Origin of the sequence: Bacillus cereus group sp. MYBK15-3 (assembly GCF_051916765.1) — a bacterium.
Classification (GTDB): Bacteria; Bacillota; Bacilli; order Bacillales; family Bacillaceae_G; genus Bacillus_A; species Bacillus_A cereus.
This window is the reverse complement of the sequence record NZ_JBQAHG010000002.1, coordinates 114,805-230,147: the sequence shown is the minus strand read 5'-3', so window position 1 is coordinate 230,147 and position 115,343 is coordinate 114,805. Positions and strand designations below refer to the sequence as shown.

The window sequence follows — 115,343 nt, the reverse complement described above, 5'->3', positions numbered from 1 at the left end:
ATCCCAATTATTTTACTGTGCGCTTCATTTTTAGGTAGAAAAATGGTTGGCTATTCATTCCTAGGTTCAATTTCATTCGGAGTATTTTATTCCTTTATGGAAAATTATTCTCCATTTACGGTAGATTTATCAAATAACTTATTTATAGCTGCAGTAGTTGGCGGTGCGTTAGCTGGTATTGGACTCGGTTTTATATTGCGATTTGGCGGTGCAACCGGTGGAGACGATATTTTAACAATTGTATTAAGTAAACGAACTCGTTTTACAATTGGGCAAATTTTCTTCGTCTTTGACGCGATTGTTCTTGCGCTTTCATTATATTATTTAAATTGGACAGAAATTGCTTTTACTATTCTTTCGATTGCCGTACAGGCAAAAACATTGGATTTAATTTATTATCCAAAAACAGAAAAAACAGCAGAAAAACAGCCAGTATCTGTTCCAATGTCCAAAAAACATGCAACAAATTAAAAAAGCGAAAGGCTTCGGCCTCTCGCTTTTTTTATGCTCTTTTTTCTTTCTCGACTATATGGCGCACTTGATAAAATCTATTTGCAAATTCAGTAACGTTTCTTGTTAAACGATAATTCACTGTAGATCCAATTGCCATTCCAATTACCGGTATACCTTGGAATAATTTACGACGAAGAGCATAAATCGAAAATGTCTTCAAAATTTGTTTTAACACAACCTCAGTAGAAGCTGTTTGTAGCACTGCTTCGTCTCCTTCGTAGAAGAACGAATCTTCTTGCTCCAGCTCTTGCAATAAATTGTACCATGCGTATTGCTGAAGTCTTCCTGGTAGTAATGACGCATGAAACACCTTTAACGCAAGCATCATTTCATACGGCTTGTTCACATCATGTCCAAATGATGTTGCAATAAGTTGGACTGCCTTCACATTTAATGCGATCATAACCGGAAAATCCGCCGTTAATAATAATAAACCTCCAGCACCTGTTGCCCCGCCTTGTACAAATGAATATAGACGATGACGTGCTGTTTGCTGCTCTGCTATGTATGTTAATTGATCAATAGATAATGCTTTCAAATCTTCAAGCTGTTCAATCGATTCATCAAATAATCTTGATGTTCCTAAAATCCGATTACGTGCATCTAACTGTGCTTGTGAACTTTGAATAAATGCATGCAAATGAAAGAGCCATCCATCTGCTTTCGTGAAGAATTCTTTTCGCTTTTTCTCAGGTAATTTCGCAACTGTAGTATGTAACCATTTATCAAACACTTTTTGAAAATCGGTCGCTTCTTGCTCAACTAATTGCGCTTCCCATTCTTTTATATTGTCTAAAATGGCTTGTTCTCGCTTCGATCGCATCGTAACAACCACCTCGTTCGATTTTTTTCTATTGTAACATATTTCTGCTTATTCTTTGCAAATATGCTTGTCTATCTTTATTCACATACCATTTTTGAATGGCATAAAATATTAACAAAAAGGATGAGATAAATCACATGAATCTATCCGATATAAAAAAAGAATATAATGCGGTATTCAGCTTAGGACAAAACTGCTGGCCTGCTTGGGCATTATATCAATTAGAATTATCACCATTTTTTGGCGTTATTGATTTTATGCTAAGCCCCTCATTAGAAAAAGTGAATGTATTATTACAAAATCGATTTGACCGCTTTTTAAATTTCGAAAATTTATCCTTCATCTCATTTTGGGATGATGATGCAAAATTAAGATTAAGGGACAACCTTTATGAAATTGACTCCTGTCATGACTTTAAAACAGATGTAAACACACCAACTTCTTGGCCTTCTTATACAGAAATTAAGTTAAATTATGAACATCGTATTAATCGTTTTCTAGCTACAATTGAAACGGCCGAATCCATATTATTTATTCGAACTGGAGGAACATATGAAGAAGCATGTTCCCTAGAACAAATTTTATCTCAAATCGTTACACATACATTCTCTGTCCTGTTACTAATTCCTGCCGATATACCAACTATCACCCAAGAAGATTGGGGATTACAACGTGTTTGCGTTATGAAATGTCCTATTATGGATGTATACCAATACAATGAAGCATTTTGGAAAGACTTATTTGATGGAATTACGATTAGACCACATTCTTAAATACATGACACCTTTACTACAAAACATATTATAATCTTCCTTATACAAAAAATAAGGAGTGATTGTATATGTATCCACGTGCAAAGGCTTTTGGCATTGCTATACATCACGGGCGTCTTCTCGTACAAGAATATCATTCAGCCGATGAAACATTTTACCGACCTCTTGGTGGTTCAATTGAACTTGGTGAACAATCAGCACATACCGTTATTCGTGAATTTAGGGAAGAGCTTCATACAGAAGTGGAAATCACCAATTATTTAGGTTGTTTAGAAAATGTCTTTCATCTAGATGGAGACATTGGTCATGAAATTATTCAACTATATTCTTTGCGTTTATTAGACACGTCACTATATGAAATGAAAATATTAAATATACAAGATGAGGAAACAGTAACATATGCGAAATGGATTCCTATTACGGCATTCATTCAGAAAGAAAAAATATTATATCCGGATGGAGTTTTAAAATACATCCAAAAGAAAAAAGACGAAATCCTATAGGATTTCGTCTTTTTTTTCATATATTAACCAATATCTCCAAGACGTAGTACGTCACGAGCAATCATAACTTCTTCGTCAGTTGGAATTACGATAATTTTTACTGGAGAGTGTGGGAAGCTGATGAATGCTTCTTCACCGAATACGTTATTACGTTTTGCATCGAAGTATACGCCCATGTACTCAAGGCCTTCTAATACGCGCTCACGAATAATCGCACTGTTTTCACCTACACCAGCTGTGAAGATGATTGCGTCTACACCTTTCATACGAGCAGTGTAAGAACCGATGTATTTGTGGATACGGCTTACGAATACATCAAGTGCTACTTTCGCACGGTGGTCGCCTTCTTCTTCTTTCGCAATGATGTCACGTAGGTCACTAGAGTAACCAGTAAGACCTAACATACCACTCTTCTTGTTTAATACGTTAACTACTTCTTCTACTGTTTGGCCTGTTTTTTCCATGATGTATGGAATTAACGCAGGGTCAAGGTTACCAGAACGTGTACCCATTGTTACACCAGCAAGTGGAGTGAAGCCCATAGAAGTATCAATAGATTTACCGCCTTCTACTGCTGCGATACTTGCACCGTTACCTAAGTGACAAGAAAGTAAGCTTAAGCTTTCAATTGGACGACCTAATAATTCAGCCGCACGCTCAGTTACATATTTATGAGAAGTTCCGTGGAAACCGTATTTACGGATGCCGAATTTTTCATAGTACTCATATGGTAAGCTGTATAGGAATGCAGATTCCGGCATTGTTTGGTGGAATGCTGTATCGAATACTGCTACTGCTGGTACGTTTGGTAATACTTCTTGGAATGCTTTAATACCAACAACGTTTGCTGGGTTATGAAGTGGTGCTAAATCGCTTAATTCTTCGATATCAGCTAATACTTCATCAGTAATTAAAACAGAGTCAGCAAATTTTTCGCCGCCGTGAACAACACGGTGACCGATACCGCCAATCTCATCTAGAGATTTAACGATTCCGTTTTCAGTTAATTTTTTTAGAAGCATATTAACTGCTACTGCGTGATCTGGAATGTTTGTAATTTCTTTTTGTTTTTCGCCATCTACAGTAATAGTGAAGATACTATCTTCTAAACCGATACGTTCTACTAAACCTTTTGTTAATACTGTTTCACTTGGCATTTCAAATAATTGGAATTTTAAGGAAGAGCTTCCTGCGTTAATCGCGATGATTTTTGACATCTAGTCTTTCGCCCCTTTTTCTCTTGGTAGTTGTGTGGATGTTTCCACAAACCGCTCGATTTTATCTGATCAAATTCACTAAATATGAAAACGTTTCATCATTAGCAAATTTTATACTCACGATTTTAATTTAAACATCGTCCGACATATATTTCAAGTGAAAAAATTGTAACACCAAGAAAAAATATATATTACAGATTTCAAAAAAATTCAGTTAAATCTTGTATATATTTAAAAATATGACATATTATATAAAACTGTACTACATGAATCACTAATGCTGTTACATATACCTAGCTTTATTTATGTGTTGCAAACCAAGTATTTAATTGATCCATAATGTCTTCCATCGCCTTCATGTTAGAGAATTTAGGCAACTCCACTAATAACGCCTGTTTTGGCATTGTTACATTAGCGCCTTTCTTTTGGAGAACAAATATACTTTTTGCATTTTTCTCGTTTTTAAACATGGAAACAGGAAGCTGTAATAACCCTTGAATAAAGCATGTTTCTTTAATAAATGCATGTAATTTTGGTGCCTGGTCACTTTCAAAAATGAAGTTTGGTACTAAGAAGAATAAGTACCCGCCCTCTTTCGTATGTTTCACACTTTGTTCAATAAATAAGTGATGGGCATATGACATTCCTTCATCTGCTTTTAATTTATATTCACTTGCACCGATTTCGTTTGGATAATAACCAACTGGCAAGTCTGAAACGACTGCATCAACTGGATCGATATAAAGTGGTGCTAGTCCATCTTGATGGAAGAATTCGATTGCATGCTTTTGTAAATTTGCATTTACTAAAGCAAGTTTAATTAGCACTTCATCCACTTCTACACCAAATCCACTCATTGTTAGTCCTTCTTTAGCGCTATTAAACACTGTAGTCATTAAGTTACCTGTTCCAATTGCAGGATCTAAAACTGTAATTTCATTTTGACCTTGCATAAATTTATGGAATAAGTAACTCATGAACATCCCAACTGCATCAGGTGTCATTTCGTGATTCGCTTGTACGCCTTCTTTCATTCCTTTTAAGATGGCTAACTGAAATGCTTTACGAATTTCTTCACCTTTATATGTTTCTTCATTAAACGTACTATATTCACGATTCAGCCTTTCAATTGCTGATTCGGATAATTCCTCTTGTAAAATCGCTCCCTCAAACAAGTTATCACCTGTTTCTACAAGCGCCTCTAAATATGTTACATCTAATTCTTTACGTAAAACTACCGCAGAAGAATCAAAAATAGAAAATAATGTTTCTACTGTCTGACTCACGTACATTCCTCCTTCTCTCTTTTACACATAACTTATATCATACCACAAAGTGTTTTTTTCCAAAAAGAAAAAGCGACCTCCTGTAAAGAGCTCCCTTTTAAGTTATATATGATATAACGTTTTTTCTCATATATCGATGCCGTTATAGAGCAATATATGAGAAAAAACGACCTCTTTATAAGAGGTCATTTCCTTCACATTACTTCGCAGATTTAGCTGCTTCTAATGCTGCTTCATAGTTTGGATGGCTTGTACCTTCGCTTACGTACTCTGCGTAAACTACTTTGTCGTTGCTATCTACTACGAATACTGCACGAGCAAGTAAACGAAGCTCTTTCATTACTAAGCCGTAAGCTTCACCGAATGAAAGGTCACGGTGGTCAGAAAGTGTTACAACATTTTCTAAACCGTTTGCTGCACACCAGCGTTTTTGAGCGAATGGTAAATCAGCGCTAATTGTTAATACTTTCGCGTTTTCAATACCTGCTGCATCTTGGTTAAAACGACGTGTTTGTGCATCACAAACACCTGTGTCGATTGAAGGTACAACACTAATTAATTTCACTTCGCCTTTGTATGTTTCTAAACTTACTGGAGATAAGTCGTTTGCTAATACTTGGAAGTTTGGCGCTTGATCGCCAACTTTAACTTCTGTTCCAACTAAAGTCATTGGATTACCTTTAAAAGTTACGTTTGCCACTTGAAAATCCTCCCTTATTTAAACAAAATATGTACAATGTAAATGATAGTTTGTCCCTATCGATAATGCAAATAAAATCGCTTTATTTACAAAAAAATTAAAGAAGCTAACCTATTGATTAGCTTCTTTATTCGTTAAATTTGAAATTCAGGATCATCTTCTTTTCGTTTATCCATCATTTCTTTCACTTTATCAACAGCTTGTGGAGCTAATTCAATTATTTTATCGATGACATGTGTTTGTTTATCTAAGTGCAATACTTTCACACCATCTCCATTTATAACAAGAAAGGCAACAGGATTAATAGAAACTCCTCCACCACTTCCCCCGCCAAATGGATGGCGGCCTGAATGTTCTACTTTACCAAATTCACTTCCACCAGCAGCAAATCCAAAACTTACTTTTGAAACAGTAAGAATTACACTTCCATCTGCCGCTTTAATTGGGTCACCAACAATGGTATTTACATCAGTCATTTGTTTTAAATGCTGCATTGCGGTTGTCATTAAACCTTGAATTGGATGGTCCATTCTATATCCCCCCTATGCTTGAACAGATTTTTCTGTCATACCAGATCTTTGCTTCCTCATAAATATGAGCAATTTCACCGCTGTTTTTATAGTGCGGAATATCCGAAAAGATGCTGTTAACTCACATCTTGACGCAAATCCTTTCCCTTGAAAAACAGGAGTAATTTCAAATTCTGGTACATCGACAATATGCATATATTGTCCGACAACTCCAGCAGCCATACCTTTTGTCCCCCATGCATATCCAGTGACAATTCCAGTACTAGCTGCGTCGCCTGCTCCAATTTGTGTATGCCATTTCCAACCATTGATTTTCACTCGTTTGAGAAAATCTTTAACAATAGTATGAACTTCTTGAAGCTTTTTTATCAGTTCACCAATGCTGTCAAGTTGCGCCATAATTTTATTATCGAGTCCGCCGTCCTCTTCAGCTTTTTCGATTTTCTGTCCTGTCTTTTTCTGCTGTTTTTCAATTCTTTCCAACACATCAAATGTATATCGAATCATCCATATTTTCACTTGAAGCAAACATTGCTTTTCCATTTCTGAATATAAAAATGTCACCTTAAGCTTTATTTTCGACAATAGTATAAACAAAATAAAAAGAAGAAGAATTATTATTCCAATTACGAACCACTTCATACGTATCATCCTTTCACTCCGTACCCATTATCGACAACTTTATTCATCATTAAACAGGGTTCTATAAGATTGAATATAAAAATTTTTCTAAAAATAAAAAGGTATTTTGACAATTTATATCGAAATATATTATTTGAACATATCATCAGGGAACGGACTCTAATGATATGTAGCACGAAAAACAGAAAATTTAACTGCAGTGGAGGGATACATAATGGCAGATCGTCGCAATTTATTTTTCTTTTATGGTGATGACAAAGCAACGCTCGTTGAAAAAATGAAACCAATCTATCGTATTTTAGAAGAGAATGGATTTACCATATTAGATCATCCAAAAAATGCAAACGCTATCGTCAGTGTTGGAGATGATGCAACCTTCTTACAAGCCGTTCGTAAAACTGGTTTTAGAGAAGATTGTTTATACGCAGGGATTTCTACGAAAGATGAAACTTCTTTCTACTGCGATTTCCATATTGATCACGTTGATACAGCCCTTCAAGAAATTACAAAAAATGAAATTGAAGTGCGTAAATATCCAACAATTCAGGTAGATGTAGATCACAGTACATCTTTCCATTGTTTAAATGAGTTCTCATTACGTTCTAGTATTATAAAAACATTCGTTGTAGATGTTCACGTTGATGATTTATATTTCGAAACATTTAGAGGTGACGGTTTAGTAGTTTCTACCCCAACAGGAAGTACTGCTTACAATAAATCATTGCATGGCGCAGTTGTTGACCCACTTATTCCATGTTTCCAAGTAAGCGAACTAGCATCTTTAAACAACAACACTTACCGTACGCTCGGTTCACCTTTCATTTTAAATCACGAACGTACATTAACTTTAAAACTAAGACCAGACGGTAACGATTATCCTGTTATCGGCATGGATAACGAAGCGCTTAGTATTAAACAAGTGGAAAAAGCTGTTGTACGCTTAAGCGATAAACAAATTAAAACAGTTAAATTAAAAAACAACTCTTTCTGGGAAAAAGTACAGAGAACGTTTTTATAGGATTAAAATAACCGCAGAATTATGGAATTCCATAATTCTGCGGTTATTTATTTACCCCGATTGGCGCGGACAATAATCTCTTACTATCCGGCCGTTATTCTTGTCAGTTTTTGTCGGTAAGTCGATATATTCCGATAATCGCTCATATATTTTTACGCATCTTTTCTATAGACAACTTGGCCATCTATTACGGTCATTTCTGCTTGTACTTCTTTTATTTCTTCTGCCTCAATTTCAAACATATTGCGGTCTAATATTGTAAAGTCTGCTTCATATCCTTTTGTAATTTGCCCTCGCTTCGCTTCTTTTCCAATTGCATAGGCACTTCCTGTTGTAAATAAAGAAACAGCCTCATATACCGTTAATCTTTCCTCAGGCATATAGCATACACCGTCAATAAAACTTCTACGTGTAACAGCGCTATATATACCTAGAAACGGATTTACTTGTTCAATGGGGGCATCTGAGCCACCATTACAATGTAGCCCTGCTTCCAGTAATGTCTTCCAAGCATACGCATAACGAAGACGGCGCTCTCCTAGTTTTTCAATGACTGACGGAAAATCTGATGAAAGAAAGACTGGCTGTATATCTATAATGACTTGCAAGTTTTTCATTCTTTCAATTAACTCCTCACGAGCAAGCTGACAATGAATAATGCGGTCACGTAACCCTTTTGCTGGTGGATATAATTCGAGTGCATCAATGACATATTCAAGCGATAAATCACCGATAGTATGAATCGCAACTGGCATATGTAAATCTCGTGCTTTCTTCACTAATTCTGCAAGTTCTTCACATGAGAAAATCGCAACCCCATTCGTTTCCTTCGCATCTTCATACGGTTCACTTAATAATGCTGTTCTTCCGCCAAAAGAACCGTCAGAAAAAATTTTCATTGCCCCAAATTCAATATAATGTTCATTTTCATATTCTTTTCGTTCATGTGCTACTTCATGGTGAACGAGCAAATGGGCTTTAAATGGCATTTCTTTTATCACATGAGAAAACGCATTATGCGTTTTTCTAAAACCACCATAATAATTTAAATCTTCCGTATGCCCGCCAACAAGTCCGTATTTCCAGCAATCTTTAATCGCTGTTTGCAGAGCTCTTTGTAAATAAGCTTCATCAATTTCTGGCTGAACATGTTTAATTAATTCTTGCCCTTGTTCATATAAAAGTCCTGTTAACTTATTTGATGAATCCCTGCCAATTTTCCCGCCTTTTGGATCTTCTGTCGCTTCTGTTATATTCACTTCTTGCAGTATGTATGAATTCACCCATGTAACGTGACGACAAACTCTCTTTAATAAAATAGGATGGTCTTTCGAAATTTCATCTAAATCACGCGCTGAACATCTTTCGTATCTGTAAAGTTATTTTCATTCCATCCTTCTCCAATAATCCAAGAGCCCTTTGGAGCTTCTTCCACTCGCTTCTGAACAAGAGCCAGTACTTCGCTATAAGATGTACAATTTGATAAATCTAGACGGAGTAATCTCTCTCCATGCCCAATAAGATGCATATGGCTATCAACGAGACCTGGGATCATTGTTTTTCCTTTTAGGTCATGTAACTTTACGTTTGAATATCTGCTTTCTAATTCTCCCTTATTACCAGCATCAACAATTATGCCGTTTTCAACGTAAACAGCGTCCACTTTTTCATTTTCTTCTCTCATTGTGTAAATGGTGCCGCCATACCAAATTTCTCCCATATATCCCATCTCCTTTATTTTTTATTGTATAAAAAAAAGCACCATTTCAAAACATGGTGCTTTTCTAAAAATTACTTTTGTTCAGTAGTAGACGTTGTAACTTGCCATTCAATATTAAATTTATCTTTTACTTGTCCGTATGCTGGGCTCCAGAATGTTTCTTGAAGTGGCATGATAACTTCTCCACCTTCTTGTAACTTATCGAATACTTCTTTTGCTTTTTCTGCATTACTAATTTGAATTGCGATTGTTACTTGAGATCCGATTGCATGTCCTTGACCTGGGAATGTATCAGAAATCATAAGATCCGTATTACCAACTTTTAAAGTAGCGTGTAAAACACGCTCTTTCGCTTCAGCTGGAATCGGGTATTCTGGATTTTCAGGCATGTCACCAAAAGTTTGCATGACTTCTACTTTTGCATCTAAAGCCTCTTTATAAAACTGTACAGCTTCTTGCCCACTACCATCTAAAACTAAGTACGGATTAATCCCTAAAATCATACGGACACCTCTTTTTTAAGTTTATAAAATCGAACTTGTGTTCGTTTTTATATTATCATTGTTTTGCATTTCATTCAACTATTTACTTCACTGTTTTCAAAATTATTTTGACGGAATCTCCATCTCTTGTTTTCTAAGTTCAATACGGCGAATTTTTCCAGAAATCGTTTTTGGTAGTTCATCTACAAATTCAATTTTGCGAGGGTATTTATATGGTGCAGTGAGTTCTTTGACGTGTTGTTGGAGTGTTGGAATTAATGTTTCTTCGTTCTTTTCTATATTCTCTCTTAATACGATAAATGCCTTCACGACACTTCCACGAATTTCATCAGGACTTGCGACAACTGCACATTCTCTTACGTAAGGATGTTTTACAAGTGCATCCTCTACTTCAAACGGCCCGATTGTATAACCAGAGCTAATAATGATATCATCACCGCGCCCTTCAAACCAGAAGTAGCCGTCTTCATCTTTCTTCGCTTTATCACCTGTAATATAATAATCACCGCGGAATTGCATCGCTGTACGTTCATCGTCTTTGTAATATTGTTTAAAGAGGGCCGGCGTTTCAATGTGAACTGCAATATCACCAACTTCGCCTACTTTAACTGGAGTACCTTCCTCATTTACGATATCGACGTGGTTACCTGGCGTTGGTTTCCCCATTGAACCTGGTCTAATATCCATCCCTTTCATTACACCAACAAGTAATGTATTTTCCGTTTGCCCATAGCCGTCTCTCACTGTAATATGAAAGTGCTTTTGGAACGTTCCAATGACTTCTCTATTTAACGGCTCACCTGCTGATACAGCGCTATGTAATGCCTCTAAATTGTACTGGCTTAAATCTTCTACCTTTGCCATTAATCTATACTCAGTCGGTGTACAACAAAGTACATTCACCTTATTATCATCTAATAAGTTTAGGTACGTTTTCGGTTCAAACTTACCGTGATATACAAACCCTGTTGCTCCTGATCCTAGCGTTGCTAAAAACGGGCTCCAAATCCACTTTTGCCAGCCTGGACTAGCTGTTGCCCATACAATATCATTCTCTTCAATTCCGAGCCAATTTGGAGCGCTCGTACGTAAATGAGCGTATGCCCACCCATGTGTATGAACGACACCTTTTGGATTTCCTGTCGTTCCTGACGTGTAAGATAAAAAGACCATATCTTCTTTATCTGTCTTCGCCATTTCTAACATGTCACTCTCTGTTTCTAACGCTGTTTTTAAATTAATCCATCCATCTACTGACTGCTCGCTCAGGACAAATTTCCGAAGAGATTCCATCGCTTCTATATCATCAAACTGCCTAATATACGGCTCATAGCTTACTATCGCTTTTACTTCTCCATGTCCAATTCGATATTCTATATCTTTTTTACGTAACATTTCCGAGCTTGGAATTACGACAAATCCTGCTTTAATAGCAGCAATATACGTCATGTACGCTTCAATTAAACGCGGCATCATAATGAGAAGCTTGTCCCCTTTTTGCAAACCACTTTTTATAAAAGCGTTTCCAATTTTATTCGCACCTTGCATTAATTCAGCGTATGTAACTTCCCTTCGATTCCCTTTATCATCTTGCCAAATTAAAGCTAATTTCCCTTTATCACCCGTATATTTCTCTATTTCAGAAACTAAATTATAAGACGGTGGCGCCAACAATTCTTCTCGCTTCATAAAATATCCTCCCTTTTCTTTATGCCTCCTTTATATAATAAAGAATTTTCTGTTAATTTTGAACCCTCTTCTTTTGACAAATTTTTCAGTTCTGTCGAATTACTAAATGAAATTACATCAACTTACCGACAAATGGCAACACAAAAAAGAAAGAGCGGGAGAACCCGCTCTTTCTAAGCCATCATATGGGATTATTTTTGGTAACCGCCTAATTGTTGCTCAGCTAGTGAAACTAGACGTTTAGTGATTTCACCACCAACAGAACCGTTAGCGCGAGCTGTTGCATCAGCTCCAAGTTGAACACCAAACTCTTGAGCGATTTCGTATTTCATTTGGTCTAATGCTGATTCAGCACCAGGAACCGCTAATTTATTTGTGCTACGTGACATGTTATATCACCTCCTTGTGAGTATAGAGTGTGATAAATAACATGACTTCATACACGTTTTAGATATGGTAATTTATGGTTTAGAAAAGTTCTTCAAATTTTTCTTCTTCCGCCACTACTTCTATCGTTTGTAATACCATTGTTTCTTTGTTCGCTACAGCTTCATCGATTAATGGTGTGAAATCGTATTTCGCTTCAAAACGATTTGCTTTTTCACGTTTCGGCTTCGTCGCTGGGCTTGCTGGTGTAAATACAGTACAGCAATCTTCATATGGACGAATTGAAATATCATACGTGCCGATTTCTTCAGCGATTTTAATAATCTCTAATTTATCCATTGTAATAAGCGGACGAATAACTGGGTAGTTTGTTACTTCGTTAATCGTATGCATACTATCTAACGTTTGGCTTGCTACTTGCCCAAGACTTTCACCAGTCGTAATTGCAAGTGCGTTACGCTCCTCAGCAATACGTTCTGTAATACGCATCATCATACGGCGCATAACCGTCATTGAATAGCTAGATGGGATTTCTTTATTAATCGTTTTTTGCACTTCTGTAAACGGAACAAGGTGAAGCGTTACTCGTTTACAATACTTCGTTAACTCTTGCGCTAAATCGATTACTTTTTGTTTTGCACGCTCACTTGTGAAAGGTGGACTATGGAAGTGAACTGCTTCCACAGATACGCCGCGTTTCATCGTTAAGTAAGCTGCTACTGGGCTATCAATACCACCAGAAAGAAGTACCATTACTTTTCCGCCAACGCCAACTGGTAAACCGCCAGCTCCCATACGCTCATCACACATAATGTAGCTATAACCACTGCGAATTTCTACACGTACATTTACATCTGGATTATGAACATCTACAGTAATATCTTCTGTATTTTCTAGAATGTGTCCACCAATCTCAGGTAATAATTCCATCGTTCTCATTGGGAAATGCTTATAAGAACGGTGTACAGTAATTTTAAATGTTTTCACATCGCCTTTTACTTGTAAGAAAGCTGCTAATGCACCTTCTTTAATGTCTTCTAATTCTGATGGTACTTTCATCGCTAAGTTAAATTTATGAATGCCAAATACATCTTTCAATCTTTCAGATACCGCTTCATGATCTTCGCCATTTAACTGGATGTACATACGGTCATGTGTTGCATCGATTTTAATATTTGGGAATTTTTTCAGTTTGAACTTCACGTTATCTTTTAATGTGCTTACAAATTTAGAACGGTTCTTACCTTTTGTCGTCATTTCTCCATAACGCACTAAAATATATTCATATTTCAACATAATTTCTTTACCTCATCACTTCATATAATTTTGGCATCGTCTCTTTTACAATACCTTCAAATTGTTTTACTTCTTCCATTGTGTTTTCTGGTGCCAAACTAATACGAATAGCGCTTGCAGCTGCTGCATGCGGCACTCCCATTGACACTAACACTCTGCTCACTTCATTTGCTTTTGAAGAACAAGCAGATTTCGTTGACACATATACACCGTGTTCTTCTAAAGCATGAACGACTACTTCTGGTTTTAAACCAACAAATGATACATTTAAAATGTGCGGTGCTGCATATGCAAGCGACGTGTTAATCGTTACATCTTCCATCTCTTTAAAGAAACGAACAAGCTCTGCTTGTAAACTTTGCAAATGAGCTACCTTTTCTTTCACTTGTTCCATTGTCATGCGAAGTGCTTTCACCATCGCTACAATGCCAGGTAAATTCTCTGTACCAGAGCGATACTTAAGCTCTTGTTGACCACCTGATAAAATCGGATCTAATCTTACGCCATCGCGTACATAAAGAAGACCTGTTCCTTTTACACTGTGGAATTTATGTCCAGATATTGAGCAAAGATCAATATGAGAAGCATATAAATCAAGCGGTACTTTTCCTATCCCTTGTACATGATCTACATGGAATCTTATTTTCGGATGATTCGATAATAACGTTCCAATTTCAGCAACGGGTTGAATTGCTCCGGTTTCGTTGTTCACATGAATAATTGACACAAGAATCGTATCTTCACGAAGCGCTCGTTTCACATCTTCTACCGATACAACACCATGCTCGTTAACCGGTAAATATGTTACATCAAACCCGAGTTCTTCTAATTGCTTATATGCTTCAAACACAGACGCGTGTTCAATATTTGTTGTAATGATATGTTTGCCACGCGAACGATTCCTCATCGCTATCCCTTTAATCGCAAGGTTATTTCCTTCCGTTCCACCTGATGTAAAAATAATTTCAGAAGGTTTAACACGAAGAAGCTGCGCTGCAATCGTTCTTGATTGTGTTAATAGACGCTCTGCCTCTCCTCCAAGCGAATGAATAGAAGAAGGATTACCAAAATATTTCCCAGCAACCGTCACGTACGATTGAAGAGCTTCTGGATATGGCTTCGTCGTCGCACTATTATCAAAATAGATCATCGTTCTTCCCCTTTCAGCGCTATCACATCGTATAATCATATCATAAATACGTGTCATTACGCTAAGACTACGCAAAGGTTCCGTTTTATCTCGATTGGTGAAGGCTAATAATTGGCGAGGATGCCCTCCCATTACAGTTTCACTTTATCCCGCGTTAACGGGCAATAAGACTCTCACCTCAAAATCCAGTTAGAGCAAAGAAGTTAGATGGGAGATTAACTGCCCGTAAATGTCCGATTGGTGAAGGCTAGTAATCAGTGGGGATGAATCCTCCCACCGATTACAGTTTCACTTTATTTTGAAACGAATAACCTTGCTGTATTCCGCTATTCATTATAGCAACATCGCCTGCAAAATTACATAAAAAAACAAACCCTTTTATGAAAGGGTTTGTTCATTGTCTACATATTCAGCTATTTTTTGAACAACGCCAGGTTCAAGTTGCTCTAATACTGAAGCCGCTTGTTCTAAAGCTGCATCGTATTGGTATTCACGGAATAATTTCTCAGCATAATTTAAACTTTCTGCTAGGTTTTCATCATGACTACGGTAACGGTTACCGTACTGAATTAATTTTTCCACTAAATACGCTTGTCCAATTAACTCTTCTGTCATTTCAGCCACACCGTTCACAGTTGTATATGCTTCTTCTAAACTGCTATTTACAGCGTTCATATTTAACGGCTTCACTTCTAATTGTTCATATACAGCTTGCATTGCCATTTGCCCTCTTTTTAAATCTTCCATAATACTCTCTGGAAGACCTGGCAAATTCGACTTTTGCATAAAGCGTTTCGTTTCGAAAATAGTATTTCGCATTTCTTGTAACTTCTCACGTGCTTCAAATTCTTCTTTGCGCATCGTTTGCAGCATTTCTTTATATTCTGCATGAAGTACTTTTAACGTTTCACATTGCTCATAAACCTCTTCTAGTTCCTCGCGAATAATAGAGAAGGCAATATCTTGTTCTGCAACGCGTAATTGTAGCATTTCAAAACGTTTCGTTAAAATGTGCATTTGCTTTTCAATTACTTTTTGAGACTCAATGTCTTTATCTTGTAACTGATAGCTTTGTTTCACAAGTTGTGTTTCTGTTTTCGTTTCAATCGTTTCGATGCGCATTTCTTCTAAATCATCATAAACAGAAAGTGTTTTTTGCTCCACATAATGTCTCGCATGTACTTCTTGTTCCAGTTGATCGTAGAAGCCATCTAAACGTATTTTTAAGTTTTCTACTTTTTCAGCCGCTTCTGTTATATGAAGCTCCTGTATATCCATTAAACATGTTTGTAGTTGTTTCGTCATATCACGAACTTCTTTAGGGACTTCCAAATAATCTAATACATAACCTTGTCTTACCATATCATTGTGTCCGTGTAATAAATCTTCCAGCTGAACTGGTAACGTCGCTTGACACTCTACCAATAAATCTGGAATTTGGTGAATAATGATTTCTAAATCTGCTAAACCTTCTTCCAAACTAATAACAATTTCTCTCGCTTTTAAATAGTCGCCATTGTTTGTCGCTTCTTCAAAGGTTTTAAATTTCTCAGATTCAGCGTCTAGCATCTCTTCGATTTTCTGCTCTGCTGCTCCATACATATGTCTATGAGCAAGAACACTCTTTTTCATACTACGATATGTATCACGTAACCCTTCAATTTCCGAGCTATTTTTCTCATGGCTTTCTAACAATTGCTGTAATTCATTTAAAATGTCCGTAATACGATTATCAGCGTCATCTAAACCACTTATGGATTCGTTCATCGCATGCTTTGCTTTTCGGAAGGAGAATTGCGAGGCGAATTTTCGCGCTTGCGCTAAATCTTTGTCAGCTTTCGGAAGGGTTGTTGATACAATTTCATCCCATTCTTCACGCCATTTACCAAACAGTTCTTCTGTTTGACCCGTCATGTTTAAATCTTTTACCCGTTTTAGTTCATCTGCCACAGGTTTATCTTTTATCTCTTGTTTCCACTGCTCCAGTGTTTCAATATCTTTATATGAACGATTTCTTATCACAAGCTCTATCATGAGCAGCACTAGAATAGAGCTTACTACAATGATAACGATCGTCAGGATAGAATCCATGCAAAAAAGCCTCCTAGTTATATCTCTTTTTTTGTCCGTTCCGTTTATGAAATGGAAGGCATTATGTATAAAAAGGGAATTCCCCTATATTTAACAACTAACAATGTACTAATCATACCATGTAATGGTTTGTTTTTGACCTAGTTTTTTTAAAAATTTCATGTTCCTTTCAATGTGATTGTAATCTTTCTCAATATTCCGCCTACCTCACTACCTATCCTCAAATGATTGTAATAACAAACAATCTTTCGTATGGGATACGAAATAAATTTTCCGCATGAGTGGTGGTTCAACAGAAATTACATGTACATTTCCTTGCCTTACAGACTGCTCTACTGCCCTTTCTGGAAGTAACGTGATACCAAGGCCAGCTTTTACCATTGCAAGCATCGGTTCTGCGTAAGATGTTTCCACAGCTATAGTTGGTTTTACACCTATTTCATGAAACATGTTCATAATCATTTTCCTTACATCACATATTTCTGGATATACAATTAATTTTTCATTGTGCAGCTCTTCTATTTGAATGACTATCTTCTCTTTGTACGGATGATTATTTGAAACGGCACAAACAATTTTCTCTTGTTGCACTTCTTTTATATACGTAGCACCTTCTACTACTGAATCGATGAACATCGCGTCAATCTCCCGCGCTTTAAATAACTCTCTTAATACTTCCGTATGTCCGATTTGCCATTCCACTTCGAACTCATCACCTAATATATCTTTACATTCTGATATGTAATACTCCGCTAAACTCGGTAGTATACCAATTGAAAACTTCCGGTTCTCTTGATACCCCCTCATTTCTGTTTTCACTTCATTTATTTGCTCCAAAATTGGTAACATTCTTTTTATAAATAACTCTCCTGCCTCCGTTAACTCTACTCCTTGCGCAGAACGTTTAAGTAAAGTAACCTCTAAATCCGCTTCTAACTTTTGAATTTGTTTACTAAGCGCTGGTTGAGATATATGTAAAATCTTACTTGCCTTTGATAAACTTCGCGTATGCTTCACTTCAATAAACGATCGTACTGCCTCCAAATCCATTGTACACACCTCTAACAAAAAGTTATAACCGTTATAAGAAATCGATATTTCCTCCTATAAACAATTACTCTTTATACTTATTTCATCAACTTACTATAACGAAATGTAAAGGGGAAAGATACTCTTGAACAAAAAACAAATGCTACTCGGATCCTTTCTATGCTTACTCGCCGTCACTGCCTGGGGATTTATGTTTCCTGTAATGGCAAATGCTCTGCAATTTATCGATCCATTCTTCTTCACAACGCTTCGCTATGGATCAGCAGCTATTATTTTTCTTATTTTGCTATTAATTACTGAAGGAAAGACTTCACTCCGCTTAGAAAAAAGAACACTTTCTCTATTCTTTTACGGGACAGTCGGTTTCGCGGGGTATGGTTTTCTCGTTTTCTACGGACAACAACTTGCCGGACCTTCCGGAGCAATCCATGCAGCTATGATTCAATCCCTTATGCCACTGATTGCCTTATCACTGCAATGGATAACGAAAAATCGCCGCCCACAAAACTATACATTCCTTTGTATGTTCGTTGCATTACTTGGTGTTATGCTTGTCATTTCAAAAGGAAATATTGAATTACTATTTGGAGCTGCAAGCCACTTATCAACAAATATATTGATGCTATGCGGCGTTACTTGCTGGGTCATTTATACAAACGGGGGTGCTCGTTTTCAATCTTGGTCACCACTTAGGTACACGACATTAACTTGTTTATTTGGCTCCATTTCACTCATCGTTATTGTTACTTTCTTAACTTACACAAATATAGTTACTATGCCGTCACTGCGTACAGTTGTGAGCGTTCGTTTTGAACTCTTTTATATGTCGATTATCGCAGGCGTTATCGCTGTATTTTGCTGGAATATGGGAAATCGCTATATTTCATCTATTAACGGCATATTATTTATGAATTTAGTTCCTATCCTTGCACTGATTGGTTCTATCTTTCGAGGTTATACAGTCGATAAAATTGAAATCGCTGGAGCTGCATTAACAATTATCGCGCTATTATGTAACAATTTATGGCAAAGAAAAGTAAACATAAAAATCCCCACCTTAGTTCGTTAGGTGGGGATTCTTCACATATGAACAGCTCTTGGCCATTCATGGTACATATTCGCTTTACATAATGCTTGTTCCATCCATTGCTCAATCTCTTTCGTGTACATCTCTATAAAAAATGTCTCAGACGGGAAAGAATGCAGTACTTCTGATATATATTGTGGATATAAAAACGGCATATTTATCATACCTTTTAATTGCGTCATAAACATTGTAAATGATACTTTCTGAAATTCTTGTTTCATTTGTCCTTGTCTAATCATTTGTTCTATATAATATCTTTCTTTAGAAAAATAAACGGTCATCACTTCACGAATTAATGTCGTATCAAGCGAAAGCTCTCGGTAGAAGAAACGTGTTAGTTCTCTATTTTCAAATTGATATCGTAAAATCCCGCGCACCATTTGCACCATTACATCTTTAGTCGACAAATACTCTCTCTGTTCAAACGACATTTCAATCACATGAATATATCCTTCTAAAAAATCAGTAATAAGCTGTTCTAATAAACCTTGCTTCCCAGCAAAATAATATGAAATATTCGCTACATTCACATCCGCTCGCTTTGCAATGTCTCGCACCGACGTTCCATCATAACCTTTCGTATTAAACAACGATATTGCCGCATCAATTACTTTTTGTTTCGTCTGCTTCATGCGCTCACTTCCCTTCAATGAACAGCTATAGTTTAAATTTCTTGACTTTTAAGACAAATTCCTTTAATTTTCTATCGACAAAGTCATGTGAAATACATCGTATTTTGCTAATATTTTACACATCTCGATAAAAAAGGAGCTGTTTCCATGTTTACTAAAGAAAGTTATGCAGGATCTCGCGTGCAGCAATATGAGACAGTAATTAAACAACTGGATGCGTTATTAACTGGCGAATCAAACGTAGTCGCAAACTTATCAAATGCGTCCGCATTATTAAACCAATTTTTAGATCGCGTTAATTGGGTTGGCTTTTACGTAACAGAAGGAACTCAGCTTGTTCTTGGACCGTTCCAAGGAATGCCTGCTTGCGTGCGCATTCCATTTGGACGAGGCGTTTGCGGCGTAGCAGCTGAAACGAAAACAACACAGCTTGTAGCAGACGTTCACCAATTCCCAGGTCACATCGCTTGCGATAGTGCTTCTAATTCAGAAATCGTTGTACCGATTGTGAAAGAAGGAGCTGTCATTGGTGTACTTGACATTGATAGTCCTGAAAAGAATCGTTTCGATGAAGTAGATCAGCGCTATTTAGAAAAGTTTGTGGAAACACTCCTAAAACATATGTAAAAAGAAAAGAGCGAGTTATCGATTTAGTACGCCCTGTACAAAACCGATAGCTCACTCTTTTTTCATTGATTTACAGTAGATATTTTCTTTAATGCCTGCTCTAAATCAGAAACGATATCCTCCCACGATTCTAAACCGACTGATAAGCGTATTAAATTATCGAAAATGCCCATTTCTTTTCTTAGTTCAGCTGGAATCGCAGCGTGCGTCATCGTTGCTGGATGCTGAATTAACGTTTCTGTATCTCCTAAACTCACCGCAATTGTAATAAAGTGAAGATCATTAATAAACGCTTGCGTCTCTTCTTTTCCGCCTTTTACTGAAAAAGAAATAACACCGCCCCCGCGTTTCATTTGACGAGATGCTAACTCCCCTTCTGGATACCAAACACCTTCTACCGCATCATGTTTTCTTAGGAACGATACAATTTTTTCTGCATTATCACAATGACGATCCATTCTTACTGCTAACGTCTTTAACCCGCGTAATAATAACCACGCATCAAACGGTGCCATAATACCGCCGATATCCTTTCGCATCGGGCGAATCTTTTCAGCTAATGCTTTCGTTTTACAAATTGTTACGCCCGCTACAACGTCACCGTGACCACCAATATATTTTGTCGCACTATGCACAACAGCGTCACAGCCAAGCTCAAGCGGTCTTTGTAAATAAGGTGAACAAAATGTATTATCAACAATAACAAGTAAGCCATTTCGCTTTGCAACCCGAATCACTTGTTTTAAATCAATTAATTTCATTGTCGGATTAATCGGTGTTTCAACGAAAATAAGCTTTGTATTTGGGCGAATTTTATTTTCAATATCAACCTCTGTCTCCATATCACAAAACGAATGCGTAATCATAAATTTTTCTTCTAACACTTCTAAAAAACCGTACGTGCATCCATATAATCCATTTGAACAAATAATATGATCTCCAGCTTTTAGAAAACCGATTAACGTTGCTGAAATAGCTGCCATACCAGATCCGAAGGCAAGTGCTTCTTCTCCTCCTTCTAACAACGCCATACGTTCTTCAAATAATTTCACAGTTGGATTTCCAAGCCGTGAGTAAATATAAGATGGATCCACTCCCGCAAAACTCGCCTCTCCTTGCTGCGCAGTCTCAAATGTAAATGTAGAAGTTTGAAATAAAGGTGGTGTTAAACTTCCTTTATGTTCCTCAGGTGTATAACCGTGGTGAATTAACGCTGTCTCCATATGCTTCTTTTTCATAAAAACATCCCCCTTATGTTTTTATTGCCGCATATTCATCCATAAAAATTTGATGAACGTTTTCCTTTATTTTATGTAAGCGTTTTATTTGTGTTTCTATCTCTTCTTCTATATTGTTTTAAATTCCTTCTTATATTAATTTCCAAAATTTTTATGCATAAAACAAAAACGTACTCGCTTGACGAAACTCTGGGTAAAAGATATAATAGCGTTTGTGTAAAATAAAAAGGCAGCCTTGTAATGTGAGTTTATCGTTTGTATTTTGTTCCTCTACGGAGGTGTATCTCGTAACTCCCTGCTGCTGGAGCGAAGGTACATGAAAACAAAATGCCCGTAAATATCGATTACGTCTGTTTTTATTTTACGTAAATAAAAACATTTTTAAAGGAGGAGTCAACTATGGCTCGTTATACAGGTCCAGCTTGGAAACTGTCTCGTCGTCTTGGAATCTCTCTAAGCGGCACAGGAAAAGAATTAGAAAAACGCCCTTACGCACCAGGTCCTCACGGTCCTAACCAACGTAAGAAACTTTCAGAATACGGTTTACAATTACAAGAGAAACAAAAACTTCGTCACATGTACGGCATGACTGAGCGTCAATTCCGTCGCACATTTGACCAAGCAGGTAAAATGCCTGGTAAGCACGGCGAAAACTTCATGATCCTTCTTGAAGCTCGTCTTGACAACTTAGTTTACCGTATGGGCTTAGCTCGCACTCGTCGTGCAGCTCGCCAATTAGTAAACCACGGTCACATCATGGTTGATGGCGCTCGCGTAGATATCCCATCTTACCGTGTAAAACCTGGTCAAACTATCAGCGTTCGCGAAAAATCTAACAGCCTTGTTGTTGTTAAAGAAGCGATCGAAGTTAACAACTTCGTACCAGAATACTTAACTTTCGATGCTGACAAATTAGAAGCTACTTACACTCGTCACGCTGAGCGTTCTGAGTTACCAGCTGAAATCAACGAAGCATTAATCGTAGAGTTCTACTCTCGTTAATTAAATCGCTTTGTAGATACTAGTATTAAAAACCCTAGAAACGTTATTATAACGCCTTTTCTAGGGTTTTTTGCTGTTCTTATGGTTTGTAAAATACCTTAAATAAAATTAATCATTTTGGGGAGGTTTTTGGGGGACTTTTTGGATAAAATAAGCGTGGGCAAATGCTATTTCCCCTATATTTTTCAATAGGAATATATATCCAAGATATAATAAAAAGCCACACTCCTTTGAATGTGACTACATTAATTCATCATCTATTAACCTATTCTCTTCTTTATAATACTTTTCAATTACTCACATTATAGAACGCTGATTTTTATAAGAGTCAGTCCGGAAGTTGAATTTTTCTTTTTCATTAGGTGAATCTAAGAAAGAAGCACACCAAAAAATATATTCCGTACTATGGCTCCTTAATTCTTTTGCAAAACTATTCTCTTCATTTAAGTTAATCCATATGTACACTTTATGATTTAACAATTCAAATTTAATCTTTTTCTTCTCATTTTCATCTGTTTCTTCAAAACACTTTCTACCTAAATCAAGAACTTTTGTAATATGATCCATTAAATCCTTTTGCATCCTTCTTTTCTCAGGCAATGATACAGTCACCTTACGGTCTTTCTCTTTGTTTTGATTTAAGGTTCTAACACTATAAATTGACAATAATAAAGTAAAAAAAGATATAACCAGCGTACCAAATTTAATCCAATCCATTTTTCCCCTCCTTATGTAGTAAATACATATTACCACATAAGGTTATCACTATATAGTAAACCCCTTTTATCACATTACTTCACATTTTTTTTAGCTTCCTCTTCACCCTTACGAGCAGCTAATATACGTGGAACCGATGTTTTCATAAAAAACTCTGCCATTTTTAACGCTGTTTCTTCACTAGGTGGATTATCTAAAATAGTTCGTTCTTTTCTTTCTATAAGATTCTTCCTTTCATTCATAACTTTTTACCTCTTTTCTTTTTATCCCCTTTGTAAGTGAATATCGTACACAACTTACCATCTTCCAGAACAACTTTTCTGTCATAATCCGCTAGAATTTCCTCACGATTTATTTTTTCTACTTTCTCACCAACTCGCCAGTATCCAGCACGAAGCAGAAATTCAGAATACCCTTCTGGAATCGGTAATTCATAACCATCTAAGGTAATTTTAGTTACTTCAATACCTTCTCTAATTATCATCGAATCACCCTTTTAATTTTGAATATGGATAAGTTTGATTTAATATAAAAAAGGGTATGAATAATGTTCACAACCTTTTTCGTGATGTCATAGTAAAGGCGTGCCTCATTTTTTCTTTTTAGTTTTTATACTTCCAATTTTTTCTATTGTTGTTCTAAGTTTCCCATCTTCCCCCACAAACCAATGGTATTCATATCCATCTTTTATGTATCTACTCGGGCACGGTTCACTACTTTCACATGGTGTTCCATATTTATCAAGCAAATCGTAAATTCTTTGTGATACTTCTCTTTTTCCAACAGGTGTATTAATGTAAGGCATCATAATCCCTCCAATTATTATCGTTATTGTTTATTCATAATAAAAAATCATTCTTTCAGTTGGAATATGGATAAGTTCGCTTAGAGGTATATTAATACCTCTAATAAACTCATTACAATGTAATATTTACAGTTATCTCCTTAAATCGGTATAATTTACTTATTAAAGGAGGGAGATTTTTGAGTTTAAATATGTATTTAGGGGAAGTACAGGCTCAAACACAAAGTATGAATGCTTTCTGTACCGCTACTATTCAAGGTATGGAACAAGCTATTCAGTCGATTGATGCTTTTACCAGTGATACTGTTCTACAAGGGCAAACTTACGATAGCGCAAAAGCATTCTTTGCAGAAACTTTTGGTCCTTTGGCACAAGGAATCATTTACTTATGTGAGGAATTAATTCGTCAGAACGATGCCTTTCCAAGTCAATTTCAATCACAGGTAGCTTCAACAGATGTTATTGAACAAGAAATATTAGAACAAATTCGAGAAATTGACCGAATGATAGCAAGTACAGAAGCCCTCCATCAAACTATGCCAATTTCGGGCATGGACGCTATGGTAAATCTTTTCATTGCCATGAGGCGCAAACTTCAAGAAAAGTTAGATCATTTGTATCAGTTCAACCAAACATCTAGTAATAACTATAATACAGCAATTCAATTAGCCGCTAGCATTGCGACGGGGCTTGCTGAAGTTCAAAGTGGGAAAGGTTTTAGTCCAGCAAGTGGTACATTTAGTACACAAGGATTAAATATGGAGTGGGCGACTTCAATTCAAGCGATTGCAGAAGATAGGAATCGTCAGGCTGATAATTCAATCGAAGAAGGTGCAATGTGTGGTAAACCAAAATCTGATTTAGAGAAAGCTTGGGATGGTCTTTATGATGGTGCAGGAAAAGGTGTTGGAGATGCTTGGGAAGGATTTAAAGCGTTAGGTGACGGCGAAACATGGTCAGACATGTGGGATGCTGTTGTCAATTATGATGAGACTCTTCCTGCTATGTGGAACGCTTTCTCAGATTCTTTTATGAATGACGTTTGGCATGGCGATGTTGAAAGTGGATTCCGCTGGGGTTCTTATTTAGTAACATCAGTCGGTCTAGGGTTACTTGGTGGGAAAGGTCTTGATAAGGCTTCTAAACTTGCTAGAGGAGCAAACATGTACAAAGTAACTGAAGCTTTTCCACCACGTTTACAACCTGCTTTTGCAGGTGTTGGTCTCACTGGTGAAGCAATAGTAAGCACACTTCCACCATCAGGAAATTGGGTTAATTATTTAAGCGGTTATCTTATGTTTGCTAGACCATCTTGGAGACAATCAGAACTTGACGTAGGTAAGGAGTATCCTAACTATGACGACCAAGTTGCTTTTAAAGACAGAGAAGAAGTTTCAAAAGTTACAAAAGGTAGTACAAGACCTGATTTTTACACAAAGGGTCACAGCTTGGAAGTGAAAAATTATGACTTGTCTACTTCATCAAAAAGAAGTAACCTAGTTAGAGTTATTGTTAAACAAGTTAATGATAGGGTTGATAATTTACCTATAGGTACAAAGCAAACTGTCATCATTGATATACCGAGGACAAACTGTTCCTGAAGAGGCCTTATTTGATATCGTAAGAAAAATAAGAGAAAAGTCTAAAGAAACACCCGAGGTAATATTTAAGCGAGAGGATTGATATTAATGGCAGTAGGATTTAAAGTAGATATATTTTTCTATGAAACAGGACACCCTGATTTTTTACATAGCTTTTTTTCAACCATGTCATATCATACAGAGTCTGAAGGTTGGGGCACTAAGTACCCACTATTAATGAAGAATTTATATTTCGACAAGTTACGTTGGGAGGACACAGAAGAAGCACTTCAAAATGTAGAAGAGATAAGAAAAATTTTAAGTGAATTACCTCCTGCAGAAGTCATTTGGGATATTGAGCACATGGAAAAACAGCCACCTTGGGGAAATAAAATCCCTAATAAAATAACTAGTTTAGCCAATTATCATGCTACTCCAACAGGTACAACTTTTTTAGATTTACTAAGCAACGCTTTAAACACTGCAAAAAGAAACAAAATTGATATAACAATTTCAAATCTAGGAAAATAAATCCTGCTAGATATCTTATGGTTTCATTTGAGTTTTATCACTTTACGCTTCGAGGCTGAGGCTGAATAAAAACATTTAAGTCACACTCATATGAGTTGTGGCTTTTATAATGTTGCTTTTCCAAGAGACTTTCAATCACAGGTAGCTTCTACAGATGTTATCGAACAGGAGATATTAGAACAAATTCAAGAAATTAATCAAACCATTGCAAGTATAGAAGCAATAGAGACACTTACACCACTGCCTGGAGTAGACTCAATTGTGGCTGTTTTAATTGCGATGAGAAAAAAGCTTAATGAAAAACTAGAGCGTTTACATAAATTCGATTATACATCCAGTAACAACTACAGCACGGCCCTTCAACTAGCAGCTAGTATCACGACAGGTTTAGCTGAAGTACAAAGCGGAAAAGGTTTTAGTCCCGTCAGTGGTACATTTAGTACACAAGGGTTGAATATGGAATGGATAACCTCTATTCAAAAAATTGCAGAGGAAAGAGTCCAAGAAGCCGAAATAAAAAAAGAAATTGAAGAAAAAATGGCTTTGCAGGAACAAGAAGCTAATAGACCGTGGTACCAAAAAACAGCTATTGGCGCTTGGGAACTCTTCCAAGGAATTTGTAATTCAGCTGCTGAAAACTTTACAGGTGTGGAATTACCAATGGGCAATGAATTAGAAACCAAAACAACCTTTCAAGCCGGAAATCTTGTGGGTAATTTTGTATCAGGGGTAGGATCTATTTTTGAAATTTTGGGCGGTATAGCTATTGTAACAGGATCAAATGTTGGCACCGTATTGTTAGAAGGAGTAACTTTCGGGGCAGCATCACCAATTGTTATCCCAGCTGATTTAGCTCTTACAACCGCTGGAGCAGGTGTTGCTACACATGGTACATTTGTATGGTATAATACCGTTCAAAATAGTATCGATACTTTGCAAAGGTTTCAGTCTTCTTTTGGTAAGTCTGGCGAAAGAGTTACGCAGACAGTAAAACCTAACTACAAAGACTATATAAAAGCAGAAAAAGGACAAAGACCGCCAAATTTTACTCCTAAAGGAGCTAAGATAGGTGGAGCTTTCAACGAAGCTAAGAGAGCAAGCGGTATTCCTGTTAATGAACAGCCAACTAAGGTTACACCAGCTGTAGATAAAAGAGGGAATCCTATCCCCGGAAGAGACTATCATTTTAAAGATGGTAAGATTATAAGAGAGCATTCAGGCGGTCATACTTATCCAGATGATCCATCTCAAAATTGAGGATCACATTTCAATGATGTACATGGGAATCATTATGACTATTAAAATTGAGGTGGTAAAATGAAGTGTTGGAATGAAGTAGAAGAAGATGCATTCTCATACTACAAATGGTTTAGTAAGGATGAAGCAATCAAAAGAGTCGGTAATTTACCAAATTTAAGTTTATTCAGTGTTAATGGCTCCATGTTATTTAGCTCAGATGAAAAAAATCAATTCAAAGAAGTATGCGGCACTGAAATCAAGCAAGTATTTATGAAACATGATTTGACTAATGTCTACAAATTCTACTTGCTTGCAGCTATTGAAATCAAAGACAAAAACTCTAAAATTGAAAAATACCGAAAGGTATGGAAAGCTCTTCAAACCAAATGGAAACTTGAGGGATTTAATAAGGGTCCAGAAGTTGAAATGGAAGTTGGGGGAACAACTTTCTACTCAAGTATTGCAGAGTTTTGTCTCGAGAAACTTCCAGATGCCATTGAAATAGTTTCTAGTAATCCTAAAAGATTTACAATCATTGCAAGTAAAAATAATGATATAATTGCGGAAGAAAATGTTAGAAAAATCTTCAAAAAAGCATTTAATGAATATAACAAATGGAAAGATGAAATAGATTATTTTAACCTTTCCATTCATCTCTGCCCAAAAGATGATATAGTTTTTAGATGGGGAGATTCATTAGAGGAAGCGGAAATAGCTGCTATATTTAAAGGAGATATACTTACACTTTTAAATAGCTAACTGCAAAATCTTGCTAAAAATAACTACATTTCAATTAACAATTATAATATTTGAATAGAATTAAACTAAGAAAAATCCGACTCACAAAAGACGGATTTCTTCATGTATCTAAAATGTATACTGCTTTATTTGATCTAATACTAAAAATTAGGGAGGAGTAATTTTTGGCGTATTCATTAAAACCTGAAATACAAGCCAGTCTTACAAAAATTGATTTTATTAAGAGATATAAAGCCTTATCAGAAAAATTTTCTGATAGAGAAAATACATTTGAAAACTATGAAAACGAAAAAGTAATTGCAGTATTTGAGTCTCTTGGCTATAAAGCTCGTTTTATGAAAAAAGAAAACTTTTTTATTGTTGGTGAAGTAAAGAACAAGGATTTCTATACTTTCAGATTCAATATCAGCTTAAAATATGGGCTTGTTGAGTTCATTTGGTCTGCAAGGTATAATGGTGAAGTTAGAGTTAGGAATTCATGGGATATGTTTGTAAAAGCATTATCCAATGGTTCTGAAAGATTGCCGGCAGTATGCTTCCACAGTTACGATGAACTCAAAGAAATCATGAAAATCGCCTTTGAAATGTACGAAGATTTCAAGCGAGAATTAATTCCTATTTATTCATAATTCAAAAAGCTACCGAAGACACCAAAACAGTTACTTCGAGTAGCTTTTATTTATATATATTAAAGTTATTTATTTTCCTCTTTTTGAACATATACATAAGCATCTTTCTGCTCTTTATGTATATCAACCTTCGAATTCTCTGCAAGTTGACCCGCGTTTAGCAAAGAAAAAATAATCAACGCTTCTAGTGACATTTCGTTTTACCACTCCTTTCTAATTGTTATACGTTTATCATACCGCTTACATGTGATTTCCGTATGAACTCGAAAAGGAGATTAAAACAAAAAAGCTTTGAGGAAATTCCTCAAAGCTTTTTATTTATTAGTAACGAATTAAGAAATATTTCTTCTTACCGCGGCGAATGATTGTGAATTTACCTTCGATGCGGTCGTTTTCTGTTACAACGTAGTCTAATGCTTGTGTACGCTCACCATTTACGTAGATTGCGCCGTTCGTTACATCTTCACGTGCTTGACGTTTTGATGGAGAGATTTTGCTTTCTACAAGTAAGTCGATTAATACTGTATCTTCTGCAGTACGTTCTACAGATGGTACGTCTTTGAATCCTTGTTCGATTTCGCTTGCAGTTAGTTCTGCTACAGAACCGCTAAATAATGCAGCTGAAATTTTAATCGCTTGCTCTAATGCTTCTTCGCCGTGAACAAGTTTTGTCATTTCAGAACCTAATGCCTTTTGTGCTGCACGTTTTTCTGGCGCTTCAGCTACTTGCTTTTCAAGCTCAAGAATTTCTTCATGAGATAAGAATGTGAAGTATTTTAAGTATTTTACAACATCACGGTCATCTGTGTTAATCCAGAATTGGTAGAACTCGTAAGGAGTTGTTTTCTCTGGGTCTAACCAAATTGCGCCGCCTTCTGTTTTACCAAACTTCGTACCGTCAGATTTTGTAACAAGTGGAATTGTTAAACCGAATGCTTTCGCATCTTCTTCTGATTTACGGATTAATTCAAGACCAGCTGTAATGTTACCCCATTGGTCACTACCACCGATTTGCAAGCGGCAATTATGTTGTTGGTATAAGTTTAAGAAGTCGTATGATTGTAAAATCATGTAACTGAACTCAGTGAATGAAATACCAGTTTCTAAACGAGATGCTACTGTATCTTTTGCTAACATATAGTTTAAACCGAAGTTTTTACCGATATCGCGTAAGAATGAAATTACATCTAAGCTACCAAGCCAGTCGTAGTTGTTAGCCATCGTTGCTGGGTTGTCCACGTTTTCAAACTCTAAGAAGTTTGAAAGTTGGTTTTTAATGCTTTCTGTGTAGTAAGCAACTGTATCTTTCGTATTTAATGTACGTTCTGCTTTTTTACCACTCGGGTCACCGATCATACCAGTACCACCGCCAACAAGTGCGATTGGTTGGTGACCAGCTAATTGGAAACGACGTAACATTAATACTGGTAACATATGACCAATGTGTAAGCTATCCGCTGTCGGGTCAAAACCACAGTATAATTTAACGCTTTCTTTTTCTAATAATTGCTCAAGGCCCTCAGCATCTGTTTGCTGATTAATTAGACCGCGAAATTCAAGATCTTGTAAAATACCCATATCCTACATACTCTCCTTTAAGTTCATTACTGGCGTGAAGGTTGAAAACATAAAAAAATCGTCCCTTCAAATAAGGGACGATTTTGATTATCGCGTTACCACCCTAGTTGCAGGCAAAAAAGCCTACCACCTTATTTACATAACGGCTTAGCACCGTCTTTTCCCTTTTGAATATAATTCAATCGAAAAAAGATGCTCTAGGGGCGTAATTCGCGATCATCTATGTGCTGATTTTCACCGGCCATCAGCTCTCTAAAACAGGGAAATGATCACTACTTCTCCCTTTCCACGCTCAATTATTCATATACTTTTCTTTATACCATCATTTATATAGGCATGTCAAATAGAGGTGGAATTTCACTTCTCTCCAATCCTTTACAACGTCGCAAAGAGTAATTTATTAGACATAAAAAAGCCTCCCTCATCTATTCTTTCATAAGTGTATACAGACGAGGAAGGCACTTCGTTCAAATATTATTTTATTTTTTTAATAATCTTCGCAGGATTTCCGCCAACTACTACATTCTCCGGCACATCTTTCGTTACAACGGCGCCAGATGCGATGACCGCATTGTCTCCAATTGTTACACCTGGATTAATAATTGCTCTTCCGCCAATCCATACGTTATCGCCAATTGTAACTGGTTTTCCGTATTCTGATCCGCTTATACGCTCAATTGGATCAAGTGGGTGCGTTGCTGTATAAATGTGGACACCTGGAGCTAACATACAGTTCACTCCGATTGTTACCGGGCATACGTCTAAAATCGTACAGTCAAAGTTCGCGTAAAAATTTTCACCGACATGAATGTTATAGCCGTAATCACATCTAAAAGAAGATTCAAGATGAATATTATCTCCTGTCGTTCCGAATAATTCTTTTACGATTTCGCTACGCTCTTTCAATTGCTCTTCTGGCGTATCATTTAATTTTCTCGTTAATATACGTGCTTGCTCTCTTTCTTGTACTAAAACTGGATCAGCCGGTATGTACATTTCTCCTAGTATCATCTTTTCCTTTTCTGTTTTCATCATACTATCCCCTTTAACTTATATATATAAGTTCATGATATCATAAAAAAGAAAGGCCTGAACATTTTTCGTTCAGACCTTTCTCTCTTAATCTTCCATCGTTGATAAGTCACCTGTTGGTAAGTTTAACTCCCACGCTTTTAATACGCGTCGCATAATTTTACCACTTCTCGTTTTCGGTAATTTATCTCTAAATTCAATTTGTCGTGGTGCTGCATGAGCTGCTAGGCCTTTCTTTACAAATTGACGAATTTCTTCTTTTAATTCATCAGATGGTTCGTATCCTGCTCGAAGTGCGATAAATGCTTTAATAATTTCGCCGCGCACCGGATCAGGAATACCAATTACACCAGCTTCTGCAACAGCAGCATGCTCGATTAATTTACTTTCTACTTCAAACGGACCAACGCGCTCACCTGACGTCATAATTACATCGTCAATACGTCCTTGGAACCAGAAGTATCCATCTTCATCCATATAGGCAGAGTCGCCTGATACGTACCAATCTCCCGGCATGAAATAAGATTCATATTTTTGCTGGTTATTCCAGATCCCGCGCATCATAGATGGCCAACCTTTCGCAATTGCTAAGTTACCCATTGTGTAAGGAGGCACTTCATTTCCTTCATTATCAACAATCGCTGCTTTCACACCTGGAATTGGTTTACCCATTGAACCTGGACGGATTTCCATACAAGGGTAGTTACAAATAACTTGTCCACCTGTTTCTGTCATCCACCACGTATCATGAATACGAAGTCCAAATGCGTTCATACCCCAGCGAATTACTTCTGGATTTAACGGCTCACCAACGCTTAATACGTGACGAACTTGTGATAAGTCATATTTTTTAATTGCGTCTTGTCCAGCTCCCATTAACATACGGAATGCTGTTGGTGCGCTGTACCAAACCGTCACACCGTAATCTTGCAGTGCTTCATACCAAGCTTCTGGACTAAAGCGTCCACCTAAAATAACGTTTGACGCTCCAACTAACCACGGTGCGAAAATACCATAAGCTGTTCCAGTTACCCAGCCCGGGTCAGCAGTACACCAATATACATCGTCTTCTTTTAAATCTAACACCCACTTCGCCGTTTGATAGTGCTGAACCATTGCGTTTTGCGCATGAAGCACACCTTTTGGCTTACCAGTAGAACCAGACGTGTAATGTAGAATCAAGCCGTCTTCACGGCCTAACCATTCAATATGTAATTCTTTTGAAGCTTGTTCAAATAAAGGATTGAATGCTACCGTTTTACCGCCTTCTTCTACATTATCTCCAACAAGGAAAACTGTTTTTAAAGCCGGTAAATCATTTAATGGTACGCGCTCTAACAATTCAGGCGTTGTAATTAACACCTTTGCTTCGCTATCTTCTAAGCGATCGCGAACTGCGCCTTCCATAAATGCTTCAAATAGCGGTCCAACAATTGCTCCTAATTTCACTGCACCTAAAAGTGCGAAATATAAATCTGGAGAACGTGGCATAAAAATAAAAACGCGATCGCCTTTTTCTACATCGCCATAATTCTTAAGGACGTTTCCTGCTTTATTAGAAAAATCCTTCATTTCCTTAAATGTATATTTCTCTTTTCGCGATCCATCTTGATAATAAAGAGCTACTTTATTCTTTCGATCGGATTTCGCATGCTTATCAATTGCCTCATACGCCATATTTACTCGGCCTGTTTCATTCCAAGTAAAGTTTTTATTAACCTCTTCCCAGTTAAAATTCGCGTATGCCTCATCATAATTCGGCAAATTATTTTCTCCTTTAATGACAGGAAGCGTTTCTACTTTCATACTTTACATCCCCCTCCTATGTATTCTATTATCTATTATAATGACATTATTTAAAATTTTCAGTATATTTGTTGATTTTTAGACAAATTTTTAATGACAAATTTCGATTCACATCGCATATATTATAAAGTACGATATTAATAGATTCACAAACCCTCAAGGTGGTGAGCAATACATTGATTCATAAAAAAATATATAATGCTAGAAACTTAAAAACAGCGAAAGGCACTTTAATTATTGAAGGTCCTGTCTCTACACATAACTTAGAAATGTATGAGTTTCATCCAGACTTAATTGCGTTTCGTCCTGCCGAACAACAATATAAAGCAATTGTCGAAATTTCTAAATTACCAGAAGCTCGTCTCATTATTGCTAGACATGACCAAACAATTGTTGGATATGTTACATACTTGTATCCTGATCCACTTGAACGATGGTCAGAAGGAAAAATGGAAAACTTAATTGAGCTTGGGGCAATTGAAGTAGTCCCAGCCTTCCGCGGGAGTTCTGTCGGAAAGAACTTACTAGAGGTTTCTATGATGGACGATTATATGGAAGATTACATTATATTGACGACTGAATATTATTGGCACTGGGATTTGAAACAAACAGGATTGAATGTGTGGGAATACCGAAAAGTAATGGAGAAGATGATGAATGCTGGCGGGTTACAATGGATGGCTACAGACGATCCTGAAATTTGTTCACATCCTGCCAACTGTTTAATGGTCCGCATCGGTAAACGCGTTGATACGGATTCTATTCAAGCTTTTGATCGTCTACGTTTTCACAATCGTTTTATGTATTAATAAAGGGGGCAACTGGAATGATTGTAGAAGAAATTATGAATCAAAATGTAGTTACATTACATCCAAACGATACAATCGAAACAGCAATCCGAACGATACGCACGAAAGGCATTCGGCACATTCCAATTGTCGATCAAAATAATCACGTCGTAGGCATTATTTCTGATCGGGATGTAAGAGATGCAAGTCCGTCTATTCTAGATGAACAAGTTTCACTCGATATGCTACAGCAACCGCTCGAACTTATTATGAAACATCCTGTTATGACTTGCCATCCTCTCGATTTTGTTGAGGAAATTGCTACTTTATTTTTTGAAAATAAAATTGGCTGTCTTCCTGTTACAAAGGCCGGGAAGTTAGTTGGAATCATTTCTGAATCTACAGTACTGCACACATTAGTAAAATTAACAGGAGCACATCAACCAAGTTCGCAAATTGAAATTCAAGTAAAAAACGAACCTGGTATTCTTGGAAAAGTCGTTGCTATTTTTAGTGATTTACAAATAAATATCGTGAGCGTTCTCGTCTACCCAGCAAAAGACGAGAATGATAAAGTACTCGTTTTCCGCATTCAAACGATGAATCCTCTAAAAGTGATTGATGCACTTGAAGCAGAAGGCTACCGCGTATTATGGCCAAACATCATGGGGATGCAAGCATGAGTAGCGCGTTTATTTATTCGGATGACTTTCGGGGCTATTCATTTAGCCCTGATCATCCTTTTAACCAACTGCGCGTCACACTTACGTATGATTTATTACAAAAGGGCGGTTTCATCTCTCCCTCTCAAATCATCTCACCACGGATGGCTACAGATGAAGAGATCGCCTACGTTCATACAGAGGAGTACATAAATGCGGTAAAACGTGCTGGAGAAGGAAAGTTAGAAAAATCAATTGCGATGACATATGGACTCGGAACAGAAGATACACCGATGTTCCCAAATATGCACGAAGCAAGCGCATTGCTCGTTGGTGGTACGTTAACAGCTGTCGATGCTGTTCTTTCCGGAAAAGTAAAACACGCGCTTAACTTAGGAGGCGGCTTACATCATGGCTTCCGTGGTAAAGCATCTGGCTTTTGTATTTATAACGATAGCTCCATAGCAATGAAGTATATTCAGAAGAAATACGGTTTACGCGTCTTATATATTGATACAGATGCTCATCACGGTGATGGCGTACAGTGGTCGTTTTATGATGACCCTAACGTATGCACCATTTCACTGCATGAAACTGGTCGCTATTTATTCCCTGGAACTGGCGCTGTAAACGAACGTGGACAAGGTAATGGTTATAGTTATTCTTTTAACGTTCCACTCGATGCTTTTACAGAAGATGAATCGTTCTTAGAATCATATCGAACTGTTGTAAAAGAAGTTGCAGCGTACTTTAAACCGGATATTATTTTAACGCAAAATGGTGCTGACGCACATTATTATGACCCACTTACACATCTTTGTGCGACAATGAATATTTACCGCGAAATACCGAAGCTCGCTCGTGAAATTGCTAATGAATATTGCGACGGTCGCTGGATTGCTGTCGGCGGCGGTGGCTACGATCACTGGCGCGTCGTTCCAAGAGCATGGGCACTCATTTGGCTCGAAATGAACAACATCCAAAACATCTCAGGTTATCTCCCTCCAGAATGGATTGAAGCTTGGAAAGGACAAGCAGAAACAGAACTTCCCCTCACATGGGAAGATCCAGACAACATGTATAAACCTATCCCCCGTAAACCAGAAATTGAAGAAAAAAACGCATTAACTGTAGCGAAATCCCTTGAAATTATTCGGAATAATATGACAAAATCTTTATACTAAAAGAAAAGGAGGCTCGTTTTTGAATAGCCTCCTTTTCTTTGAAGCTTGCTATTATTGTCGTTTTCTGTCGGTAAGTCGATATATGTTAATAATCGCTGATATATTCCGAGTTACGCCGATATATTTTGATAATCGCTGATATATTCCGAGTTGCGCCGATATATTCTAATAATCGCTGATATATTTTCATTTTATAACAGTCTGGCCCAACTTTTATGACAAAAGGTCGTGATATTATGTGGACACAACAAATAATCAACACGAAACGCGGTACATTTGAACTCTTTACAAAAGGAAATGGCGAATCGCTTTGTATTACACATCACTATTCACAATTTAATGAAACTGGGGATTACTTTGCGGATGTTTTTACTGCTACGCATCGTGTATTTCTCATTAATTTACGAGATACTGGTCGCTCTGTAACCGCCCAGTCAGAAAACGAATTAAGCATGATTGAAACAATCCACGACTTAGAAGCCATACGAGAAGTATTACAACTTCCAACATGGCATTTCGCCGGTCATTCAACAGGTGGTATGCTTGGACTTTTATATGCGATTACATATCCAAATTCCTTACAATCATTAGTCGTAGCAGGAGCTACAGCAAGTAACTATACCGAAAAACCATTTTGCATTTATCACCCAGCACATCCAAAGTTTCATTATATGCAAAAACTCATCGAAAACTTAAAAAGCCCTCACCTTACAAGTGAAGAACGAAAAGAACTATCTACTGAGAGAACAAAATTATCATTGTATAAACCAGAAAACTACAACTCTTATTTTTGTAAACCAATCAACAAAACAATGTCCATTAGCCGGATGAATGCTTTCGCCAATGAATATCCTTCATTTGATTTAAGAGAGTATTTACCTTTCATCCAAACAAAGACACTTATTATATGCGGAAGATATGATGTGCAGTGTCCTATTCAATATTCCATCGAGATACATGAGGGTATATGCGATTCTACTTTTGTGACATTTGAGGAGAGCAACCATTATCCTTTTTTAGAAGAAGCTGATCAGTTTACTTCTACTACTCAAACATTTTATAAATCGTTAGTACCATTATTATTAAGAAAACCTAAACACTGACAAAAAGCTCATAGCCTCTATACGACTATGAGCTTTTTTCAAACGAAATATTTCACACTAAAAACAACTAAAAAAATAAAAGAAATAACAACTAAACCCACATCAAGTAATACCGACTTTTTATCTCTATCTTTTAAACTTACCTTAGAGCTAGAAATGCTTTTAATTACCCAAAAGATTGCAAAAAAGACCCAACCGAAATAATCATTCATAGAATCTTCATCATAAAACATTTGTATTGCACCAATAATCAATAAGATAAGTACGATATTAGTTCCAATCTTTAAAGCCTTGTTTGATTTATTATCTTTTAATATATCTCCCAAAATATAGCACGCCCCTCATGCTCTCCTCTGTTTTGTTTCTCTTTACATTTTAACATAAATTACCTATTCCTTCCTTTCCATTTGAATAACATACAAAAAAACCTGCCAATTACTCGGCAGGTATATTACACATTAAAACGATAACCAGCTCCCCATACCGTTTCAATATATTGCGGGTGAGCAGGATCTCTTTCAATTTTTTCACGTAGCTTTCTAATGTGGACGACAACAGTGGCTAAATCCCCAGCGGAATCTAATCCCCAAATGCGTTCAAATAACTGTTCTTTATTTAATACTTGGTTTGGATGTGTGACAAAGAATGTTAATAAATCAAATTCCTTCGTTGTAAACGCCACTTCTTCATTGTTTATAAAAACTTTTCTCGCTCGTTGATCGATAGAAATTCCGTGAATATATAACGTATCACGTTGCTTACTTACATTTCCTAATAATCTTTCATAACGGGCAATATGTGCTTTTACTCTTGCGACTAATTCACTCGGGCTAAACGGTTTCGTTATATAATCATCCGCTCCTAATCCGAGTCCACGAATTTTATCTATATCTTCTTTTTTTGCTGAAACAAGTAGAATCGGAATATCTTTTACAGCACGTATTTGTTTACAAATTTCGAATCCGTTCATTTTCGGAAGCATAATATCTAAAATAATTAAATCATAGTCTTCTTGCAAGGCTGTTTGTAAACCTATTTCTCCTGAATGCTCTACATCAACTTGGAAATCATTAATTTCTAAATAATCTCGCTGTAATTCTGCAATACTTACTTCATCTTCTATTAATAAAATTCTTTTCAATTTACTCACCACATTCCTCTACTTTTTCCAATGAGAAGAAAATGCTTGTGCCTTTACCAAGCTCGCTTTCCGCCCAAATTTCCCCGCCATGTTCTTCAACAATTTGCTTCGCTATTGCTAAACCAAGTCCACTTCCACCTGTGCTAGAATTCCGCGATTGTTCTGCACGATAAAAACGTTCAAAGATATACGGCAATGTATCAGATTCTATACCTGATCCGTTGTCCATCACTTTCACAATAACTTTATTATTATCACTCGATACTGTTACAGTAATTTTCTTCTCTTCTTTATCCATGTATTTCACACTATTATGAATTAAATTTGATATAACTCTATTGATCTTTTCGCAATCAGCCGTTACATATAGTGGTGATGCATGTAACTGTAGGCGCACTTCTATACCTTCTTCACTTAAATCCATCTGCATCTCTTCTATTAATTCTTGCATAAACGTATTCAATTCAACTGTTTCAAACTGGAATGGAACTCGATTCAAATCGAGCTTCGAAAATAAAAATAGTTCATCAATGAGTGTGTCCATATGTTTTGCCTTCGTATGGATAGTTGTTAAATACTTATCCATTTTTTCTGGCGTATTTGCTACCCCGTCCTTTATTCCTTCTACATATCCTATAATTGATGTAATCGGTGTTTTTAAGTCATGAGAGATGTTTGAAATAAGCTCTTTTCGATTTTCTTCATACTGTGTTTGCATCTCTATCGATTCTTTTAATCTCTTCCTCATTTCCTCAAACCCTTGATTTAATTGCCCTATTTCGTCGTGTGATGTAATTGGTATTTGAAAATCTAAATTTCCTTCTTTAATTTTCTCCGTTGCGCCTTTCAATACAAAAATTGGTTTTATTACACTTCTTGAAACGAGGTAACTTAATAATCCAATGAGTAAAATGGCTAGTAGTAAAAGCGATACGAATAAGATTGGAAATAATTTTTGTGTAAGATCTACAAATGAACTTTGCTTTTTTAATACAAATATACTTCCCTCTTCTTCCTGAGGAAAATAAAAATCAAACTTTACATATCGATAAAATGTATCGCCTAGTTCCGTTGTACCACGACTATTAATATTTGCTGATTCAAATTTCGGAAGGGCTTCTTTTAAAGATACACTTTCAAATACGTTTGAAGCATATGAAAGTGTTTCTCCTTTTCTTACTACTATTTTCACACCCTCTTTTTCTATTGCTGAGACAAACGACTCATCTAACAATTGAGATTGATGCTGTTTGGCTGCTGACTTCAACTCAAGATAGGCATTCTCTTCTTCTGGTGTAAGCGGCTTTTGAATGTAAGAACTTTTATAGAAATTTTTCACTGCTTCCAAGTCACCTGTTATCGAAAAAACGATTAAAAATCCCGCGACTAATATAAGCGTAATGGAAACGAGGATAACAGCAATATAAGAAAATAAAAACCTTGTTTTAATAGACATATCTTAAATCCTCACTTTATCAAACCTTATTATTTATAAGCATAAAAATATATGTTCAATTACTCAAGCGATTTTATAGTAATTTTAGCGTCAGTTTATAAAAATTTAATGTTCCTATTTTACAGTTGAAATTAGGAGGTTGAAATTCCATGTTCAAAAAAACATTAAGTATGATATGTTGCGTAATTTTTTTACAAGGATGCTCGCAAGAACAAGAAGTAAAAAAGGAGATGATAAACATGGAGACTGCACTACTAGCAGCTACTGAAAAAAATGAAACGAATACTGTTATATCTTTACTAAAACAAGGCGCAAATATAAATGCGACGGATAGTCAAGGACGTACTCCGCTTATGATTGCTACATACAAAAATGATGTAAAAACCGCAAAGGCACTTATCAAAGCTGGTGCTGACGTAAATATCCAAGATGACATGAAAAATAATCCCTTTCTATACGCCGGTGCGGAAGGTTACTTAGACATTTTAAAACTAACAATTGATGCTGGTGCAGATCCTACGATTACAAATCGTTACGGCGGAACAGCTCTTATCCCAGCCTCAGAACATGGCTATATTGACGTTATAAAAGAACTACTCACTCAAACAAATATTGATGTAAATCATGTAAATAACTTGGGATGGACAGCTTTAATGGAAGCCATCGTACTAAGTAACGGAAACGAAACACAGCAACTAGTCATTCGCCTTCTTATTGAGCACGGTGCAAATGTAAATATTCCAGACAATGATGGTGTTACCCCGTTAGAGCATGCTCGCGCTCATCACTTTGAAGAGATAGAGAAGATTTTGTTAGAAGGCCGTAAGTAAAAAGCTAATTTTTGCCTTCCTCCCCCACCCTATGCTACATTTAAGCCGTTACATTACTATTAATAGGGTGGGAATAAAAATGAACAAACCTAAAATTGGGATGATTGGACTTGGAAGTATTGCGCAAAAGGCCTATCTTCCAACACTTACAAAAGAAACTGATTGGAATTTTGTAGGGGCGTTTACACCTAACGCAGAGAAAAGAAAACAAGTTTGCCAGCAATACCGAATTCAAGACTTTCATTCTATTGAAATGTTAGCTTCGGAATGCGATGCAATCTTCGTTCATAGTTCAACTGCATCGCATTATGAAATCGTTTCTGAACTTCTAAAAAAAGGGATCGACGTTTATGTTGATAAACCGCTAGCAGCTACAGTGGAACAAGCTGAGCAACTAGTCGAGTTGAGCGAGAAGTATAACCGAAAATTAATGGTCGGATTTAATCGCAGATTCGTTCCTATGTATGTCGCTGCCAAAGAACAGGCTAATGATATTTCATGGATTCGAATTGAAAAGCATCGTACAAATAAAGTCGGGCCATATACGTACGACTTCACTATGTTAGATGATTATTTACACATTGTAGATACTGCTCGCTGGTTAGCTAACGATGACCTTAACGCCGTTCACAATATGATGCAAATGAATGAAAAGAATGAACTTCTTTACGGACATCATACATATACAACGCCAAGTGGACTGTTACTTTCTACTGCAATGCATCGCCATGCCGGTACAAATTTAGAACAAATTGAACTTGTAACGACAGGAAAAATCATTCGCGTAAAAAATATGAATACATTTGAAATTGAACAGGAAAACTCAGTTTCACAAAGTGCTTCCCCATCATGGGATGCGACGTTAAAACAACGTGGTTTTGAAGATGCTGTTCATCATTTTATTGAGTGTGTACAAGGCGATACAAAGCCTGTTGTAGATGGATTAGAAGGATTAAAAACGCAGCAACTGTTGCAATCTCTACTAGATGATGTAAACAAAAATTAAAACGGATACATTTTTCAGAATTTACTTTCATTCCCATTCCCTCTTTATTTCTCTCATAAATTTCTATAGAATATGTTGATAGGAATTATAAATTTCATAATGAATCGTGGAAAGGATGGGATTAACACATGTGGAACGAGTTTAAAAAATTCGCTTTCAAAGGGAATGTCGTTGATTTAGCTGTCGGGGTTGTAATCGGTGCTGCATTCGGTAAAATCGTTAGTTCTTTAGTAAAAGATATCATCACACCATTACTTGGTATGGTATTAGGTGGCGTTGACTTTACAGATTTACACTTTGGATACGGTAAATCTGCTGTTATGTATGGTAACTTCATCCAAACAATTTTTGACTTCTTAATTATCGCAGCTTCTATCTTTATGTTTGTTAAAGTTTTCAACAAACTAACATCTAAAAAAGAAGAAGAAGAAAAAGAGGAAGAAATTCCAGAACCAACAAAAGAAGAAGTTCTTCTTGGCGAAATTCGCGACTTACTAAAACAGCAAAACTCTTCTAAAGATAGAGCATAATTGAACGGATAAAAAGGCATGTCCCTCTGGACATGCCTTTTCTATATGCTATAACGTTTCCGAATTCATATGAATAAATAAAATAATACCAGCAACCATAAGTACCATAATGCTACCTGCAAATAGTGTAATACCAATAAACATTAAACTTGTGCTCATATCTACTGATACACTTTCAATAAAAATAGAAATTACATACGTGATAAGGGCAATTCCTGCAAGAATACTTCCTGGAACAAATCGCTTTAAACCATTTTGTTTTAACGTCATATATGCAAAAATAGCAGTCATACAAAGCGTAATTATCCAAAGAACGATCATCTCTTTTCCCCCCTCACAAGCCTTTTCTTTCTATTATACATGACATTGCCCTATAATAGTTAAATTTGCACTTATGTGACATATAACAAGGAATAGCCCCATCTATAGCGAAGGCATTATAACATACACTTATACAATAAGGAGGCTTTCATTTGGACTATACTACTACATGTAAATTAGAGCTATCCGAACGATTCGATTATGTTACGATTGACTTAGACAAACAGTTTTTTTACATCGAAGTTGTAAATTTACAAAGTAATATAACTGTACTAAAAATATCAATTAACTTGCAAAAAGACGAAACGATGGTAGAGGGAAATATAATTCATTATGATACTTTTCACCTAGATGCATTATTACAAGGATTGAAATATGTTGCTCGAACATGTATTGATCACAATTTAAAAAACCAAAAGGAACTGTTCGCATTTTTAGAAGAAAATTAGCTCCAACAAAAAAATGGTTTTTTTTTCTTTTTATTGATATAATTGTTATATAGAAATATTCTTTATAAGGGAGTGTTCATAATGATTTGGATTTCACTAATCGTATTAGCTTATTTCATCATTCTCGTCCCAATACAGTACAACTACATTAAAATGCTCAAAGAAAAACAGAAAAAATTGAGTGTCTCACAAAACGAACTATATGATAACATGTCTTATGAAGAATCCCAAGTACATTACCATTATCAAAGTAACGTATTTACAATACCTGCTTCGCTTGTCGCAAGTATTATTTATAAAGTGAAACATGCAGCATAATATGTACGCTGTAAAATTATTGTTTGAATCTGTTCATTGTAGTGAGCCTGATCCTACGAAAATTGATGAGCATTATGAAGAGAATCACGATACACTTTTTGAAGAAAGCATTATTCTTGTTAAAGCAAACAGTTTAGAGGATGCTCACGAACTTGGTAAAAAAATTGCTATGCAATCTGAAGATACGTACGATAATATGTACGATGAGCAAATAACGTGGACGTTTCGAAAAGTGTTGCATGTGTTTGAATTAGACGATACCCCCTTTGAAACTGGAAAAGAACTGTACGCAAGATTTTTACACGTTAAGAAAAATAAAGCGGTGGATACAGTCGTACAAAAATACTATCCTGAATCCGAATAAAAGCTCACAGCAATCGCTGTGAGCTTTTTTATACTTACTTCGTTGAATCTCTAAATTGGATACGGTGAGGTAATATAACAGTGTGATCTTCCACTTTTTCTTTGTTCATATACTTTGTTAATAAACGCATTGCTACTGCACCGATATCATACATCGGTTGAACAACTGTTGAAAGCTGCGGACGAACCATTAATGCAAGACGTGTATTATCGAAACCAAGTACTTCTACGTCAGTTGGTACGTTTAATCCAGCGTCTTGTGCTGCATGGATTACACCTAGTGCCATTTCATCAGAAGACACGAAGATTGCTGTTGGCTTTTCATCATTGCTCCAAAGCTTTTCGAATGCTTCAATACCTGAGTCATATGTGTAATCTCCATCGATTACAAGATTTTCATCATATGAAATACCTGCTTCTTCTAAAGCTTTTTTATAACCTTGTAACTTCTTCGCGCTTCCCGCTTTATCAATGAAAGGACCAGAGACGAAACCGATACGTTTATGTCCTTGCTCGATAAAGTGCTTCATTGCATCATAAGCTGCTTGTGTATAATCAATATTTACTGATGGCGTTTCATTTTGCTCATCAAATGACGCTGCTAATACAATTGGTACTGGAGATTTTTTAAATTCTTCAATGTGAATGTCTGTAATATCTTCACCCATGAAAACAATTCCGTCCACTTGTTTTCCAAGCATCGTATTTAATAAATGGAACTCTTTCTCTTTGTTTTGATCAGAGTTACTTAAAATGATGTTATATTTGTACATTGTTGCGATATCTTCAATTCCACGTGCAAGTTCTGCATAAAACGTATTTGAGATATCAGGAATAATAACACCTACTGTAGTTGTCTTCTTACTTGCTAGTCCACGTGCTACCGCATTCGGGCGGTATCCTAAACGATCAATTGCTTCTAATACTTTCTTTCTTGTTGTAGGCTTTACATTTGGGTTACCGTTCACAACACGAGATACGGTAGCCATTGAAACGTTTGCTTCGCGCGCTACATCATAGATTGTTACGTTCATCTCATCGCACACTCCTTCTATTTTTGTTATCTATTTTTATGTATCGGTTACTTGAATGAAAAAAAGACATCAACTCTATTTGCAGATGCCACCAATCGTCCCGAGTTCTTCCTTTTACTAATGATACGATAAAAACGCAGGCTCATACAATATTTTCCCGCAAAAGTTTCGAAAAAATTCGCTTCTTTTCTCGTATTTTCGTATTTTTTATGAAAAAAGGGCATTTTTTGTAAAAAAATAGATGTTTCCTAAGTAGAAATCTTATTTTAAGCAGTACGATAGTAAATGAAATTTATATCGGCGATTTTTCGAATATATCGACTATAACTCGAAATATATCAGCGATTTTCCAAATATATCGACCGCAACTCTAATTATATCAGCGATTTTTTAAATATATCAACTTACCAACAAAAATCGACAATGACAGTCGCTATACAATAAGAGAAAGCTGTTCCAAAATCCCTTTTTGGAACAGCTCATTAAAAGTTTTTATAATTTACTTCCAAATGATTTTAATTCATTCATAAAATCATTGAACTGCGGTATATTCATTTGCTGCGCCGCATCTGATAAAGCTACAGCTGGATCTGGATGTACTTCAGCCATAATTGCATCTGCACCAATTGCCATCGCTGCTTTTGCAGTTGGTAAGAGAAGGTCACGTCGCCCTGTAGAATGCGTTACATCGACAACGACAGGTAAATGTGTTTCTTTCTTTAAAATCGGCACAGCGGAAATATCAAGCGTATTACGCGTCGCTCTTTCATACGTGCGAATACCTCGTTCACATAAAATAATGTTCCCATTTCCCTTTGCCATAATATATTCTGCCGCATTAATGAATTCTTCAATCGTTGCTGATAGACCACGTTTTAATAATACTGGTTTATTTACAGCACCAGCTGCCCTTAGCAAATCAAAGTTTTGCATATTGCGAGCACCAATTTGAATAACATCAACGTAATCTAATGACATCTCAATATCATTCGGATTTAAAATTTCACTAATAACAGCCAAATCATATTCATCTGCTACCTGGCGCAAAATTTGTAATCCCTCTAATCCAAGACCTTGAAAATCATACGGTGAAGTACGTGGTTTGAACGCACCACCACGCATTAATTTCAGACCTTGCTCTTTCATTGCTTCAGCAACTTGACGTACTTGTTCATAACTTTCCACTGCACACGGTCCCATAATAAAATGCTGATTTCCGTCACCAATTTTTTCACCATTAATTTCAACAATCGTATCTTCTGTTTTTTTCTTACGAGAAACAAGTAATGCTTTACGATGATCATCTTCTTGTAATTCTAAACCAGCTTGAAAAATTTGTTTGAAAATATGTTGTAAAGTCGAAGTTTCAAATGGACCATTATTATTCTCTGCAATTAAATCCAGCATATTTCTTTCACGTACAGGATCAAAACGTTTCACACCTTGTACTTCTTTTAAATTACCAACTTCTTGTACGAGACGACCTCTTTCGTTTAGTAAATCTAATATTTGTAAATTAAGTTGATCAATTTCAGAACGTAAACGACCTAATTGTTGTGATGCCATAAGAAAGCCACCTCTTTCAAATTCCTATATGTTACTTTTTTAAGATAACTTATTATAGCTGATACATATACGATTGTCACACGATATACAGCAATGAATTACTATCAAAAAACATTGTATATTTTCATTTAAAATAAAAAAAAGACAGTTTACATACTGTCTTTTTTTACAAGAAGGAAACAAACGGTTTATCACTGTTTTTCTCTTTTATAATAACGGCCTCAATTTTACTTTCGGACTTGATCTGTAATTGTACTTTCGCATCTTTAGGCAATTTGTCTAACATACCTTGCGCAGCCAATTGGGTAAGAGCCATTAATTCTGTTTTACCGTTATATTTAATAACAATATTCATATTTAATGTATCCATTTGATCTTTCTTATAAGAAACTTTAGCGTTGACTGGAATAAAATCTCCATTAGAAAAACCTTTTATTTCCTTAGCAAAGTTATTTATTTTTGTATTATCTTCTCCATGTGCTTGTGTAAATTCATCAGAAGGATATGAATACGACTTTTCATCAATTGTACTCCAATTTCCAAGGTTCATATCATTCTTTTGAACAGTAGCACTAGCAATATACGTACCATTTTTTAAAGAACTAGTACTTTCTTGCTTAAAGATAGCAAACGTAATTGGAGATTTGTTATACTTATCATTTTTGTTAATAGCTTCAATAAGTTGTTTAGCAACTTCAGTCCCTTTAGACATAGCCTCTTCATTCGATACACTTGAAGACATAGCTAAGCCAATCATAACACCAGATAAACTTAATTCATTTGAATTCTGTTTTCCGAAATAGTCTTGTTCTATAATATTCGTCAAAACTGGCGCTTCTACTTTCGCAACTAGTTCATCAATTAGTTTCTCTAGAATATACTGGTTTAATTGCAGTACGTGACTCTCTGTATCAAATTGCTGCGTTGCAATATTTATTAAACCATTTTCATACTCTGCTAAATCTAATTTAGAATTTGTTTTTATATTAGCTGTATTAATAACCTTTTGTTCTTTTAAAGGAATAACAGTTCTATAATAATCTTTAGAAACAGCAGTTCTCGGAATCATACTTTTTTCTTTTGTATCTTTTTGTATAACTTCATCCTTCTTACTAATCGTATTACTATTGTTACTACAAGCTCCCAGTAATAAACTTACGACTGCGAAGGATAATGCCATTTTCTTCATTACTTAAAACCTACTTTCAAAAATCTAGTTATTTAGTTTGAACTATTAATAGTGTACCACTAAATATATTTCAACAAAAACAAAAAAAAGAAGCAAGCACCTTTAGCTTGCTTCTTTTTACTTTATATTCTCTTCTAAAGCATCTTTTTTAATATTCCAATGAGATGTATTCCATACTACCATCCCATCTTTTATGTATAACACTTGCGGTGATTCATGTCTAATACTGTATTGTTCTGCAACACGATTTGACACATCTCTCGCATCTTGTACGTATAAGTAATACGCTGGCACTTCTCTTTCTTCGCTGCAATACGCTTGAAATTCTGTGTATGCACCATGACTAATTGGGCATGTCGTACTATGTTTAAAAAGAACATACGGCTCGTTCTTTTCTACTAAGACTTCAAGCTCTTCAATTGTTTCAAGTTTTGTCATATTCATCACGATTCACCTCTCATACGAAATCTAGAGCGTTTCTCTTTCTTTTCAGCTTTTTTCTCAATTCTTTCTAATTTACGCTCTTCTTTTTCAACCTTCTTCTCTTGTCTCGACGCACGGTAATGATTGTATACTTCAATCGCCGCACTGCTCCACTGTACAACTTGCGCTACTTTATCAGCGTTATTTTCAATTTCGTCCGTTACAGAGTCCGATACATTACGAAGCTTCGTATTTAAAGATTGGATTGTCGTTCCAATCCCATCTACACCCGCTACCACTTTATTTAATGACTGTGACTTCTGTTGAATATCATCAGCTAACGCATTCGTTTTATGTAATAATTGCTCTGTCTCTACGCTAATTCCTTGCATTTGCTTTTCTAAACCTTCTAACGTGCTTGCAACGTTTTCCAACGTCTTCTGAACCGATAACAACGTTCTGCATACATACACTACTAATACTGCGAAAGCAACCGCGATAATAGCCGCACTTACATATAAAAGAACTTGCATTTCATCACTTCCTTTATCTTTTTCATACTTTCCCCTATTATACAATCATTTTCCGTTTCATTCTAATCCCTATCTCATCATTAGAATTTTCATACTTATTCGTTAACTGTAACATAAATCATTCAACAAATTCCACTAAGTAGGTTACAATAGGAGAGGATACATAATTAGTAGGGAGGCTTTACATATGAAAGATCCACGTATTGAAAAGTTAGCATACAATTTAATTAACTACTCTATCCGCTTACAAAAAGGTGAAAAAGTATTAATTGAAAACTTTGGCTTACAAAAAGAACTTGTAACTGCACTTGTAAAAGAAGCATATGCAGCTGGTGGTTTCCCATTCGTCTCTTTAAAAGATCATCAAGTAGATCGCTCTTTATTAATGGGTGCTACTGAAGAACATTTCGAACAAATCGCTGCATATGAAGCAAGCGTAATGAAAGACATGGACGCTTATATCGGCCTTCGCTCTGGCGATAATATTAATGAACAAGCTGACGTTCCAAGTGAGCGTATGAAAGTTCATGGCCAAACAGTTGGTAAAAAAGTTCATAGAGACATTCGCGTTCCAAAAACACGTTGGGTTGTTCTTCGCTACCCAAATGCTTCTATGGCACAGCTTGCTAAAATGAGTACAGAAGCTTTCGAAGACTTCTACTTCGAAGTATGTAACTTAGACTACGGTAAAATGGATAAGGCAATGGATAGCCTTGTTACATTAATGAATAAAACAGATAAAGTTCGTTTAACTGGTCCTGGAACTGACTTAACATTCTCTATTAAAGACATTCCAGCAATTAAATGCTCAGGTCATTTAAACATTCCAGACGGTGAAGTATACTCTGCACCAGTTCGTGATTCTGTTAACGGTACAGTTTCTTACAACACACCATCTCCTTACAACGGTTATACATTTGAAAATGTACAACTTAAGTTTGAGAACGGTCAAATCGTTGAAGCAACTGCAAACGATACAGAGCGCATTAACAAAATCTTCGATACAGACGAAGGCGCACGCTACGTTGGTGAGTTCGCAATTGGCGTAAACCCATACATCTTACATCCAATGGGAGACATCCTATTCGATGAAAAAATCGATGGCAGCTTCCACTTTACTCCTGGACAAGCTTACGACGATGCATGGAACGGCAACAACTCGAACATCCACTGGGATTTAGTATGCATCCAACGCCCTGAATACGGCGGCGGCGAAATTTACTTCGACGACGTACTAATCCGTAAAGACGGACGCTTCGTTGTACCTGAACTAGAAGCTTTAAACCCAGAGAACTTAAAATAATGAAAAACGCTCGGAATTTTCGCCGAGCGTTTTTATTTCTTCCCTACCATTTCTATTTTCACATGTGGATTTTCTTTCTCTATAAGCCCCAAGAATTCATCCATATTTTGCGGCATCGCAACGATATGTACTTTATATGCATTCGTCGTAATTTCAAGAGACTTTCCGACCTGACGTATAATTCTCACATCTTTTAATACAATATCATCATTTAAAATACCGTACTTTAATACGCCATTTTCTACTTTATGTTTTTTAATAAATACTTCCCAAACGAGTGGTACATTTACAATGAAGCATAAACCCATCCCAATCAACGCTGACATCCAATGCGCTTTATTAGTGAAAAGCATGACAATTGGATATATAAACATAAAAGCTAACGTAAGACAAACAAAAATGACTACTGACTTACTTCTTTGAATTGGAAAGTTCATACCTACACCCCCTAACCCAAATTATACCACTATTTCCATTTTGCTTCATAGAAAAAGGCCATTTCTAAATGACCTTTTACACAATGTACCTATAAAATTTCTTATCTACCTGTAGCACCGGAAAGTTTTTCGGCAACTCGTCTATACTCACACTTTCAAAACCATTCTTTTCATAAAAACGATGTGCCGCTAAAAATTTTACTGTTGTTCCTAAGTAAATATCTTTCAATTTTTTATCCTCAGCCCATGAAATTGCTGTTTGAAGCAACATATGTGATGCGCCCCATTCTTTTCCGCGAAACTCTTTCTTCACGAACATTTTTCTTAACGCTACTTGATGATTCTCAATATCTAATAAAGCTACTGTTCCAACTACTTTACCATCATAAATTGCTATCCAAAAGTTTCCGTAATCCTTTTGATAGAATGTTTCTATTTCAAGTAAATCAGGTTGCTCTTCTTTCGTAATGGGAACATTATACTCTTTTTGCTGAATATGAACGATAAGATCTACTACTTCCTCTTGAAACGTACTTTCATACGGAATAATGCGTATCTTCTCGTTCATCGAATCTCCTTCCACTCTGAAGCTAGTAAACTATATACAGCGATATCGTGAAAATGATCATATAGCCATTCATCATCTCTTAAAATGCCATCTAACTTAAATCCTAAACGTTCTGGAATAGCGCGGCTTTTCACATTTTCAACACCGCATCTAATTTCCATTTTATTTAATTTTAAATTCTCAAATGCATAGTGAAGTACAGCCTTCACACTACGCGTCATAATACCTTTCCCGCCAGCATCTTCTGCAAGATAATATCCAAGACTTGCCGCTTTCTTCCCCCAACTTACTGGGTGAATGCCTACCATCCCAACGAGCTTTCCTTTGTAACGGATACCACTTTCAAAACCGTCTCCCTCTGCAAACTTCTTTAACCACATCGGACAAATCTCATCATACGCATCAGCAGATTTGGTCCCATCTACCCAAGGAAGCCATCTTCGTAAATGATTACGGTTTTGGTCTATTAATTGATATAGTTCCTCCTTATGATGCTTCTCTAATAACTGTAATTCGATTTCATCGTCTACTCGAAGTGTGAACATGTTTTTTAGTCCCCCTTTTTATTTTTCTTATTATTCTAACATTTATAACTAAAGAAATACACGCTAATATATCGACTTATCGACTAACCTCAAGAATCATATATGCCAACATAGCACACAAAAAAGACGCATAGCCAAGCTATGCGTCTTTCCTATTACTTCTCTGCAACTTGAACTTCTTTTACGTAAGCTGCTTCGAATTTTTGGATGTCTCCTGCGCCCATGAAAATTAGAACGCCGTTTTTATGTTTCTTTAATACATCCGTTGTTGTATCTGTAATTAGTTCTGCACCGTCAATACGCTTTTGCAGATCTTCGATTGTTAATTCACCTTTGTTTTCGCGTGCTGATCCGAAAATATCACATAAGTATACTTGATCAGCTTTGCTTAGGCTTTCTGCGAACTCATCTAAGAACTTTTCTGTACGTGAGAATGTGTGTGGCTGGAATACAGCGACAATTTCACGCTCTGGATGTTTTTGACGAGCTGCTTCAATCGTTGCATTAATTTCTGTCGGATGGTGTGCGTAGTCATCGATAATCACTTGCTCTCCCATCGGCTTTTCATTAAAGCGACGTTTTACGCCTTCAAAAGTTGTTAGCTGATGCTTAACTGCTTCTACATCAACGTTTTCATAATGGCAAAGTGCAATTACTGCTAACGCATTTAATACGCTGTGATTGCCGTATCCTGTAATTTTGAACGTGTCATAGTACGTATTACGAACGAATACATCAAAAATAGTACCATCTGTTCTCTTTTGGATGTTGCGTGCTTGGAAATCATTATCTTCTCCAAATCCATAGAAAATAACAGGTACTTTCGCTTGAATTTTTTGAAGTTCTTCATCATCTCCACATGCAATAATGCCTTTTTTCACTTGCAATGCCATCTCTTGGAATGCACTGAATACATCATTGATGTCTGCAAAATAATCTGGATGATCAAAATCAATATTCGTCATAATTGCATAGTCTGGATTATAAGACAAGAAATGACGACGATACTCACAAGCTTCAAATACAAAATACTTACTATTTTCTACCCCATGCCCTGTTCCATCTCCAATAAGGTAAGATGTTGGGTGTGCACCTTGCATTACATGGGCTAACAAACCTGTTGTTGATGTTTTTCCGTGTGCACCAGTTACAGCAACACTTGTGTATTGGCTCATCAGGTCACCTAAGAAATGATGGTAACGATGGACTGGGATGTTTAATTCTTTTGCTGCTACGATTTCTTCATGCGTATCAGGAAATGCATTTCCTGCAATAATCACTTGTCCTTCTTCTACATTATTCTTATCAAAAGGAAGGATCGAGATATTGCGCTTTTCCAACGCTGTTTGTGTAAAGAAACGCTTTTCATAATCAGACCCTTGAACAGTATGCTTCATATCATGAAGAATTTGCGCTAATGAACTCATTCCTGTTCCTTTAATTCCTACAAAATGGTAAACTGTCATCTTAAAGAACCTCCAACATTTCGAACTAATACAACGGCCTATCTATAAGACAGTATATGAATCTTTTCTTATTTTGGTAATCATCATACATTTTTGATGTAGTGAAGTTATTCTTCCCTTCACTTATCAGGATAAACTCGTACGTACTTCTTTATATATCCATAACAAGTCCATTATAGCAAAAAAGAAGCCGCTATACTATGATAACAGAAAAACTGATAGGGTCAATCACCTATCAGTTTTTCTCTCTTTTACATCTCTTCTCTTTTTTCTAATTGAACACGCTCTAAACGTGGGTTTGGACGATATTTACGACCAGCTTTTGCTTCTGGTTTCCCATTTAATTCTACATTATCACCAGTAAAGCCAATATTCATTTTTAATAAGCTACTTCCTACCCCGTATATGTCAACAGGTACGTTTTGAGCTTCAAATTCACGAATACGCTTCTCATCAAATCCACCAGTTACAACGATGTCTACATGCTGGAATCCTTCTTCATCAAGTGCTTTACGAAGTGCGAATACAAGCGATGGGTTTACACCACGTGGATCGAATGTTCCAAGTACTTCTGGGTGGCGAATGAAGTATTGATCAATCATCGTGCGGGACGTATCTACACGTACACCTTTTAATGTTGATCCAAATTCACGCGCTACGCGAAGTGCATCTGTAATGACATCATTGTTGTAATCAATTAATACAACTAATTCATCTTCTGGGAATTTCTTATGATATGCTTTTGCCGCTTCTACAACATCACCATTAAACATTTGAATTAATGCGTGAGGCATCGTCCCCATACCACTTTTGCCCCACCATTCATTCATCGCATGCGTCGCTTGTGCGCTCATACCTCCGATGTATGCTGCATAACCGTCACCAGCTTGTTGTGTATAATGATCGTCACGATCTCCCATGAAAATAACTGGTTTTTCTTTATCTACGCTACGCGCAGCTTGGACAACGTTATATACGTTTGTCGCAACCGATGTACGACGAGCTAAAATCCCATCAATGACACCTTCTAAAAATCCGAAATTTTCATAAGGACCATGAATTGTTAACACTGTTTCAAATGGACTAATTTTATCGCCATCTTTTAAAGAGTTAATCTCAAGTTCCTCAGGATTTTTAGCGAATGTTTGTAGCAACGCAATTACTTCATCCGTTCCGCAAAGAACTGCATTTTCCTTTTGGAAAAATTGCATCGTTACAACACTTTTCGGGCGAAATTCTTCGATGATTTCTCTAGTCTTTAAAAAGTAAACGGCAGAGAACCACCCTTCTCCAACACGTTCGTCAAATTTAAATGTTTTATTTGTTAGTCTATTTATTTCACCTTTTAATTTTAATTCAATTTCTTTCATGTCGCTTTACTCCCTACTTTACTATCCAACATTTTCTCTTAGTATACAGCATAACCGTTTACTATACATTTGTTTCCTGCATAGCAGCGAATTCATCCTCAGAAATAAGGACATCTCTTGGCTTCGTTCCTCTTGCTTCAGAAATAATTCCTTGCGATTGCATCTCTTCAATGAGACGTGCTGCGCGATTATAACCAATGCGGAATTTTCGCTGTACAGAAGATGTGGACGCTCCCCCTTGTTCTACAACAAATTGACATGCTTCGAAGAACAATTCGTCTTCCGACTCAGCTTGTTCTGTTTTCGCTAATAAATCCTCTTGCTTAAATAAGTAATTCGGCTTCATTTGCTTTTTCACATGATCAACTGTCTTTTCAATCTCATCATCCGATACATATACACCTTGTACACGAACAGGCTTAGATGTACCGTTCCCTAAGAATAACATATCACCACGGCCAAGTAATTTCTCCGCGCCACCAATATCGATAATCGTACGCGAATCAACTTGAGATGATACAGTAAACGCAATACGCGTTGGAATGTTTGACTTAATTAAACCTGTAATAACATCTACAGATGGACGCTGCGTCGCTACTAATAAATGAATACCACAAGCACGTGCTTTTTGCGCAATACGACAAATCGCTTCTTCAACATCACCAGGTGCTACCATCATTAAGTCGGCTAACTCGTCAATGACAATAACGATATAAGGTAATGTTTCTCCCGGAATTTCTCGCTCACTTACAATCGTATTATAACGAGTTAAATCACGAGCACCTGCGTGCGCAAACAATTCATAACGACGTTCCATTTCCTCAACTGCCCATTTTAATGCAGCTGTTGCTGCTTTTACATCCGTAATAACAGGTGCTACAAGATGTGGAACAGAATTGTATGGTGCAAGCTCAACCATCTTCGGATCAATTAACATTAACTTCACTTCATGTGGTTTCGCTTTATATAAAATACTCGTTAAAATCGCGTTAATACACACACTTTTACCTGAACCCGTTGCACCCGCAATAAGTCCGTGCGGCATTTTTCGAATATCCGTTACAATTGGATCCCCTGAAATATCAAGTCCAAGCGCAACAGTAAGCGGTGATTCACTCTTTGTGAATACAGGACTTCTTAAAATTTCGCGAAGAAATACTGGCTTACTTTCTTTATTTGGAACTTCAATTCCAATCGCACTCTTCCCTGGAATCGGTGCTTCAATACGAATATCTTTCGCAGCTAAGCTTAACTTAATATCATCACTTAAATTTGTAATTTTATTTACTTTCACACCTGGGTCTGGCTGCACCTCAAAACGAGTGACTGCCGGACCTTGCGATACATTAATAACATGTGCTCCAACGTGAAAATTATTAAACGTTGTATCTAATAATTCTTTCTGCTCCTCTAACCATTCTGTATTATCTAACGCTGATTGCTGTGGAATCGACAACAGCGCTAATGGCGGAACAGTGTATGTCGGTGGTGTGTGCAATACATTTCGCATATCGTTCTCTCTTTGATTTACAACATATGCTTTCTCTTGTACTTCCGTACTTGAAATTGGCTTTTGTACTTGCTCTACCACTACTTGCTGTATTGGTTGTTCTTCCACTTGTGGCTCTGCTACTACTTGCTGCACTGGGTGCTCTTCCACTTGTGGTTCTGCTACTACTTGCTGCACTGGGTGCTCTTCCACTTGTGGTTCTGCTACTACTTGCTGCACTGGGCGTTCTTCCACTTGTGGTTCTGCTACTACTTGCTGCACTAGGTGCTCTTCCACTTGTGGTTCTGCTACTACTTGCTGCACTGAGTGCTCTTCCACTTGTGGTTCTGCTACCTCTTGCTGCACTGGCTTATTCTCTACTCGTACATTAGCAGAAGGCTGCATTGCATTTGCTCTAGCTGCATGTCTTTCCATTAATCGTGTTCTATCTTGTTTCAACATAACAACATTAAATGGTACATGACGCTTTTTCTCACGTTTTGGTTCTTCTTTTTGTACAAGCGGTTGTTCTTCTGCGACTGGTGTTTCCTCGGCAACTGGTTGTTCTTCTACAACTGATTGCTCTTCTACGACCGGTGCTTCTTCTACAACTCGTTGCTCTTCTGCGACTAGTGTTTCCTCGGCAACTGGTTGTTCTTCTACAACTGATTGCTCTTCTACGACCGGTGCTTCTTCTACAACTTGTTGCTCTTCTGCGACTGGCGCTTCTTCTACAACTGGTTGTTCTTCTGCAATTAAAACATCCGCAAAGCTTTGAACATCTTTCTTCGTTTGTTCATCAGCCTCAGCAACATGTATGAATTCACTCTTTTGTTCAATTGCTTCATCTTCTTGCTGAATTTCCTCAAGTGCTACAAATGTCTCTACTACAGGCGCGTTTATTTCTGCAATTACTTCAGCTTCTTCTGACTCTTCTGCTTCCGCAATTACTTCCACTTCTTCTGACTCTTCTACTTCCGCAATTACTTCAGCTTCTTCTGACTCTTCTGCTTCCGCAATTACTTCTACTTCTTCTGACTCTTCTGTTTCTGTAATTACTTCCACTTCTTCTGACTCTTCTGTTTCTGTAATTACTTCCACTTCTTCTAGCTCTTCTGTTTCCGCAATTACTTCTACTTCTTCTAGCTCTTCTGTTTCTGTAATTACTTCTACTTCTTCTGACTCTTCCGCTTCTGCAATTACTTCCACTTCTTCTGACTCTTCTGCTTCCGCAATTACTTCCACTTCTTCTGACTCTTCTGCTTCCGCAATTACTTCAGCTTCTTCTGACTCTTCTGTTTCTGTAATTACTTCCACTTCTTCAGGTGCCTCTGTTTCCATAACTACTTCTTCAAACTCTTCCGTTTCTGCAATTACTTCTACTTTTGACACTTCTTCTGGTATTTCCACAATGATTGTTTCTTCAAGTTTTTCTTCTGCTTTGACAATCACTGATTCTTCTGGAGCTTGCTTTTCTACTTCAATAGTAGGTTGTTTTATTTCTGTATTACGTTTAATTTCTTCTGATAATATTGTATCCTCGTGCTCTACTTTAGAAGCTACTAATTCTTCTTGTAGATTGTTTTCGTTTAACACCACTACATCTTTTTCTAGCTTAGCACTTTCCATCTGCTCAGCTACTGTTTTATGAAGTAATTCATCCGCTGAAACTTCCTGCGGTGTACTCATTTCTTGAATCACTTCTTTTTCTTCTACTAAAGGCACTTGGCGTTCAATTTCATAACCGTTTTTCTCTAGCCATTGATCAACTACTGACTTTTCTTCCTTTTTATTCTCTTCATATTGTTGCTCCCCTTGCTGGTTAGCAGCTCTATGACTAGAAGAAGTTGGTGCTTGTCCTTCTGAGAAATCAGATAATGTATATCCTTTTTTCTCTAACCATGCATCAACGACTGATTTACCCTCTACAGATATTTCAAGGTCTTCTCTTTCCTTTACTTCCTCCTGCTTTTCTTCCTTTTTCTCTACTGAAGGACGATTATATCCATAAATTGGCGAAATCATTTCTGTTGGACGAAATGGTCTACGGTTACTCTCTTGCGAAGGTACAGATGCCTTTTTAACGACAGACTCCCGCACCGGTTCATATTGCACTTCCGGCTCTTCATATGTAGAAACTACCTTTTCCACATACGGTCGTCTGCTTCTTTCCACCTTTATTCCTCTTTGGGCAGTCGGTTCTTCATATGTTACTCCTTGAACAGGTTGTTCTTCGAAGCGATTTACTTCGCTTTCATCCTCTTCATCGAACCCATTATCCGGTACTAAAGGAAAACGGCATTTACCTGCATTCCTACTTGCCATTTGTGCTTCTCTTGCTTCAGTGTAGTGGTTTACACGAGGAATTTTCGGCTGACTTTCAATTTGCTTTGGTACTTCTTTATTCATCGCTGTTTGTTCTTCCTCTTTGTTAAACAGCTTTTTCATCCAATCTAACATGCTTACCACTCTTTCTACTAAATAGTAACATCCTTTATTGTATCAGCATTCGGCAAAAAGTGCAGGTAAAATTAAGCATGTCATATTTATCCACAATATTCTAATTTACGAGTGTTTCATATGAAAAAACGCAGCCTTTCATATAAGACTGCGCTTAAGCTTTACTCTTCTGATATGCATCTATGCTATCCGTTACACTTTGCAATAAAGAATTTACATATTGCGGGTCAGATAATTTTTTATCTTCTTCATGGTTTGACATAAACCCAAGTTCTAATAACACACCAGGAACCTTTGCCCAATTAAATCCAGAAAGATCATCCCGAAATTTAATTCCATTTACTTTTACTTGCTGGTTCTCCCTCATTTTATTTACAATCATTTGAGAGATTTGAAGACTTTCCGCATAAATCTCTTTCGTATACGGACTTCCTTCTGCCGGCGTCAATACAGCGAATCCACTTTGGTTTGGATTTTCAGAACCATCTGCATGAAGACGTAAAAATAAATTAGCCTTATGATTATTTGCGAATGTCGCCCTTTCTTTATTACTTATATCAACGTCTTGTGATGTTCTCGTCATTAATACTTGTATCCCTTTTGCTTCAAGCTTTTCTTTTAATAAAAAAGCCATTTCTAATACAAGTACAGCCTCTCTTTTTTTCGTCACAACACCAGTTGTACCATCTGTCACTTTATATTTTTGCGTCGCTGCCCCTGGCCCAATCGGCTCTAAATTTAAATTCGCTTTTTGTTGATGCCCTGGATCAATAACAACGAGAAACTTTCCTTGTTTTTCATTACTCTCTACTTTTTGTTCATTATTTTGCACTGGTTGCTCAGCCGGCTGCACTGGCGTAGTTTCTTCTTTCTTTTCATCAGATGATACTTCCTCTTGCTTATGTTCTACTTGCTCATTCGTTTGAATTGCTTGCGATTCTTCGTTCTTTTCTTGTTCTTGCTGCTTTTCTACCGGTGCGTCTTCTTTGGTATCTTTGTTTTTCTCTTGTATAGAAGATGTAGTTTCTTTTTTCGGCTGCCCTTGTGAACAACCGGCCATATATATTCCAATGAATGCAATCATGCTCATTATTTTTATATACTTCATACTTCTCTCCCATCACTTTGCACCGGATTCAAAGTTTTTCTTATAATTGCCCTATAATCTCATCTATATTTCCAATATAAACTGGTTGCCATTTTTCTGTACCACGTTCTGCAGTATAAAGCGGATAAGCGTCATCATCTATATTTACGAAAACTGGATCGCCCATATCCGTTTCATATCCAATTGTAATCCATTCTTCTTTCCATTTTCCGTGTTCTTCACTTATTAATGAATTTTTATGTTTATCGTATCGGTAACCGATTTGTCCTTTTTCTAATTCACTTTCACTAAACAAATATATTTCATAAGTACCTAGCTCAACATCTTGCTGTTTTGAAGTTTCAATTCGTTTTAGAAGTTCTGCGATTTTTGGTTGCTGTTTCATACTTCTATCCCCTTCTACTTTTCTAAATTTTAACTAGTTTGTTTATAAAATACAATATAGATTTTAAGAAAAAAGGTGACATCCTTATCATATTAACAATTTTTTGAATATATCTATCACTACTCTCAATATATCAACGATTTTTTAAATATATCTATCACTATTCTCAATATATCAACGATTCAACATGAAATTTCGAATTACCAACAATGAATGTAAAAAAAGAGAGGCTGTCCAAAAGGACAACCTCTCTTTTCTTATATCAATTAAAATTTGAACTCTTGTCCAACTTCAAAGCTATCTTCTAATACAAGAATACCTTTCTCTTGTGGAGCGTCTGGAAGCTCTAATTCACGTGCTGAACAAATCATTCCAGCAGAAGGAACTCCTCGAAGCTCAGCTGGCTTGATTAACATACCGCTTGGCATTACAGCACCAATTTTTGCAACGACAACTTTTTGTCCTGCATCAACGTTTGGTGCACCACATACGATTTGTAATGTTTCTGTACCGATTTCTACTTTACAGATGTTTAGCTTGTCAGCATTTGGATGCTTTTCTTTTTCAGCTACATAGCCTACAACAAATTTCGGAGAAAGATCTGCTTCTACTGTTTCTTCAAAGCCATTCTTCGCTAAAATTTCGTTGATTTTCTCTACAAGCTCTTTCGTTAATGTAAGGTTGCCTGTTTCTTTTACTTCTAAGTAAGAAGATGCATTAAAGATGTTGAATCCTGCTGTCTCGTTGCTTTCACGATCGTATACGCGTGCAACATCTCCTTTGCGATCAAAAGTACGGTTCTCTAAAGTAATATCTTGTAAGGCAACAATTAAAGTGTCACCAATTCCTTCAAGGTTGTAAAAAACGTTCACTTCGTTCATCCTTTCTCTTTTCCATCTGTCTTCTTCCGATTTTTCGCTAAAATAAAGATTGGTTCAAATTCTCCATCTTCATATACGAATGAAAGTGATGTAATCGGAACATGCCCTTCGGCAAAAAATTTCATTGTCATTTGTGCAATAATATCATAACCGATTTCGTTGACGATATCAGCAATAATTAATACATCTTGGTGAGGAACAGCAACAACCATGTCACCAGAAATCTTTTCACGCATCGATTGTAGTAACGATTCGTTTAAAATACGAGTCGCGTCATACCCATCATTTGTGTTTAAAAAGTAGAATGTATTACCCGCTACTGTGTCTTGTTTAAATTCATAACCTAATGAGCGTGCGTTGAATAATGCCATTTCACGCACTTGCTGTTCTGTAAGTTCTAATTTTTGTAATAGACGCTCATCAATTAGTCGATACGTTTTATTCGAATCTAACGCATAGTAAATACGTGTTTCCGCCGTATGATCCGTCATAATAAACGGATTTCCTTCTTCTGCTTGTTTCGGGAAAGAAGTAGAGCGAATAACAGGTAAAATTTTCGCTCCGCTATTTTCTTCTTTATGCATCGCAATTAGCGCTTCTTGTACGTAATAAGCAACTTCTTCAATTGCCTTTTCTTTGTTCACTTCCCATTTTGCCACAACTCCTGGAAGCGATACGTTAATACCTTTTTTGGAGTCTTTTTGTTCAATACGTAAAACTTCTTTCTCACTATCATACTGAAAGTCCCATTCTGGGCGAGATAATTTCTTTATTAACTCATCTTTCATCTTTTTACTTGTCATCTTCATCTCTTTTTTCCTCCCTTCCAAAAAAATAACCTCCCCCGCGAAGGTAGAGGTTGTTTTACAATTCAATTGGCAAATTGCCTTATTTTAAACCTTCAATGAACTCTTCGATTTGTTCTTGTGTTTTACGATCTTTGTTTACATAGCGACCAGTTTCTTCACCTTTATTGTACGCTACAAAGCTCGGAATGCCAAATACGTCTAATTTTACACATAGATCAATAAACTCATCGCGATCTACATAGTAAAATGAGAAATCACTATATTTCTCTTCTACTTCTGGCATAAATGGATCTACAAAGCGGCAGTCTGGGCACCATTCTGCTGAGAACATAAAGACTACATTCTCTTCATTTTTTAACTGTTGGAATTGCTCCATGCTTTCTAATGACTTCATCTATATTTCCCCCTCTAACGAGTGCATTTTTCATGTTATAATCTTTCTTTTATACTACCATACATCGCGCATGGTGCAAGGTTTATGCTTGCTTTTTGTCATACTTATATTGCCCAACTAACAACTTAACAACGTGTACAAATAATTCCGTACGATCGACATAATCCTCTGTAAAAATACCGATCGCACCTTCGTGACTACGAATATCTTTTCGCTGCACAAACTCTTCCATCACTTCGCTTAATTCCTTACCATCTTCAAGAGGTGCTAAAAAATCGTCTGGTAATGTAATACGCGCTCCTCCGGCCACAAATACTTTCCCATCACTTGTTGCTAGCGCGCCCCAGTTACACATAAATAAACCGTGCTCCGTTTTCATTACGCCGCCTTCTAGCCCAATACCAATTGGAGCTTCTCCTTCCTCTAGCGCTCGCTTCGCTCTATTAATCGCTCCTTGCATCGTCTCTTCATCTGAGAAAGGCTGAGCTGATACTCCTGACGGAACAGAAAGAGATGTAATTTCAGCATCTTTCCAAACCTTCTCCACAGCGCCAACCTTCGTTTTATTCTTTGATCCAACTACTACTTTCATTTCGTTCACCTCTATAAAAATTCTTCATTCTATTCTAATATCCGCTTCGGCACAAATTAAGTACCAACCACTACCACACACCATCAGGGAATTCCTTCTCCCCATAAAAGAAGGTCGCTTTCTACAATATTACTGGTCCTAAACACAAAAACAGGCTTCTTCTTTCTTCCTACCCGCGGTCTTAATACATCATTCGAGCACCCATTAGGCACTAACCGCCACCACTCATCGCTGGGTCATCTATTCAACCTAAAAAAAGAAGGGTTTTTCGCCCTTCTTCTCTACGCGTTATTCTTAATGGTCTCTAACGTCGTTTTATCTGTTGTTCTTACAAGCTTCGTAATTAATTCTTTCGCCGCTGCATAATCATCAACATGTAAAATTGAAGCATGTGTATGAACGTAGCGTGCACAAACACCAATTACTGCTGATGGGATACCAGAGTTACTTGTATGTACACGGCCCGCATCTGTACCACCTTGTGAAATAAAGTATTGGTACGGAATGTTGTTTGTTTCTGCTGTATCTAAAATGAATTCGCGTATTCCTCTATGTGTTACCATCGTGCGATCGTAAATACGAAGAAGAGCACCTTTTCCTAATTGACCGAACTGTGTTTTGTCACCAGATGCATCGTTTGCTGGACTTGCATCAAGCGCATAGAAAATGTCTGGTTGAATCATATTTGCAGCTGTTTGCGCTCCGCGGAGGCCTACTTCTTCTTGTACAGTAGCACCAGAATATAATGTATTTGGTAATGTTTCATCTTTTAATTCTTTTAACAATTCGATTGCAAGACCACATCCGTAACGGTTGTCCCAAGCTTTCGCCATAATTTTCTTCTCATTTGCCATCGGTGTGAATGGGCAAATCGGCACGATTTGTTGTCCTGGTTTTACACCAATTTCAATCGCATCTTCATAACTATCTGCACCTATATCAATTAACATATTTTTTATATCCATCGGTTTTGCACGTTGCGCGTCACTTAATAAATGAGGAGGAATAGAACCAACAACCCCAATAACAGGACCATTCTTCGTCATAACTTGTACACGCTGTGCTAATAGAACTTGACTCCACCATCCGCCTAACGTTTGAAAACGAAGCATTCCGTTTTTCGTAATTTGCGTAATCATGAAACCTACTTCATCCATATGACCTGCTACAAGAACACGCGGGCCAGTTTCGTCCCCTTTTTTCAGACCAAATACGCTACCTAAACCGTCTTGTACAATTTCATCCGCATATTTGCTTAATTCTTGTTTCATAAAACGGCGTACATCATGTTCAAAACCTGATGCGCCTTGTAATTCTGTTAACGTACGAAATAATTGTAATGTCTCTTTATTCACGAAGTCCCCTTCTTTCAAACCTTAGTAGAATACCTCTTTTATTGTAACGAAATTTTCGAAATGTTTCTAGTTTCTTCTTTTTTAGCTGTATTTGCTTTATAATTATTATCGGTACACTATTTTTATTTTATAGAATTGAGGTGAATATATGAGCTGGAAAGGTTTAGTAGCAGGTCTTGGCGTTGGGTTCGCAGCTGGTTATCTCGTTGCAAACAAGGTACAAGAACAATCCCATATTTCTTCAGAAAAAGCATTGAAAATGGTGAAACAAGCATTAAGTCATAAAGGTGAAATTACTGGCTCTTGGGTACATATGGTTCCAGAGACATTTGAAAAATATGATGTCGCATATGAAGTTTATCGCGGCGGTCTTACGACAATGTTAAATGATATACAAGAACGATTTGAATTTTTAGTTGATGCTAAAACAGGTACTGTTTTAGAGGTTATAGCAGCATAAAAAGGAGGGTTCCCATTAGGTGAACCTCTTATTTTTTTGAAATTGCGGGTATTGATTAAAATTATATCAGCGATTTTCCGAATATATCGGCGCAGCTCAATTTATATCAGCGATTTCCCAATTATATCGGCGCAACTCAATTTATATCCGCGTTTGTTTAAATATATCGACTTACCGACAGAACCCGACAATAAAAAAGAGGCTGCTCCAATAAATATGATGGAACAACCTCCTATTTTTATGCTTCTATACTCGTTTTCCGTTCTACTTTTTCTACGATATGCCCTTCCTCATTCCACTTCACAGCGCGATAATATGCGTCATGGTAAAACGTAAACCATGCCTCTTTTTCAGCACCATACTTCATCCACTTTTGTTTATTTTCAATCGAGGTCATCGGATAATCATCGTATGCCATTACCCATAATACATTTTGATGCGCGTGCGTCGGCAAGAGATCTGCTAAATGTAGCATCGTTTCCCCTTGACTCTCCAAAATGATGACTGCATGTCCATCACTATGCCCACCCGTATGTGCCATCTTGATTTCATCTGTAATTTCTATTTCTTGCTGAAACGTAACAACTTGATCTACAATCGGTTCCCAATTTTCCTTCCAATATGTATTACGGGATCTAATATTTGGGTTCCTCATTTCATTCCACTCTGTTTCACTTACGTAAACTTTCGCATTTGGAAACGCTGGTACAAGGTGATCCCCATCCCATTTTGTTAGGCCAGATGCATGATCAAAATGAAGGTGTGTCATTAAAACATATTGAATATCTTCAGGCTTTAATCCCTGTTTTTCTAACGATTCATAAACCGATGATTCTTCTGTTACACCTTGATTTCGTTTCATCTTCTCATCCAACTTACCGTTTCCTATTCCTGAATCAATGAGCATATTTCCATCTTTCGTTTGTAAAAGTAACGGATCTGTTCGTAAGTAAATATGATTTGTGTCATTATGTTTATATTTACGTGACCAAAGTACTTTCGGCACAACACCAAACATTGCCCCTCCATCTAAATGTGTATTTCCGCCTTTTAACCACGTTACTTTTATATCTCCAATTTGTAACTGTTCCATTACACATCCCCCTTTCAATTAATCTTAACATAAAATTCTGATTATTTTAGATATAAAAAACCTATGCATTACTGCATAGGCTCTGTACGATATTTTGCTTCAACTCGGTAAATACGATGACCTTTACTAGAGAATTTCTCTTCGTATTCAGTCATGATGTTACCTTCAAAGTCGCTGTTATGAAGATCTAAGCTTAAGTAAGTTAGTAACATACCATACTCAGCCATACTCATAAGAGAATATTCAAATAGACCTTGGTTATCTGTTTTGAAATGAATTTCTCCGCCTTCTACTAACACTTCTTCGTAATTACGTAAAAATGTTTTATACGTTAAACGACGCTTCGTATGACGTTTCTTTGGCCATGGATCTGAGAAGTTTAAATAAACGCGATCAATTTCACCTTTCGCAAAGAAAACTGTTAAATCTTCAGCATCTTTATTAATTAACTTTAAGTTTGGTAATTCTTCTTCAATTAATTTATCAAGTGCATCTACAACAACACTTGTGAATTTTTCAATTCCAATATAATTAATATGTGGATTCGCTTTTGCCATATCATACATGAAGCGGCCACGACCTGTACCTACTTCAATGTGAATTGGTTGTTCGTTTCCAAATACTTCTTTCCAGCTACCAGCGCGCTCCTCTGGGTTTCCGATTACGATATGTGAATATTCATTAATTCGATCCATTGCATACGGTTTATGTCTTAAACGCATAGATGTTTCCCTCTCTTTACATAGCTATTTTAAAGGAATAATTCCTTCTTTCTTTTTTAATCAATCTACCAAACAAAAAACCAAGTACGTACGAGCACTCGGTCCGTTTCTTTCAAGTATAAGATGTACCATTTTGATAAAAACTACATACAGCATTAAACATTCCATGACGAAACAGCTTTTTCTCTTACATTTGAAGAGAAAAACAATCGAAAGGATGATCCGTTCATGCCAATTAATCAACAACATCAATTAGAAGTGCTGAAAGATATTTTAGTCAACCACCAAAGTGATTGCTGCGGGACAGTTTCAGAATGCGAGCAATTAGAGCGCCTCATTCAATCGTTACTCGCAAACGATAATATAAGTAGTGACGCTAAAACAATGCTAAACGATGTATATTCTTATAGTCAATCGGGTAAATCTTCCTCTAATTTGGACAACCATATTTCCAATAATCAAGAACAACTTACTCAGTGGATTGCTGGAATGGACAATTTTTCTTAAGTATTATTCTGAAGCAAGTAGTTGCTGTAAATATTGATGCCAATATTCAGCTTCTGCTTGCTGTTTTTTTGTTGTATGCCATTGAATAGACAAAATCGTTTGTGCTATCACATACCATCTCATACGCCTAAGCAGCGATTCATCCATTTCAATATCATAATAACCGAGCCACTCACTCCACTCCTGGCGCGGAATGTACCAATATAATAACATACCGAGGTCTAGAGCTGGGTCAGCAATTACAGCTCCATCCCAATCAATTAAAAACAATTCATCTTCATCCGACAATAGCCAGTTGTTATGGTTTACATCACAATGGCATACAACGAATTCATTGTATTCAATAGCTTTTAATGAATCCATTAAATATTGAAGGCCTTGCTGAATTGTTTCATCATCCCTTATATCTCCTCTTAAAACGAGTTGCAGTTGTTGTAATAACTCTTGTGCGTGAAGCGGCTGCTTCCCAAGTCTTTGAATCATCTGTACAAGCGCTTTAGAGGAGTGTATTTTCTTCAAAAGTTTCGCAACACGTTCTAGTTTCATATCCTCTGGCTCTAGCTTCTGTCCCGGAAGCCATTTTTGAGCAGAAATTACATCACCATTCGTTACCCTTCTTGTCCAAAGTAATTTTGGAACAATTCCTTCTGCTGACAATACCGCTAAAAAGGGCGATGTATTCCGCTTTAAAAATAACTTCTGTTGTCCGTTTTGCGCAATATATGCATCGCCCGTTACTCCACCAGCCGGTACAAGACTCCACTCTTTTCCTAATAATTGTTCCAACCATTCCATATTCATTACCCGTTAACAAATCCTTATCTTTTATAGTTATGAAAAGAAAAACCGCAACATTTCTACACATGTTGTGGATTCATATATTTTACTGTAAATGAAAAGAAAAATTAGCCTAAGCCAAAAATCCTCTATTTTATTTTACAAAACCTGTCATAGAATGACAACTTATCAAAATCGTCACCTTTGTCAATTCTACATTTATTACATTCTCATCGTCAAGTAGCGATTTGTCACATTATCGTCAATATATACGTGCTAACTGGAGCGAGCCTAAGTTCCTTTCCTCTAAATGAAGAAATTGGCTCTATTTTCGCTTCGTTTTCGTTTACTAACACATGCCACGTTGCTTCTTTCGGAAGTTGCACAGTTTTAGCTTCTAAACCGCTATTAAATAAGACGATAATCTCTTTCCACGGCCCAAACGATTCTGCATGCTCTAGGTGATATGCAAGTACTTCTGTAGATGTTTGTAAAAAAGTCATATGTTTTTTTATAAGGTCTGCATTTTGTAATCGGAATGCCCCATGCTCTTTACGAATCGCAATTAAACCTTTTATATAGTTAACGGTTTCTATCTCTTTCTCTTTTTGATCCCAATCTAATTGATTGATCTCATCATTTGCATTATAACTATTTTCATTTCCTTTCTTCGTACGATAAAACTCTTGCCCTGCGTGTAAGAAAGGAATGCCTTGTGAAAGAATAACCATTGCGCTCGCTAATAGGTGACGTTTTTTCAAAATCGTTTCTGATTCTTCATTACTGCGCACTAGTTTATCCCACATCGTCATATTATCATGACATTCTACATAGTTAATGCTTTGCGCCGGCTCTAAAAACAGCCCTGTTTCTTTCATACTTAAAAGACTTCCTGCTGCAATATACTGCAAATGATTACAGTCTACATGCCCACCAAATGCAAAACCACGCTTATTTATATGAAATGTACTCCCTTTTATCCCATCACGAAATTGATCATTAAACTGCGCGATATGTGGCATTTTCTTCGCATTATTTAACGTTGCTTTTTCCTCAAGAGGAAGCGGTGTTTGTAAATCCCATCCTTCTCCTAATAACAAAGCATCTCGTTTTATGTTTCGCACTTCTTTCTCTATCATATTCATTGTATCAATATCTAAAATTCCCATTAAGTCGAATCGGAATCCATCGACATTGTATTCAGTAAGCCAATATAAAATAGACTCTACAATGAATTTCCTCATCATTTTCCGTTCAGACGCTATATCATTTCCGACTCCCGTCCCATTAGAAGGCATACCATCTTCACCATGACGAAAATAATATCCTGGAACAAGCTTCTCAAATGATGATAGCTCTCTTTCATAAACATGATTATATACAACATCTATAATCACCCTAATACCTTGTTCATGAAATGTTTCAATTAGTTGTTTGCACTCAACTATCCTGTTATACGAATCAGAGGGGTTTGTAGCATAATATGCTGTTGGTGCATTGTAATATAATGGATTGTACCCCCAATTATAGGCAGAAGAAGGATTCGCCTCATCCACACCACCGAAACAATATAAAGGCAATAATTCAACATGCGTAACGCCTAAATCTTTTATATGAGACAAACCTGTCAATGTCCCATTTCGTCCTGTTGTTCCTTCTTCCATTAGCCCTTTATACGTCCCTTTTTTACTCACTCCACTGTTCGGATGAATAGTAGCATCACGAATATGCAATTCATACAATATGGCATCTGTCATTGCTTGTAATGGTGGTAATTGCTCTCGTTTCGTTACAGTCGTCTTTTCTAAATCGATAACAATGCCATACTTTCCATTTACAGTCACTGACTTTGCGTAAGGATCCACCGCTTCGTTCCATATTAAATTAATACAAACAAGAAATGTATAGCGTGCTCCGTCTAAATCACCTTGTAATGTTTGAATCCAAACTCCGTTTTCTCCCCTGTACATTTCATGATCGGTATATTCTTTATCGCTCTTATAAATTCTTACTTTCGCAAGCCTTGCAGTTGGGGCCCATACTTTAAATGTCGTTTCTTGTTTTTGATACACAGCACCTAAATCTGTACCTTCGTAATAATACTTTTCATCGAAAATTTTTGTTCGAATAACAGCACCTATTTGTAAATCAGTTTCTTCATTCCGTTCATCTCGTACTGTATAATACTTCCCCACATCTAGCGGCTCTTCTATAAAGCACTCATACTTCGTTGCATCTGGAAGCGCAATAGTATGAGCAATCGGTAAATCTTTCACATTACTTCCTTCTTGCAAACGAAATGTCCGACTTGTTCCATACGCATGTGGGAGCAAAATTGTAATTTTATTCATTTCATCTAAATAGGCATCAAATGGACGTTTTACTTTCAACATAAAAAAATCACCATCATTCTCAAAGTTAAAATAAAGTGAAACTTTAATGAGCGAGAAAATTTTTCCATCCTCACTTATTATTAGCCTTCACCAATTAGGCGAGATAAAATGAGCTGCAAATGATAAGGCTTTTCTTATCAACAAGACTCTATACAGTAACTCCATTCTTCTCTATAGTATATTCACCTGCATAAAAAACGTTTTCAACATTCTATTTTTGTAATTTTATTTCAGCAATCGATTTATACTTCGGGGTTTCTTTCACGTGGGATTCGTATAAAGTAATTGTATCTGCTTGAAATGATATTTCAGGCACTTCTTTTATACTTTCTAAACGAAACTTTTCTTCTCCTATCCATTTACGAGCAACGGTAATATGCGGGTGATACGGGCGTGTTTCTAGAGAAAATCCATTTTCTTCACAAATGGCATGTACTTGCTTTTGCAAGTGAAACAAATGGTGATTCTCACTTACCTTCGCCCAAAAAATACGAGGCTGATCTTCCCTACCAAACGTTGAAAAACCTTGTAACGTGAACGATAGTTCTTTTGTTTCTGCAACTGTTTGTAATCCATTCTTTATTCCCTCTAATTGTTCCTCCGTTGCACTCCCTAAAAATGAAAGGGTAATATGATAGTCTTCTTTATGTACCCATGAACGAAATTGTAATTCCTCTTGCATGTCCTTTTTATAGTTATACAGCATTTCTTTTATATGATTCGGTAACGTAATTGCGACAAAATAATGCAGTTCCATGTACATCTTCTCCTTCTTTCTATTGTTGCTTTTCTTTCTTATCTCATTCAGGTAAAAAGAAGCCGCTCTCCAAAATAGAGAGCGGACATTATTTATATATCCATTACTTTGCTAATTCATGAATTGCTTGCGCGTAAATTGCTGTTGCTTTTAATAAGTCTTCAATTTCGATATACTCATCTTTTTGATGCGCAAGTTCTTCTTTTCCAGGGAATAGCGGGCCAAATGCCACACCAGCTTTTAATGAACGAGCATAAGTACCGCCGCCGATTGCTAATAGTTCTGCTTTTTCACCTGTTTGTTCTTCATACACACGTTGTAACGTACGGATTAATACGTGATCTTTATCGACGTGATGTGGGCGAGAATTAGAATAGTCAGCCACTTCAAAACCATGCGTACCAACATATTCTTTCAACTTCACAATTGTTTCTTCAAAGTTAGTTGTAACTGGGTAACGTACGTTTAGCCCTAAGTTACCACCGTTTTCTTTCGTATAAGAAATGCGACCGACATTCACTGTTAACGGACCGCTAATTTCATCTTTATAAGCAATAGTAGCTTTTTCACCAAAAATATCACCAGTAAATGTTTCTGTTGCAAATGTCGCAAATGCAGTTGCTTTTCCATCAAGTGAAACTGTAGTTAAGAAGTTTGCTAATAATAAACCTGCATTTTCTCCTTTTTCAGGAGTAGATCCGTGCGCTGAAATTCCTTCTATTTGCAACGTCACTGCATTTCCTTCTATAGTCGATTTCCCTATTTTTTTAGCAGTTTGTAAATACTCTTCATATGCTACTGTAAGTGCATTTACATCTTCTCCTGTAATAACCGCTTCTGCAAAATCAGGAACCATATTTAAACGGCGCCCTGAATCAAATGAAACAAGTTCATATGTACCTTTTTTCTCTTCACTACCATTTTGCACAACTTGTATATCAGAAATTCCTTTTTCTGCATTAATAATTGGAAAGTCTGCATCTGGTGCAAAACCGATTGTTGGCATTTCTTCATTTTTAAAGTAGTGATCTACACATTTCCAATTGCTTTCCTCATCTGTTCCTATAATCATACGAACACGTTTGGAAAGAGGTAAGCCTAATTCCTTCACAATTTTCATCGCATAATATGCTGCCATCGTTGGGCCTTTATCGTCAATTGCACCACGTGCAAAAATCTTTCCGTCGCGAATATCTGCACTATATGCAGGAGTCGTCCAGCCATCGCCTTCTGGTACAACGTCAACGTGACAAAGAATGCCTACTAACTCTTCTCCTTGCCCCATTTCAAGATGACCTGCATATCCTTCTAAATTTTTAGAAGTAAAACCTTCAGTTTCTCCTTTATGTAACATGAAAGATAAAGCTTTTTCTACACCTTCACCGAATGGTGCGCCCTCTTTCGCCGATTCTTCTTCCCATACACTTTTAATTTGTAAAAATTGTTGTGTATCACGAATTAAATCATCTTTTCGTTTCGCAACTTCTTCTGTCCAATTAATTGCTGACATCACGCATCCATCCTTCACTATATTGTTTCTTTCATCATAACAAACCGAAATCTCTTATGCCATACACGAAAACTAAATACCGAACAATTGTAATATTTCAGATATTTCTCATTAGTTTTTCTTTTATTTTTTCAAAAAAATTTGCAGGAATTTGGCGTTTTACGTAGAATTTTATGTGTTAGTTGACTGACCATATATACAATGTCAACTACCAATATTTTTCTATATGAATATTTGTTAAATTTCTGTAAAATTTAAGTAGATTAAAGCATGAATTTTATCATGTAGAGTACAATGGTAGTAACGACCTTCTTTCCTGAATGGGGTCAAAAAAACTAGTAGAGGAGTGGTTTTCTCTTGAAACCTACAACTACTCGTATGCTAACACGCATTAAATCAATTTATATGTACATCAATGAAAACGGAACGGTAACGACGAAAGACCTTGTAGATGAGTTCGGGATCACACCGCGAACGATACAACGTGATCTAAATGTGTTGCAGTTTAATGAACTCGTGTATAGCCCTTGCCGCGGTAAGTGGACAACAACAGGAAAGAAAGTGAGAATGACCTCATAATGAAAAATAATTGTATGTAAATAAATACATACCCCTTTCTAATAATTAGAAAGGGGTCTTTTCTGCGCCTATAAAGGTACTACTTTTCAGTATCTACTTGATATGTTTTTAACATTTCTACTTCTTCATCTGTTAGCTCTCGGTATTGTCCAAGTTCTAGTTCTTCATCTAATACTAACGGACCCATCTCTGTTCTCTTTAGGTAGACTACTTTTTTCCCTACCGCTTCAAACATACGCTTCACTTGATGGAATTTCCCTTCCGTAATCACAAGCTCAATTTCAGAAATATCATCGCTTTTCAATATTGTAAGTGCACCTGGCTTTGTTTCATAGCCATCATCTAAAATAACACCTTTAGCAAACTCTTTTACATCCTCTTCTGTTACTACTCCTGCAACGTGTGCATAATATTTTTTCGGCACATGCTTTTTCGGAGATAATAATTGATGTGATAACTTCCCATCATTTGTTATCAATAAGAAACCTTCCGTATCGATATCAAGTCGTCCAACTGGGAACGGATCAAAGATTGCATCTTCTAATTCTAATAAATCTATTACTGTTTCATGATTATCATCTTCCGTCGCTGAAATAACACCTTGTGGTTTATGCATCATTAAGTAAACAAATTCTTTGTATTCCACAACTTCACCGTGAATCATAACTTCTTGCTCTTCTACATTTACATGAACTTTCGCATCTTTTACTGGCGTTCCATCAATTTTCACAACGCCGTCTTTCAATAATTTCTTTACTTCTTTTCTACTTCCATATCCCATATTTGCTAATAATTTATCTAATCTCACGTTTTTCACCTTCTTTATTTATCATAGAAAAGGGGACGTAATTACGCCCCTCTTGATTTCAACTTTATTTTAAATCTACTACCAAGTTTACGTTGAATTTTATCTAATGCTTCTCCGCCAAATACTCTTTCAAGTACTCCTGTGCGAATTGCTAACAATCCGTAAACAAGACCGCCAATACCTGCACAAATTGCAACTGTTATAAGAGCACCCATACGGCCATCAGGCGAAATCATGAAGGATAGAAGCCATTGTGATAGTTTTACAGCAACGACCATTATAAGTGTTAGTACTGCAATTTGGAATGTTCTTTTATATACAACACCGAATGAATAGTGTGCGTATTTTTTAATTTGTTGATTTGTGTACCAAACAGAAGCTAAGAAACCAACTGCTGTTGCTAGAATTGCTCCTACTGTACCGAAATAACGAATAAAGATTACGTTACATACAAATTTCAAAATAACGCCCATTATAAGCGCAATAATCGCATGCTTCTGCTGGTTAATACCTTGCAGGATTGCCGCTGTTACTGTAAATAAAGCGAATAACAACGCAACTGGTGCATACCACATTAATACTTGTCCACCTAGTGGATCTGAATCGTAAAACGCAGTATAAATTGGATATGCCAGTGAAGAAATACCGACAACTGCTGGCAATGTTAAAAACATATTCGCCTGGAATGTTTGTGTAATTTGTAATTTCAAATAACGGTATTGTTTTTCAGTAAATGATTTTGTAATTGCTGGTACAAGCGTTAAACTAAACGCTGTTGCAAGTGATACAGGAATCATAATTAACTTATGCGTCCACATTGTGAAAATACCGAGAGCTCGCTCTGCGATATCACCTTGACCAATCGCCTGCATAATTGAGTTAAATGTCAATGTATCAATTTGTTGATATAAAGGAATTGTTAACCCAATTACAACGTAAGGAATCGCATATGCAAATAACTCTTTAAACAATTGAACGGTGCTTACTGTTGATTCTGGTACAGTTTGTTCAATTAGATATTGATCCAAATATTTTTTACGTTTTAACCAGTACCAAATTAACACACCGAGTGCTCCAACCGCTGAAACGAACGCAGCAAATGTCGCTACTCCAACTGCTGTTGCAACTGTACCGCCAAGTACTTTAATAACGATAAAACTACCTGCTAATAAAAAGACGATACGAATAATTTGTTCAATAATTTGTGAAACGGTAGTTGGTCCCATAGACTGGTGACCTTGGAAATAACCACGAATTAAACTCGCTGCTGGTACAACAATAAGTGCGAAACTTACAAGACGAATAATCGTCGTAACTTCTCCTACATTATTGTGTATACTTTGTTTACCAAGCATCGCTTCTGCAAACAATGGCGCCGTCATGTACAGTACTAGGAACGAAAGAACTCCTGTTACTATCATCATAACCATTCCCGAGCGGAACATTCTCCGGCTCGTTTTATAATCGCCAAGCGCATTATATTTGGAAACAAATTTTGAAACAGCAAGTGGCACACCTGCCGTTGCGATACTTAAAAAGATCGTATATGGAATGTATCCATATGTATAGAGCGTTCCGCCTTCTGTTCCTACTAATGCATGAAACGGAAAGACGTAAATCATGCCTAAGAACTTTACTAAAAATGTCCCTAGCGTAACAATAAGCGTTCCGCGCAGAAATTTCGAATCGGACATACAAAAATCCTCCTACATCTACATAAAGTGAAACTATAATTAGTTGGAGACTTCTCTCCTACTCCTTATTAGTTGAACCATTCGAGCATTTACAGGCTAACAGACTCCCTATTTACTTCTCCTAAATCTTGAGGTTTTAGTCTTATCGCCTACAAATGGCAGGATAGTGCTGAACTCTAACTTTTGTATTGTACCACAATTCTCTCATTAAGCAGTACTTCACTCTATTTTTCTTTTAAGGGAAAACATGCTATTCTTTTAGGCAGGAAATGTAGAAAATGAGGTCGATATATTATGCATTATGATGTTATTGTCATCGGCGGCGGTCCTTCTGGGCTAATGGCTGCAATTGGTGCTGCAGAAGAAGGCGCAAATGTCTTACTTCTTGATAAAGGAAATAAACTTGGGCGTAAACTTGCAATTTCTGGTGGCGGACGCTGTAACGTAACAAACCGTCTACCACTTGATGAAATTGTTAAACATATACCAGGAAACGGTCGCTTCTTATACAGCGCTTTTTCTATTTTTAATAATGAAGATATTATTACATTCTTCGAAAATCTTGGTGTTAAATTGAAAGAAGAAGACCACGGTCGCATGTTCCCTGTGTCAAACAAAGCACAATCTGTTGTAGACGCACTTTTAACACGATTAAAAGACTTAGGTGTAAAAATTCGTACAAATACGCCTGTTGAAACGATTGAATATGAAAATGGTCAAACGAAAGCAGTTATACTGCAAACAGGTGAAGTGTTAGAAACAAATCACGTCGTTATCGCTGTTGGCGGAAAATCAGTTCCTCAAACCGGATCTACTGGAGACGGATATGCTTGGGCTGAAAAAGCGGGTCATACAATTACAGAATTATTCCCAACAGAAGTACCTATCCTTTCAAACGAGCCGTTTATACGTGACCGCTCATTACAAGGTCTTGCTTTACGTGATATAAACTTAAGCGTATTAAACCCGAAAGGAAAAACTATCATTTCTCACAAAATGGACATGCTCTTCACTCATTTTGGCCTATCTGGTCCTGCTGCTCTTCGCTGTAGTCAATTCGTCGTGAAAGCACTGAAAAAGTTTAAAACGAATACAATACAAATGAGTATTGATGCATTGCCAGAGGAAAATAGTGAGCAACTATTTCAGCGCATGCTGAAACAAATGAAAGAAGATCCGAAAAAAGGAATTAAAAACGTTTTAAAAGGTTATGTTCCTGAACGTTACTTCCTATTCTTATTAGAAAAAAATGAAATTGACGGCAGCGAACAAGCTGGACAAGTTTCTCACGAAAAGATTCGTGCACTTGTGAAAGACTTTAAAGAGTTTACTGTGAATGTAAATGGTACGCAGTCAATTGAAAAAGCATTCGTTACTGGCGGCGGTGTATCCGTGAAAGAAGTTAACCCGAAAGAAATGTCTTCTAAATTTACGAACGGCTTATATTTCTGCGGAGAAGTTCTTGATATTCATGGTTATACTGGTGGCTATAATATTACATCAGCCCTTGTTACTGGTAGAATTGCCGGAACGACAGCTGGAGAAAACGCGAAAATGCAGTATTAAAAAAAGAAACAGGGATTCCTGTTTCTTTTTTTATAGGTACATGAAATTATTATCGGTGATTCCACCGATTCTGTAATTATATCGGCGATTTTCCAAATTTATCAGCGATTCTGCAACTTATATCGGCGATTTCCCAAATTTATCGACTTACCGACAAGAAGCGACAAATATCTGCTCCATGTAACTTTCCATTGCTTTTTTGTTGCTTTATTTACCTTAGTACCTTTATATTTTATATTGTTGAATATTTAAAAAAGGGTAAGGGGAAAACAAATGAGAAAAAAAGTCATGATGTCTTTAATGTTAATGACGTTTCTTTCTGCGGTAGAAGGAACGATTGTTAGTACAGCAATCCCTCGTATAACGAGTGATTTGTCAGGCGTCGAACTTGTTAGTTGGGTATATGCAATTTATATGCTTGCAACAGCTGTTTCGACTCCAATATACGGAAAGCTCGCTGATTTATTTGGCCGTAAAAAAGTTTTACTAATCGGAGCTACAATCTTTTTAGTCGGTTCTGCACTTTGCGGAATCGTTACATCGATGGAACAATTAATCTTCTTCCGCGCGCTTCAAGGTATCGGTGCTGGTGCTGTTATGCCAATCACAATGACGATTATTGGAGACTTATATAGCGAAGCGAAAGACCGCGCGAAAGCACAAGGTTGGATGAGTGCCGTTTGGGGTGTATCCGGTGTTATCGGACCGTTAGTAGGTGGATTTTTAGTTGATTCCCTTTCTTGGCGCTATATTTTCTTCCTAAACGTTCCATTCGGAATTATCGCTTGCTTAATGATTGCAATTTACTACAAAGAATCTATTAAACCTGCTAAGCATCATATCGATTATCTTGGTGCAACAGTCTTCTCATTAAGTACAATCGCTCTACTATATGCATTATTAACAGGTAGCAGTAAGCAAAACTGGGGAGACATGACAATTATCGGCCTATTAATCTTTGCCGCTATTTCATTTATTATTTTCTTATTCATCGAGAAAAAATCTCCAGAACCATTAATTCCGCTAGCACTTTTCTCTAACCGTACATTATCTACGATAAATATATTAACTCTTATTGCTGGCGCAATGATTATTAGTATTACAATGTACCTTCCAATTTGGAGCCAAGGTGTATTAGGGAAAAATGCTACAGAAGCTGGACTTATTTTAATGCCAATCCCTGTTATGTGGACATTTGGCGCTATTTTCTCTGGTAACTTAGTAGGCAAATTAAAAACGAAACAAATCATTTTACTTGGAGCTAGCATTTTATCAGTCGCTACGTTCTTATTATTTACACTATCAACAAATTCACCATCGTTCCTTATTTATGTAGCAGTCGGATTATTCGGCTTAGGAATGGGGCTTGTGACACCGATTTACATGGTAACAATTCAAGCAGCCGTACCAGCTCATACACGCGGAACAGCCGTTGGTTTAAACACATTTATTAATACATTCAGTCAAACGTTAGGTGCTGCAATCTTTGGAACAATCTTTAATACGATGATTCATGCACGCGGCATTAAAAACCTTGATCTTGTATCTGGTGGACACGGCGGGACTACAGCAAGTGTAGCCACTGAATCACAATCCGCATTAGCTGCAAGTGTACACGTTATTTATATGAGCACTTTCGTATTAGCAGTATGTACATTAATTATCGGTTGGCTTTTATTAAAGCCAGCTACACAAACAAGTGAGCAACAATAAAAAGGATGACCATTTTGGTCATCCTTTTTTTATTCTTCATTCTCCACAATATGTTTCAGCATGGATAATTTATTATCCCAAAAACGTTCATAATATGAGAGCCACTGTTGTAATTCTTCTAATGGTTCTGGATGCAAACGATATATCTTCTCTCTTCCGCTTTTTCTTCCACTTACTAAATTTGCTTCCGAAAGAATATGAAGGTGCTTTACAACCGCAGTACGACTCATCGGAAAATGATCCGTTATTTTGGAAATCGGTAACTCTTTGTCACTTAATAACCGTATTACTTCTCGGCGGGTTGGATCAGCAATTGCTTGAAATACATCATATTTCGCTGCTGACGAGGACACTTAGCCTTCGACAACCTTTTTCAGTTTTTCATTTACAATTGCTACCCAACCACCGCTCATTCTATCGCGAATAATAGAGCTCTTCGCATTTGCTTTCGGAAGAATTTCATCAGGATGTTTCCAGCCGCCGTGAATTAACGTAAATTCTGTTTTGTTATCTCCTAAGTCTTTCAAATTAAATGAAACAACCCAGCCATCTGTATCCCATGAGAAAGATAAATGGTTTGGCTCATCAATTTCTAACACTTTACATGGTGATGGCCCAAATGGTGATTGCACATGAAATTCATGTCCTACCTCTAATACAAAATCATTTGGCATAAACCATGACGCAATCCCTTCTGCAGTTGATACTACACTCCATACCTTTTGAATAGACGCGTTAAAAACGATTGTTTGTTTAATATCATTTAATGTATTTTGTTGTTCCATTTTCATTCTCCTTTACTCGGCGTTACAACATAACACCTTTTGGTTATACTTCGATAATATAACACCTTTTAGTTTCATGTCAACGCCAATTCTTTTACTGTTGAGAAATTCTCAACATTTTTTCAACAGGACAAACACCCTCTTAGCATTCCCTCATAATATACTCACAAAGGCAATACAAAATAAAAACTTCTCTCAACATGAAACTCCATCATTCATATTGAAAGAAGCGCCTTACTTATATCATGCGTACTTCGTCTCTCCTCCTTCCCTCAAGGGACAATACGCGAGATATGACAAATCAGAAGGAATATGCCCACCATTTGAGTAGGTAGTTATTTCTCTTCTCCTCAACATTTCCTCAGGAGCGAAATGACTACCGACTCACTTTTTTCAAACAAAAATAAAAAGGGGATGAAAGCTATGTTCTATTGCATTAACTGCTCTGATATTCATCATGAAAAACATCCGAATGATAAAGTATTCAAAAACGGTTTTTATATTGATCCATTTTTAGGTGATCGTTATCACCTTGGTATGTGTAAAGATGCCCAAAATCATGAAACAGGGGAGCCTCTTTTAACGACAAAGAAATTAGGCACACCCCAATCTATTATGAACGTATTACCGACACATGTTGTCCCAACATAAAACATAAAAAAGAGCTGGGTGAGCCAGCTCTTTTTTATGCTTTATAAACGATCATTGCTGAAAAACAATAAATTTGGTTTTCATCGTCGTTAATGGAAACACCAACTTGATACTTAATATCTACAAAGTTGCTATCATCAATCTTTTTCAAAAACACATTCACAGCGTCTTCTAAGTCTTTTTCGTGACTTTCATCAAAAACTTTCACACGAATCATGTTAACACCATCCTAGATCGCAGCCCTCCGCCGCTTGATTATTGCCACGGTGCGTATCTATGATGCGATAAAACTTTCCATTCTCATATATATATCCGTCTTCTAACACATATTTTTTATCTTCAGTATAGACATAAAACTTACCTATCATAAATTTACTCGTATATAATTCCAAATAATTTGGTCTAAATTTAGCTACAACTTTATTTGTAATATCAATTTTTATTGTGCGCCCCACCTTCTCTCCCTCCTTTGCAAAGAACGGATTTAGGTATATTGTATTAGCGCTTTTACATTTTATGCTTAAAAATAAGTGGATATGCCCTCTTTCTCACCTGTACTATTTTTCTAAAAAAATCACTATAAAGTGAAACTTTAATCAGCCCGACCACCCACCTAACTTCTTTGCTTTCGCTGAATTTTGAGGTGGGGGTCTTATTGCCCGTTAATGCGGGATAAATAAGTTCAAAAAAAACATAAAAAAAGCACTTTATCTTATTGACTATAATATAAATATTATGTTATCATATAAAATTTGACATTTTTACATACGTATGCTATCATTAAAAGTGGTTACCACATATGGAGGTGGATGATTTGTTTCAAATTGGTGATAAAATCGTTTATCCAATGCACGGTGCAGGAATCATCGAAGCAATTGAAGAGAAAGAAATATTAGGTACTTCACGTCAATATTGTGTGATACGCATCATTAGTAAAGATATGCAAGTAATGCTTCCGATGGATCAATTAAAAAAATCAGGTATTCGTTATATCGTTGATCGAGGTACGTTAGATGATATACTTCTTGAATTTCAAAACGGGGAGTCAGACCCATCACTCTCATGGAAACAAAGATATACAATGAATATGGAAAAAATGAAAAATGGCAATTTACAAGATAGCGCAGAAGTGGTTCGGGATTTACTTCGCCGTAATAAAGAGAGAACATTAAATGCGAGCGAAAAACAAATGCTAGATAATGCACGAAAAATGATGATCAGCGAAGTCGCGCTCGTACAAAATGTTACTGAACATCAAGCAACAGAATTTCTTCAAGATACAATTAATCACTAAATTTAAAATAGCTGGCCGCTATTTCTTTTGTAAAAAAAGGACGAAGAGTTTTATCTCTTCGTCCTTTTATATTACCCACGCCCAGCTTGAAACGATGGATATAACGTCATTCCACCATCTGCAAATAGCGTAATTCCCGTTACGTAACTCGCCTCTGATGAAGCAAGCCAAGTTGCTACTGCTGCGATTTCTTCAGGTTTTCCAATATAGCCCATAGGTATCATACTTTCTACGTCAGCACGTTTTTTAGGATCAGCAAACTTTTCTGCATTGATTGGCGTATTAATTGCACCTGGTCCTATATTATTTACTCGAATACCTTTTGGCGCATATTCTAGCGCTAACGTTTCTGTCATCAGTTTAATGCCACCCTTACTTGCTGCATAGTGCACAAATAGTGGCCACGGAATTTTCTCATGAACACTAGACATATTAATGACAGACCCTTTAATATCATGTTCTACAAAATATTTAATCGCTTCACGACTTCCTAAAAAAGCACCTGTTAAATTTGTATTAATTACCCTATTCCAATCTTCAAGCAGCATTTCATGCGACGGTACCGCGTTTTCTATCCCTGCATTATTAATCATAACGTCAAGCGTACCAAACTCTTTCACAGCAGATTGAATGAGATTCACAACATCTGATTCGACGGTTACATCACCTTTTACAGCAATCGCTTCGCCGCCTACCTTTTTAATTTCTTCTAACACATCATTCGCTTCTGATTCTCGTGAGCGATAATTAATAACCACTTTCGCTTTTTCCTTAGCAAACCTTACTCCCATCGCTCTTCCGAGACCAGTTGCTGATCCTGTAATAACGACAACTTTCCCTGCTAAATCACTATACATTTCCATACCTCCTTTAACTTTTGGCTATACCTAACATAATTCCGGCTGCGATAATAAAAACGATACCGACAACGATACCCGTTAATTGACGTTTCGTTTTCTTTTCACCTAATATAAGGATCCCACCAAGCGTGGAAATAATAATTCCCATTTGCGATAGCGAGAAACTTGTTGCGACTCCAACACGCGGCTGTGAAATGAATAAAAACATATTTCCAGCTGCCCAAATTAATCCTGGAATAATATTGCGAATTGCATATTTATTAAATGGATGATGTTTAAAGGTAAGCAAAATCCCACCTAACACCATACCAACTGCTTGTGGCAACAAAGCCGACCAGCCATCTACGTTAAATAACCTAATTACTACTACGTAAACTAAATAACCGACTGTTGAAATTAATAAAATTACGATACCTCTTTTAAAGTTTGCTGCTTGCTCTGCATTCTTTTCTTCTTCACTTTGAAGCGATGTTAAAATAACACCGATAATAATACAAACGAGCGCTAAAATCCCAAGGACGACCGATATTGTCGTGGACCATTCATGAAATACGATAACGCCAAATAAAGTCGTCGCGACTAATTGAAGTCCTGTTGAAATTGGCATCGTCCTCGAAACACCCATTAAATCAATACTTTTCAATTGATTTGCCTGACCAAGCGCCCAAAATAAACCTGACACAACTCCAACTCCGATAACGGTAGGTGTTAATACTGGCTTCATAAAAATATAAACAACAATTGAGAAAATAAGTGCTCCAAACGTTGTTCCGAGCGTTTGACTATACGGACCCCCGCCCAGTTTTACGTTAAATAGCACAATACTTCCCCAAAATATAGCTGGTAAAATCGCTAAAAATATATCCATCACTCATTACCTTTCTTTACTAAATGCCATAGATTATCACTCTAAGTCGTTAGAGTGAGCTTTTATTTTTTCTTTTTCCCGTTCACAAACTTTTTCTGCAATAACGTCAGAAACATTCTTTTCTCGCTCCACTTTCTTTATCTTTACGTGATCTAAATGATCTTCCAAAGTAAGCGTAACTTTATCGTTCGGCGGATTATGCGCTCCTTGAAATGTAAGAAATTGTAGCTTCACTTCGTATCTAGGAACAAATTCATCTTTCTTGCCGAGACGCTTTATATCTATAACTGAAGCACATTCATATTGATCTTCTGTCACTTGTCTAATAACTGAATAGTACCTATTTGATAATGCACTCTCTAAAAGCTGTTCTCTTGATTCTTTCGCGAAAGAATCGCTTGGAGAAGAGAAAAAGGCCACACATAGCATTGTGATAACTACACATATTTTTTTCATAGTTCCCTCCTTGTTCTATAGATTAGTGTTCTCAAAACTGCCATAAAAAAACGACTTTCCCTATGTAGGAAAGTCGTTTTAATGAATCCAATATTAACCACCGCTCACTGGTGGAATTAGTGCAACAACATCACCAGATTGGACCCTGTCATCTTCATTTGCGTATTCTTCATTAATCGCAACCATAATTGGCTCTGAAACTGGTACATTATATTCGTTCGCAACAACATCTTTTAACTGTGCAACCGTAATATTTTCTTTCTCTATTTGTAATTCACTTGTCCCTGCTTCTTCTTGCAAGTGCGCAAATAACAATACTCTAATCATACTTATAGCTCCTTCCCAGGCTCTCCCGCCGGATATGGTGTTTTTTCTAATTGATCACCAATCCATGAGTCACCATCTTCCCAAAACTCCTTTTTCCAAATCGGAACAATTTGTTTTATGCGTTCCATAATATATTCGTTCGCTTCATAAGCCGCTTTACGGTGTGGTGTTGAAACAGCAACAACAACCGCTATATCAGAAATTTGCAACGTACCGATGCGATGTGTAATCGCAACATATGTACCTGGCCATTTCTCTTTCACTTCCAAGCCAATTTTCTCTAGCATCTTTTCTGCCATCGTCTTATAAGCAACATACTCTAAGTATAATGTACGACGCCCTTTCGTAAACTCTCTAACCGTTCCAATAAATGTTGTAACAGCACCGCATTCACGTCGAATTACTTTCTTCGTTACTTCTTCAATTGAGATTTCTGTATCAATTACTTCATAATATGTATTTATCATTTCGCACTCCTAACCGTTTGTAAAAACCAGTCTATGTACAACTCTTCTTCTGTTATATGAAATACTTTATATTCTTCTCTTATATTTGCCGGAACATCATACCACGTAATAACCGCCACTATATTTTCTACTTTATGTAAAAGCTCAATGTCTTCCGCAGAACGAAGTAACACTACTTTCGAGTAATTCTCTTTTTTATAGCCTTCTATTAAAATTGTATCCACTTCAAAAAACTCATATAAGCGAATAATTTCTTGCAAGGACCATTTCTTTCTTAGTGAAGAAAGTGAAAGCAATCCAGCGCCTTCTACACTACTTACGACAGCACCAGCTTTACGGTGTCTTTCGCTATCTTTTTGCGCTACTTCTGGAAAGCCTCCGTGCCCGTGATGTTTAATTGTAGCAACTTTCATTTTTCGTTCAGCTAATGCATGCACCACTTTCTCAACAAGTGTTGTTTTCCCGCTATTTTGATATCCTACTATTTGTAAGATTGAAGGGGCTTTGCCCATGGCCAATCACATCCCTCAGAGTGCTCTAACAATAATACGGATACTTTCATTCCGGTCTCAAATCCTCTCGTTCCTCCAGGTAACACGATAAAAGCATTCGCATCTGCAAGTGAAGATACCGCACTCGATTTATCTAAACCAACTGGCATCGCTTGTAACGCCCCGTCCACAATTGTTACGTTCGCTCTTACGAAACGAGTAAATGGATTTGGCTTTGGAAAATCTTTTTGTAAAATAGCATCCGCTCTATATACGTGAGGTTCCTTCGCATACAAATACGTTTTTATAATTGGATGCACAAATAATTCAAAGCCTACATAACAAGCAGACGGATTTCCTGATAAACCAAAGAGTAACTTTCCATCAACTTCAGCTACTGTCGTTACACTTCCGGGCCTCATGGCTATCTTATTAAAGAGTACATTTGCCTGTAACCTTTCATAAATAGCTGGTAAGTAGTCATAATCTCCTACTGATACACCGCCTGTTGTAATTAAAATGTCGACCTCATCCACCGCTGATTGAACAGCTGTAAAACATGCATCTAACTCATCCGCGAGTTGACCATAATAACGAACTTTCCCGCCAGCTTTCATAATTTGAGCTGCGATCATATAGGAGTTACTATTTCTAATTTTCCCCGGTTCTAATGGCTCATGTACTTCTAATAATTCACTTCCTGTCGTTACAATACCGACAACAGGCTGTTTTACAACTTTCACAGTGCTATATCCAAACGTTGCTAATAAGGCGGCAACACCTGGATTAATTGCAACGCCTTTCTGAACGAGAACTTGATTTTGTTTTATATCTTCTCCTTTAAACGACACATTGTCACCGTTATTAAAAGGGCGTTTTAACTTCATATATGTTTTCCCGTTCTTCTCAAACCCTTCTGTCAGCTCTAGCATTACGACTGCATTGCAATCTTGTGGAATAGCTGCTCCTGTCATAATACGAACCACCTGAAAAGATCCTACTTCTTCTGTAAAAACAGAACCTGCCCCGATTTCTCCTATTACTTCAAATTCAACTGGATTCTCTTGAGTTGCTTCTTTCGTATCTTCTGCTCGAATGGCGAAACCATCGTAAGGGGAACGATCAAAATGAGGAACGTCATGATCTGAGACAACATCTTCCCCGAGAATTCTCCCGTAACTTTCCGTAATAGAAATTTCTTCTACTTCACCATGCTTTGCATATTTCATTACCCGTTCTACTGCCTCAGCAACTTGAATTGGAATTCGTTTTTCTACCATCGTTTCTCACCTCATATTTGCAATTTTTTTTATCTCGATTAAACTTTATATATTCAATAGAAATTACTTCAAGGAGGAATTCCATGTCTTCATTTACACACTTTAATGACCAAGGACGCGCGAAGATGGTTGATATAAGTGACAAAAAAGCAACCGTTCGAACAGCAATTGCGTGCTCTAGCATTGTCGTTACGAAAGAAATTTACGATAAAATCTCTCACAATGAAATTGGGAAAGGTGACGTATTAGCAGTTGCGCAAATCGCAGGCATTATGGCTGCGAAACGAACTTCTGATATTATCCCAATGTGCCATCCTTTACTATTAAAAGGTGTTGACGTTTCTTTCGATTGGAAACAATCAGAAGAACAATATCGTTTACTCATTGAAGTAAAAGTTAAAACAGAAGGTAGCACCGGTGTTGAAATGGAAGCTTTAACAGCTGCTTCGGCTACCGCTCTTACTGTGTATGATATGTGTAAAGCTGTCGATAAAGGTATGATTATCGGCGAAACGTACTTACTTGAAAAAACAGGCGGAAAAAGTGGAGATTATACGAGAAATTCATAATCCTTTCTCCGTTGAACCTAAAGGATTCCCTTTAGGTTCAACCTATATATCTTGCATATAAACTTTTCGCTACATTTATATCATTCGTCCCATGAATGAAAGCTCTGCCATCTGTAAATAAAACAAAACGATATTCTTCTACCGGAAACGACAATAAATAAGGTGTCGCCTTTATCTCTACGCTTCTTTGTAAGCGCTTTTTAATTTCTTCCAAATTAAAATTCTTCCGCACACCTGGACGAATTTGCACTGTATTTCGCCCACATAACACTTCTGTTTTCGTTTGTGCTTCAAATGTTAAACTCGGATATGTACGTAACCTTCCGCAAGATAAACAAGTATCTTTTTTCTGCCTATTCACTTTAAATGCCATCTGTTGATTATTCCAAAGATCAAATGATAACATCGTTTCACGAAGCGCTCCGTAGTCTTCTACTAATATTTTCAGCGCTTCCGTAGTTTGATGCGCAACTACTAATTGTACTGCCGGTTGTATAATACCAGCTGTGTCACATGTTGCTCCGCTCGCCGGATGCTCCATTAAACAGCGAAAACACGGTGTTTTCCCTGGTAAAATTGTATACGTTACTCCGTAGCTTCCAACGCACCCACCATATATCCACGGAATATTATACTTTTGTGAAATATCATTAATGAGAAGACGCGTTTCAAAATTATCTGTCGCATCTAATATTAAATCTACACCATTCACTAATTCTTCCATTTCTTGCACCGTTACATCTGTCACAACCGGAGTTATTTCCACCTCAGAATTAATCGCTCTTAAATGCTCTGCTGCCGCTACCGCCTTCGGTTTATACTGCTTTGCATCTTCTTCTGTATATAGTTGTTGTCTTTGTAAATTACTCCATTCTACATAATCACGATCAGCAATCGTTACTTTTCCAACACCCGCTCTAACAATCGCTTCTGCATTTGCCGCACCGAGAGCACCAGCACCAATAATAAGCACATGCTTCTCTCTTATTTTTCTCTGCCCTTCTTCTCCAACACCAGAAAATAATATTTGTCTTGAATATCGCTCCTGCATGCGATAGCCCCCTTTCTTATCCTCCTATATAAGACATTTCGATTTTCGGACGATTTTTTGCACTTTCTTCTGTTCGTTCATCCGAATACCTATCTTTTCTATTCATCCATACATCTTGTATAACACTTAATAACTCCTCATCCGAAAGATTTCCTCTAAGAAGTTCTCTTACATCCAAACCCTCTGTCGCAAATAAGCACGTATAAAACTTTCCATCTGCCGAAATTCTCGCCCTCGTACAAGAGACACAAAATGACTCAGAAACAGATGTAATAAAACCAACTTCAACATTTGTTCCAACGTACCGATATCGCTTCGCAACTTCACCAAAGTAATGCGCTTCAGCTGGCTCAAGCGGATACACCTTATGAATCATCTCAATCAATTCTCGTTTTGTAACGACTTGATCAAAATTCCACCCATTTGTACTACCAACATCCATAAACTCAATAAACCGAAGCGTGATTCCTTGCTCTTTAAAATACGCAGCCATCGGTAGTACTTGATGATCGTTCATCCCTTTTTTCACAACCATATTTACCTTTACTTCCAAGCCCGCCTCTTTAGCTGCTATAATTCCCTTAATTACCGGTTTCGTATTAATATTTCGACCATTAATATTCTTAAATATGTCATCATCTATCGCATCTAAACTAACATTCACTCTATGTAATCCAGCTTCTTTTAATGCCTTCGCTTGTTTCGTTAAATGAATAGCATTTGTCGTTAACCCTATATCTATTAGCCCATCAATTTTCACAAGACGTGCAATAAGTTTTGTTAAATCTTTACGAAGCAGTGGCTCACCGCCAGTAAGTCTAATTTTCCGTACACCGATGCTAACAAATAATTTTGCCAAACGCTCAATTTCATCAAAAGTTAGTAAAAACTCGTCTTTCAAAAAAGCATATTCTGGCCCAAATATTTCCGCTGGCATACAATATGTACATCTAAAATTGCAACGATCAATGACAGATATACGTAAATCTTGAAGTGGGCGTCCAAAAAAATCTTTAACCATCTCCTGCATCGCCACCCTCCCTTTCTGCCAAATTTCTTTCTTTTCATTCTATTATAATATATTTTCGAACTGCGATGTTTTTGCTCAAGTGAATAAAGTGAAACTTTAAATAATTAGAGGGGATTCACTCCCCCTGGTTAACGAGGTTTACTTACAAATACAAAGATAAAAAAACCTTGAAACATAAAAGCTTCAAGGTTCTCTGCTTATTAACTTAATCTAATAATAGTCAGGGTAGCCCCTGGCGTTGCCGTAGATAATGTAGCTATTGCAACTACTCCAAATAACTGTAAGCTAACAGTAGCTCCAGCAGGCAAGTTAGCAATTATTGTTGCACTAAATGAACCAGTAGCCACTGTCGGAGCGTTTATCGTTCCCGCAAGCGGACTGCCATTTACAGTTATACGAGAACTTACAAGTAATCCTGCCGTTAAATTAATTGTATAAGCTATATAATAATTTCCTGCATTCGCAACTGTAAATACAGTATTTCCACCACTAACGGTTATTCCTGGACCAATATTTTGATTGTTCGGTAATGGTACATTCGTACCACCTAATAAAACGGAAATAGCGGTTCCTGATGTATTATTCGCAAATGCATACGTTGCAGTTGTACTAACTCCAGTCGCCCCGGTCGCTCCAGTGGCTCCAGCTCCGGTTGGACCTGTATCTCCAGTTGGACCTTGTGAACCGGTTGCTCCTGTAGCCCCTGTTGGACCTTGGATTCCTTGCGGGCCTTGAATTCCTTGTGGCCCTGTCGCTCCGGTTGCTCCTGTAGCTCCCGTTGGACCTTGAATTCCTTGCGGGCCTTGGATTCCTTGTGGACCTTGAATTCCTTGTGGACCTGTCGCTCCGGTTGCTCCTGTAGCTCCCGTTGGGCCTTGAATTCCTTGCGGGCCTTGAATTCCTTGGGGACCTTGAATCCCTTGTGAACCTGTCGCTCCGGTTGCTCCTGTAGCTCCCGTTGGACCTTGAATTCCTTGCGGGCCTTGAATTCCTTGCGGGCCTTGTGGGCCGGTCGGACCTATGTCACCTTGTAGACCTTGGATTCCCTGTGGGCCTTGTGCTCCTGTTGGTCCTGTCGCTCCTTGGATTCCTTGAGGGCCTTGTGGACCTTGAATTCCTTGCGGGCCGGTTGGACCTATGTCGCCTTGTGGGCCTTGAATTCCTTGGGGACCTTGTGCTCCGGTTGCCCCCGTTACTCCTTGGATTCCTTGAGGACCTTGAATACCCTGTGGACCGGTTGGACCTATCTCTCCTTGAACACCTTGGATTCCTTGCGGGCCCTGTAAACCCGTCACTCCGGTTGCTCCCGTTGCTCCTGTCGCTCCTGTCACTCCAGTTGAGCCTGTCGCCCCGGTATCTCCTGTTACTCCTGTCGCACCTGTTGCTCCTGTTGCTCCTGTCGGGCCAGGTGGTCCACCTGATGGACCTGTCACTCCTGTCGGACCTGATGGCCCCGTTGGGCCGGTCGGTCCTGCTGGTCCTCCTGACGGACCAGTCACCCCTGTTGGACCGGTTACTCCTGTTGGACCGGTAGTTCCTTCTCCCGTCGCTCCGGTTGCCCCCGTATCTCCTGTTGCTCCCGTCGGACCTTGTATCCCTTGAATTCCTTGTGGGCCTTGCACTCCTTGTGCACCTGTTGCTCCTTGAATCCCTTGAATTCCTTGCACTCCCTGTGTCCCCATCGGACCGGTTGGACCAATCACCCCTTGTATACCTTGCACTCCTTGGGGGCCCTCTGGACCGGTTGCTCCTATTTCCCCTTGTATCCCTTGAATTCCAGTTGCTCCTTGTGCTCCAGTTGCTCCCGTTATCCCTTGCACACCTTGGATTCCCTGTATTCCTTGTGGACCTTGTGGGCCTGTTGCTCCTACCGGTCCTTGAATGCCTTGTATCCCCTGAGGACCCTCTGGACCCGTTGCTCCAACTGGCCCTTGAACACCTTGTATTCCTTGCGGGCCCTGAAGTCCTTCTGGGCCTTCTGGACCTGTTGGACCTATTTCTCCTTGTATCCCTTGGATTCCAGTTGGACCTTGTGGCCCAGTCGGACCTATGTCACCTTGCGGACCTTGGATTCCCTGTGGACCTTGTGCTCCTGTTACCCCTGTCGCTCCTTGGATTCCTTGAGAACCTTGTGGGCCTTGAATTCCTTGTGGGCCGGTTGGACCTATGTCGCCTTGTGGGCCTTGAATCCCTTGCGGACCTTGATCTCCAGTGGCCCCCGTTACTCCTTGAATTCCTTGGGGACCTTGAACACCTTGGGGACCCGTCGGACCTATCTCTCCCTGCACACCTTGGATTCCTTGCGGACCTTGCAAACCCGTCACTCCGGTTGCTCCCGTTTCTCCTGTCGCTCCTGTCACTCCAGTTGAGCCTGTCGCCCCAGTATCTCCTGTTACTCCTGTCGCCCCGGTTACTCCTGTCGGGCCAGGTGGTCCACCAGATGGACCTGTTACTCCCGCCGGACCTGATGGCCCCGTTGGGCCGGTCGGTCCTGCTGGTCCTCCAGATGGTCCTGTTACCCCTGTTGGACCGGTTACTCCTGTTGGACCTGTAGTGCCTTCCCCTGTCGCCCCAGTTGCTCCCGTATCTCCTGTTGCCCCCGTCGGACCTTGTATCCCTTGAATTCCTTGTGGGCCTTGCACTCCTTGTGCGCCCGTCGCTCCTTGAATTCCTTGTACTCCTTGCACACCTTGGGGACCCATCGGACCTGTTGGACCAATCTCCCCTTGAGCACCTTGCACTCCTTGGGGACCCTCTGGACCCGTTGCTCCTATTTCCCCTTGTATCCCTTGAATTCCAGTTACTCCTTGTACTCCAGTTGCTCCCGTTATCCCTTGCACACCTTGTATTCCCTGTATTCCTTGTGGACCTTGTGGGCCTGTTGTTCCTACCGGCCCTTGAATACCTTGTATCCCCTGGGAACCCTCTGGACCCGTTGCTCCAACTGGCCCTGGCACACCTTGTATTCCTTGCGGGCCCTGAAGTCCCTCTGGGCCTTCTGGACCTGTTGGTCCTATATCCCCCATCGGACCTTGTATCCCTTGAACTCCCTGTGGGCCTGTTGCTCCTGATGGCCCTGGTACTCCTTGTATTCCTTGTGGACCTTGATCTCCTGTTGCTCCTGTGGCCCCTTGAGGCCCTATAGCCCCCTGTATCCCTTGTGGACCTTGATCCCCTGTTGCTCCCTTTGCCCCTTGAATACCTTGAACTCCTTGTATTCCTTGTTCACCAGTTACTCCCGTCGGACCAGGAATACCTTGAATACCCTGTGGACCTTCTGGACCTGTTGGCCCAATTGGCCCTTGAATCCCTTGGATTCCTTGCAAGCCCTGTGCTCCCGTGCTTCCAGTCGGACCTGTACTTCCCGTTGCTCCTGTTACCCCTGTACTTCCTGTAGCTCCAGTATTCCCAGTTGCTCCAGTCGCACCTGTACTTCCACTCGGTCCACCGCCCGGACCTGTCGCACCAGTCGGCCCCGTCGGACCAGGAGGTCCTCCAGATGGTCCAGTTATCCCAGTTGGACCTGTTATTCCAGTCGGGCCTGTTATCCCCTGACCAGTTGCTCCGGTTGCACCTGTATTTCCACTCGGTCCTTGTGTTCCTTGTATCCCTTGTGCTCCTTGTATTCCTTGTGGACCAGTTACACCCGGTAACCCTTGGACGCCTTGTATTCCTTGAGGTCCCTCAGGTCCCGTCGCTCCAATTGGCCCCTGTAATCCCTGTATCCCTTGTATACCTTGTGCCCCAGTCGCTCCCGTTGGACCAATCGGACCTTGTAACCCTTGCACCCCTTGAGGTCCTGTCGCTCCAGTTTCTCCTTGTGGTCCTCTCAATCCTTGTGGGCCCTGCTGTCCTTCTGGTCCAGTTGCACCTATTGGCCCAACTGATCCTTGTATCCCTTGCACACCTTGAGGTCCTGTCGGGCCCATCTCCCCCATCGGACCTTGTAATCCTCTTGGTCCTTGAGGTCCTGTTGGGCCTTGTGGACCGGTTGGACCAGTAATCCCTATACCTGTAAACCCAGTTGGAACAGGGGGGAAAGTAGGCCCAATAAGTTCGGGTGGAATTCTAAAATTAGAGCTTAACGAATTTTGCTTCCGATTATTATCACGATTCTTCACACTTTCACCACCTACAAACCATCTTTTTCATAATAAATAAGCCTCTTCTTAATCTATTTACAAAAATAATTTCCAAGACTATTTTTATTTTAAATAATAAAAACTCCCTTAATTTCTTAAGGGAGTCCTGCAATTGAATCCATATTATCTGTATTAGGGACAGCTTGCGCTATACTCGATGTATTTACATTTTGCCCCATATTTGCTCCTGTTACAGTACCAGCAGGAGTGCCCCTTGTATACGTCGTCGTCACCGAATCTCCCGGCTGTAAACAAAGCTTCGTCTCCGTCCCTATTACTGTAACAACATCAATCCAAGTACACCCCATTGAACCACTATATGATTTCGAAGCAGTAAATGAAGTGTCACTCAAATTATCACCGGTAAATATATTTCCAGTGTTATTCACAATAACAAACTCTTTTATATGAGCAGGCATAATTACACTCTACCTTTCCTCTATGAACCTAACGTACGTGTACTCGTTGCCAAAGGCGGAAGAAATACTGATGTTCTAATGACCGCTTCTGGCTGCCTTTTTCCATTTAAAAAAATAGCCGCACTTGATCCTCCAGCACCTGCATATACTTTTGCTACAGCTAAAGGTGAGAGATCATAACAGTCACCGACATTAACAGCTCCTGTATTATTAATAATTTTTACTTTACGCAAATTAATCCCCATTTACCCCTCCTCCTTTTTTATACTGTATGCAAAAGAAAAAAACTTGAAACAGACTCGTTTCAAGTTTTTTTCAATTAACTATTTCGTTTCACCTTCATATTGAAGCATACCGCCAACCATGTTCACTGTTTTAAACCCTTGTTCATTTAAATAATGACATACATTTTCACTGCGCATTCCTGAACGACAAATAAAGATATATTCATTCTCTTTATTAAAGAAATCTACTTTATGTGGGATATCGCCCATTTTAATGTGTACAGCTTCTGGAATCTTTCCTGCCGCTACTTCTTCATCTTCTCTTACATCTACTAAAAATAACGTTTCTCCATTTTCTAAACGCTCTTGCACCTCTTCTGTAGTAATTGTTTTAACTTCTGTCATATGTAGTTCCTCCTTATATACAATAAAACCTTTAGTTTCTTTTTCACAAACATTCTCTACCAATTTTAGCATGCAAAAGAAAGAACGCAAAGAATCGAAAAGCTATTTCTCAATTTTCTCGTAAAACTTATTCTTTACAAACATAACTAGCACATTGTATCCTCAATATACTTGTTTTATGAAAGGAGTCGATTAAAATGACGCTTTTTCTTTTCATTATAGGCATTGTGTTCTTACTCGCTGCAATTATTGTACTTAGTATGAAAAATAATAAAAAGATAAAATCGCCACAAGAAATGTCATTCTTATTTCTATTGCTTAGCATAGCGTTTTTCGGTATAGCAATTGCTACATATATTTTCCGTCTACAAATCATGTGAAAAAAGGTGCCTACTTCAAACACTGCACCTTTTCCCCATCATTTTCCTTCTACACAAAACTAGATACTTTCCGATTCAAAAATTCATAAACTTTCTTTTCGAATAAATGAATATCCAATACTCCTGCCATATGCCCATTTATACTTTCTATCTCATATACTTCCGCATACTTCCCTTGTTTTTGCAAAATATCTACCATTTTATAATTATAACGAGACGGCTGAAGCAAATCTTGTTTACACGGAATCATAAGTACATTCGCTTCTATGTTAGAAAGAGATTCTTCTAGTGAAGAAAACCCATGTGTAATATCATGCAATAAAACTGCCTTCGCAGTATACATCCATGAATTTGCATCTACTAGCTCTATACTTCTATATGTCGCTTTATTTATCTCTTTTTCAAATGATGTTAGTGTAGAAAACTTTTCATAAGGTTCTACCTCTATACTATTACGAGAAAATGTTCTTTCATAAAAATACTCATCAAAAGCGTTCATAAACATCATTCTATTTGCTAAATGAAGCCCCTTTATCGGCTGCTCTTCTCCATATTTTCCATCTTTCCAATTTGGATCGAGTTGAATTGCCTCAATCGCATTTTGCGCTACGTTTACTGACGTAATAATTGGGTTTTGTGGGTTCGTAATAACGCCAATCATCCGCTCTACCATATGTGGATAGTGAACCGCCCATTGTTGTGCAATCATCCCCCCCGCCGACGGTCCGATTACAGCGTGTAACCTTGAAATTCCCATACCTTTTATTAACTCATATTGTACACGAGCTACATCAAGAAATGTAAAAATCGGAAAATCCATAGCATATTCTTCTCCAGTTTCTGGATTAATTGATTTCGGTCCTGTTGTAATTACATATGGATTCCTCACCTGCACATTACAAAGATTATCCGTACATATAACAAAATACTTATTTGTATCAATTGCTTTTCCAGGTCCAATTAGCCCATCCCACCAACCAGACTCCTCATCATGAACTGTATATTTTCCTGCCGCATGACTTGTTGCACTAAAATAATGACAAACCAAAATCACATTTGACCTTTCTCTATTTAAAGTGCCATATGTCTCGTATCCCATTTGAACAGGAATTTCTCTGCCATTTTCAAACGTAAACCCTTTTAAAACAAACTTCTCCTTTTTTACAATTTGCACAGACTCTCCCTCTCCCCGTTATAGTATGAACTGCTTACTAAAGTTTTTTTCTATGCAAACTAATCTCCTTCTTCTTTTCATAAATAAATGAATAATATACAAAATTAGCCACAAAATAGCACTATATTACAAGATTAAAGAGGGCGTACATATGATTTGGAATTGGTTACGTAAGAAAAAAAAATCAAATAAACCAGAAGCAAACGAAACAGATAATCAGGAGCAGCATTCTAACAATCAAGAGGATGATAACAAAGAACAGACTAGAAGTATGAAACATAATAAAGGTAAAAATAACGAGCAAAAAGATTCGTCTCAGGATAAGCAACAGAGCGCTAAACAAGAGGATTCCTCTCAGGATAAGCAACAAAGTTCTAAACAAGGTGATTCTTCTCAGGATAAGCAACAGAGCGCTAAACAAGAGGATTCCTCTCAGGATAAGCAACAAAGTTCTAAACAAGGTGATTCTTCTCAGGATAAGCAACAAAACGCTAAACAAGGTGATTCTTCTCAGGATAAGCAACAAAACGCTAAACAGGATGATTCCTCTCAAGATAGGCAACAAAGTGCTAAACAAGATGATTCGTCTCAAGATAAGCAACAAAGCGCTAAACAGGATGATTTCTCTCAAGATAGGCAACAAAGTGCTAAACAAGATGATTCGTCTCAAGATAAACAACAAAGTGCTAAACAAGGTGATTCGTTTCAAGATAAACAGCAAAACGCTAAGCAAGATGAACCTTCTCAAAGTAAGCAACAAAGCTCTGGAGGTAATAGTATTTATGACTTTACAAAACCAGAAAAAGATCGTATTCATTCTTTACAAAATTTAATAGAGAAGCTGAAAAAGTCTAGTGATTTTGTAAATTATCATACATCCGACGATGAAACGATGCCTTATTGGATTTCTTACTATCGCCCTTCACTTGATGGAGAAAAATTACAAAAGTATTTAATGCCCACTCTTTTAGAACGACCTAACGCATCACTAGAAGAGCTTAAGGAACATATCCCGATGAGCGGCATTACAATTACGAACGACTTACAAAAAATTGAGGATATGGTTTTAAAGGGGCATGCGATTATTCAATTGAATCAGCAAGATCAAAAATGTATGCTTGCAAACATTGCAATTGATAATTATCGTGCACCAACCCCTCCTTTAAACGAATCAACTGTTATTGGTCCGCAAGAAGGTTTCGTAGAGGATATTGATACAAACATTAATTTAGTTCGAAAACGTCTTCCTGTTTTAGATTTACAAACAAAAGAAATGATTATCGGCGAGTTTTCCAAAACAAAAGTTGTCATGATGTACTTAGACAACCTTGCTGAAAAAGATAATGTAGATTTTCTAGAAGAGTCATTACGCGCTCTTGAATATGATCAAATTAATGATAGTGCTTATTTACAAGAATTAATGGGTGAAAAATCGATTTTCCCTCTCTATATCAATACAGAACGTACTGATAGAGTTACAAAAGCACTAATTGATGGGAAAATTGCTATTTTTGTTGATGGTTCTCCGAGTGTTTTACTAACACCTGTATCCTATTTCGATTTTTTCATTTCACCAGAAGACTATAACGTCTCCTGGATGTACGCTACATTTTCAAGGATTTTAAGATTAATTGCCGTTCTATTTTCAATTTGCGCTACACCGTTATACGTTGCAGTTTTAAATTATCATTATGAACTTATTCCGAGTGATTTACTTGAAACTTTAATTTTATCAAGAGCACAAGTACCGTTCCCGCCTTTAATTGAAGCTCTCTTTTTAGAACTTGCAATTGATTTATTAAGAGAAGCCGGCGCAAGGTTACCGATGAAAGTTGGTCAAACGCTCGGTATCGTAGGGGGTATCGTAATCGGGCAAGCATCTGTACAAGCAGGTTTAACGAGTAATATTTTATTAATTATCGTTGCCTTATCAGCACTCGCTTCCTTTATTACACCTATTTATAAAATGGGTAATGCGGTTCGATTACTACGTTTCCCGTTTCTCATATTTGCAGAAATAGGAGGACTTTTCGGTATTTCACTTGGATTTATCTTTTTATTCACCCATCTATTTAGACTTACTTCTTTACGCAAGCCGTACGCTTTGTTTTATCCAACAAGACAACAATCTGTTAAAGATTCTTGGATCCGTTTTCCTTTAACAATGATTGATACAAGGGATGTACAAGCAAGGCCACAACATGTAAAAAAAGCAGCGAAAGGAATTTCAACAAAGCATAGATCAGACTTTGATGATTAAGAAATGAGGTGCATTCGATGAGTAAAGTTCAAGAAAAATATCAAATATCTCCTATCTTTGTTTTCTTCTTAATTCACGGTGCACAGTTCGGTGCTGGCGTTCTCGGCTTCGCTCGAATCATCGCAAAGGCCGCTGGATACGACGGATGGATGGGAGTTATAATCACAGGAATTTTAATCCACATTCTTATATGGATGATGTATGTCTTATTAAAAGAAACAAATGGGAATTTAGTTGATTTACATCGGCAAACATTTGGAAAATGGCTAGGAAATGGCATTAGCATCATCTTTATGGCTTATTTTTTAATCGTTAGTATTTCAGTCATCCGAACATATGTTGAAATTATTCAAGTATGGATGTTTCCTACCGCTTCTACCTTTATGTTAACACTCTTTTTATGCTTAGTTAGCTATTACATTATCTCTTCTGGATTTCGTGTAATTACCGGTATTTGCGTCATCTCTGTTGGTGGTACATTAGGATATTTATTTCTAAGCTTATTCGTTTTGAAATATTCACATTGGGATAATTTACTACCTATATTCACACATTCTTTTTCAGACATTTTAAAATCCGCTCAACTGTCAATCTACAGTATGACCGGTTTTGAGATTTACTTCATGGTGTATCCATTTGTGAAAAAGCCTATGCAATCTCATAAATACGCTCAGTTTGGAGCACTATTTTCAAATCTTCTATATTTATTTAGCACCCTTTTAGCCTTTGCATTTTTTAGTGAAAAACAATTGTTAAAAACGATATGGGCCCAACTTTCTATGACCCAAGTTATTCAATTACCATTTATAGAAAGACTCGAATATATTGCAATTTCAGGCTATGCACTCGTTATTATTTCAAGTTTTATCCTCCCTTTATGGGCGTCAATGAGAGCAACTCATGAAATATTCCGTGTAAAACAAAGGGGTGTTTTAATTGCTTTTATCTTTATCACTCTCATTGTTTCGCAACTTTTAACAAACAGACACGATATTAATAACTTTATTAGTAATGTATCAAAGGTTAGTTTTTGGCTCATTTATGTATACATCCCAATCCTATTTATTATTGTGTGGGTGAAAAGAAAATGGAAAAAATCAAAAGCACAAGCAAATTAATACTTATTTCTTGTATAACATTCTTCAGTCTAATTGGATGTTTACAAAAAAATATTATCGACGATGTACAACTTATTCAAGGATCCGTATTTGACGTTGCAAAAGATAATAAAGTAAAAGTGACATTCGTTTGTCCCATTCAAAAAAAAGGAAATAAAGTTCAAGTTTTTGAAGGCAGTGCAAATGCGGTAAAACAAGTAAAAGCAGACACATCTTTAGAGTCTTCTCAACCTTTTGCTAGTGGACAAATGCGTGTCGCTCTATATACGATAAGACTTGCCAAAACAGGAATGTCTACTTCATTCGATACATTACTCCGAGATGTGAATATAGGGAACGCTTTATATGCTGCTTTATTAGATGGGAATGGTACTGAACTTTTAAAAGGCAAATATTCGACTTCATACAACGTTGCAATTTATATAAAAAAATTGCTAGAACATAACATGGAGACCGGACCTTTACCAGCGGATAATCTACATATAGGAGCATTTCGCTATTATCAAGAAGGAAAAGACTACTATATTCCCATTCTAAAGAAGCATGGTGATAAAATAAAAATTACCGGAATTGGCCTTTTTAAAAAGGATAAATATATCGGTAAAATTGCGGAAAAAGATATGTTCATATTTAAAGGACTATTAGAGAAACATAAATTAGATTCACATGAATTTAAAACAGATTCTGCGTACGTAATGATTAATAATATTCGTTCTGTTCCAACTTACGATATAAAAATTAAAAACGGAAAGCCTTCTTTTTTCATTCACGTTCGTCTTGATGCACGTATTCAAGAACTATCAAAACAAATTAACTTAGAAAATAACAAGAACACAAAAAACATTGAAAAAGATGTACAAAAACAATTAGATAAACAAGCTGCTAAGTTAATTAAGCAATTTAAATCTTTAGGCGTCGATCCTCTCGGGCTAGGTGCAAAGTATAAACAACATTATCGCCCATTCAAATTAGAAGAATGGAGACAAATGTATAAAGATGTTCCGGTTCATATAAAATACACCGTAAATATTACAAATTCTGGTGTTATTGAATGAGAAATGATTGAACTCCTCTCTCCAGCATGATACAACGGAGAGAGGAGTTTTTTATTATCAAATAGAGAGAGAAGATATTTATGGGGGAGCTTATGTCTAAAAAATTAGTAAAGCCTATTTTAAATGGTATTTTATTTCTCGGCGTCTTTTTATTTGCTCATACATACTTAAAAAATGTTTCCTTCACACGTTACTTACTTGTCGTTATACCAATGTTACTCGTCGGTATTTTTGGCATCGATCTTATTTCATCGCTTTTAATAAAAAAAGAAGAATAACGAGCGAACATCTTATTTCGATAAGATGTTCTTTTCATTTCATAATCACCTTATGTTACAATAAACTTCGGCATAACGTAAGAAAGGATGAAACAACATGACAAACGAAAAAGGTTTAGATAAAGGATACGAACTTGTTGCGAAAATGCATGAAGTATTCGGACATCCTGTGACAAATACTCCAACAAAATTAACAGAAGAGCGTGCAAAAATCCGTGCAAGTTTTATGCAGGAAGAACTAGAAGAATTTCTAGAGGCAACGACTGTTGAAGATCAATACGATGCACTGATTGACCTTATTTACTTTGCATTCGGAACGTTTGCAGAAATGGGCGTACGTCCAGATAAAGGATTCGAAATTGTAAACAACGCCAACATGGCAAAACTATTCCCTGATGGGAAGCCTCGATTCCGTGAAGGCGACGGTAAGATTCTAAAGCCAGAAGGCTGGCAAGCACCGGAACCACAACTTCGTGCTGAAATTGAACGTCAGCGTCAAGAAGCTGAAAAAAACTGCTAGGATTTCCTAGCAGTTTTTTATTATGGCTTTTTTTCTGCCAATCATTAATGACCCACGTGCCCTGCGTGTCCTGCTGCTCCACTAATACTAGCTGCTCCTGCTGCTGCCCCTGCTCCTCCTGCTCCAATTCCACCTGTCCAAGGAGAAGATTGTTGTTGTTGATATTGCTGATATTGTTGGTGCTGTTGGTGCTGTTGACCTTGGTGTCCATGATGTTGGCCTTGGTGCCCATGATGACCGTGTTGGCCTTGATGACCTTGGTGATGGTGGTGACCTTGGTGTCCATGATGTTGGCCTTGGTGGTGATGTCCATGGTGACCATGTTGGCCTTGGTGAGTTTGATAAAGAACAGCTTGCGGATGAATGTGGTGGTGACCGTGGTGATGTACTTGTTGCCCCTGATGACCATGTTGACCTTGATGATGGTGATGACCATGATGGCCGTGTTGAGCTTGATGGTGATGATGACCATGATGGCCGTGTTGACCTTGATGGTGGTGATGTCCATGATGGCCGTGTTGACCTTGATGGTGGTGATGTCCATGATGGCCATGTTGACCTTGATGGTGGTGATGATGACCATGGTAGCCGTGAACTACTTGCGGATATCCACCTACTCCTCCTGCTACAACACCTACTCCCGGTACAGGAAATCCTGTCTGTACTCCTCCAACGAAAGATGGAAATGCAGTTGGTACGCCTACTGGTACTCCTCCCGCTGCTCCGCCAACAAATGTTGGGATTCCTGTTTGCACTCCGGCTACCGATGATGGAAATCCTCCTGTTAATGTTGGAATTCCAGTTTGTACCCCCGCTACTGATGTAGAAAACCCTCCAGGTGTTCCGCCCATCCAGCTCGGAATTCCACCGTATCCTTGTTGTCCTCCTCCCATTAACATCATTTGTTCATAACTATCCGATCCACTCCCGAAGAAACCATGTGGTGCATTATTGTCCATCCCTTTCATTCCTTTCACCTCTTCTACTCAATTTAGCCTACCTTTTTTATCATATTTCCTATAGAAGAATAGGTGTTTGTCTGCACTAGAATTCCGCTTCTTTTTCTTCATTCATGATAAAATTAATTAACTGAATATTTTTTCTAGGAGGTATTTATATTGAAGAATGTAACAAAGGCTTCTATCAATGATTTAGATTCAATCGTCCATATAGATATTGACGTAATTGGAAACGATAGTAGACGAAATTATATTAAGCACACTATCCGTGAAGGCAGATGCATCATTGTAACAGAAGAAAATTCTATCTCTGGCTTTCTAACATACGATACAAATTTCTTTGGTTGTACTTTCCTCTCATTAATCATTGTTTCACCAACTAAAAGAAGGCAAGGCTATGCAAGCTCGTTAATCTCATATATGTTAAGTCATTCTCCTACTCAAAAAATATTTTCTTCAACGAACGAATCGAATGAAAGTATGCAGAAAGTATTTAACTCGAATGGTTTTATACGTAGCGGAATAGTTGAAAACTTAGATGAAGGTGACCCTGAGATTATTTTCTATACAAAAAAGCTCAGAACATAAACGCTCTGAGCTTTTTCAAATGATTTAGTTTGCAACAACGTTAACAAGTTTTCCAGGAACAACAATTACTTTACGAACTGTTTTCCCTTCAATTTGGTCTTGAATTGCTTCAAGTGCAAGTTGTTCCATTTCTTCTTTTGATGCGTCTTTACTCATTGTTAGTTTTGCGCGAACTTTACCCATAACTTGAACAACGATTTCAACTTCATCTTCTACAAGTTTAGACTCATCAAATGTTGGCCAGCTTGCATATGTGATTGTTTCATTGTATCCAAGTTTGCTCCATAGCTCTTCCCCGATATGAGGTGCAACTGGTGCAATCATTTTTACGAAACCTTCTACATATTCTCTTGGAAGTGTTTCAGCTTTGTATGCATCGTTGATGAATACCATCATTTGAGAAATCGCTGTGTTGAAGCGAAGCTCTGCATAGTCTTCTGTTACTTTCTTCACTGTTTGATGGTAAGCTTTTTCAAGCTCTTTATTTGGTGCGTCAGTAATTTTCTCACTTAATTCACCGTTATCTTGAACGAATAGACGCCATACGCGGTCTAGGAAACGACGAGCTCCGTCAAGACCATTTTCAGACCAAGCGATTGAAGCATCTAATGGTCCCATGAACATTTCGTATAGACGAAGTGTATCTGCACCGTGGCTTGCTACGATATCATCAGGGTTTACAACGTTACCTTTTGATTTACTCATTTTCTCGTTGTTTTCACCTAGAATCATACCTTGGTTGAATAATTGTTGGAACGGTTCTTTCGTTGGAACTACACCGATATCGTATAATACTTTATGCCAGAAACGAGCATATAGTAAGTGAAGTACAGCGTGCTCTGCACCACCGATATAAATATCAACTGGAAGCCATTGTTTTACTTTTTCAGGATCTACAAGTGCTTCGCTATTGTTTGGATCGATGTAACGTAGGTAATACCAACAGCTACCAGCCCATTGCGGCATTGTATTTGTTTCACGACGACCTTTTTTACCAGTCTCAGGATCAACAACATTTACCCACTCGTCAATGTTAGCAAGTGGTGATTCACCTGTACCTGAAGGACGGATGTTTTCTGTTTTCGGAAGAACTAATGGTAATTCCTCTTCTTTCACAGCTGTCATTGTACCATCTTCCCAGTGAATTACTGGAATTGGCTCACCCCAGTAACGTTGACGGCTGAATAACCAGTCACGTAGACGGTACGTTACTTTTTGATTTCCTGCGCTCGTTACTTCAAGCCATTCAATCATTTTTGCGATTGCTTCTTCTTTATTTAAACCATCAAGGAATGCTGAGTTTACGTGTGCACCATCACCTGTGTACACTTCTTTCGTAATATCTCCGCCTTTTACAACTTCCTTCATTGGAAGATTAAATACTGATGCGAATTCATAGTCACGCTCATCGTGAGCTGGAACTGCCATTACAGCACCTGTTCCGTAAGTTGCAAGAACATAGTCAGCAATCCAGATTGGTAATTTCTCACCGTTTACTGGGTTAACTGCGTAAGCACCAGTGAATACACCAGTTTTTTCTTTCGCAAGTTCTGTACGCTCTAGATCACTCTTCATTTTTACAGCGTTAATGTAAGCTTCTACCGCTTCTTTTTGTTCTGCTGTTGTAATTTCTGCAACAAGTGCATGTTCTGGAGCTAGTACACAGTATGTTGCACCAAATAATGTATCAGGGCGCGTTGTGAAAACTGTGAATTTCTCGTCTGTACCATCGATGTTGAAGTGTACTTCTGCACCTTCAGAACGACCGATCCAGTTACGTTGCATATCTTTTAAGCTTTCAGGCCAATCAAGCTCATCTAGATCTTCTAATAGACGATCTCCGTAAGCTGTAATTTTTAACATCCACTGTCTCATCGGACGACGCTCAACTGGATGTCCACCACGCTCACTCTTACCGTCAATGATTTCTTCGTTTGCAAGTACTGTACCAAGTGCTGGGCACCAGTTTACAGGTACTTCATCAACGTAAGCTAAGCCTTTTTCAAATAGTTTTAGGAAGATCCATTGCGTCCACTTATAGTAGTTTGGATCTGTTGTATTTACTTCACGGTCCCAATCGTAAGAGAAACCTAATGATTTAATTTGGTTACGGAACGTATTAATATTATGCTCTGTAAATTCAGCTGGGCTGTTTCCAGTATCAAGTGCATATTGCTCTGCTGGAAGACCAAATGCATCCCATCCCATTGGATGAAGAACGTTATATCCTTGCATACGCTTCATACGAGATAAAATATCTGTCGCTGTATAACCTTCTGGATGTCCTACGTGTAAGCCTGCACCTGATGGATATGGGAACATATCTAGTGCATAAAATTTTGGTTTTTCTGTCTCATCTGGCGTACGGAATGTTTTATTCTCTTCCCAGTACCCTTGCCACTTCTTCTCAATTTCTTGATGATTAAAGCTCATGAGATACCCTCCTTGAAATTCTATTTATTTTCACCGCCCAAAATACAAAAAACCTCTCATCCCTAAAAAGGGACGAGAGGTTATAGATTCCCGCGGTACCACCCTAAATTAATGTACAAATATACATTCGCTTAGATCCGTAACGTGGATTAACGGCAATTGCTACTATTAGTTTCACAACTGCAACTCAAAGGCGAGTTCATAACGAAACGTGGATTGACTTGCACCGACCGTCAACTCTCTAAACCAGCTTCTATTACTACTACTCCTTCTCACTGTTATTACACATATAAGTTACGTGAACTATCCTTCACCTAGTATCTCTTAAGAGCTTACTTAAAGCGAGGACTTCTCGGTTAATCGTTACTCTTAATAACTAACGAATTCATCTTAAGACAGCCGAGCTATCTCCCTTGTTCTAAAGGTTGTTTTATTTAAATATATTCTAAAACATGTTACATGTTCCGTCAAACTAAACTGCAATTTTTTCTTCAACTGTTTCTTCTACTTTTACTCGTTTATCATAAATGCTCGTTGCTATAAGCGCTACTACAAGCATTACCATGATTGCTATAAACAATACTTCCATATTGTATAAATCCACAATTGCTCCGCCAACGACCGGCCCGAACATTTTCCCTACAGTCGCCGCACTATTTACAACCCCTTGATAAAACCCTAATTTATCTTTTGGTGCAAGTATATTTGCAATCGTTGGAACCGCAGGCCATACAAATAACTCACCTATTGTTAATGTTACCATCGCAACGAGGAACATCGTAAATTGTTGCGCTTGACTTAACACAATGAATGAAGCTGCAAAAATGAAGATTCCAATCATAATTTGCTGTTTTAAAGAACGCTTCATCCAGCGAATTAGCATACTAACAAGTGGCTGTGCACAAACAATCATTGCTCCGTTTATCGTCCATAATAAACTATAGTGACGAAGGCTAATATTCAATTCTTGCATATGTGTTGCAATCGCTCCTTGCCACTGTACGTATGTAACCCAGCATAAAGCATATGCTACACACACGATAAGAAGTGCTTTAAATCCAGGTGTAAGTGACCACCCTTTTTTCATTTCCACTTCTTTTTGTACTCCTGGCTCCTTCTTGTCTTCCATACCACGAAATCCAATAAAAGCAATTAAGAAGAAAACAAAGTATAAAATAAAGTTCGCTAAGAAAATATAATCAAAACGATACGATGCAACTAATCCACCACATGCTGTTCCGATCGCAATACCAACATTTTGTCCAACGTACATCGCATTAAATGCCCGTCTTCCGCCTTCTGGCCAAACCGTACCAACCATCGCATACATCGATGGGAAGACCATTCCAGAACCGAAGCCGATTAACGCTAGCCATACAACATATAACGGCCAACCGTGGAAGAACACAAGACCTAAAATTGATACAAGTGTAATCACTATCCCTACTAAAGTTGATTTATAACCGCCCCATTTATCAAATAAAACACCGCCGAGCAAGTTTCCGATTACACCAGTAAGCGAGTTGATCATTAATACCATTCCGGCCACAGATAAAGATTTTCCCAAGTGATCATGTAAATAAATTGTATTAAAAGGCCATAAAAAAGAAGCACCCGTGACATTAATAATCATCCCAGCTACTAATAGCCATACTTTCCTTGGCATAACTTCCCCTCCTATTCTATTTTTTTCGTTCATATATATAACAGTAAAATTGTAGTCGTTTTTAAATAGGAAGGCAACTGATTAATAGTTGATGAAATTCAGATAATAGTTCGTCGGTAAATGAATTTATATTGGTTGCTTCTTAGATTATATCAGCGATTATCAGAATATATCGGCGCAACTACAAATATATCAGCGATTATTAAAATATATCGACTTACCGACAAAAAACGACAACAGTAACAATTATAAAAGGGTAGATTGCATGAAATTTTCATGCAATCTACCCTTATTTGTACTATCCAACTTCCTTTTCTCGCTTCACACGTTCTTTAGCACTCCATTTAAACACCTTATCTAGTAGCGAGTATATTCTCCCAGATTCTTTCGTTAACAAAGGTCCTAACGATGCTAATATTAAAACATACAAAGCTGAGAACGGTTTAATCGCTGCCATTAAGCCACCCGCAATTCCAATATTCGCGACGATAATAGAAAATTCTCCGCGTGATACAAGTGTTAAACCGATATTCGTAGAAGCCTTATGCGATAACCCAGCTTTACGCCCCGCAACCATTCCAGCAGTAAAATTACCGATAAGAGTAATGAAAACTGCTCCTAATGCCAACCACACTGCTCCGCCAAGTGAAAATGGGTCTATACTTAAACCGAAGCTGAAAAAGAATATAGCTCCAAAGAAATCACGAAACGGAACGACAAGCTGTTCAATTCGATCACTATGCTCTGTTTCAGAAAAAACGAGTCCTAGTAATAATGCTCCAATTGCCTCTGCAACATGAATCGTTTCTGAAAATCCTGCTACAAAGAACAAAATAGCGAATATTACAATAATAAAAATTTCATTGGACGAAATATCTAACATTTTATTTAAAAACCGTGTAGCTTTTCTAGCAACTACAAAGAATAGTAGCATATACCCTACTGCGATTAAAATAGATGTGAGAGCACCTACAAATGACGTTGCCCCTCCGAGTACTAATCCTGAAACGACTGATAAATATACCGCTAAAAAGATATCATCAAACATAATGATTCCTAAAATTAGCTCCGTCTCTTTATTACCAGATCTTCTTAAATCAACAATTACTTTCGCAACAATTGCACTCGATGAAATTGTTATAATCCCAGCAATAATTAATGTTTCTAATAAGGGGAAACCCATTATATATCCGTAAAGTAAACCTAATATAAAATTAAGCGATATATGAACAGTTCCCCCAAAAGCAATTGATTTTCCTGATTTAATTAATTTTTTAATTGAGAATTCTAAACCTAAGTAAAATAGGAGGAATATGACGCCAACACGGCCGAGGAAGGAAATAACTTCTCCACTTTCAATAAATCTTAAATCGATAAGCCCTAAATCTGGGGCATGAGGCCCCACTAGCATACCGAGTATAATAAGAAACGGAATAATCGAGAACTTTAACTTTGCAGCGAGAATAGCTGCAAAAGCGACTAATACTAACGCAGTTCCAACTTCAAAGATTAAAGTATCCATCGATTATGAATCCCCTCCTACTGAAAGCAACTCATTAATAATTCTTTTCACTTCATGTCTTTCACCTGATAATACGAGCATATCGCCAGCTTCAATGATAGAATCTGGGCCTGGATTAAAGAACTTCTTCATATTCTTTTTCAAAATGGCAATAATCGTTACGTTATATGTGTTTCGAACATGTAAACTACCAATTGTTTTTTGTACAACTGGTGCATTATTTTCCACCTTAAACCACTCAATTGATAATCCCTCAAAAGCCATTTCAATCGTATCTAAAGCTTGTGGCCTATATACCATTCCGCCCAATATAGCTGCAATTTGTCTCGCTTCAGAATCACGAAGAGAGACGCTTGAAATACTCTCTTCATGATCAGCATCAAAATGGTACATTTCTCTTCGGCCATCATCATGAATAACGATAACCATCTTTTCATTACCTTTTGTAATCACTTCAAACTTACATCCAATACCCGGCAGTTCACTCTCTCTAATATTCATATTTTCCGCCTCCTAATTTTTTAGTTACGGCTTTTATAAATCGACATCAATCTCCGTTTTAAAGCTCTCATCCTTTGAGATACCTAAATACTTTAGTGTCTCTGATGGAGTCGCGTGATGAAAATGTTTTTGCAATAGTGCAATCGCTATCCCTCTTTTGTACGCATGAAATCCGAACGTTTTTCGCATTGAATTCGTTCCGATTTTACCAACAACTCCAACTGCTTCTGCAGCATTATGAATTACACGATACGCTTGTTGGCGCGTAATTGAATTTGGCGTTTTATTAGATTGGAATACGTAATTTTCTCTTTTAACGCCAATAGATTGTACGTAATCTAAAAGCGCTTCTTTTACTTTTGTATTTAAATAAATATCTTGTTTAAATTTTTCATCTTTCACAGGAAGAGCATAAAACTCTTTAACAGTCCCGTCTTCATTTAATACATCTTCAAATTTCATGCTAAGTAGTTCTGTAATTTTTAATCCTGTGTTAATTCCAATAACAAATAAAAGATAATCTCGCTGGGAGTGCTCTTTTAAATATTTTTTCATAGCCTCAATTTGGCTTATATCTTTTAATGCCTCTACAACTTCCATACATGTATTCTCCTCATCTTATGAACGGTAATTTTCTCATTATGTTGTCCATTTTACCTTATCATGCTATGAGATTTCCATGTGTTATCCATTATTTTCACAATATACTCAGGTGGTTCTGAAAACTTTCAATGTGGAAACTTACGATTGTATAAATACGTTGCGGTAAAAAAATGTGGGGATAAAAGTTCAGCTTCTTTCTACAGATTGGATTCCTCCTTTCCTTATACAGCTACTTCTACTTTTATATTACGTTACTTACTTACATTATATTATACATTTCAGTAACATTAAAGTGTTTTTTCTGAAAATAATAAAAACCGAGCGTTTTTGCTCGGTTTTTATTATTAATCTTCTTTCGGAAGAACAATTCCTTTATACAATTGAACTGTAATGAAGTAATAAATCGCATAAATAACTACGAAAATTACGATTGGTATCCAAATACGGAAGTACGGATCGATTAAAATAAATCCGAAAATATTCATACCAACTAATACGTGAGCGATACCCACAATTGCTGGGAATAAGAATACTAAGAATAGCTCTTTATAAATCGATTTCGTTAATAACTCACGGCGCACACCGATTTTACGAAGCATTTGATAACGCGTAATATCTTTTGATGCACCAGAAAGAATTTTAAACATAAGACAGCTTGCCATCATTGCTAAGAACGCAATTCCAAGGAAGAATCCCATAAATACTGTTCCACTCGCAATGCCATAGAACCCACTATAAGCTTGATATTTACTATCCATTTGTTCAACTTTTACATTTTTATATTTATCTAGCTGCAACTCGTCAAGTTTTTTCCATTCTTTTTTATATGTTAAAAAATCATCTGTTTTTCCGATAAATGCTATACCTTCTTTACCATTTATCCCATCGTACATTTTTTGATCTACAATTTTAATTGCATGATCATTGTATAAATAATATGGATGGATTGTACTAAAAGCATCTGTCCATTCCGCTGAAAGTTCTTTAGTGTTCGCATCTTTTTGATTCATCTCTCTAGAAACTGCACCTACCGGTAGTTCCTCTGAAACTTTTTTCGTATTTACTAAATCCTTCATAGACTTCATCTTTGCCATATCTTTTACGAAAGGACGATTTTTCTCTAAATCTTCTTTTACATAGTAAACGTATTTATCATCAACTTTATAACGATATTCGCTTTTCTCTTTAAATGTAATACCGTCTAAAACCTTCTTTTCTTCAGCTGTTGGATTATGAACTACTGAATCATATATTACTAAACCATCTACCATTTTTATAACGTTATTTTTGAACGCCATACCGCCCGAAATTGCACCAGCTCCAAGCGCAACTAACATTGCCACTGTTGCAAGTACTTTCGTTAAACTATTAATTCGGAAGTTTAATTGTGCAAATGTAAAAGCATTAAGTCCTTTTTCACTACGCTTTTTATTACTTTTTAACTTTTTAATAATGACTGGAAGAAGTGAGCCAAATAGCATGTAAGTACCAGCTGTCGTTGTAATTAATGCAATAAGGATTCCCATCTCTTTTAGTTTTTCCATATAGATCATAGATGCATAACCTATACCTAATAAAATAACAGCAAGGAATGCCACTACAACTGTCTTTTTACCTTTTACTGCAACACGCTCTGTTTGTGCATCTGCATGTACTAGTTGCAATACAGAAATACGTGACAATTTAATACTGTTCATAATTGCTGATAATACAAATAGTGCAAAGAAGAAGATGCAAGTAACAGTCATAGATGGTAGATAAAATGCTTTATACCCTTCACCAGCAAATTCAAGCTGTTTCATTAATAACTGTCCAATACCTTCTGCAAGTCCTACTCCAACTGCAATCCCGATTGCAAGAGACGCAGCACCTAATACGATTGTTTCAATAAACATAAGTAATGTAACTTTATGTTTTTTCGCCCCTAACATCATATACATACCGAACTCTTTTTGACGAAGAGATAATAAGAAAGAGTTTGCATATAAAATGTAGAAGAACGTTATAATTGCTAATAAAAATGATCCTGCTTGGAATACGAATCCAATAGATTTAATCACTGAATTAGATTCTAAAAATGCTTTATTCAGTGCTAACGTTTGGAACATGTAAAAAATTGAAATCGACATGACAAGACCGACAAGTAAGACGATATAATCTTTCAGCTTACTTTTCAGCCCCGACATGGAAAGTTTAAATAACATACTGGAACCTCCTTTCTTACGCCTTTTGTGTACCTAAATCTGCAAGTACATCTAAAATTTCTTTGTAGAACTCTTCACGCGTACCACCGCGATGAATTTCTTTATATAGCTCACCATCTTGAATGAATAAAATACGCTGACAGTAACTTGCACTATATGGATCATGCGTAACCATCATAATCGATACGCCTTGATCTTTATTTAAGTTTGTCATCGCATCAAGTAAACTCGTTGCATTTTTAGAATCAAGCGCTCCTGTTGGCTCGTCCCCTAAAATAATTGCCGGCTCATGCACAAGTGCACGCGCTGCTGCTGAACGTTGTTTCTGTCCACCAGATACTTCAGATGGATACTTTTGAAGTATTTCTGTAATCCCTAACATATCCGCTACTTTTTCTACTTTCGGTCCAATATTACGTGATGCGACACCTTGAAGAGAAAGTGGAAGTGCAATGTTTTCATAAATAGATAAGTTCTCTAATAAGTTAAAATCTTGGAAGATGAATCCTAACTTTTGTGAACGGAAATCAGAAAGCTCACCTTGTTTCATTTTCGTAATATCCGTACCCGCAATTTCAACAACGCCGCCCGTTGCTTTATCAAGCGTTGAAATTACATTTAATAATGTCGTTTTACCAGAACCAGATGGTCCCATAATCCCAACAAACTCACCCTCTTGAATTGAGAATGAAACACCTTTTAACGCGTGTGATTGGTTCTCACCTTTTTTACCGTACACTTTTTGAACGTTTTTCACGTCTACAACTGGTTTCGTCATATATATCCTCCTACGCTTGTTTTTCCATTACCTATTTTGCGCCTTTTGGAGGTGAACTGCTATTTGTTAACATTACATTTACCTTACACTTTTGTAATATAAAGAAGGTGGGCGTGTAAGTTTGGCTTTTCATACTAGTTCGCATTTCGACATAGTGAATCGGTAAATGAAATTATATCGGCGATTGTTAAAATATATCAGCGGTTCTTACACTTTTATCAGCGATTTTTCAAATATATCGGCGATTCTTACACTTTTATCAGCGATTACCAAAATATATCGACTTATCGACAAAAGATGACAATAAAAATAGGCTGTTCCGCGAAAGGAACAGCCCACTGATTAAAGTTTCACTTTATTTCTTTAAAGGTGTTACCGTCCAGTACGTAATAACACGCCAAATCCATTCTAATGGACCCATTTTAAAGATTTTCATCCAAATTACACTAAACACAATTTGAATTGCATAAATTGCGATACATACATATAACGTCTGCATGTATGTTAAATTTCCTGCAAAGTTAAATACACTACCAGCAATTAAAATCATTGCCGTTTGTCCGATATAATTTGTTAAAGCCATACGACCGTAGTATTTCAATGGTGCTAATAATGTTTGAACTGGTTTTAACTGAAGTAATAAAATTAATGCTCCTACATAGAAAGCTGAAATAATTGGTCCAACAGTAATACCAATTTTTAGAAAATGGCTTGCAACATCCATTGTTCCCTCTTCAGTTTCCATTATCCCATTTATAAATGGTTCAGCAGGAGCGTGCCCATATTGATACCATACTGCTATGACACTTAAAACAAACATAATACCTGTAAAAATAGCGACTTTCTTTATATTTTGCGTGAGATTTTCAAATACACGATATTGTCCTGCAGCAAGTCCTAATAAAATTAAGCCAAGTGGTAACAGTTCTTTAACTCCCATTACACTGAAGGCAATTGTCAAAATAAGTCCTAGTGCTAGGTTCACTTCTTTTTTCGCTTTATAAAACGGCAAAACGATTAACCCACAAATTGCGTATAACGCTAGTGCTTCTCCAGGCTGAAACATTTGATGAATTAAACCAAAAATAAATAATGCTACTAAGCGACGTAAAAATAAAACATAGCCATTCTTCCCTTTTGCAATCGCTCTTGAAATAAAGATATAGAATCCCACTCCAAATAAGAATGAGAAGATTGAGAAGAAACGACCTTCTACAAATAAGTATAAAAACCTTTGATAGCTAGCATCTACTGTATTAGGATATGGAGTTTTAATATTAAGTAGCGCTAGAATATTTACTAAAATAATCCCCAGTAATGCGAAGCCACGAATGTAATCTAACTCATCAATTCGCTTGTTTGTAATATTGTTCCCCATAAAGCAACTCCTTGTCCAAAATTTAATCCTCCCTTACTCTACTGGAAAAGGACAATTACAACTATCGGCAAACCTTACAGAAATCTTACACTATTGTCATATAGCAAAATAAAACCAGGTCATATTTCGACCTGGTTTACTCTGATTGTTTTGATTTTTGAGGTTGTCCTTTTTTACTATTACGCTGTTTTACTTGAACAATGGGATCAAGTTCATTCGAAAACTCAGCGTTATGTCCATTTTGTGTTTTTTGCTCTGGATTATTTTGATCTGAACGTTTCGCCATTACATTCACTCCTTCTTAGTGCGGTGTAATAATCATTTGATGTTGCAATTGGCGAATTGCCATACGTGCTCTATTTAATTGTTCACGTTGCTCATCATTCGCATGTTGTTGCATCGTTTGTAAATCGTTATACGCTTGTTCTAATTGTAACTGTGCATCTGAATACTCCATCGTATTGTAATGCTCTTGTCTCATGCCTTGTTCTAATTGTTCTTTTGCATATTCCACCGCTTGTTCCGCTTGTGTAATATACGATTCAAGTGATTGACGCTCTGCCATAATTGTCCCTCCTTGCTTCAATTCCCCTTTAGTGTGTCCCTTCCATCTCTACCTTATGAGTATGTTATAATGGATTTTGTTTCATTTTGACTCGGCTTAGGAGGGAAAATAATGAAGGTTCAAAACCCTTTTCCATATACAAACGACAATAAACGTTATCATACATGGAATTACCATTTACGAAATGAATTTGGTGAAAAAATCTTTAAAGTTTCATTAGATGCTGGCTTCGATTGTCCAAACCGTGACGGTACAGTTGCTTACGGTGGCTGTACATTTTGTAGCGCTGCCGGATCTGGCGACTTCGCTGGTGATCGCCGCGATGATGTTATAACACAATATCATGAAATGAAAGAAAAAATGCGTTCAAAGTGGAAAGATGGCAAATGTATCGCTTATTTCCAAGCGTACACAAATACACATGCACCACTTGAAGTGTTAAAAGAAAAATTCGAACCGCTTCTAGCAGAAAAAGACGTTGTCGGTCTTTCTATCGCAACTCGTCCAGATTGTTTACCAGATGATGTTGTTGAATATTTAGCGGACTTAAATAAACGCACATACCTTTGGGTTGAACTCGGTTTACAAACTGTCCACGAACGAACTGCAAACCTTATTAATCGCGCTCACGATTATCCGTCTTACGTGGAAGGCGTAAATAAATTACGTAAGCACGGCATTAAAGTTTGCTCTCATATTATTAACGGTCTTCCACTTGAAGATTACGACATGATGATGGAAACAGCTCGTGAAGTAGCGAAACTTGACGTACAAGGAATTAAAATCCACTTACTTCACTTATTAAAAGGAACGCCAATGGTGAAGCAATATGAAAAAGGACAACTCGAATTCCTTTCTCTTGAGGATTACGTAAGTCTTGTTGTTGACCAACTTGAAATTATTCCAGAAGACGTAATTGTGCACCGTATCACAGGTGACGGCCCACCTGATTTAATGATTGGTCCAATGTGGAGCTTAAATAAATGGGAAGTATTAAATTCCATCGATGCAGAATTTGTACGCCGCGGAAGCTGGCAAGGAAAATATGCAAATGAGGAGAAACAACAATGAAATTAGAACGTGTATTACCGTTTGCTCGCACACTGCTGCAAACGGCTGTTAAAGAAGGCGACTACGCTGTAGATGCAACACTTGGAAATGGTCATGACACTTGCTTCCTAGCTGAAATTGTTGGGGATAGCGGAAAAGTATTTGGATTTGATATTCAAAAAGAAGCGATTGAAAGCTCAACAACTCGTCTAAAAGAAAAAGAACTTTTTGAACGTACTGTTTTAGTTCACGATAGTCACGATACACTTCTATCCGTACTACCAGAAGACGCAAAAGGAAAAGTAACAGGCGCTATCTTCAACTTAGGTTACCTTCCTGGCGGTGACAAGCATATCGTTACAAAACCGAACTCAACAATTTCGGCAATTGAACAATTACTAGAAGTAATGGCACCTGAAGGTATCATCGTCCTCGTCATTTACCACGGACACCCAGAAGGACAAGTAGAACGCGACGCTGTTCTCAAATTTGCAGAAGAACTAGACCAAAAACAAGCTCACGTACTGCGATATGGCTTCATTAACCAGCAAAATAACCCGCCATTTATTGTGGCGATTGAGAAACGATAAAGTGAAACTTTAATCAGTGGGGGGAATCCCCACTGATTATTAGTTGAACCAATCGGGCATTTATGGGCAGTTTATCTCCCAACTAACTTCTTTGCTCCAGCCGAATTTTAAGGTGGAAGTTTTACTGCCCGTTAATAATGCGGAGTAATATATCAACGATTTTTCAATTACATCGATTGTTCGACAAAACATAACAAAAAAAGACGTGCATTCACTGCACGTCTTTTTTTATTCTCCTATATAATGGATATAAACATTCTTAAAGGAGACGAGACAATGATCGGAATACTAGCAGGAATGGGTCCAAAATCAACTGGACCATTCGTCGATACAGTTGTAGCAGGGTGTCAAACAATATACGGAGCAAAGCATGATATGGACTTTCCCCATATGATGATTTATTCATGCCCAACACCGTTTTACATAGATCGCCCTATTGATCACGAAGCGATGAAAAAAGCGATTATTGACGGGGCACAAAAACTCGAAAGTACTGGCGCAAGCTTTATCGCTATGCCGTGCAATACGGCACATCTTTATTTTGAAGAATTACAGCGTTCTCTTTCTATCCCAATTTTAAATATAGTTGACGAAACGTTAAAAGCAATTCCT

At 37.4% G+C, this 115,343-nt stretch carries 122 protein-coding genes, 2 pseudogenes and 2 other annotated features (2 of these 126 only partly in view); of the genes and pseudogenes, 41 read left to right on the top strand and 83 right to left on the bottom strand.

The window, feature by feature from the left end; genetic code table 11:
* On the top strand, positions 1 to 471 hold the 3' portion of the coding sequence (locus ACTFR8_RS09590; RefSeq protein WP_001244515.1) for a YitT family protein. It extends 192 nt beyond the left edge of the window; only the last 471 of its 663 coding nucleotides appear in the window; the start codon falls outside the window, past its left edge; it ends in the stop codon at positions 469 to 471.
* Positions 472 to 502: 31 nt separating this feature from the next.
* Here ACTFR8_RS09590 and ACTFR8_RS09585 read toward each other — a convergent pair whose 3' ends face one another.
* Positions 503 to 1,336 (bottom strand): EcsC family protein, encoded by an 834-nt coding sequence (locus tag ACTFR8_RS09585; protein ID WP_001256853.1) that lies wholly within the window; start codon positions 1,334 to 1,336, stop codon positions 503 to 505.
* A 137-nt stretch (positions 1,337 to 1,473) separates the two neighbouring features.
* On the opposite strand from ACTFR8_RS09585, the gene ACTFR8_RS09580 reads away from it, so the two are divergent.
* Both ACTFR8_RS09580 and ACTFR8_RS09575 read left to right on the top strand, forming a co-directional pair.
* Positions 1,474 to 2,109 carry a DUF1796 family putative cysteine peptidase gene (locus tag ACTFR8_RS09580; RefSeq protein ID WP_001053732.1) on the top strand — a complete coding sequence of 212 codons (636 nt, stop codon included), beginning with the start codon at positions 1,474 to 1,476 and terminating at the stop codon, positions 2,107 to 2,109.
* A 68-nt stretch (positions 2,110 to 2,177) separates the two neighbouring features.
* Entirely contained in the window at positions 2,178 to 2,612 is a 435-nt protein-coding gene (locus ACTFR8_RS09575) for an NUDIX hydrolase (protein ID WP_000283470.1), read from the top strand.
* A gap of 23 nt (positions 2,613 to 2,635) precedes the next feature.
* Here ACTFR8_RS09575 and ackA read toward each other — a convergent pair whose 3' ends face one another.
* From ackA to ACTFR8_RS09550, 5 genes are all read right to left on the bottom strand, one after another.
* Positions 2,636 to 3,829, bottom strand: coding sequence for an acetate kinase (gene ackA, locus ACTFR8_RS09570; protein WP_000034575.1), 1,194 nt, complete (start codon positions 3,827 to 3,829; stop codon positions 2,636 to 2,638).
* A 299-nt stretch (positions 3,830 to 4,128) separates the two neighbouring features.
* Positions 4,129 to 5,115: a class I SAM-dependent methyltransferase gene (locus tag ACTFR8_RS09565; protein ID WP_000084367.1), complete on the bottom strand. Its 987-nt coding sequence runs from the start codon at positions 5,113 to 5,115 to the stop codon at positions 4,129 to 4,131.
* Positions 5,116 to 5,314: 199 nt separating this feature from the next.
* Entirely contained in the window at positions 5,315 to 5,815 is a 501-nt protein-coding gene (gene tpx, locus ACTFR8_RS09560; RefSeq protein ID WP_000024525.1) for a thiol peroxidase, read from the bottom strand.
* A 134-nt stretch (positions 5,816 to 5,949) separates the two neighbouring features.
* Entirely contained in the window at positions 5,950 to 6,345 is a 396-nt protein-coding gene (gene ytfJ, locus ACTFR8_RS09555; protein WP_000350003.1) for a GerW family sporulation protein, read from the bottom strand.
* 12 nt (positions 6,346 to 6,357) lie between these two features.
* Positions 6,358 to 6,996 carry a DUF2953 domain-containing protein gene (locus ACTFR8_RS09550; protein ID WP_002098024.1) on the bottom strand — a complete coding sequence of 213 codons (639 nt, stop codon included), beginning with the start codon at positions 6,994 to 6,996 and terminating at the stop codon, positions 6,358 to 6,360.
* 205 nt (positions 6,997 to 7,201) lie between these two features.
* Here ACTFR8_RS09550 and ACTFR8_RS09545 point away from each other — a divergent pair, with 205 nt between their 5' ends.
* Positions 7,202 to 8,005, top strand: a complete 804-nt coding sequence (locus tag ACTFR8_RS09545; RefSeq protein WP_000785186.1) for an NAD kinase — start codon at positions 7,202 to 7,204, stop codon at positions 8,003 to 8,005.
* A gap of 152 nt (positions 8,006 to 8,157) precedes the next feature.
* Here the strand turns inward: ACTFR8_RS09545 and ACTFR8_RS09540 are convergent.
* The 8 genes and pseudogenes from ACTFR8_RS09540 to ACTFR8_RS09505 all read right to left on the bottom strand — a co-directional run bounded on the left by ACTFR8_RS09540 (position 8,158) and on the right by ACTFR8_RS09505 (position 17,891).
* A pseudogene (locus tag ACTFR8_RS09540) lies at positions 8,158 to 9,725 on the bottom strand (amidohydrolase).
* 71 nt (positions 9,726 to 9,796) lie between these two features.
* A complete protein-coding gene (locus tag ACTFR8_RS09535; RefSeq protein ID WP_000600350.1) occupies positions 9,797 to 10,228 on the bottom strand; it encodes a VOC family protein in 432 nt (143 codons plus the stop codon).
* A gap of 102 nt (positions 10,229 to 10,330) precedes the next feature.
* Positions 10,331 to 11,917, bottom strand: coding sequence for an acyl-CoA synthetase MbcS (gene mbcS / locus ACTFR8_RS09530; RefSeq protein ID WP_100619205.1), 1,587 nt, complete (start codon positions 11,915 to 11,917; stop codon positions 10,331 to 10,333).
* 191 nt (positions 11,918 to 12,108) lie between these two features.
* Positions 12,109 to 12,306 (bottom strand): alpha/beta-type small acid-soluble spore protein, encoded by a 198-nt coding sequence (locus tag ACTFR8_RS09525; protein WP_000091640.1) that lies wholly within the window; start codon positions 12,304 to 12,306, stop codon positions 12,109 to 12,111.
* A gap of 79 nt (positions 12,307 to 12,385) precedes the next feature.
* A complete protein-coding gene (gene thiI / locus ACTFR8_RS09520) occupies positions 12,386 to 13,600 on the bottom strand; it encodes a tRNA uracil 4-sulfurtransferase ThiI (protein WP_000922336.1) in 1,215 nt (404 codons plus the stop codon).
* 7 nt (positions 13,601 to 13,607) lie between these two features.
* The gene (locus ACTFR8_RS09515) at positions 13,608 to 14,750 is read right to left on the bottom strand and encodes a cysteine desulfurase family protein (RefSeq protein ID WP_000638992.1); all 1,143 of its coding nucleotides are present in this window, start codon (positions 14,748 to 14,750) and stop codon (positions 13,608 to 13,610) included.
* 378 nt (positions 14,751 to 15,128) lie between these two features.
* Positions 15,129 to 16,841, bottom strand: coding sequence for a septation ring formation regulator EzrA (gene ezrA / locus ACTFR8_RS09510; RefSeq protein WP_252209701.1), 1,713 nt, complete (start codon positions 16,839 to 16,841; stop codon positions 15,129 to 15,131).
* Positions 16,842 to 17,051: 210 nt separating this feature from the next.
* Positions 17,052 to 17,891: a LysR family transcriptional regulator gene (locus ACTFR8_RS09505; protein WP_000362536.1), complete on the bottom strand. Its 840-nt coding sequence runs from the start codon at positions 17,889 to 17,891 to the stop codon at positions 17,052 to 17,054.
* Positions 17,892 to 18,015: 124 nt separating this feature from the next.
* Here ACTFR8_RS09505 and ACTFR8_RS09500 point away from each other — a divergent pair, with 124 nt between their 5' ends.
* Positions 18,016 to 18,960: a DMT family transporter gene (locus ACTFR8_RS09500; RefSeq protein WP_002164204.1), complete on the top strand. Its 945-nt coding sequence runs from the start codon at positions 18,016 to 18,018 to the stop codon at positions 18,958 to 18,960.
* Between the two features lie 11 nt (positions 18,961 to 18,971).
* On the opposite strand, the gene refZ is transcribed toward ACTFR8_RS09500, so the two are convergent.
* Positions 18,972 to 19,610: a forespore capture DNA-binding protein RefZ gene (gene refZ / locus ACTFR8_RS09495; RefSeq protein WP_098938301.1), complete on the bottom strand. Its 639-nt coding sequence runs from the start codon at positions 19,608 to 19,610 to the stop codon at positions 18,972 to 18,974.
* Between the two features lie 147 nt (positions 19,611 to 19,757).
* On the opposite strand from refZ, the gene ACTFR8_RS09490 reads away from it, so the two are divergent.
* Positions 19,758 to 20,237 (top strand): GAF domain-containing protein, encoded by a 480-nt coding sequence (locus ACTFR8_RS09490; RefSeq protein WP_000494342.1) that lies wholly within the window; start codon positions 19,758 to 19,760, stop codon positions 20,235 to 20,237.
* Between the two features lie 62 nt (positions 20,238 to 20,299).
* Here ACTFR8_RS09490 and megL read toward each other — a convergent pair whose 3' ends face one another.
* Positions 20,300 to 21,475 (bottom strand): methionine gamma-lyase, encoded by a 1,176-nt coding sequence (megL, locus tag ACTFR8_RS09485; protein WP_000726564.1) that lies wholly within the window; start codon positions 21,473 to 21,475, stop codon positions 20,300 to 20,302.
* A gap of 399 nt (positions 21,476 to 21,874) precedes the next feature.
* On the opposite strand from megL, the gene rpsD reads away from it, so the two are divergent.
* Positions 21,875 to 22,477: a 30S ribosomal protein S4 gene (gene rpsD / locus ACTFR8_RS09480; protein ID WP_000135317.1), complete on the top strand. Its 603-nt coding sequence runs from the start codon at positions 21,875 to 21,877 to the stop codon at positions 22,475 to 22,477.
* Positions 22,478 to 22,774: 297 nt separating this feature from the next.
* Here rpsD and ACTFR8_RS09475 read toward each other — a convergent pair whose 3' ends face one another.
* The 4 genes from ACTFR8_RS09475 to ACTFR8_RS09460 all read right to left on the bottom strand — a co-directional run bounded on the left by ACTFR8_RS09475 (position 22,775) and on the right by ACTFR8_RS09460 (position 23,999).
* Positions 22,775 to 23,194, bottom strand: coding sequence for a hypothetical protein (locus ACTFR8_RS09475; protein ID WP_100619201.1), 420 nt, complete (start codon positions 23,192 to 23,194; stop codon positions 22,775 to 22,777).
* A gap of 74 nt (positions 23,195 to 23,268) precedes the next feature.
* Positions 23,269 to 23,436 carry a hypothetical protein gene (locus tag ACTFR8_RS09470; RefSeq protein ID WP_001005733.1) on the bottom strand — a complete coding sequence of 56 codons (168 nt, stop codon included), beginning with the start codon at positions 23,434 to 23,436 and terminating at the stop codon, positions 23,269 to 23,271.
* Complete coding sequence (locus tag ACTFR8_RS09465; RefSeq protein WP_000586754.1) at positions 23,433 to 23,678, bottom strand: hypothetical protein; 246 nt, start codon at positions 23,676 to 23,678, stop codon at positions 23,433 to 23,435. The genes ACTFR8_RS09470 and ACTFR8_RS09465 overlap by 4 nt, the downstream gene beginning before the upstream one ends.
* A 105-nt stretch (positions 23,679 to 23,783) precedes the next feature.
* Positions 23,784 to 23,999, bottom strand: coding sequence for a hypothetical protein (locus tag ACTFR8_RS09460; RefSeq protein WP_100619199.1), 216 nt, complete (start codon positions 23,997 to 23,999; stop codon positions 23,784 to 23,786).
* Between the two features lie 179 nt (positions 24,000 to 24,178).
* On the opposite strand from ACTFR8_RS09460, the gene ACTFR8_RS09455 reads away from it, so the two are divergent.
* The 5 genes and pseudogenes from ACTFR8_RS09455 (at position 24,179) to ACTFR8_RS09435 (ending at position 28,737) form a co-directional block, all read left to right on the top strand.
* On the top strand, positions 24,179 to 25,600 hold the full coding sequence (locus tag ACTFR8_RS09455; RefSeq protein ID WP_283259422.1) for a T7SS effector LXG polymorphic toxin: 1,422 nt from the start codon (positions 24,179 to 24,181) through the stop codon (positions 25,598 to 25,600).
* A gap of 87 nt (positions 25,601 to 25,687) precedes the next feature.
* Positions 25,688 to 26,110, top strand: a complete 423-nt coding sequence (locus tag ACTFR8_RS09450) for an immunity 70 family protein (protein WP_000268162.1) — start codon at positions 25,688 to 25,690, stop codon at positions 26,108 to 26,110.
* A 108-nt stretch (positions 26,111 to 26,218) separates the two neighbouring features.
* A pseudogene (locus tag ACTFR8_RS09445) lies at positions 26,219 to 27,367 on the top strand (HNH/endonuclease VII fold putative polymorphic toxin); the annotation flags it as partial.
* A 60-nt stretch (positions 27,368 to 27,427) separates the two neighbouring features.
* Positions 27,428 to 28,108, top strand: a complete 681-nt coding sequence (locus ACTFR8_RS09440) for a hypothetical protein (RefSeq protein ID WP_000650403.1) — start codon at positions 27,428 to 27,430, stop codon at positions 28,106 to 28,108.
* A gap of 164 nt (positions 28,109 to 28,272) precedes the next feature.
* Positions 28,273 to 28,737 carry a hypothetical protein gene (locus ACTFR8_RS09435; RefSeq protein ID WP_000331790.1) on the top strand — a complete coding sequence of 155 codons (465 nt, stop codon included), beginning with the start codon at positions 28,273 to 28,275 and terminating at the stop codon, positions 28,735 to 28,737.
* A gap of 65 nt (positions 28,738 to 28,802) precedes the next feature.
* Here ACTFR8_RS09435 and ACTFR8_RS09430 read toward each other — a convergent pair whose 3' ends face one another.
* From ACTFR8_RS09430 to acsA, 4 genes are all read right to left on the bottom strand, one after another.
* Positions 28,803 to 28,931 carry a hypothetical protein gene (locus ACTFR8_RS09430; protein WP_000050940.1) on the bottom strand — a complete coding sequence of 43 codons (129 nt, stop codon included), beginning with the start codon at positions 28,929 to 28,931 and terminating at the stop codon, positions 28,803 to 28,805.
* Positions 28,932 to 29,058: 127 nt separating this feature from the next.
* Positions 29,059 to 30,315, bottom strand: a complete 1,257-nt coding sequence (gene tyrS / locus ACTFR8_RS09425) for a tyrosine--tRNA ligase (protein ID WP_000512092.1) — start codon at positions 30,313 to 30,315, stop codon at positions 29,059 to 29,061.
* Between the two features lie 70 nt (positions 30,316 to 30,385).
* Positions 30,386 to 30,613, bottom strand: a binding site (T-box leader).
* Between the two features lie 176 nt (positions 30,614 to 30,789).
* The gene (locus tag ACTFR8_RS09420; protein WP_100619196.1) at positions 30,790 to 31,350 is read right to left on the bottom strand and encodes a maltose acetyltransferase domain-containing protein; all 561 of its coding nucleotides are present in this window, start codon (positions 31,348 to 31,350) and stop codon (positions 30,790 to 30,792) included.
* 84 nt (positions 31,351 to 31,434) lie between these two features.
* The gene (acsA, locus tag ACTFR8_RS09415) at positions 31,435 to 33,153 is read right to left on the bottom strand and encodes an acetate--CoA ligase (RefSeq protein WP_100619194.1); all 1,719 of its coding nucleotides are present in this window, start codon (positions 33,151 to 33,153) and stop codon (positions 31,435 to 31,437) included.
* A 176-nt stretch (positions 33,154 to 33,329) separates the two neighbouring features.
* Between acsA and acuA the strand changes: the two genes are divergently transcribed.
* From acuA to ACTFR8_RS09395, 4 genes are all read left to right on the top strand, one after another.
* Positions 33,330 to 33,962 carry an acetoin utilization protein acetyltransferase AcuA gene (gene acuA / locus ACTFR8_RS09410; protein WP_000581388.1) on the top strand — a complete coding sequence of 211 codons (633 nt, stop codon included), beginning with the start codon at positions 33,330 to 33,332 and terminating at the stop codon, positions 33,960 to 33,962.
* A gap of 17 nt (positions 33,963 to 33,979) precedes the next feature.
* Positions 33,980 to 34,624 carry an acetoin utilization AcuB family protein gene (locus ACTFR8_RS09405; RefSeq protein WP_000634583.1) on the top strand — a complete coding sequence of 215 codons (645 nt, stop codon included), beginning with the start codon at positions 33,980 to 33,982 and terminating at the stop codon, positions 34,622 to 34,624.
* Positions 34,621 to 35,787 (top strand): acetoin utilization protein AcuC, encoded by a 1,167-nt coding sequence (gene acuC / locus ACTFR8_RS09400; RefSeq protein WP_000092823.1) that lies wholly within the window; start codon positions 34,621 to 34,623, stop codon positions 35,785 to 35,787. Before ACTFR8_RS09405 ends, acuC begins: the two co-directional genes overlap by 4 nt.
* Before the next feature lie 215 nt (positions 35,788 to 36,002).
* Entirely contained in the window at positions 36,003 to 36,890 is an 888-nt protein-coding gene (locus ACTFR8_RS09395; RefSeq protein WP_100619192.1) for an alpha/beta fold hydrolase, read from the top strand.
* 38 nt (positions 36,891 to 36,928) lie between these two features.
* Here ACTFR8_RS09395 and ACTFR8_RS09390 read toward each other — a convergent pair whose 3' ends face one another.
* From ACTFR8_RS09390 to ACTFR8_RS09380, 3 genes are all read right to left on the bottom strand, one after another.
* Entirely contained in the window at positions 36,929 to 37,219 is a 291-nt protein-coding gene (locus tag ACTFR8_RS09390) for a hypothetical protein (RefSeq protein ID WP_076774657.1), read from the bottom strand.
* Between the two features lie 122 nt (positions 37,220 to 37,341).
* Entirely contained in the window at positions 37,342 to 38,031 is a 690-nt protein-coding gene (locus ACTFR8_RS09385; RefSeq protein WP_001986686.1) for a response regulator transcription factor, read from the bottom strand.
* A 1-nt stretch (position 38,032) separates the two neighbouring features.
* Positions 38,033 to 39,487, bottom strand: a complete 1,455-nt coding sequence (locus tag ACTFR8_RS09380; protein WP_098871831.1) for a sensor histidine kinase — start codon at positions 39,485 to 39,487, stop codon at positions 38,033 to 38,035.
* 149 nt (positions 39,488 to 39,636) lie between these two features.
* Between ACTFR8_RS09380 and ACTFR8_RS09375 the strand changes: the two genes are divergently transcribed.
* The 3 genes from ACTFR8_RS09375 (at position 39,637) to mscL (ending at position 41,853) form a co-directional block, all read left to right on the top strand.
* Positions 39,637 to 40,317, top strand: a complete 681-nt coding sequence (locus ACTFR8_RS09375) for an ankyrin repeat domain-containing protein (protein WP_100619190.1) — start codon at positions 39,637 to 39,639, stop codon at positions 40,315 to 40,317.
* Between the two features lie 79 nt (positions 40,318 to 40,396).
* The gene (locus ACTFR8_RS09370) at positions 40,397 to 41,323 is read left to right on the top strand and encodes a Gfo/Idh/MocA family protein (protein ID WP_100619189.1); all 927 of its coding nucleotides are present in this window, start codon (positions 40,397 to 40,399) and stop codon (positions 41,321 to 41,323) included.
* 128 nt (positions 41,324 to 41,451) lie between these two features.
* Positions 41,452 to 41,853, top strand: coding sequence for a large conductance mechanosensitive channel protein MscL (gene mscL, locus ACTFR8_RS09365; RefSeq protein WP_000267010.1), 402 nt, complete (start codon positions 41,452 to 41,454; stop codon positions 41,851 to 41,853).
* 48 nt (positions 41,854 to 41,901) lie between these two features.
* Here mscL and ACTFR8_RS09360 read toward each other — a convergent pair whose 3' ends face one another.
* Positions 41,902 to 42,174: a DUF3917 domain-containing protein gene (locus tag ACTFR8_RS09360; protein ID WP_000636589.1), complete on the bottom strand. Its 273-nt coding sequence runs from the start codon at positions 42,172 to 42,174 to the stop codon at positions 41,902 to 41,904.
* Between the two features lie 152 nt (positions 42,175 to 42,326).
* Between ACTFR8_RS09360 and dhp61 the strand changes: the two genes are divergently transcribed.
* The 3 genes from dhp61 (at position 42,327) to ACTFR8_RS09345 (ending at position 43,305) form a co-directional block, all read left to right on the top strand.
* Positions 42,327 to 42,623: a protein Dhp61 gene (gene dhp61, locus ACTFR8_RS09355; protein WP_000386753.1), complete on the top strand. Its 297-nt coding sequence runs from the start codon at positions 42,327 to 42,329 to the stop codon at positions 42,621 to 42,623.
* An 81-nt stretch (positions 42,624 to 42,704) separates the two neighbouring features.
* Entirely contained in the window at positions 42,705 to 42,941 is a 237-nt protein-coding gene (locus tag ACTFR8_RS09350) for a DUF3949 domain-containing protein (RefSeq protein ID WP_000637897.1), read from the top strand.
* A 1-nt stretch (position 42,942) separates the two neighbouring features.
* Positions 42,943 to 43,305: a DUF4288 domain-containing protein gene (locus tag ACTFR8_RS09345; RefSeq protein ID WP_002098015.1), complete on the top strand. Its 363-nt coding sequence runs from the start codon at positions 42,943 to 42,945 to the stop codon at positions 43,303 to 43,305.
* Positions 43,306 to 43,339: 34 nt separating this feature from the next.
* On the opposite strand, the gene ccpA is transcribed toward ACTFR8_RS09345, so the two are convergent.
* From ccpA to ACTFR8_RS09320, 5 genes are all read right to left on the bottom strand, one after another.
* Positions 43,340 to 44,338, bottom strand: coding sequence for a catabolite control protein A (gene ccpA, locus ACTFR8_RS09340; RefSeq protein ID WP_001103297.1), 999 nt, complete (start codon positions 44,336 to 44,338; stop codon positions 43,340 to 43,342).
* Between the two features lie 492 nt (positions 44,339 to 44,830).
* Entirely contained in the window at positions 44,831 to 45,904 is a 1,074-nt protein-coding gene (locus ACTFR8_RS09335; protein ID WP_100619187.1) for a bifunctional 3-deoxy-7-phosphoheptulonate synthase/chorismate mutase, read from the bottom strand.
* A 166-nt stretch (positions 45,905 to 46,070) separates the two neighbouring features.
* Complete coding sequence (locus tag ACTFR8_RS09330) at positions 46,071 to 47,093, bottom strand: CamS family sex pheromone protein (RefSeq protein ID WP_252209702.1); 1,023 nt, start codon at positions 47,091 to 47,093, stop codon at positions 46,071 to 46,073.
* Between the two features lie 117 nt (positions 47,094 to 47,210).
* Positions 47,211 to 47,537, bottom strand: a complete 327-nt coding sequence (gene ytxJ, locus ACTFR8_RS09325) for a bacillithiol system redox-active protein YtxJ (RefSeq protein WP_001057469.1) — start codon at positions 47,535 to 47,537, stop codon at positions 47,211 to 47,213.
* The gene (locus ACTFR8_RS09320) at positions 47,537 to 48,049 is read right to left on the bottom strand and encodes a DUF948 domain-containing protein (protein ID WP_001197720.1); all 513 of its coding nucleotides are present in this window, start codon (positions 48,047 to 48,049) and stop codon (positions 47,537 to 47,539) included. The genes ytxJ and ACTFR8_RS09320 overlap by 1 nt, the downstream gene beginning before the upstream one ends.
* A gap of 187 nt (positions 48,050 to 48,236) precedes the next feature.
* On the opposite strand from ACTFR8_RS09320, the gene ACTFR8_RS09315 reads away from it, so the two are divergent.
* Entirely contained in the window at positions 48,237 to 49,352 is a 1,116-nt protein-coding gene (locus tag ACTFR8_RS09315) for an aminopeptidase (RefSeq protein WP_000654731.1), read from the top strand.
* 32 nt (positions 49,353 to 49,384) lie between these two features.
* Here ACTFR8_RS09315 and ACTFR8_RS09310 read toward each other — a convergent pair whose 3' ends face one another.
* The 13 genes from ACTFR8_RS09310 to ACTFR8_RS09250 all read right to left on the bottom strand — a co-directional run bounded on the left by ACTFR8_RS09310 (position 49,385) and on the right by ACTFR8_RS09250 (position 63,211).
* Positions 49,385 to 49,789 (bottom strand): PH domain-containing protein, encoded by a 405-nt coding sequence (locus ACTFR8_RS09310; RefSeq protein WP_001010627.1) that lies wholly within the window; start codon positions 49,787 to 49,789, stop codon positions 49,385 to 49,387.
* Between the two features lie 76 nt (positions 49,790 to 49,865).
* Positions 49,866 to 50,357, bottom strand: coding sequence for a GNAT family N-acetyltransferase (locus tag ACTFR8_RS09305; protein WP_001003148.1), 492 nt, complete (start codon positions 50,355 to 50,357; stop codon positions 49,866 to 49,868).
* Positions 50,354 to 50,902 (bottom strand): GNAT family N-acetyltransferase, encoded by a 549-nt coding sequence (locus tag ACTFR8_RS09300; RefSeq protein WP_000494658.1) that lies wholly within the window; start codon positions 50,900 to 50,902, stop codon positions 50,354 to 50,356. The genes ACTFR8_RS09305 and ACTFR8_RS09300 overlap by 4 nt, the downstream gene beginning before the upstream one ends.
* A 155-nt stretch (positions 50,903 to 51,057) precedes the next feature.
* Positions 51,058 to 52,368 (bottom strand): UDP-N-acetylmuramate--L-alanine ligase, encoded by a 1,311-nt coding sequence (gene murC, locus ACTFR8_RS09295; RefSeq protein ID WP_000219457.1) that lies wholly within the window; start codon positions 52,366 to 52,368, stop codon positions 51,058 to 51,060.
* A 251-nt stretch (positions 52,369 to 52,619) separates the two neighbouring features.
* A complete protein-coding gene (locus ACTFR8_RS09290; RefSeq protein ID WP_000658370.1) occupies positions 52,620 to 53,738 on the bottom strand; it encodes a nicotinate phosphoribosyltransferase in 1,119 nt (372 codons plus the stop codon).
* Positions 53,739 to 53,799: 61 nt separating this feature from the next.
* Positions 53,800 to 57,687 (bottom strand): DNA translocase FtsK, encoded by a 3,888-nt coding sequence (locus ACTFR8_RS09285; RefSeq protein ID WP_252209703.1) that lies wholly within the window; start codon positions 57,685 to 57,687, stop codon positions 53,800 to 53,802.
* Positions 57,688 to 57,841: 154 nt separating this feature from the next.
* Positions 57,842 to 58,795 carry an N-acetylmuramoyl-L-alanine amidase gene (locus tag ACTFR8_RS09280; protein WP_000874056.1) on the bottom strand — a complete coding sequence of 318 codons (954 nt, stop codon included), beginning with the start codon at positions 58,793 to 58,795 and terminating at the stop codon, positions 57,842 to 57,844.
* Between the two features lie 40 nt (positions 58,796 to 58,835).
* Positions 58,836 to 59,180, bottom strand: coding sequence for a hypothetical protein (locus ACTFR8_RS09275; RefSeq protein ID WP_000813343.1), 345 nt, complete (start codon positions 59,178 to 59,180; stop codon positions 58,836 to 58,838).
* Between the two features lie 266 nt (positions 59,181 to 59,446).
* Complete coding sequence (gene ytpR / locus ACTFR8_RS09270; protein ID WP_001006759.1) at positions 59,447 to 60,061, bottom strand: YtpR family tRNA-binding protein; 615 nt, start codon at positions 60,059 to 60,061, stop codon at positions 59,447 to 59,449.
* A complete protein-coding gene (locus ACTFR8_RS09265) occupies positions 60,058 to 60,870 on the bottom strand; it encodes a DUF1444 domain-containing protein (protein WP_000784588.1) in 813 nt (270 codons plus the stop codon). Before ACTFR8_RS09265 ends, ytpR begins: the two co-directional genes overlap by 4 nt.
* Positions 60,871 to 60,949: 79 nt before the next feature.
* Positions 60,950 to 61,264, bottom strand: coding sequence for a thioredoxin family protein (locus ACTFR8_RS09260; RefSeq protein ID WP_000838193.1), 315 nt, complete (start codon positions 61,262 to 61,264; stop codon positions 60,950 to 60,952).
* 82 nt (positions 61,265 to 61,346) lie between these two features.
* Positions 61,347 to 61,856, bottom strand: a complete 510-nt coding sequence (locus tag ACTFR8_RS09255; protein WP_047386993.1) for a DUF84 family protein — start codon at positions 61,854 to 61,856, stop codon at positions 61,347 to 61,349.
* Positions 61,857 to 62,137: 281 nt separating this feature from the next.
* Positions 62,138 to 63,211 (bottom strand): M42 family metallopeptidase, encoded by a 1,074-nt coding sequence (locus ACTFR8_RS09250; protein ID WP_001031507.1) that lies wholly within the window; start codon positions 63,209 to 63,211, stop codon positions 62,138 to 62,140.
* A gap of 148 nt (positions 63,212 to 63,359) precedes the next feature.
* Between ACTFR8_RS09250 and ACTFR8_RS09245 the strand changes: the two genes are divergently transcribed.
* A complete protein-coding gene (locus ACTFR8_RS09245) occupies positions 63,360 to 63,671 on the top strand; it encodes a PepSY domain-containing protein (RefSeq protein ID WP_000118543.1) in 312 nt (103 codons plus the stop codon).
* A gap of 238 nt (positions 63,672 to 63,909) precedes the next feature.
* Here the strand turns inward: ACTFR8_RS09245 and ACTFR8_RS09240 are convergent, their stop codons facing one another.
* Together ACTFR8_RS09240 and trmB are read right to left on the bottom strand one after the other, a co-directional pair.
* Complete coding sequence (locus ACTFR8_RS09240; RefSeq protein WP_100619181.1) at positions 63,910 to 64,764, bottom strand: YtnP family quorum-quenching lactonase; 855 nt, start codon at positions 64,762 to 64,764, stop codon at positions 63,910 to 63,912.
* A gap of 68 nt (positions 64,765 to 64,832) precedes the next feature.
* Positions 64,833 to 65,486, bottom strand: coding sequence for a tRNA (guanosine(46)-N7)-methyltransferase TrmB (gene trmB, locus ACTFR8_RS09235; RefSeq protein ID WP_001239385.1), 654 nt, complete (start codon positions 65,484 to 65,486; stop codon positions 64,833 to 64,835).
* Between the two features lie 228 nt (positions 65,487 to 65,714).
* Here trmB and ACTFR8_RS09230 point away from each other — a divergent pair, with 228 nt between their 5' ends.
* Positions 65,715 to 65,993 carry a YtzH-like family protein gene (locus tag ACTFR8_RS09230; RefSeq protein WP_001122235.1) on the top strand — a complete coding sequence of 93 codons (279 nt, stop codon included), beginning with the start codon at positions 65,715 to 65,717 and terminating at the stop codon, positions 65,991 to 65,993.
* Positions 65,994 to 65,996: 3 nt separating this feature from the next.
* Here the strand turns inward: ACTFR8_RS09230 and ACTFR8_RS09225 are convergent, their stop codons facing one another.
* From ACTFR8_RS09225 to pepV, 4 genes are all read right to left on the bottom strand, one after another.
* Positions 65,997 to 66,794, bottom strand: coding sequence for a phosphotransferase family protein (locus ACTFR8_RS09225; RefSeq protein ID WP_001986674.1), 798 nt, complete (start codon positions 66,792 to 66,794; stop codon positions 65,997 to 65,999).
* A 227-nt stretch (positions 66,795 to 67,021) separates the two neighbouring features.
* Positions 67,022 to 69,163: a type I pullulanase gene (gene pulA / locus ACTFR8_RS09220; RefSeq protein ID WP_100619177.1), complete on the bottom strand. Its 2,142-nt coding sequence runs from the start codon at positions 69,161 to 69,163 to the stop codon at positions 67,022 to 67,024.
* A 211-nt stretch (positions 69,164 to 69,374) separates the two neighbouring features.
* Positions 69,375 to 69,920, bottom strand: coding sequence for an RNA 2',3'-cyclic phosphodiesterase (gene thpR, locus ACTFR8_RS09215; protein ID WP_000418999.1), 546 nt, complete (start codon positions 69,918 to 69,920; stop codon positions 69,375 to 69,377).
* A 103-nt stretch (positions 69,921 to 70,023) separates the two neighbouring features.
* Positions 70,024 to 71,430, bottom strand: coding sequence for a dipeptidase PepV (gene pepV / locus ACTFR8_RS09210; RefSeq protein WP_001274258.1), 1,407 nt, complete (start codon positions 71,428 to 71,430; stop codon positions 70,024 to 70,026).
* 357 nt (positions 71,431 to 71,787) lie between these two features.
* Between pepV and ACTFR8_RS09205 the strand changes: the two genes are divergently transcribed.
* A complete protein-coding gene (locus ACTFR8_RS09205) occupies positions 71,788 to 72,009 on the top strand; it encodes a DeoR family transcriptional regulator (protein ID WP_000805512.1) in 222 nt (73 codons plus the stop codon).
* A 79-nt stretch (positions 72,010 to 72,088) separates the two neighbouring features.
* On the opposite strand, the gene ACTFR8_RS09200 is transcribed toward ACTFR8_RS09205, so the two are convergent.
* Both ACTFR8_RS09200 and ACTFR8_RS09195 read right to left on the bottom strand, forming a co-directional pair.
* Positions 72,089 to 72,817, bottom strand: a complete 729-nt coding sequence (locus tag ACTFR8_RS09200) for a pseudouridine synthase (protein WP_001234947.1) — start codon at positions 72,815 to 72,817, stop codon at positions 72,089 to 72,091.
* Positions 72,818 to 72,858: 41 nt separating this feature from the next.
* On the bottom strand, positions 72,859 to 74,511 hold the full coding sequence (locus tag ACTFR8_RS09195; protein WP_001284030.1) for a putative polysaccharide biosynthesis protein: 1,653 nt from the start codon (positions 74,509 to 74,511) through the stop codon (positions 72,859 to 72,861).
* 294 nt (positions 74,512 to 74,805) lie between these two features.
* Here ACTFR8_RS09195 and ACTFR8_RS09190 point away from each other — a divergent pair, with 294 nt between their 5' ends.
* Both ACTFR8_RS09190 and ACTFR8_RS09185 read left to right on the top strand, forming a co-directional pair.
* Positions 74,806 to 76,077 (top strand): NAD(P)/FAD-dependent oxidoreductase, encoded by a 1,272-nt coding sequence (locus ACTFR8_RS09190; RefSeq protein ID WP_098537321.1) that lies wholly within the window; start codon positions 74,806 to 74,808, stop codon positions 76,075 to 76,077.
* Between the two features lie 273 nt (positions 76,078 to 76,350).
* Positions 76,351 to 77,790, top strand: coding sequence for an MDR family MFS transporter (locus ACTFR8_RS09185; RefSeq protein ID WP_001228005.1), 1,440 nt, complete (start codon positions 76,351 to 76,353; stop codon positions 77,788 to 77,790).
* 29 nt (positions 77,791 to 77,819) lie between these two features.
* Here ACTFR8_RS09185 and ACTFR8_RS09180 read toward each other — a convergent pair whose 3' ends face one another.
* Both ACTFR8_RS09180 and ACTFR8_RS09175 read right to left on the bottom strand, forming a co-directional pair.
* Complete coding sequence (locus ACTFR8_RS09180; RefSeq protein ID WP_000098837.1) at positions 77,820 to 78,143, bottom strand: ArsR/SmtB family transcription factor; 324 nt, start codon at positions 78,141 to 78,143, stop codon at positions 77,820 to 77,822.
* Positions 78,144 to 78,575: an SRPBCC family protein gene (locus tag ACTFR8_RS09175; protein ID WP_000437769.1), complete on the bottom strand. Its 432-nt coding sequence runs from the start codon at positions 78,573 to 78,575 to the stop codon at positions 78,144 to 78,146.
* Between the two features lie 423 nt (positions 78,576 to 78,998).
* On the opposite strand from ACTFR8_RS09175, the gene ACTFR8_RS09170 reads away from it, so the two are divergent.
* Positions 78,999 to 79,226 (top strand): DUF3973 domain-containing protein, encoded by a 228-nt coding sequence (locus ACTFR8_RS09170; RefSeq protein ID WP_000498988.1) that lies wholly within the window; start codon positions 78,999 to 79,001, stop codon positions 79,224 to 79,226.
* Positions 79,227 to 79,260: 34 nt separating this feature from the next.
* On the opposite strand, the gene ACTFR8_RS09165 is transcribed toward ACTFR8_RS09170, so the two are convergent.
* Together ACTFR8_RS09165 and ACTFR8_RS09160 are read right to left on the bottom strand one after the other, a co-directional pair.
* On the bottom strand, positions 79,261 to 79,443 hold the full coding sequence (locus ACTFR8_RS09165) for a sporulation protein Cse60 (protein WP_000621751.1): 183 nt from the start codon (positions 79,441 to 79,443) through the stop codon (positions 79,261 to 79,263).
* A 1-nt stretch (position 79,444) separates the two neighbouring features.
* Positions 79,445 to 79,681: a DUF2553 family protein gene (locus tag ACTFR8_RS09160; RefSeq protein WP_000533804.1), complete on the bottom strand. Its 237-nt coding sequence runs from the start codon at positions 79,679 to 79,681 to the stop codon at positions 79,445 to 79,447.
* 344 nt (positions 79,682 to 80,025) lie between these two features.
* Here ACTFR8_RS09160 and ACTFR8_RS09155 point away from each other — a divergent pair, with 344 nt between their 5' ends.
* On the top strand, positions 80,026 to 80,520 hold the full coding sequence (locus ACTFR8_RS09155; protein ID WP_000451444.1) for a CarD family transcriptional regulator: 495 nt from the start codon (positions 80,026 to 80,028) through the stop codon (positions 80,518 to 80,520).
* A gap of 71 nt (positions 80,521 to 80,591) precedes the next feature.
* Here ACTFR8_RS09155 and ACTFR8_RS09150 read toward each other — a convergent pair whose 3' ends face one another.
* The 7 genes from ACTFR8_RS09150 to moeA form a co-directional block, all read right to left on the bottom strand.
* Positions 80,592 to 81,377 (bottom strand): glucose 1-dehydrogenase, encoded by a 786-nt coding sequence (locus tag ACTFR8_RS09150; RefSeq protein WP_100619173.1) that lies wholly within the window; start codon positions 81,375 to 81,377, stop codon positions 80,592 to 80,594.
* 13 nt (positions 81,378 to 81,390) lie between these two features.
* Positions 81,391 to 82,248: a glucose uptake protein GlcU gene (gene glcU / locus ACTFR8_RS09145; protein WP_000350861.1), complete on the bottom strand. Its 858-nt coding sequence runs from the start codon at positions 82,246 to 82,248 to the stop codon at positions 81,391 to 81,393.
* Between the two features lie 36 nt (positions 82,249 to 82,284).
* On the bottom strand, positions 82,285 to 82,704 hold the full coding sequence (locus ACTFR8_RS09140) for a DUF3888 domain-containing protein (protein WP_000717679.1): 420 nt from the start codon (positions 82,702 to 82,704) through the stop codon (positions 82,285 to 82,287).
* Between the two features lie 93 nt (positions 82,705 to 82,797).
* Positions 82,798 to 83,031 carry a molybdopterin converting factor subunit 1 gene (moaD, locus tag ACTFR8_RS09135; RefSeq protein WP_000621778.1) on the bottom strand — a complete coding sequence of 78 codons (234 nt, stop codon included), beginning with the start codon at positions 83,029 to 83,031 and terminating at the stop codon, positions 82,798 to 82,800.
* Positions 83,032 to 83,033: 2 nt separating this feature from the next.
* Positions 83,034 to 83,498 carry a molybdopterin synthase catalytic subunit MoaE gene (gene moaE, locus ACTFR8_RS09130; RefSeq protein WP_000611226.1) on the bottom strand — a complete coding sequence of 155 codons (465 nt, stop codon included), beginning with the start codon at positions 83,496 to 83,498 and terminating at the stop codon, positions 83,034 to 83,036.
* Positions 83,495 to 84,010 (bottom strand): molybdopterin-guanine dinucleotide biosynthesis protein B, encoded by a 516-nt coding sequence (gene mobB / locus ACTFR8_RS09125; protein WP_000513645.1) that lies wholly within the window; start codon positions 84,008 to 84,010, stop codon positions 83,495 to 83,497. The genes moaE and mobB overlap by 4 nt, the downstream gene beginning before the upstream one ends.
* Positions 83,980 to 85,269, bottom strand: a complete 1,290-nt coding sequence (gene moeA, locus ACTFR8_RS09120) for a molybdopterin molybdotransferase MoeA (protein ID WP_000229698.1) — start codon at positions 85,267 to 85,269, stop codon at positions 83,980 to 83,982. The genes mobB and moeA overlap by 31 nt, the downstream gene beginning before the upstream one ends.
* 83 nt (positions 85,270 to 85,352) lie before the next feature.
* Between moeA and moaC the strand changes: the two genes are divergently transcribed.
* Positions 85,353 to 85,838, top strand: a complete 486-nt coding sequence (gene moaC / locus ACTFR8_RS09115; RefSeq protein WP_000094146.1) for a cyclic pyranopterin monophosphate synthase MoaC — start codon at positions 85,353 to 85,355, stop codon at positions 85,836 to 85,838.
* A 37-nt stretch (positions 85,839 to 85,875) separates the two neighbouring features.
* On the opposite strand, the gene ACTFR8_RS09110 is transcribed toward moaC, so the two are convergent.
* The 6 genes from ACTFR8_RS09110 to ACTFR8_RS09085 form a co-directional block, all read right to left on the bottom strand.
* Positions 85,876 to 86,889: a molybdopterin-synthase adenylyltransferase MoeB gene (locus ACTFR8_RS09110; RefSeq protein WP_001158108.1), complete on the bottom strand. Its 1,014-nt coding sequence runs from the start codon at positions 86,887 to 86,889 to the stop codon at positions 85,876 to 85,878.
* A 16-nt stretch (positions 86,890 to 86,905) separates the two neighbouring features.
* Complete coding sequence (gene moaA / locus ACTFR8_RS09105; protein ID WP_001157117.1) at positions 86,906 to 87,919, bottom strand: GTP 3',8-cyclase MoaA; 1,014 nt, start codon at positions 87,917 to 87,919, stop codon at positions 86,906 to 86,908.
* Between the two features lie 200 nt (positions 87,920 to 88,119).
* Positions 88,120 to 92,040: a BclA-related collagen-like exosporium protein gene (locus ACTFR8_RS09100; RefSeq protein ID WP_119780667.1), complete on the bottom strand. Its 3,921-nt coding sequence runs from the start codon at positions 92,038 to 92,040 to the stop codon at positions 88,120 to 88,122.
* Between the two features lie 116 nt (positions 92,041 to 92,156).
* Complete coding sequence (locus tag ACTFR8_RS09095; RefSeq protein WP_001110848.1) at positions 92,157 to 92,480, bottom strand: hypothetical protein; 324 nt, start codon at positions 92,478 to 92,480, stop codon at positions 92,157 to 92,159.
* Positions 92,481 to 92,500: 20 nt separating this feature from the next.
* Positions 92,501 to 92,725 (bottom strand): spore germination protein, encoded by a 225-nt coding sequence (locus ACTFR8_RS09090; protein ID WP_000512465.1) that lies wholly within the window; start codon positions 92,723 to 92,725, stop codon positions 92,501 to 92,503.
* 78 nt (positions 92,726 to 92,803) lie between these two features.
* A complete protein-coding gene (locus tag ACTFR8_RS09085) occupies positions 92,804 to 93,109 on the bottom strand; it encodes a rhodanese-like domain-containing protein (RefSeq protein WP_000141207.1) in 306 nt (101 codons plus the stop codon).
* A 197-nt stretch (positions 93,110 to 93,306) separates the two neighbouring features.
* Between ACTFR8_RS09085 and ACTFR8_RS09080 the strand changes: the two genes are divergently transcribed.
* Positions 93,307 to 93,489 (top strand): hypothetical protein, encoded by a 183-nt coding sequence (locus ACTFR8_RS09080; protein WP_000171881.1) that lies wholly within the window; start codon positions 93,307 to 93,309, stop codon positions 93,487 to 93,489.
* Between the two features lie 49 nt (positions 93,490 to 93,538).
* Here ACTFR8_RS09080 and ACTFR8_RS09075 read toward each other — a convergent pair whose 3' ends face one another.
* Complete coding sequence (locus ACTFR8_RS09075) at positions 93,539 to 94,663, bottom strand: alpha/beta fold hydrolase (protein ID WP_001167637.1); 1,125 nt, start codon at positions 94,661 to 94,663, stop codon at positions 93,539 to 93,541.
* A gap of 151 nt (positions 94,664 to 94,814) precedes the next feature.
* Here ACTFR8_RS09075 and ACTFR8_RS09070 point away from each other — a divergent pair, with 151 nt between their 5' ends.
* From ACTFR8_RS09070 to ACTFR8_RS09050, 5 genes are all read left to right on the top strand, one after another.
* Complete coding sequence (locus tag ACTFR8_RS09070) at positions 94,815 to 96,923, top strand: spore germination protein (RefSeq protein WP_440027299.1); 2,109 nt, start codon at positions 94,815 to 94,817, stop codon at positions 96,921 to 96,923.
* Positions 96,924 to 96,940: 17 nt separating this feature from the next.
* Complete coding sequence (locus tag ACTFR8_RS09065) at positions 96,941 to 98,041, top strand: spore germination protein (protein WP_000049055.1); 1,101 nt, start codon at positions 96,941 to 96,943, stop codon at positions 98,039 to 98,041.
* On the top strand, positions 98,011 to 99,096 hold the full coding sequence (gerHC, locus tag ACTFR8_RS09060; protein WP_000411387.1) for a spore germination protein GerHC: 1,086 nt from the start codon (positions 98,011 to 98,013) through the stop codon (positions 99,094 to 99,096). The genes ACTFR8_RS09065 and gerHC overlap by 31 nt, the downstream gene beginning before the upstream one ends.
* Positions 99,097 to 99,188: 92 nt before the next feature.
* Positions 99,189 to 99,374, top strand: coding sequence for a hypothetical protein (locus tag ACTFR8_RS09055; protein WP_000038781.1), 186 nt, complete (start codon positions 99,189 to 99,191; stop codon positions 99,372 to 99,374).
* 97 nt (positions 99,375 to 99,471) lie between these two features.
* Positions 99,472 to 99,894, top strand: coding sequence for a hypothetical protein (locus tag ACTFR8_RS09050; protein ID WP_000180554.1), 423 nt, complete (start codon positions 99,472 to 99,474; stop codon positions 99,892 to 99,894).
* A gap of 44 nt (positions 99,895 to 99,938) precedes the next feature.
* Here ACTFR8_RS09050 and ACTFR8_RS09045 read toward each other — a convergent pair whose 3' ends face one another.
* A complete protein-coding gene (locus ACTFR8_RS09045) occupies positions 99,939 to 100,862 on the bottom strand; it encodes a hypothetical protein (protein ID WP_252209705.1) in 924 nt (307 codons plus the stop codon).
* Positions 100,863 to 101,012: 150 nt separating this feature from the next.
* Between ACTFR8_RS09045 and ACTFR8_RS09040 the strand changes: the two genes are divergently transcribed.
* Positions 101,013 to 101,441: a GNAT family N-acetyltransferase gene (locus tag ACTFR8_RS09040; protein WP_000800325.1), complete on the top strand. Its 429-nt coding sequence runs from the start codon at positions 101,013 to 101,015 to the stop codon at positions 101,439 to 101,441.
* 24 nt (positions 101,442 to 101,465) lie between these two features.
* Here ACTFR8_RS09040 and leuS read toward each other — a convergent pair whose 3' ends face one another.
* From leuS to ACTFR8_RS08990, 10 genes are all read right to left on the bottom strand, one after another.
* Positions 101,466 to 103,874, bottom strand: a complete 2,409-nt coding sequence (leuS, locus tag ACTFR8_RS09035; protein WP_000009466.1) for a leucine--tRNA ligase — start codon at positions 103,872 to 103,874, stop codon at positions 101,466 to 101,468.
* A gap of 65 nt (positions 103,875 to 103,939) precedes the next feature.
* Positions 103,940 to 104,159: a binding site (T-box leader), on the bottom strand.
* 187 nt (positions 104,160 to 104,346) lie between these two features.
* Positions 104,347 to 105,540, bottom strand: a complete 1,194-nt coding sequence (locus ACTFR8_RS09030; protein WP_001137554.1) for an MDR family MFS transporter — start codon at positions 105,538 to 105,540, stop codon at positions 104,347 to 104,349.
* Positions 105,541 to 105,838: 298 nt separating this feature from the next.
* Positions 105,839 to 107,062, bottom strand: a complete 1,224-nt coding sequence (locus ACTFR8_RS09025) for a cation:proton antiporter (protein ID WP_000380174.1) — start codon at positions 107,060 to 107,062, stop codon at positions 105,839 to 105,841.
* 3 nt (positions 107,063 to 107,065) lie between these two features.
* Entirely contained in the window at positions 107,066 to 107,563 is a 498-nt protein-coding gene (locus tag ACTFR8_RS09020; RefSeq protein ID WP_001026053.1) for a cation:proton antiporter regulatory subunit, read from the bottom strand.
* Between the two features lie 33 nt (positions 107,564 to 107,596).
* Positions 107,597 to 108,163: a tyrosine-type recombinase/integrase gene (locus ACTFR8_RS09015; RefSeq protein ID WP_000454205.1), complete on the bottom strand. Its 567-nt coding sequence runs from the start codon at positions 108,161 to 108,163 to the stop codon at positions 107,597 to 107,599.
* A 347-nt stretch (positions 108,164 to 108,510) separates the two neighbouring features.
* On the bottom strand, positions 108,511 to 110,370 hold the full coding sequence (locus tag ACTFR8_RS09010) for an FtsX-like permease family protein (protein WP_044584921.1): 1,860 nt from the start codon (positions 110,368 to 110,370) through the stop codon (positions 108,511 to 108,513).
* Positions 110,371 to 110,386: 16 nt separating this feature from the next.
* Positions 110,387 to 111,148 (bottom strand): ABC transporter ATP-binding protein, encoded by a 762-nt coding sequence (locus ACTFR8_RS09005; RefSeq protein ID WP_000165837.1) that lies wholly within the window; start codon positions 111,146 to 111,148, stop codon positions 110,387 to 110,389.
* Positions 111,149 to 111,503: 355 nt separating this feature from the next.
* Positions 111,504 to 112,526, bottom strand: coding sequence for a DUF418 domain-containing protein (locus ACTFR8_RS09000; protein WP_119780676.1), 1,023 nt, complete (start codon positions 112,524 to 112,526; stop codon positions 111,504 to 111,506).
* A gap of 136 nt (positions 112,527 to 112,662) precedes the next feature.
* Positions 112,663 to 112,812 (bottom strand): hypothetical protein, encoded by a 150-nt coding sequence (locus ACTFR8_RS08995; RefSeq protein ID WP_001129340.1) that lies wholly within the window; start codon positions 112,810 to 112,812, stop codon positions 112,663 to 112,665.
* Positions 112,813 to 112,827: 15 nt separating this feature from the next.
* Positions 112,828 to 113,091, bottom strand: coding sequence for a YtzC family protein (locus ACTFR8_RS08990; RefSeq protein WP_000840871.1), 264 nt, complete (start codon positions 113,089 to 113,091; stop codon positions 112,828 to 112,830).
* A 111-nt stretch (positions 113,092 to 113,202) separates the two neighbouring features.
* Here ACTFR8_RS08990 and ACTFR8_RS08985 point away from each other — a divergent pair, with 111 nt between their 5' ends.
* The 3 genes from ACTFR8_RS08985 to ACTFR8_RS08975 form a co-directional block, all read left to right on the top strand.
* On the top strand, positions 113,203 to 114,162 hold the full coding sequence (locus ACTFR8_RS08985; RefSeq protein ID WP_000868030.1) for a TIGR01212 family radical SAM protein: 960 nt from the start codon (positions 113,203 to 113,205) through the stop codon (positions 114,160 to 114,162).
* Positions 114,159 to 114,731, top strand: coding sequence for a class I SAM-dependent methyltransferase (locus tag ACTFR8_RS08980; protein WP_000764497.1), 573 nt, complete (start codon positions 114,159 to 114,161; stop codon positions 114,729 to 114,731). The genes ACTFR8_RS08985 and ACTFR8_RS08980 overlap by 4 nt, the downstream gene beginning before the upstream one ends.
* Positions 114,732 to 115,007: 276 nt before the next feature.
* Positions 115,008 to 115,343, top strand: the 5' end (the start) of a protein-coding gene (locus tag ACTFR8_RS08975) for an aspartate/glutamate racemase family protein (protein WP_100619474.1). The gene runs 339 nt beyond the window's last position; the window shows 336 of its 675 coding nt (coding positions 1-336); it begins with the start codon at positions 115,008 to 115,010; its stop codon lies beyond the right edge, outside the window.

Coding starts and splice junctions, on each gene's coding strand:
- ACTFR8_RS09585 (WP_001256853.1), bottom strand. CDS start 1,336: ATGCGATCGAAGCGAGAACAAGCCATTTTAGACAATATAAAAGAATGG.
- ACTFR8_RS09580 (WP_001053732.1), top strand. CDS start 1,474: ATGAATCTATCCGATATAAAAAAAGAATATAATGCGGTATTCAGCTTA.
- ACTFR8_RS09575 (WP_000283470.1), top strand. CDS start 2,178: ATGTATCCACGTGCAAAGGCTTTTGGCATTGCTATACATCACGGGCGT.
- ackA (WP_000034575.1), bottom strand. CDS start 3,829: ATGTCAAAAATCATCGCGATTAACGCAGGAAGCTCTTCCTTAAAATTC.
- ytfJ (WP_000350003.1), bottom strand. CDS start 6,345: ATGGACCATCCAATTCAAGGTTTAATGACAACCGCAATGCAGCATTTA.
- ACTFR8_RS09550 (WP_002098024.1), bottom strand. CDS start 6,996: ATGATACGTATGAAGTGGTTCGTAATTGGAATAATAATTCTTCTTCTT.
- ACTFR8_RS09545 (WP_000785186.1), top strand. CDS start 7,202: ATGGCAGATCGTCGCAATTTATTTTTCTTTTATGGTGATGACAAAGCA.
- ACTFR8_RS09535 (WP_000600350.1), bottom strand. CDS start 10,228: ATGATTTTAGGGATTAATCCGTACTTAGTTTTAGATGGTAGTGGGCAA.
- mbcS (WP_100619205.1), bottom strand. CDS start 11,917: ATGAAGCGAGAAGAATTGTTGGCGCCACCGTCTTATAATTTAGTTTCT.
- ACTFR8_RS09525 (WP_000091640.1), bottom strand. CDS start 12,306: ATGTCACGTAGCACAAATAAATTAGCGGTTCCTGGTGCTGAATCAGCA.
- thiI (WP_000922336.1), bottom strand. CDS start 13,600: ATGTTGAAATATGAATATATTTTAGTGCGTTATGGAGAAATGACGACA.
- ACTFR8_RS09515 (WP_000638992.1), bottom strand. CDS start 14,750: ATGATCTATTTTGATAATAGTGCGACGACGAAGCCATATCCAGAAGCT.
- ezrA (WP_252209701.1), bottom strand. CDS start 16,841: ATGGATTCTATCCTGACGATCGTTATCATTGTAGTAAGCTCTATTCTA.
- ACTFR8_RS09505 (WP_000362536.1), bottom strand. CDS start 17,891: ATGGATTTGGAGGCAGTACGATCGTTTATTGAAGTGAAGCATACGCGA.
- refZ (WP_098938301.1), bottom strand. CDS start 19,610: ATGAAGCAGACGAAACAAAAAGTAATTGATGCGGCAATATCGTTGTTT.
- ACTFR8_RS09490 (WP_000494342.1), top strand. CDS start 19,758: ATGTTTACTAAAGAAAGTTATGCAGGATCTCGCGTGCAGCAATATGAG.
- megL (WP_000726564.1), bottom strand. CDS start 21,475: ATGAAAAAGAAGCATATGGAGACAGCGTTAATTCACCACGGTTATACA.
- rpsD (WP_000135317.1), top strand. CDS start 21,875: ATGGCTCGTTATACAGGTCCAGCTTGGAAACTGTCTCGTCGTCTTGGA.
- ACTFR8_RS09475 (WP_100619201.1), bottom strand. CDS start 23,194: ATGGATTGGATTAAATTTGGTACGCTGGTTATATCTTTTTTTACTTTA.
- ACTFR8_RS09470 (WP_001005733.1), bottom strand. CDS start 23,436: ATGAATGAAAGGAAGAATCTTATAGAAAGAAAAGAACGAACTATTTTA.
- ACTFR8_RS09465 (WP_000586754.1), bottom strand. CDS start 23,678: ATGATAATTAGAGAAGGTATTGAAGTAACTAAAATTACCTTAGATGGT.
- ACTFR8_RS09460 (WP_100619199.1), bottom strand. CDS start 23,999: ATGCCTTACATTAATACACCTGTTGGAAAAAGAGAAGTATCACAAAGA.
- ACTFR8_RS09450 (WP_000268162.1), top strand. CDS start 25,688: ATGGCAGTAGGATTTAAAGTAGATATATTTTTCTATGAAACAGGACAC.
- ACTFR8_RS09440 (WP_000650403.1), top strand. CDS start 27,428: ATGAAGTGTTGGAATGAAGTAGAAGAAGATGCATTCTCATACTACAAA.
- ACTFR8_RS09430 (WP_000050940.1), bottom strand. CDS start 28,931: ATGTCACTAGAAGCGTTGATTATTTTTTCTTTGCTAAACGCGGGTCAA.
- tyrS (WP_000512092.1), bottom strand. CDS start 30,315: ATGGGTATTTTACAAGATCTTGAATTTCGCGGTCTAATTAATCAGCAA.
- ACTFR8_RS09420 (WP_100619196.1), bottom strand. CDS start 31,350: ATGATGAAAACAGAAAAGGAAAAGATGATACTAGGAGAAATGTACATA.
- acsA (WP_100619194.1), bottom strand. CDS start 33,153: ATGAAAGTAGAAACGCTTCCTGTCATTAAAGGAGAAAATAATTTGCCG.
- ACTFR8_RS09405 (WP_000634583.1), top strand. CDS start 33,980: ATGATTGTAGAAGAAATTATGAATCAAAATGTAGTTACATTACATCCA.
- acuC (WP_000092823.1), top strand. CDS start 34,621: ATGAGTAGCGCGTTTATTTATTCGGATGACTTTCGGGGCTATTCATTT.
- ACTFR8_RS09395 (WP_100619192.1), top strand. CDS start 36,003: ATGACAAAAGGTCGTGATATTATGTGGACACAACAAATAATCAACACG.
- ACTFR8_RS09380 (WP_098871831.1), bottom strand. CDS start 39,487: ATGTCTATTAAAACAAGGTTTTTATTTTCTTATATTGCTGTTATCCTC.
- ACTFR8_RS09375 (WP_100619190.1), top strand. CDS start 39,637: ATGTTCAAAAAAACATTAAGTATGATATGTTGCGTAATTTTTTTACAA.
- ACTFR8_RS09370 (WP_100619189.1), top strand. CDS start 40,397: ATGAACAAACCTAAAATTGGGATGATTGGACTTGGAAGTATTGCGCAA.
- mscL (WP_000267010.1), top strand. CDS start 41,452: ATGTGGAACGAGTTTAAAAAATTCGCTTTCAAAGGGAATGTCGTTGAT.
- ACTFR8_RS09360 (WP_000636589.1), bottom strand. CDS start 42,174: ATGATCGTTCTTTGGATAATTACGCTTTGTATGACTGCTATTTTTGCA.
- ACTFR8_RS09350 (WP_000637897.1), top strand. CDS start 42,705: ATGATTTGGATTTCACTAATCGTATTAGCTTATTTCATCATTCTCGTC.
- ACTFR8_RS09345 (WP_002098015.1), top strand. CDS start 42,943: ATGTACGCTGTAAAATTATTGTTTGAATCTGTTCATTGTAGTGAGCCT.
- ccpA (WP_001103297.1), bottom strand. CDS start 44,338: ATGAACGTAACAATCTATGATGTAGCGCGCGAAGCAAACGTTTCAATG.
- ACTFR8_RS09335 (WP_100619187.1), bottom strand. CDS start 45,904: ATGGCATCACAACAATTAGGTCGTTTACGTTCTGAAATTGATCAACTT.
- ACTFR8_RS09330 (WP_252209702.1), bottom strand. CDS start 47,093: ATGAAGAAAATGGCATTATCCTTCGCAGTCGTAAGTTTATTACTGGGA.
- ytxJ (WP_001057469.1), bottom strand. CDS start 47,537: ATGAATATGACAAAACTTGAAACAATTGAAGAGCTTGAAGTCTTAGTA.
- ACTFR8_RS09320 (WP_001197720.1), bottom strand. CDS start 48,049: ATGCAAGTTCTTTTATATGTAAGTGCGGCTATTATCGCGGTTGCTTTC.
- ACTFR8_RS09315 (WP_000654731.1), top strand. CDS start 48,237: ATGAAAGATCCACGTATTGAAAAGTTAGCATACAATTTAATTAACTAC.
- ACTFR8_RS09310 (WP_001010627.1), bottom strand. CDS start 49,789: ATGAACTTTCCAATTCAAAGAAGTAAGTCAGTAGTCATTTTTGTTTGT.
- ACTFR8_RS09305 (WP_001003148.1), bottom strand. CDS start 50,357: ATGAACGAGAAGATACGCATTATTCCGTATGAAAGTACGTTTCAAGAG.
- ACTFR8_RS09300 (WP_000494658.1), bottom strand. CDS start 50,902: ATGTTCACACTTCGAGTAGACGATGAAATCGAATTACAGTTATTAGAG.
- murC (WP_000219457.1), bottom strand. CDS start 52,368: ATGACAGTTTACCATTTTGTAGGAATTAAAGGAACAGGAATGAGTTCA.
- ACTFR8_RS09290 (WP_000658370.1), bottom strand. CDS start 53,738: ATGAAAGAAATTGAATTAAAATTAAAAGGTGAAATAAATAGACTAACA.
- ACTFR8_RS09285 (WP_252209703.1), bottom strand. CDS start 57,687: ATGTTAGATTGGATGAAAAAGCTGTTTAACAAAGAGGAAGAACAAACA.
- ACTFR8_RS09280 (WP_000874056.1), bottom strand. CDS start 58,795: ATGAAGTATATAAAAATAATGAGCATGATTGCATTCATTGGAATATAT.
- ACTFR8_RS09275 (WP_000813343.1), bottom strand. CDS start 59,180: ATGAAACAGCAACCAAAAATCGCAGAACTTCTAAAACGAATTGAAACT.
- ytpR (WP_001006759.1), bottom strand. CDS start 60,061: ATGAACGAAGTGAACGTTTTTTACAACCTTGAAGGAATTGGTGACACT.
- ACTFR8_RS09265 (WP_000784588.1), bottom strand. CDS start 60,870: ATGAAGATGACAAGTAAAAAGATGAAAGATGAGTTAATAAAGAAATTA.
- ACTFR8_RS09260 (WP_000838193.1), bottom strand. CDS start 61,264: ATGAAGTCATTAGAAAGCATGGAGCAATTCCAACAGTTAAAAAATGAA.
- ACTFR8_RS09255 (WP_047386993.1), bottom strand. CDS start 61,856: ATGAAAGTAGTAGTTGGATCAAAGAATAAAACGAAGGTTGGCGCTGTG.
- ACTFR8_RS09245 (WP_000118543.1), top strand. CDS start 63,360: ATGAGCTGGAAAGGTTTAGTAGCAGGTCTTGGCGTTGGGTTCGCAGCT.
- ACTFR8_RS09240 (WP_100619181.1), bottom strand. CDS start 64,764: ATGGAACAGTTACAAATTGGAGATATAAAAGTAACGTGGTTAAAAGGC.
- trmB (WP_001239385.1), bottom strand. CDS start 65,486: ATGCGTTTAAGACATAAACCGTATGCAATGGATCGAATTAATGAATAT.
- ACTFR8_RS09230 (WP_001122235.1), top strand. CDS start 65,715: ATGCCAATTAATCAACAACATCAATTAGAAGTGCTGAAAGATATTTTA.
- ACTFR8_RS09225 (WP_001986674.1), bottom strand. CDS start 66,794: ATGAATATGGAATGGTTGGAACAATTATTAGGAAAAGAGTGGAGTCTT.
- pulA (WP_100619177.1), bottom strand. CDS start 69,163: ATGTTGAAAGTAAAACGTCCATTTGATGCCTATTTAGATGAAATGAAT.
- thpR (WP_000418999.1), bottom strand. CDS start 69,920: ATGGAACTGCATTATTTTGTCGCAATTACGTTACCGAATCATATAAAA.
- pepV (WP_001274258.1), bottom strand. CDS start 71,430: ATGTCAGCAATTAATTGGACAGAAGAAGTTGCGAAACGAAAAGATGAT.
- ACTFR8_RS09195 (WP_001284030.1), bottom strand. CDS start 74,511: ATGTCCGATTCGAAATTTCTGCGCGGAACGCTTATTGTTACGCTAGGG.
- ACTFR8_RS09190 (WP_098537321.1), top strand. CDS start 74,806: ATGCATTATGATGTTATTGTCATCGGCGGCGGTCCTTCTGGGCTAATG.
- ACTFR8_RS09185 (WP_001228005.1), top strand. CDS start 76,351: ATGAGAAAAAAAGTCATGATGTCTTTAATGTTAATGACGTTTCTTTCT.
- ACTFR8_RS09175 (WP_000437769.1), bottom strand. CDS start 78,575: ATGGAACAACAAAATACATTAAATGATATTAAACAAACAATCGTTTTT.
- ACTFR8_RS09170 (WP_000498988.1), top strand. CDS start 78,999: ATGTTCTATTGCATTAACTGCTCTGATATTCATCATGAAAAACATCCG.
- ACTFR8_RS09165 (WP_000621751.1), bottom strand. CDS start 79,443: ATGATTCGTGTGAAAGTTTTTGATGAAAGTCACGAAAAAGACTTAGAA.
- ACTFR8_RS09155 (WP_000451444.1), top strand. CDS start 80,026: ATGGAGGTGGATGATTTGTTTCAAATTGGTGATAAAATCGTTTATCCA.
- ACTFR8_RS09150 (WP_100619173.1), bottom strand. CDS start 81,377: ATGTATAGTGATTTAGCAGGGAAAGTTGTCGTTATTACAGGATCAGCA.
- glcU (WP_000350861.1), bottom strand. CDS start 82,248: ATGGATATATTTTTAGCGATTTTACCAGCTATATTTTGGGGAAGTATT.
- ACTFR8_RS09140 (WP_000717679.1), bottom strand. CDS start 82,704: ATGAAAAAAATATGTGTAGTTATCACAATGCTATGTGTGGCCTTTTTC.
- moaD (WP_000621778.1), bottom strand. CDS start 83,031: ATGATTAGAGTATTGTTATTTGCGCACTTGCAAGAAGAAGCAGGGACA.
- moaE (WP_000611226.1), bottom strand. CDS start 83,498: ATGATAAATACATATTATGAAGTAATTGATACAGAAATCTCAATTGAA.
- mobB (WP_000513645.1), bottom strand. CDS start 84,010: ATGGGCAAAGCCCCTTCAATCTTACAAATAGTAGGATATCAAAATAGC.
- moeA (WP_000229698.1), bottom strand. CDS start 85,269: ATGGTAGAAAAACGAATTCCAATTCAAGTTGCTGAGGCAGTAGAACGG.
- moaC (WP_000094146.1), top strand. CDS start 85,353: ATGTCTTCATTTACACACTTTAATGACCAAGGACGCGCGAAGATGGTT.
- ACTFR8_RS09110 (WP_001158108.1), bottom strand. CDS start 86,889: ATGCAGGAGCGATATTCAAGACAAATATTATTTTCTGGTGTTGGAGAA.
- moaA (WP_001157117.1), bottom strand. CDS start 87,919: ATGCAGGAGATGGTTAAAGATTTTTTTGGACGCCCACTTCAAGATTTA.
- ACTFR8_RS09095 (WP_001110848.1), bottom strand. CDS start 92,480: ATGCCTGCTCATATAAAAGAGTTTGTTATTGTGAATAACACTGGAAAT.
- ACTFR8_RS09090 (WP_000512465.1), bottom strand. CDS start 92,725: ATGGGGATTAATTTGCGTAAAGTAAAAATTATTAATAATACAGGAGCT.
- ACTFR8_RS09085 (WP_000141207.1), bottom strand. CDS start 93,109: ATGACAGAAGTTAAAACAATTACTACAGAAGAGGTGCAAGAGCGTTTA.
- ACTFR8_RS09080 (WP_000171881.1), top strand. CDS start 93,307: ATGACGCTTTTTCTTTTCATTATAGGCATTGTGTTCTTACTCGCTGCA.
- ACTFR8_RS09070 (WP_440027299.1), top strand. CDS start 94,815: ATGATTTGGAATTGGTTACGTAAGAAAAAAAAATCAAATAAACCAGAA.
- ACTFR8_RS09065 (WP_000049055.1), top strand. CDS start 96,941: ATGAGTAAAGTTCAAGAAAAATATCAAATATCTCCTATCTTTGTTTTC.
- gerHC (WP_000411387.1), top strand. CDS start 98,011: ATGGAAAAAATCAAAAGCACAAGCAAATTAATACTTATTTCTTGTATA.
- ACTFR8_RS09055 (WP_000038781.1), top strand. CDS start 99,189: ATGTCTAAAAAATTAGTAAAGCCTATTTTAAATGGTATTTTATTTCTC.
- ACTFR8_RS09050 (WP_000180554.1), top strand. CDS start 99,472: ATGACAAACGAAAAAGGTTTAGATAAAGGATACGAACTTGTTGCGAAA.
- ACTFR8_RS09045 (WP_252209705.1), bottom strand. CDS start 100,862: ATGAAAGGGATGGACAATAATGCACCACATGGTTTCTTCGGGAGTGGA.
- leuS (WP_000009466.1), bottom strand. CDS start 103,874: ATGAGCTTTAATCATCAAGAAATTGAGAAGAAGTGGCAAGGGTACTGG.
- ACTFR8_RS09030 (WP_001137554.1), bottom strand. CDS start 105,540: ATGCCAAGGAAAGTATGGCTATTAGTAGCTGGGATGATTATTAATGTC.
- ACTFR8_RS09025 (WP_000380174.1), bottom strand. CDS start 107,062: ATGGATACTTTAATCTTTGAAGTTGGAACTGCGTTAGTATTAGTCGCT.
- ACTFR8_RS09020 (WP_001026053.1), bottom strand. CDS start 107,563: ATGAATATTAGAGAGAGTGAACTGCCGGGTATTGGATGTAAGTTTGAA.
- ACTFR8_RS09015 (WP_000454205.1), bottom strand. CDS start 108,163: ATGGAAGTTGTAGAGGCATTAAAAGATATAAGCCAAATTGAGGCTATG.
- ACTFR8_RS09010 (WP_044584921.1), bottom strand. CDS start 110,370: ATGTTATTTAAACTTTCCATGTCGGGGCTGAAAAGTAAGCTGAAAGAT.
- ACTFR8_RS09005 (WP_000165837.1), bottom strand. CDS start 111,148: ATGACGAAACCAGTTGTAGACGTGAAAAACGTTCAAAAAGTGTACGGT.
- ACTFR8_RS09000 (WP_119780676.1), bottom strand. CDS start 112,526: ATGGGGAACAATATTACAAACAAGCGAATTGATGAGTTAGATTACATT.
- ACTFR8_RS08995 (WP_001129340.1), bottom strand. CDS start 112,812: ATGGCGAAACGTTCAGATCAAAATAATCCAGAGCAAAAAACACAAAAT.
- ACTFR8_RS08990 (WP_000840871.1), bottom strand. CDS start 113,091: ATGGCAGAGCGTCAATCACTTGAATCGTATATTACACAAGCGGAACAA.
- ACTFR8_RS08985 (WP_000868030.1), top strand. CDS start 113,203: ATGAAGGTTCAAAACCCTTTTCCATATACAAACGACAATAAACGTTAT.
- ACTFR8_RS08980 (WP_000764497.1), top strand. CDS start 114,159: ATGAAATTAGAACGTGTATTACCGTTTGCTCGCACACTGCTGCAAACG.